The sequence below is a fragment of the Chryseobacterium luteum genome, assembly GCF_000737785.1.
Taxonomy (GTDB): domain Bacteria; phylum Bacteroidota; class Bacteroidia; order Flavobacteriales; family Weeksellaceae; genus Chryseobacterium; species Chryseobacterium luteum.
The window spans coordinates 1-115343 of sequence record NZ_JPRO01000007.1 but is presented as its reverse complement, the minus strand read 5'-3'; the positions used below and the strand labels follow the sequence as shown (position 1 = coordinate 115343).

General features: G+C 37.6%; 92 protein-coding genes and 2 tRNA genes (1 of these 94 running past the window's edge). 62 read left to right on the top strand and 32 right to left on the bottom strand.

The features are described from left to right. The 13 genes from tssD to IX38_RS09855 form a co-directional block, all read left to right on the top strand. Positions 1 to 41, top strand: partial view of a type VI secretion system tube protein TssD gene (tssD, locus tag IX38_RS09910; protein ID WP_034704360.1) — the final stretch only. The gene continues 364 nt to the left of window position 1, outside the view; only the last 41 of its 405 coding nucleotides appear in the window; its start codon lies beyond the left edge, outside the window; the stop codon is at positions 39 to 41. 157 nt (positions 42 to 198) lie between these two features. Continuing rightward, positions 199 to 2130 carry a type VI secretion system Vgr family protein gene (locus IX38_RS09905; RefSeq protein WP_034704359.1) on the top strand — a complete coding sequence of 644 codons (1932 nt, stop codon included), beginning with the start codon at positions 199 to 201 and terminating at the stop codon, positions 2128 to 2130. Position 2131: 1 nt separating this feature from the next. Continuing rightward, entirely contained in the window at positions 2132 to 2302 is a 171-nt protein-coding gene (locus IX38_RS22965; RefSeq protein ID WP_157963379.1) for a hypothetical protein, read from the top strand. A 64-nt stretch (positions 2303 to 2366) separates the two neighbouring features. Next, positions 2367 to 3341: a DUF2931 family protein gene (locus tag IX38_RS09900; RefSeq protein WP_262483440.1), complete on the top strand. Its 975-nt coding sequence runs from the start codon at positions 2367 to 2369 to the stop codon at positions 3339 to 3341. Positions 3342 to 3390: 49 nt separating this feature from the next. After that, entirely contained in the window at positions 3391 to 4803 is a 1413-nt protein-coding gene (locus tag IX38_RS09895; protein WP_034704353.1) for a T6SS phospholipase effector Tle1-like catalytic domain-containing protein, read from the top strand. Between the two features lie 8 nt (positions 4804 to 4811). Beyond that, the gene (locus IX38_RS09890) at positions 4812 to 5111 is read left to right on the top strand and encodes a hypothetical protein (protein WP_034704351.1); all 300 of its coding nucleotides are present in this window, start codon (positions 4812 to 4814) and stop codon (positions 5109 to 5111) included. 38 nt (positions 5112 to 5149) lie between these two features. After that, on the top strand, positions 5150 to 6190 hold the full coding sequence (locus IX38_RS09885; protein ID WP_034704349.1) for a hypothetical protein: 1041 nt from the start codon (positions 5150 to 5152) through the stop codon (positions 6188 to 6190). An 18-nt stretch (positions 6191 to 6208) separates the two neighbouring features. Next, entirely contained in the window at positions 6209 to 7243 is a 1035-nt protein-coding gene (locus IX38_RS09880; RefSeq protein ID WP_131368657.1) for a hypothetical protein, read from the top strand. 2 nt (positions 7244 to 7245) lie between these two features. Then, a complete protein-coding gene (locus IX38_RS09875) occupies positions 7246 to 7734 on the top strand; it encodes a DUF4280 domain-containing protein (RefSeq protein WP_034704346.1) in 489 nt (162 codons plus the stop codon). An 11-nt stretch (positions 7735 to 7745) separates the two neighbouring features. After that, positions 7746 to 10409: an OmpA family protein gene (locus tag IX38_RS09870; RefSeq protein WP_034704344.1), complete on the top strand. Its 2664-nt coding sequence runs from the start codon at positions 7746 to 7748 to the stop codon at positions 10407 to 10409. Between the two features lie 8 nt (positions 10410 to 10417). Then, positions 10418 to 11233 carry a hypothetical protein gene (locus IX38_RS09865; RefSeq protein WP_228377935.1) on the top strand — a complete coding sequence of 272 codons (816 nt, stop codon included), beginning with the start codon at positions 10418 to 10420 and terminating at the stop codon, positions 11231 to 11233. A 12-nt stretch (positions 11234 to 11245) separates the two neighbouring features. Then, a complete protein-coding gene (locus tag IX38_RS09860; protein WP_034704342.1) occupies positions 11246 to 11899 on the top strand; it encodes a hypothetical protein in 654 nt (217 codons plus the stop codon). Between the two features lie 71 nt (positions 11900 to 11970). After that, a complete protein-coding gene (locus IX38_RS09855) occupies positions 11971 to 12624 on the top strand; it encodes a hypothetical protein (RefSeq protein ID WP_034704339.1) in 654 nt (217 codons plus the stop codon). 75 nt (positions 12625 to 12699) lie between these two features. Here the strand turns inward: IX38_RS09855 and IX38_RS09850 are convergent, their stop codons facing one another. After that, positions 12700 to 14226, bottom strand: a complete 1527-nt coding sequence (locus IX38_RS09850; protein ID WP_034704337.1) for an endonuclease — start codon at positions 14224 to 14226, stop codon at positions 12700 to 12702. Between the two features lie 193 nt (positions 14227 to 14419). Here IX38_RS09850 and IX38_RS09845 point away from each other — a divergent pair, with 193 nt between their 5' ends. Next, on the top strand, positions 14420 to 14890 hold the full coding sequence (locus IX38_RS09845; protein ID WP_034704336.1) for a hypothetical protein: 471 nt from the start codon (positions 14420 to 14422) through the stop codon (positions 14888 to 14890). A gap of 85 nt (positions 14891 to 14975) precedes the next feature. Here the strand turns inward: IX38_RS09845 and IX38_RS09840 are convergent, their stop codons facing one another. Both IX38_RS09840 and IX38_RS09835 read right to left on the bottom strand, forming a co-directional pair. Next, a complete protein-coding gene (locus IX38_RS09840; RefSeq protein ID WP_034704334.1) occupies positions 14976 to 15503 on the bottom strand; it encodes a DUF4136 domain-containing protein in 528 nt (175 codons plus the stop codon). Position 15504: 1 nt separating this feature from the next. Beyond that, positions 15505 to 15687 carry a DUF5522 domain-containing protein gene (locus IX38_RS09835; protein ID WP_007842321.1) on the bottom strand — a complete coding sequence of 61 codons (183 nt, stop codon included), beginning with the start codon at positions 15685 to 15687 and terminating at the stop codon, positions 15505 to 15507. Between the two features lie 41 nt (positions 15688 to 15728). On the opposite strand from IX38_RS09835, the gene IX38_RS09830 reads away from it, so the two are divergent. From IX38_RS09830 to hemL, 4 genes are all read left to right on the top strand, one after another. Further along, positions 15729 to 16073 carry a hypothetical protein gene (locus tag IX38_RS09830; protein WP_034704332.1) on the top strand — a complete coding sequence of 115 codons (345 nt, stop codon included), beginning with the start codon at positions 15729 to 15731 and terminating at the stop codon, positions 16071 to 16073. Between the two features lie 328 nt (positions 16074 to 16401). Continuing rightward, positions 16402 to 17310 carry a 1-aminocyclopropane-1-carboxylate deaminase/D-cysteine desulfhydrase gene (locus tag IX38_RS09825; protein WP_034704330.1) on the top strand — a complete coding sequence of 303 codons (909 nt, stop codon included), beginning with the start codon at positions 16402 to 16404 and terminating at the stop codon, positions 17308 to 17310. A 16-nt stretch (positions 17311 to 17326) separates the two neighbouring features. Next, positions 17327 to 18388, top strand: a complete 1062-nt coding sequence (locus tag IX38_RS09820; RefSeq protein WP_034704320.1) for a glucosaminidase domain-containing protein — start codon at positions 17327 to 17329, stop codon at positions 18386 to 18388. Between the two features lie 76 nt (positions 18389 to 18464). Further along, the gene (gene hemL / locus IX38_RS09815; RefSeq protein ID WP_034704317.1) at positions 18465 to 19748 is read left to right on the top strand and encodes a glutamate-1-semialdehyde 2,1-aminomutase; all 1284 of its coding nucleotides are present in this window, start codon (positions 18465 to 18467) and stop codon (positions 19746 to 19748) included. 380 nt (positions 19749 to 20128) lie between these two features. Here hemL and IX38_RS09810 read toward each other — a convergent pair whose 3' ends face one another. Continuing rightward, positions 20129 to 21352 carry a hypothetical protein gene (locus IX38_RS09810; protein ID WP_034704315.1) on the bottom strand — a complete coding sequence of 408 codons (1224 nt, stop codon included), beginning with the start codon at positions 21350 to 21352 and terminating at the stop codon, positions 20129 to 20131. A 34-nt stretch (positions 21353 to 21386) separates the two neighbouring features. Continuing rightward, positions 21387 to 24026: a TonB-dependent receptor plug domain-containing protein gene (locus IX38_RS09805; RefSeq protein WP_034704312.1), complete on the bottom strand. Its 2640-nt coding sequence runs from the start codon at positions 24024 to 24026 to the stop codon at positions 21387 to 21389. Positions 24027 to 24223: 197 nt separating this feature from the next. Between IX38_RS09805 and IX38_RS09800 the strand changes: the two genes are divergently transcribed. The 9 genes from IX38_RS09800 (at position 24224) to IX38_RS09760 (ending at position 34171) form a co-directional block, all read left to right on the top strand. Beyond that, positions 24224 to 24901 carry a response regulator transcription factor gene (locus IX38_RS09800; protein ID WP_034704309.1) on the top strand — a complete coding sequence of 226 codons (678 nt, stop codon included), beginning with the start codon at positions 24224 to 24226 and terminating at the stop codon, positions 24899 to 24901. Positions 24902 to 24947: 46 nt separating this feature from the next. Beyond that, entirely contained in the window at positions 24948 to 25979 is a 1032-nt protein-coding gene (locus IX38_RS09795) for a sensor histidine kinase (protein WP_034704306.1), read from the top strand. 133 nt (positions 25980 to 26112) lie between these two features. Continuing rightward, the gene (locus IX38_RS09790) at positions 26113 to 26703 is read left to right on the top strand and encodes an IS1096 element passenger TnpR family protein (RefSeq protein ID WP_034704304.1); all 591 of its coding nucleotides are present in this window, start codon (positions 26113 to 26115) and stop codon (positions 26701 to 26703) included. Between the two features lie 205 nt (positions 26704 to 26908). Further along, positions 26909 to 28255 (top strand): alpha-amylase family glycosyl hydrolase, encoded by a 1347-nt coding sequence (locus IX38_RS09785; RefSeq protein WP_034704302.1) that lies wholly within the window; start codon positions 26909 to 26911, stop codon positions 28253 to 28255. Positions 28256 to 28454: 199 nt separating this feature from the next. Next, complete coding sequence (locus IX38_RS09780; RefSeq protein WP_034704300.1) at positions 28455 to 28895, top strand: hypothetical protein; 441 nt, start codon at positions 28455 to 28457, stop codon at positions 28893 to 28895. Positions 28896 to 29061: 166 nt separating this feature from the next. Further along, a complete protein-coding gene (locus IX38_RS09775; protein WP_034704299.1) occupies positions 29062 to 29856 on the top strand; it encodes a thymidylate synthase in 795 nt (264 codons plus the stop codon). 86 nt (positions 29857 to 29942) lie between these two features. Further along, positions 29943 to 30173 carry a hypothetical protein gene (locus IX38_RS09770; RefSeq protein ID WP_034704297.1) on the top strand — a complete coding sequence of 77 codons (231 nt, stop codon included), beginning with the start codon at positions 29943 to 29945 and terminating at the stop codon, positions 30171 to 30173. Positions 30174 to 30184: 11 nt separating this feature from the next. Continuing rightward, positions 30185 to 32695, top strand: a complete 2511-nt coding sequence (locus IX38_RS09765; RefSeq protein ID WP_034704294.1) for a M1 family metallopeptidase — start codon at positions 30185 to 30187, stop codon at positions 32693 to 32695. 147 nt (positions 32696 to 32842) lie between these two features. Further along, entirely contained in the window at positions 32843 to 34171 is a 1329-nt protein-coding gene (locus IX38_RS09760; protein WP_034704293.1) for a hydroxymethylglutaryl-CoA synthase family protein, read from the top strand. A gap of 68 nt (positions 34172 to 34239) precedes the next feature. Here the strand turns inward: IX38_RS09760 and IX38_RS09755 are convergent, their stop codons facing one another. Beyond that, on the bottom strand, positions 34240 to 35172 hold the full coding sequence (locus IX38_RS09755) for an AraC family transcriptional regulator (protein ID WP_034704290.1): 933 nt from the start codon (positions 35170 to 35172) through the stop codon (positions 34240 to 34242). Between the two features lie 178 nt (positions 35173 to 35350). Here IX38_RS09755 and IX38_RS09750 point away from each other — a divergent pair, with 178 nt between their 5' ends. Continuing rightward, entirely contained in the window at positions 35351 to 36880 is a 1530-nt protein-coding gene (locus tag IX38_RS09750) for an aldehyde dehydrogenase family protein (protein WP_034704288.1), read from the top strand. A gap of 440 nt (positions 36881 to 37320) precedes the next feature. After that, positions 37321 to 37704 carry a DUF779 domain-containing protein gene (locus IX38_RS09745; RefSeq protein ID WP_034704286.1) on the top strand — a complete coding sequence of 128 codons (384 nt, stop codon included), beginning with the start codon at positions 37321 to 37323 and terminating at the stop codon, positions 37702 to 37704. A 203-nt stretch (positions 37705 to 37907) separates the two neighbouring features. On the opposite strand, the gene IX38_RS09740 is transcribed toward IX38_RS09745, so the two are convergent. Continuing rightward, entirely contained in the window at positions 37908 to 39107 is a 1200-nt protein-coding gene (locus IX38_RS09740) for a dicarboxylate/amino acid:cation symporter (RefSeq protein ID WP_034704282.1), read from the bottom strand. A gap of 92 nt (positions 39108 to 39199) precedes the next feature. Between IX38_RS09740 and IX38_RS09735 the strand changes: the two genes are divergently transcribed. The 3 genes from IX38_RS09735 to IX38_RS09725 are packed head-to-tail and all read left to right on the top strand — an operon-like array spanning position 39200 to position 40993. After that, positions 39200 to 40114, top strand: a complete 915-nt coding sequence (locus IX38_RS09735; protein WP_034704281.1) for a DnaJ C-terminal domain-containing protein — start codon at positions 39200 to 39202, stop codon at positions 40112 to 40114. A 3-nt stretch (positions 40115 to 40117) separates the two neighbouring features. Next, on the top strand, positions 40118 to 40420 hold the full coding sequence (locus IX38_RS09730; RefSeq protein WP_034704278.1) for a chaperone modulator CbpM: 303 nt from the start codon (positions 40118 to 40120) through the stop codon (positions 40418 to 40420). A 45-nt stretch (positions 40421 to 40465) separates the two neighbouring features. Then, a complete protein-coding gene (locus tag IX38_RS09725) occupies positions 40466 to 40993 on the top strand; it encodes a hypothetical protein (protein WP_034704276.1) in 528 nt (175 codons plus the stop codon). 70 nt (positions 40994 to 41063) lie between these two features. Here the strand turns inward: IX38_RS09725 and IX38_RS09720 are convergent, their stop codons facing one another. Both IX38_RS09720 and IX38_RS09715 read right to left on the bottom strand, forming a co-directional pair. Continuing rightward, positions 41064 to 42047: a PLP-dependent cysteine synthase family protein gene (locus tag IX38_RS09720; RefSeq protein ID WP_034704273.1), complete on the bottom strand. Its 984-nt coding sequence runs from the start codon at positions 42045 to 42047 to the stop codon at positions 41064 to 41066. A gap of 240 nt (positions 42048 to 42287) precedes the next feature. Next, complete coding sequence (locus IX38_RS09715) at positions 42288 to 43517, bottom strand: ABC transporter permease (protein ID WP_034704269.1); 1230 nt, start codon at positions 43515 to 43517, stop codon at positions 42288 to 42290. Positions 43518 to 43521: 4 nt separating this feature from the next. Between IX38_RS09715 and IX38_RS09710 the strand changes: the two genes are divergently transcribed. After that, positions 43522 to 44718 carry an exo-beta-N-acetylmuramidase NamZ family protein gene (locus IX38_RS09710; RefSeq protein WP_034704760.1) on the top strand — a complete coding sequence of 399 codons (1197 nt, stop codon included), beginning with the start codon at positions 43522 to 43524 and terminating at the stop codon, positions 44716 to 44718. 105 nt (positions 44719 to 44823) lie between these two features. Here the strand turns inward: IX38_RS09710 and IX38_RS09705 are convergent, their stop codons facing one another. Genes IX38_RS09705 through IX38_RS09695 form a run of 3 tightly spaced genes read right to left on the bottom strand, consistent with a single transcriptional unit; the run spans position 44824 to position 46834 of the window. Then, positions 44824 to 45030, bottom strand: a complete 207-nt coding sequence (locus tag IX38_RS09705) for a hypothetical protein (protein ID WP_034704268.1) — start codon at positions 45028 to 45030, stop codon at positions 44824 to 44826. Between the two features lie 4 nt (positions 45031 to 45034). Beyond that, positions 45035 to 45658 (bottom strand): DUF3575 domain-containing protein, encoded by a 624-nt coding sequence (locus IX38_RS09700; RefSeq protein ID WP_034704266.1) that lies wholly within the window; start codon positions 45656 to 45658, stop codon positions 45035 to 45037. Beyond that, entirely contained in the window at positions 45659 to 46834 is a 1176-nt protein-coding gene (locus IX38_RS09695) for a thioredoxin family protein (RefSeq protein ID WP_034704265.1), read from the bottom strand. It abuts the gene before it with no gap. A gap of 1099 nt (positions 46835 to 47933) precedes the next feature. Between IX38_RS09695 and IX38_RS09690 the strand changes: the two genes are divergently transcribed. The 11 genes from IX38_RS09690 (at position 47934) to IX38_RS09640 (ending at position 71478) form a co-directional block, all read left to right on the top strand. Then, the gene (locus IX38_RS09690; protein WP_034704262.1) at positions 47934 to 48587 is read left to right on the top strand and encodes a 4'-phosphopantetheinyl transferase family protein; all 654 of its coding nucleotides are present in this window, start codon (positions 47934 to 47936) and stop codon (positions 48585 to 48587) included. 177 nt (positions 48588 to 48764) lie between these two features. Then, on the top strand, positions 48765 to 60392 hold the full coding sequence (locus tag IX38_RS09685) for a non-ribosomal peptide synthetase (protein WP_034704260.1): 11628 nt from the start codon (positions 48765 to 48767) through the stop codon (positions 60390 to 60392). A 376-nt stretch (positions 60393 to 60768) separates the two neighbouring features. After that, complete coding sequence (locus IX38_RS09680; RefSeq protein ID WP_084680244.1) at positions 60769 to 62652, top strand: type VI secretion system Vgr family protein; 1884 nt, start codon at positions 60769 to 60771, stop codon at positions 62650 to 62652. A gap of 90 nt (positions 62653 to 62742) precedes the next feature. Next, entirely contained in the window at positions 62743 to 64293 is a 1551-nt protein-coding gene (locus IX38_RS09675) for a DUF4280 domain-containing protein (RefSeq protein ID WP_034704257.1), read from the top strand. Then, a complete protein-coding gene (locus IX38_RS09670; protein WP_034704254.1) occupies positions 64290 to 65099 on the top strand; it encodes a hypothetical protein in 810 nt (269 codons plus the stop codon). The genes IX38_RS09675 and IX38_RS09670 overlap by 4 nt, the downstream gene beginning before the upstream one ends. A 54-nt stretch (positions 65100 to 65153) precedes the next feature. Next, the gene (locus IX38_RS09665) at positions 65154 to 65729 is read left to right on the top strand and encodes a hypothetical protein (protein ID WP_034704251.1); all 576 of its coding nucleotides are present in this window, start codon (positions 65154 to 65156) and stop codon (positions 65727 to 65729) included. 20 nt (positions 65730 to 65749) lie between these two features. Next, positions 65750 to 67417: a hypothetical protein gene (locus IX38_RS21915; protein ID WP_051884603.1), complete on the top strand. Its 1668-nt coding sequence runs from the start codon at positions 65750 to 65752 to the stop codon at positions 67415 to 67417. Continuing rightward, entirely contained in the window at positions 67414 to 67896 is a 483-nt protein-coding gene (locus IX38_RS09655) for a hypothetical protein (RefSeq protein WP_131368656.1), read from the top strand. The genes IX38_RS21915 and IX38_RS09655 overlap by 4 nt, the downstream gene beginning before the upstream one ends. Before the next feature lie 18 nt (positions 67897 to 67914). After that, positions 67915 to 68784 carry a hypothetical protein gene (locus tag IX38_RS09650; RefSeq protein ID WP_034704245.1) on the top strand — a complete coding sequence of 290 codons (870 nt, stop codon included), beginning with the start codon at positions 67915 to 67917 and terminating at the stop codon, positions 68782 to 68784. Positions 68785 to 68912: 128 nt separating this feature from the next. Beyond that, complete coding sequence (locus IX38_RS09645; protein WP_034704242.1) at positions 68913 to 70502, top strand: hypothetical protein; 1590 nt, start codon at positions 68913 to 68915, stop codon at positions 70500 to 70502. Continuing rightward, positions 70495 to 71478 (top strand): hypothetical protein, encoded by a 984-nt coding sequence (locus IX38_RS09640; protein ID WP_034704240.1) that lies wholly within the window; start codon positions 70495 to 70497, stop codon positions 71476 to 71478. The genes IX38_RS09645 and IX38_RS09640 overlap by 8 nt, the downstream gene beginning before the upstream one ends. Positions 71479 to 71586: 108 nt before the next feature. Here IX38_RS09640 and IX38_RS09635 read toward each other — a convergent pair. The 6 genes from IX38_RS09635 to IX38_RS09605 all read right to left on the bottom strand — a co-directional run bounded on the left by IX38_RS09635 (position 71587) and on the right by IX38_RS09605 (position 80465). Then, positions 71587 to 71659 (bottom strand) — tRNA-Phe (locus IX38_RS09635). A 385-nt stretch (positions 71660 to 72044) separates the two neighbouring features. Next, positions 72045 to 75005: a DUF7619 domain-containing protein gene (locus tag IX38_RS22595; RefSeq protein ID WP_117585889.1), complete on the bottom strand. Its 2961-nt coding sequence runs from the start codon at positions 75003 to 75005 to the stop codon at positions 72045 to 72047. A 2-nt stretch (positions 75006 to 75007) separates the two neighbouring features. Then, entirely contained in the window at positions 75008 to 76930 is a 1923-nt protein-coding gene (locus IX38_RS09620; protein WP_084680243.1) for a tetratricopeptide repeat-containing sensor histidine kinase, read from the bottom strand. 252 nt (positions 76931 to 77182) lie between these two features. Then, positions 77183 to 77255, bottom strand: a tRNA-Phe gene (locus IX38_RS09615). Between the two features lie 101 nt (positions 77256 to 77356). After that, positions 77357 to 79204 (bottom strand): lysophospholipid acyltransferase family protein, encoded by a 1848-nt coding sequence (locus IX38_RS09610; RefSeq protein ID WP_034704235.1) that lies wholly within the window; start codon positions 79202 to 79204, stop codon positions 77357 to 77359. Positions 79205 to 79226: 22 nt separating this feature from the next. Then, positions 79227 to 80465, bottom strand: a complete 1239-nt coding sequence (locus tag IX38_RS09605) for an aspartate kinase (RefSeq protein WP_034704232.1) — start codon at positions 80463 to 80465, stop codon at positions 79227 to 79229. 325 nt (positions 80466 to 80790) lie between these two features. Here IX38_RS09605 and fbp point away from each other — a divergent pair, with 325 nt between their 5' ends. Both fbp and IX38_RS09595 read left to right on the top strand, forming a co-directional pair. Continuing rightward, positions 80791 to 81807 carry a class 1 fructose-bisphosphatase gene (gene fbp / locus IX38_RS09600; protein ID WP_034704229.1) on the top strand — a complete coding sequence of 339 codons (1017 nt, stop codon included), beginning with the start codon at positions 80791 to 80793 and terminating at the stop codon, positions 81805 to 81807. Further along, on the top strand, positions 81807 to 82823 hold the full coding sequence (locus IX38_RS09595) for an o-succinylbenzoate synthase (protein ID WP_034704226.1): 1017 nt from the start codon (positions 81807 to 81809) through the stop codon (positions 82821 to 82823). Before fbp ends, IX38_RS09595 begins: the two co-directional genes overlap by 1 nt. Here IX38_RS09595 and IX38_RS22960 read toward each other — a convergent pair whose 3' ends face one another. Next, on the bottom strand, positions 82824 to 82976 hold the full coding sequence (locus IX38_RS22960; protein WP_165570722.1) for a hypothetical protein: 153 nt from the start codon (positions 82974 to 82976) through the stop codon (positions 82824 to 82826). It abuts the gene before it with no gap. Positions 82977 to 83411: 435 nt separating this feature from the next. After that, the gene (locus IX38_RS09590; protein WP_034704224.1) at positions 83412 to 84542 is read right to left on the bottom strand and encodes an alpha/beta hydrolase; all 1131 of its coding nucleotides are present in this window, start codon (positions 84540 to 84542) and stop codon (positions 83412 to 83414) included. 152 nt (positions 84543 to 84694) lie between these two features. Here IX38_RS09590 and IX38_RS09580 point away from each other — a divergent pair, with 152 nt between their 5' ends. The 3 genes from IX38_RS09580 (at position 84695) to IX38_RS09570 (ending at position 89888) form a co-directional block, all read left to right on the top strand. Continuing rightward, positions 84695 to 86368 carry a glutamine--tRNA ligase/YqeY domain fusion protein gene (locus IX38_RS09580; protein WP_034704222.1) on the top strand — a complete coding sequence of 558 codons (1674 nt, stop codon included), beginning with the start codon at positions 84695 to 84697 and terminating at the stop codon, positions 86366 to 86368. Between the two features lie 257 nt (positions 86369 to 86625). Next, positions 86626 to 87795 (top strand): MFS transporter, encoded by a 1170-nt coding sequence (locus tag IX38_RS09575; RefSeq protein WP_084680252.1) that lies wholly within the window; start codon positions 86626 to 86628, stop codon positions 87793 to 87795. A 62-nt stretch (positions 87796 to 87857) separates the two neighbouring features. Then, a complete protein-coding gene (locus IX38_RS09570; RefSeq protein ID WP_034704219.1) occupies positions 87858 to 89888 on the top strand; it encodes a TonB-dependent receptor in 2031 nt (676 codons plus the stop codon). Between the two features lie 65 nt (positions 89889 to 89953). Here the strand turns inward: IX38_RS09570 and IX38_RS09565 are convergent, their stop codons facing one another. Then, entirely contained in the window at positions 89954 to 90922 is a 969-nt protein-coding gene (locus IX38_RS09565) for a YpdA family putative bacillithiol disulfide reductase (protein ID WP_034704215.1), read from the bottom strand. A 116-nt stretch (positions 90923 to 91038) separates the two neighbouring features. On the opposite strand from IX38_RS09565, the gene IX38_RS09560 reads away from it, so the two are divergent. Further along, positions 91039 to 91683: a hypothetical protein gene (locus IX38_RS09560; protein WP_034704214.1), complete on the top strand. Its 645-nt coding sequence runs from the start codon at positions 91039 to 91041 to the stop codon at positions 91681 to 91683. A 56-nt stretch (positions 91684 to 91739) separates the two neighbouring features. Here the strand turns inward: IX38_RS09560 and IX38_RS09555 are convergent, their stop codons facing one another. The 7 genes from IX38_RS09555 to IX38_RS09525 form a co-directional block, all read right to left on the bottom strand. Then, on the bottom strand, positions 91740 to 93038 hold the full coding sequence (locus tag IX38_RS09555) for a glycosyltransferase family 4 protein (protein WP_034704212.1): 1299 nt from the start codon (positions 93036 to 93038) through the stop codon (positions 91740 to 91742). Between the two features lie 26 nt (positions 93039 to 93064). After that, positions 93065 to 95605: a YfhO family protein gene (locus IX38_RS09550; protein WP_034704211.1), complete on the bottom strand. Its 2541-nt coding sequence runs from the start codon at positions 95603 to 95605 to the stop codon at positions 93065 to 93067. Between the two features lie 31 nt (positions 95606 to 95636). Beyond that, positions 95637 to 95864 (bottom strand): hypothetical protein, encoded by a 228-nt coding sequence (locus IX38_RS09545; protein WP_034704209.1) that lies wholly within the window; start codon positions 95862 to 95864, stop codon positions 95637 to 95639. Between the two features lie 162 nt (positions 95865 to 96026). Then, positions 96027 to 97076: a DUF6263 family protein gene (locus tag IX38_RS09540; RefSeq protein ID WP_034704749.1), complete on the bottom strand. Its 1050-nt coding sequence runs from the start codon at positions 97074 to 97076 to the stop codon at positions 96027 to 96029. Between the two features lie 98 nt (positions 97077 to 97174). Continuing rightward, positions 97175 to 97924 carry a 23S rRNA (guanosine(2251)-2'-O)-methyltransferase RlmB gene (gene rlmB / locus IX38_RS09535; RefSeq protein ID WP_034704207.1) on the bottom strand — a complete coding sequence of 250 codons (750 nt, stop codon included), beginning with the start codon at positions 97922 to 97924 and terminating at the stop codon, positions 97175 to 97177. Between the two features lie 107 nt (positions 97925 to 98031). Next, positions 98032 to 98505, bottom strand: a complete 474-nt coding sequence (locus tag IX38_RS09530; RefSeq protein WP_034704205.1) for a DinB family protein — start codon at positions 98503 to 98505, stop codon at positions 98032 to 98034. Positions 98506 to 98782: 277 nt separating this feature from the next. Then, on the bottom strand, positions 98783 to 100120 hold the full coding sequence (locus IX38_RS09525) for a peptide-N-glycosidase F-related protein (protein ID WP_051884601.1): 1338 nt from the start codon (positions 100118 to 100120) through the stop codon (positions 98783 to 98785). Between the two features lie 134 nt (positions 100121 to 100254). On the opposite strand from IX38_RS09525, the gene IX38_RS09520 reads away from it, so the two are divergent. The 11 genes from IX38_RS09520 to IX38_RS09470 all read left to right on the top strand — a co-directional run bounded on the left by IX38_RS09520 (position 100255) and on the right by IX38_RS09470 (position 110901). Beyond that, complete coding sequence (locus IX38_RS09520) at positions 100255 to 101550, top strand: hypothetical protein (protein ID WP_034704203.1); 1296 nt, start codon at positions 100255 to 100257, stop codon at positions 101548 to 101550. Between the two features lie 597 nt (positions 101551 to 102147). Next, entirely contained in the window at positions 102148 to 103152 is a 1005-nt protein-coding gene (locus IX38_RS09515; RefSeq protein ID WP_034704202.1) for an AAA family ATPase, read from the top strand. Then, positions 103152 to 103610, top strand: coding sequence for a GNAT family N-acetyltransferase (locus tag IX38_RS09510; protein ID WP_034704200.1), 459 nt, complete (start codon positions 103152 to 103154; stop codon positions 103608 to 103610). The genes IX38_RS09515 and IX38_RS09510 overlap by 1 nt, the downstream gene beginning before the upstream one ends. Positions 103611 to 103676: 66 nt before the next feature. After that, the gene (locus tag IX38_RS09505; protein ID WP_034704197.1) at positions 103677 to 104540 is read left to right on the top strand and encodes a DUF58 domain-containing protein; all 864 of its coding nucleotides are present in this window, start codon (positions 103677 to 103679) and stop codon (positions 104538 to 104540) included. A gap of 44 nt (positions 104541 to 104584) precedes the next feature. Beyond that, complete coding sequence (locus IX38_RS09500) at positions 104585 to 105481, top strand: BatD family protein (protein ID WP_117585888.1); 897 nt, start codon at positions 104585 to 104587, stop codon at positions 105479 to 105481. Next, on the top strand, positions 105474 to 106466 hold the full coding sequence (locus IX38_RS09495) for a VWA domain-containing protein (protein ID WP_034704191.1): 993 nt from the start codon (positions 105474 to 105476) through the stop codon (positions 106464 to 106466). The genes IX38_RS09500 and IX38_RS09495 overlap by 8 nt, the downstream gene beginning before the upstream one ends. After that, entirely contained in the window at positions 106466 to 107473 is a 1008-nt protein-coding gene (locus tag IX38_RS09490; protein ID WP_034704188.1) for a vWA domain-containing protein, read from the top strand. The genes IX38_RS09495 and IX38_RS09490 overlap by 1 nt, the downstream gene beginning before the upstream one ends. Positions 107474 to 107574: 101 nt before the next feature. Beyond that, positions 107575 to 108324: a tetratricopeptide repeat protein gene (locus IX38_RS09485; RefSeq protein WP_051884599.1), complete on the top strand. Its 750-nt coding sequence runs from the start codon at positions 107575 to 107577 to the stop codon at positions 108322 to 108324. After that, positions 108324 to 110054 (top strand): BatD family protein, encoded by a 1731-nt coding sequence (locus tag IX38_RS09480; protein WP_034704186.1) that lies wholly within the window; start codon positions 108324 to 108326, stop codon positions 110052 to 110054. The genes IX38_RS09485 and IX38_RS09480 overlap by 1 nt, the downstream gene beginning before the upstream one ends. A 44-nt stretch (positions 110055 to 110098) precedes the next feature. Further along, positions 110099 to 110701, top strand: a complete 603-nt coding sequence (locus IX38_RS09475) for a MarC family protein (RefSeq protein ID WP_034704183.1) — start codon at positions 110099 to 110101, stop codon at positions 110699 to 110701. A gap of 5 nt (positions 110702 to 110706) precedes the next feature. Next, positions 110707 to 110901: a hypothetical protein gene (locus IX38_RS09470; RefSeq protein ID WP_034704181.1), complete on the top strand. Its 195-nt coding sequence runs from the start codon at positions 110707 to 110709 to the stop codon at positions 110899 to 110901. A gap of 79 nt (positions 110902 to 110980) precedes the next feature. On the opposite strand, the gene IX38_RS09465 is transcribed toward IX38_RS09470, so the two are convergent. From IX38_RS09465 to IX38_RS09450, 4 genes are read right to left on the bottom strand one after another with little or no spacing between them, the layout of a single operon-like run. Beyond that, the gene (locus IX38_RS09465; RefSeq protein WP_034704179.1) at positions 110981 to 111946 is read right to left on the bottom strand and encodes a chorismate-binding protein; all 966 of its coding nucleotides are present in this window, start codon (positions 111944 to 111946) and stop codon (positions 110981 to 110983) included. Between the two features lie 23 nt (positions 111947 to 111969). Then, positions 111970 to 112851 carry an outer membrane beta-barrel protein gene (locus IX38_RS09460; RefSeq protein WP_034704177.1) on the bottom strand — a complete coding sequence of 294 codons (882 nt, stop codon included), beginning with the start codon at positions 112849 to 112851 and terminating at the stop codon, positions 111970 to 111972. 8 nt (positions 112852 to 112859) lie between these two features. Beyond that, positions 112860 to 114023, bottom strand: coding sequence for an RNA polymerase sigma factor (locus tag IX38_RS09455; protein ID WP_084680242.1), 1164 nt, complete (start codon positions 114021 to 114023; stop codon positions 112860 to 112862). Next, a complete protein-coding gene (locus IX38_RS09450; RefSeq protein WP_034704173.1) occupies positions 113953 to 114990 on the bottom strand; it encodes a hypothetical protein in 1038 nt (345 codons plus the stop codon). Before IX38_RS09450 ends, IX38_RS09455 begins: the two co-directional genes overlap by 71 nt. Before the next feature lie 147 nt (positions 114991 to 115137). On the opposite strand from IX38_RS09450, the gene IX38_RS09445 reads away from it, so the two are divergent. Beyond that, the coding region (locus IX38_RS09445; protein ID WP_034704170.1) for an IS3 family transposase at positions 115138 to 115343 on the top strand (206 nt) is incomplete at its 3' end.

Below are 115343 nucleotides of genomic sequence, written 5' to 3'. Positions count from 1 at the left end.
ATGGAAATTCACTATATGACGGATTCTGGCCGCTAAGCTAAGTCCTGAGTAGTATAAATACAAAGAGACTGTCCCCAAAGGCGGTCTTTTTTTACCTGCTGTGAACGCTATTTTCTGATAAGGAATCTTGGTTTATTTTCAAAAATTCCCGACTGAATAAATAAAATACACACTTTAACACCAATCACTTTATAAAATATGTCAACTACACCTGAAAAATCAAAAGGAGCGGCTTTTCGTCCGGCACAGAATGCAGACGGGGTATCCGAAAATCATCATGCCGGCATCAACCGTCTGGTAAAGCTTTCCTTAGTCATAGAAGGAAAAATTATCAAATTTTATAAGCATTTTAAACTTAAACAGAGCACCCAGCGTCATCATGAATTCACACTTACCCTGGCTCATGATACTCTTGGAGACCGCCAGACCCATTCATTGGAAGATGCCAATAAATTCCTCGGAAAACGCCTTACAGCCGTTATTTCCTATAAAGATATAGACAACAGCCCCGAGAGAACCTTTGTTGGGATCATTACCGGTGTTGCATTCAGCCAGGAAAAAATGAGCCTGGGGAATATTGTGCTTACAGGATGCAGTCCTACCGTTCTTTTGGACGGATCTTCCCATACCCAGAGTTTTGGAGGAACCCAGCCGGTTAATATGGGAATCATTGCCGAAGAGGTTATCAAGCAGGGAATTGATAAAAGCCGTTTTGATATCAGGATAGATGCCAATAATTTCTCCCAGATCATTTACAGCAGCCAGTATGATGAGACCCATTACAATTATCTCGCAAGAATGGCTGAGGCATACGGTGAACAGTTCTTTTATGATGGTGAAGTTCTCCATTTCGGAAAATTGCCCCCGCAGAACAAGCCTATTACCCTTACCTACGGAAGCAGTGCCAATGATATTAAAGTTGAACTGAAAGCAGTACATACCAAACCCCAGTTTTATGGGTACAACAGCAATAAAAACGAAAAACTTACCTCAGGATCCACACCGATTCAGCATGTAAGTGATATTGCAAAAACGGCCTATGAGCATAATAATAGCATTTATAAAACTCCCGCGCTTCAGATAGCCCCTATCAAGGCATCAACCCATTTGGATATAGAATATTCTCAGAAAAGTGCTTCAGGAAGTGCTGCCGTGAATGTCTTTTCCATTTCAGGAAATACAACGGTTCCGTTCCTTCACCCGGGATGTGTAGCCGATGTCCAGATGCGGAAGCAGGACTCCAATGAAACTTCCTATTTCACAAGAATTATGATCACGGAATCGGAGCATGAGATTGATACAATAGGACATTACAAAGGAAGCTTTACAGGGATAGCTGCAGATACAGGTTTTCTTCCGAGACCGGAATATAAGATCCCTAAAGCTGAACCGCAGACTGCAGTCGTAATCTCCAATACAGACCCGGAAGGACAGGGCAGAATACAGGTGCGGTTTGACTGGCAGACCAGCGATACAACACATTTTATCAGGATGATGAGTCCGGATGCGGGAGGAACAGACCAGATTACACAGAACAGAGGGTATGTTGCTATTCCCGAGATAGGAGACCAGGTAATGGTTAATTTTGTCCACAGCCACCCGGACAGGCCTTTCGTAATGGGAGGAATGTTCTACGGAGGAATAGCTTTAGGCGGAGGAATCAACAACCACCTGAAGTCCATCCAGACCAGAAGTGGGATCAGGATTTTAATGAATGATGAAGAAGGAAGCGTAAAGATCATGGATCCCAGCGGAAATATCTATTTCATGGATGGTGCCGGAAATATCAGCATGAAAGCTCCCAAAAACTTTACACTGAACGCCGGAGACAATATCAACATCACTGCCGGAAAAGAAATTTCGATCAGTGCAGGAGAAGGAATCAACAGTTCTGCCAATGACAGTATTATTTCCACAGCAGGAAAAGACATTGTACAGACGGCCTCCGGTGATATCCGTGAATCCTCGGATACCAGAACTGAAATGGTGGAAAAAGAATTCAAAAGACAGTCTGAAACCTCTAATGAAATAGCCGGAGAAATATCCATGTTCAGCGAGCTGGAAAACATGACGATGCAGAGCGGAAAGATCGTAGAATTCAATAGTGCCGAAAAATCAAAACTTTTCTGATATGGCCATCATTAAAACTGCTAAAAATATACAGATAAAAGTCACGGACTCTTATCATTTGAATGTCGGCAAAAAGGTTGAAAAAATTGCACAGAAAATTAATGTGGAAGCCCAGAAAAATAACCTTGTTTTGGCAAGCAATAAGAAAATAATGTCTCATGGAAACAAATAAATTAAGAATTCTGATTCTTTTTATTATAAGTAGTTTCTCATTAATCAATTGTCAAAATAAAAAAATGGAAGATAAATACAGCTGGCTGGGAACGATCTCTGCGCCGAAGGAATATCCGATGGAAATTTACAAAGGAGCCATTATTGCAGATGATTTTACTTACGGCTTTGATGCCATCTGGGGAACACAGAATACAGGCTGGGGAAATGAAGGCGGGACAATGAGCGTAGAAACCAGTCAGATGGATATTCCTTCTAAGCTGGAATTTACCTGGTACTCACTGGTGGAAAATAAATTTTATACCGGAAAATGGGACCTGGATAAAGAAAAAATAAAAAATCTTTTTGCAAAAGGATTTATAGATCAGGATAACGGTAAGAAAACTACTTATAGTAATTTTATTGTAGGGCTTGCACCGAAAGGACGTGTCGTTTTATGGATCAACGGCCCCGGAAACCAGAAAGAAGTAGGTTTTTTCCAGGCTCATGATACCCTTATTACCGAAGAAAAAGCATACGGAAATGCCAAATATATGCTGAAAGAAGGCTTTGCAGACAGAATGCTGAAAGATCCTTCCTATGAAACATTTAAACCGGAAATCAGAGCTAAAATAGAAAAAGAAGGCTACCCCGATCCCGGTATCTATGATCTGTACAGAGAAAAATATACTTGGAAGCCCTCAGTGGTTTTGCCGGAAGGAAGCGAATGGATCGATTTCGGGTTTAATAACTATAACGGGGAACAGGAAAATCTTTTCGGGGAAAGTCTGAAAGAGGATACCTGTAAAAAAAGAGCTGTTCCAAAATTCTGCGGTTTCTACTGGCGGGATAAGAATAAAAACAGATACGGTGTATGGATAGATTCTTTTGAAGAAAAAGAAATTTTTGAATTATTCCGGAAACTCGGAAAAGAAGAAAATATAGACCTCACCATTAAAGTCAATGCAGATAATACAGGAGCTGTTGTATCATTAAAGAGCGGGAAAGAAGAACTGCCCGTTACAAAAGCAAAGATCAGGCTTTCACGTAAAATAGAATAAGCAGTATCATTCATCAGCCTCATCTGTCAATAAAAATAAAATAAGAACGATGCACAATAATAAATTTGGAGATTATACCCCGGAAATATCCAAAGAGGAAGTGTTAGACATTACTCTTGGAGTGTTTTTTGACGGAACGTTGAATAATAAAACCAACACCATCGAAAGAAGGCAGCAAACTCCTGAATACAAAAAAAACGGAGGCTCACCCACCGATAATAACAGTTATAATAACGACTGGAGCAATGTAGCCCGGCTGTGGGACAATTACGATAAGAATTTTGGCATCTATATAGAAGGAATCGGAACTGAAGATAAAGAAAAAGATTCCATGCTCGGTTATGCCTTCGGGACAGGTCCCACCGGGATCAGGGGAAAAGTAAGAAAAGGCTGTGAAGAGATCGTGAAAAAAGTAAAAAACATTAAAAATGCCAAAAAAGCAGATAAAATTGCCGTTCTTACTTTTGATGTTTTCGGTTTCAGCAGGGGAGCAGCGGCAGCCCGTAATTTCGTTCATGAAATAGGAAAATCTAAATATAAAGCAACCAGCACTACTGTTTCAAGTGAAGGGATGACCGTGACTGCCCACTATGACAGCGACGGCACCGGAGTGCAGGGCGAAGAGCTTCCGAAATGGGGACATCTGGGACTGAAGCTGCAGGAAGCCGGAATTACGGTGGATGTATTGAAGGTGAGATTTCTGGGTATTTATGATACCGTTTCCTCCTATTCAAAAAACTTTTCTGCCATGCCGGATTTTCACAATGATGTGGAAGAACTTAGCCTGAATGATATCGGAAGAGCACAGACTGTAATCCATTTTGTGGCAGAAAACGAGCACAGGGAAAACTTTGACCTTACCAACGTGCATGTAGGCATAGAAAGAATATTTCCCGGCGTACACTGCGATGTAGGCGGAGCTTACGAAGACGGAACCGAAACCTGGGAGGAAATTGAAACATCATGGACCACCAGTGAAAAATTGAAGGCATTAAGAAGCCAGCTTATTGCAGATGCGTGGTACAAAGAAGAGCAGCTTACCATTACCCCGGGCTTTTATCTCGCATTAAAAGGAACCCGCGATCTGGTCAAAAGATACAGCTATGTTCCTTTGCATTTTATGGCAGAGTATGGAGTTCAGAAAACAGTTCCCCTGACCATAAAGAAGCTTACGGACGAAAAGTATTCCATTACCTCCGATCCTTTGCTCGTAAGGGTAAAAGACCGCCTGAGATCTTATGCGATGGCCAATGGAAAACAGTATACTTTTAAAAGATATAAAGATATTGAGACCGCATATGGCGGAGCTTCAATACCGCAGCAGAAATATGCAGACTACCAGAGAGAAATGAAGGAACAGGATGACCTGAGGATACTCAGAAATAAATACATCCACTGGTCGGCAAGAAGAGAAGGAATAGGAATGGATCCTACTTCAGACAGGGTAAGAGTGTTCCATTAATCTGTATTATGAATAAACATCTGGTATTAAGAATCGGAATATTATTATCAGGATTTATACTGATTTATATTTATGACCACTGGGACTCATGGTTCCATCCGGTTCAGTCCATAGGAGGAAACAGCGGAATGTCTATTCCTATGCATCTTGTTTTGAATATCTGCTGGATGGCTGGATGGTGTTTATTGCTTTTAATAGAGATTATGGTAGGTTTTTTTACCAAAAATCACAGGAACAGAAGCACAAATTTAATATTGATCGCATCGGGTATCGCGCTGCTGATCATTTATATATTGAGCATTAAGTAAGAAATACTGACAGAGAACAGAGATGCCGGATTATTTTTATGCAGAAATTTAACATACATACCGTCCAGACAGGGGAGAGCCTTAAAAGCATAGCCTCGCTGTACCATTTAGATGCAGGTGCTTTAAAGTTATTTCACAATAACCACTGCGACGTCAAGGATATGATCCTGATTGAGCTTACAGGCCAGAAGGAACTTTTTCTTCCAAGAACAGGAGTGACGGATAAAACCCGGTTGGTGCCGTTTGGAAGAGGAAACAGCCTTACTTTTCAACCTGAAAATTCATTCTGCAGATATGGAGTTACTATCAATATTGAAAGCAACGACCGCAAGAATGAACTGAAATATGAAACCTCAGTACGCTGGCTGAAAACCGAGAGCAGGCTGCATTTTTTTGAAATAGACAGAACCTCCAATCTTTTTCTGAACGAAGAGGAAGTGAATGAAATAGCCGATCTGCTGGCCTATAAAACATCAAAGGTTTTGTATCCGTTGCAGATCAGCGTAGATGAGGCAGGACAATTCAATGAGGTGGAAAACCTTTCAGTATTTAAACAAAGATGGCCTGCCGTAAAAGAAGAGATTTACAAAGAATTTGAAGGAGAAACAGTAGACATCTATTGCGAAAAGATAGAAAAAATAATAGACGAACCCGATGCCATAAGTCTTTATCTGAAAAATGATTATTTCATCAGAACATTGTTTTTGGGGGTTTATCAGAGTTTCGGACAGGATTATGAAACAGAGGTCACAGAAAGTTTTCCTGTGGTAGATAATCCGGTAGAACCGAAATATGAAATAAAACTGGAGATTGATCCGCTGAAAGGAGAATCCGGTCTGGTTAATGTAGAAGGCGAAGGGAAATTAAATGATGAAAGGAGTGTATATGATTTTATAAATAAAGCTCCCTTTTCGATGATCATTGAGGATAATCCGGTGATGAATCAGGAAGGGAACTTCAGAATAGTCTATTATCTGAACGGGCAGAATTTACTGGTGAAATCAATGTATTTGGAATGTGACCTGCAACTTGAGAAGAAAAAGAAAATATCAGTAGTCATTGCGATGCTGACTGAATAATTGAAAAAAACTAACAAAATGAAAATTAAACCAAATCATAAATTGTCCATCCTTGTTTTTATATTGAGCTTTAGCCTGCATTTCGGGCAAAAAGTGGAATTTAATGTCCCGAAAGATATCAAGACCTTACAGAATTCTATTTTTGATTTTAAAAATGATTTCACCCAGGATGAACCGAAAGCTGCTGCTGCATCGGATACCGATTTCTCAACTACCGTTGATCTTTATCATTTGAAATATGAAGGCGGCCAGAAAAATCCTTATCTGAATTTAGCCCTGAAAAATGGAGCTAAATCTAAACAGTTTATCCAGCAGGCGGTATGGAATGTGAATATGAAAAAGGTCTCTGCAAAAAGCACGAAAGTCACTGTTTTTCTTGAAAAAGTAATTCCGGACAACTGGTCGAAGAAAGAGGTAGACACCAAACTGACCAAATCCACCGGGAAAGTAGAGAAAGAGATCAAAGAATTTCTTTTGAACTATAAGCGACCGGAACTTTCAAATGATGATGCATCACTAACTGACAGCGTAGCCACTACTTATACTACTGCGGTCACCACAACGGATATGATTGTAGAAAATCAGAAGCAGAAAAAAGCATCAAAAAAACTGCAGATTCTGTTCGGGAAGAAACAGTTTATTGCGTTACCGGCCACGTCCGATACCTTTACAAAACTTTTACAGGTACAACCCACTCAACCGGAATGTAAAGACTGCAAAGGCGGAAAATACTCCAATTGGGATTTCGACGATTTCAATATGATCTACGCCAGTATGAGCACAGGTCTGGAATATTATGCTATCCAGTATTACGGACAGGATATGGTCTCTGGATTACCTCATGGGTTGGTATTTAATGACAGCTCACCATCAGAATGTAAACAAAAATTTGCAAGATATAACGCACAGCTTTATCAGGCCGTAGGAGAAACGGAAGGAAATTCAGAAAAAGCCCTGACCGTTGTGACTTTCAAGATGAATTCTTCCTTTGTTCGCCTTGAATTTGGAAATGAATATTTAACCCGAGTAGTAATTTCAAATAAAGAATTTTAACCATGGCAGAAAAACATATTGTAGTACAGGGTGCTATGTGCAAATGCCAGTTCGGACAGCTTCCGGACAAACTCAAAGTGCTCTCACACCAGAAAGAATACGCGAATGATAAAAACGCCTCCAAAAAACTGATCGTCACCACGAAAGAAATAGGAGCGGCAACATTCGAGAAAAATACATTCGGTAACTGTATCAAAATGGGAGTTCCGCCACCACCATGCAAAATAATGGTTACTGAATGGAAAGATTTCTATGAAAAAGTACAGCTTAATAACGGTGGCTATATTATCGTTGAAACCAGTAAAGCCATCTGTGCCATTGCAGGAACGCCGTGTATTGAAATCATAGACCACGGACAGAGGACAGAAGGCAGCCCGCAGAATTTTAAAAATGCGGATAAGGATGTACAGCAGCAGATCAATCCATTGGTGGATTCAGAAGAAATGTATAATGAACAGCCTACCTACGGCGGGCAGGATGGTGTAATCTAAACGACAGAGAAATGGCTAAAGGTGTAAAAAAAATACATGTTACAAAAGGACTTTACTATCCCGATATGTCGGTGAAAGGCCAGAGAGTAACGCTAAAACCTGATCAGTGGGTTTATTTTGGCGTTGAAGAATGGCTGCCCGGAACTACTGCCGAAGATAAAAAGAAAGAAATTATTTGGATGCGGCAGACCAATAACCGGAAAATCATCATCAATCAGGCGCCCTCAAAAGGCGGCTACAAATTCCTGATCTCCAAACAGTTTTGCGGAAGCTATCATTATTATATTGAAGCAAGTCTGTCCGGAAAAAGAGACCCTAAAAACAATACAGGACTCTATGTAAAAGGCTGGTGTGATCCTAAAATTGTTACCAGCAAATGGACGACTCAAAGAGGAAGTAAAACCAGTATCAAAAACCAGAATAAGATAAATTTCATTTCTTACGGCCATGTTGTTTATCTTAATCTGATGACGGAGGGCCTTAACGGAAATACTGTAACGATAGAACTTTGGAATCAGCAGACCGCAAAAAAAGATAAGCTGGTTCATGTCTACAATAATGTTCAGGTAATAGACGGGGAGGTCAATTTAAAAATAGAAAATACCTACTCATGGATGGCTCATGTAGATAACATCCAGAATGTAGAAGAATTTTATATCAAAGTAAAAGACACTGCTTCCAAACAGTACATCAAAGATAATCTGGGTGATGATCTTCACGCTATCTATCTGAATGTAAAAAATAAAGTGGTCACTACCAATGCCAATGTCAGCAAGAATCAGACTCCAACAAAAGTATATAAGCCGGATGTAAATTCCGTCCGTCAGGAACCGTGTCGCTTTGAAATGATCAAGATCACCGAAAGCGAAGTAAAAGACGGAAAAGCCAGTAACACGACGGTAACTGTTTTTGATAATGGTAAAGGAATTAGAAAAATACAGTCTGCAGCCCTTCAGGAACGTATCGAGAGAACAATTTATTATAAATTTGACTCTACGGTAATAGACAAAAATGGGGTAGCCATCCTCAATAATATACTCAAGTTTCTTCTGGAACACAAAGATTCAACTATGAATCTGAGCGGTTATGCCTGCGTGATCGGAAAACAGAATTACAATAAAGGACTGTCCCAGAGAAGAGCCGATGTTGTAAAGAAATTTTTTGCAGACGGAGGTCTTGATACAAGCAGAATCATTTCCGTTGGGAAAGGAGAAGTAGATCCTACAGACGATAAAATGGGGAAGGATAATATCCGGTTCAAAAATGAAAAGGATTACGAGAGTAACCGAAGAGTAGATATTTCTTTTGTATTCAATGCTCATGATGCCCAAACCATTAATTATGAAGTAGTAGCTCCGACTGAGTCAACGAAAAAAGACCTTACGATTGATATCTCCGGATTTGATACCAATGAATGCTACCATGGAAGTAAAAACAAGCATAAAAAGCAGATCCTGATGACCGACGTAGGCCAGGCGGTAGATAAAGGAGATGCCAAACAGACTTTTGCCCCTTCGTCTTTTAATTATAAAGTCTACTCGAATATGTCAAGGTTCAATGCTGCTCCCATACAGTATATCTGGCCTATAGCAACCAATCCGAATAAGTTCCATATGAACATTCACAGTTGCAGATATTTCAGTAATGATAAAAGAGTAACGGTTTTAATTAAAGCCTATCCGGATATTAAATGGGAACTTGCACTGGAATTTCAGGTGAATGTTTCCAATTATAAAGCCTCCAATATGCCGCCGGGGAATATATATGCCAAGCATCAGGAAAAATCCAGACAGGCAGGTTACAAAAGAATGCTGTTGAATAAAGACGGAAAAGTTCCGATCAATGTAGGTGTAGGATTATCCGCAGAATGGGATGCCGGCCGGGAAAAAAGAAGCTTTACCAACGAGTTTGCAGATAAAATAGAGGTGGTCGCCAGAATGATCGCTACCGCTGTAGATATCGTTCAGAATGCCATCAACTATGCTCAGAGTGCTGCAAAAGAAACCGCTATTCCCGTTGGTTTCAATCTCAGGTATCCTAAATTTACCGTTGTAGGGAAGTGGTATCTGGAAAGAGTCAATGAGAGAGCTGCTTTGAGCGTCATCGGTGAAGTCGGTTTCGGTTTCAAACCCCTGATAGGCGCAGAAGTCGTTATTGATATCATCGGTGCAGCCATTGCTGCAGCTTCTTACGGAGCCACCGGGAACCCTGCCGCAGCGAAAATTATCAATAAATTCAGAGGCGGACTGGAAAAACTGGGCGCTTCGGTTACCTTTACAGCGACATTCTATGGCGAGCTGGAAATCATGGTGGATGCCCTGAAAATTGACAGTATTAACGGGATCAATATGCAGGGGAAAACCACGATCGGAGGGAAAATGGGTGCTACCATAGAACTCAGTATCAGTATTGAAGTGGGAACGGTAAAAGGAACCAAAGCAAAACCCATTGTTACCTTTAAAGCGGCAGCCAAGGCAGATTCCTATTTTGGAGGTGATATTGTGCTGGATTCTGATACGGAAGGATTATTTATCCAGCCTGTTCTGAAATTTTCAGGAGTCGTTCTTTCTGTAGAGATAGAAGGTGAAGTAGGCTGGTGGAAAAGTAATTTCAAAGTAGAAGAAAAGGTGATGAAAGAAGAAACTTACTATATGAATAAAAAATATTTAACTTAAACTCAGGTATGCATAATTTAAAAAAACCATTATATTCCGTTTATCCCAGAATGTATTGTTCGGGAACCATTTATGTGAATGATGTTCCTGTCATAGACTGGTACGGAGATGAGACCAAAGAAGGCGGATTCGGAGGAGATACCATGATCAATCAGGCGCTGCTTCAGAGCGGGAAATATCAGGTAGTTGGAAAAATGTATCCGCGTTTGGGAAAAAATGTTTTGGATGAAGATGATACCTTATCGGTAGATTTCTTTTGTGCAGATTTTGATAACTGGAAGGCATCCCGCGCTGAATTCCGTCCTAAAATGGAATCCCCATGGGACGGACTAACAGAGAATGTTCAGCATCCCACGTTTAATGTGGCCAGCGAAATAGAAGTGGAACTTCCTTTTGTACTGGACGGTTGGCAACATTCGGTAGATTTTAAAGATGTGAAAAAAGAAGATCTCTTCAGTGATGTTTTCAAATATTATAAACAGATACATGCAGTATTGGTTGAGCATAATGCCGGAAAGTACCTGGAAATGTCTCATGACAAAATGCAGCTTCAGGAGCAGGCTTTATATTATTCCGAAGACCGGAAAAAAAGGTTTTTAGACAGTGCAGGTCAGTTGTTTGGCCAAAATTTAGCTGTTGAGGAACTTAATGAGGCTGATTTGCACCTTGAAATCATGGGCTATGGTAAATTGGTAAGACTCATGAGAAAAGACGGGTCTCAGCCACTTCAGTTCAAAAGCCCCGATCTTGAAAAGCAGGGCAATATTGAAATGGAAATCAAACTTCACATGAGAACAAAAGAAAAAGGATTTAGTATTATTTAAAATATCGGGATAATGACTTTTTTTGGAGGTTTTGTAGCTGTGGTTGTTCTGTTTTCTGTATTCTTAGGATACAGGATTTTTTCAAAAATTTCGGATAAAAAACAGAATTTCGGAAAGACAGGAGGTTTTCTTGAGAAGGCTTTTCTCTTGTTTTTTGTTTCGTTAATAATGATTTCCATTAATGCATTAACGTTTATTTTATCCTACTCATTTTTTTGGGAGAAAGCCTACAGAACTTTCGATGAACCCCAATATACCGCAACCGTGGTGGGTTATAAAAAAGAAATCACAAAAGGTAAAAACTTTTCAAATTCTTCATACAGCGACAGAGTCATCTTTTTTCCGAGAGTGGAATACACTGATGCCAATGGCAAAAAAATTGTAAAAACACTGGACATCACCAGTAATAATCCACCGGTTTTGGGTGAAAAAGTAAAAATTACAGATGCTGAAAATCAGAACAGTACCAATGCTGTGGAACTGGATTGGGTAATGCTGGCCGCTGGAGGTGTCTTTACTGGGGTTGCTGCATTTTTTGCGGCACTGCTTGCTACTTACGGTACATCGGATAGCATGAAAGAAAGACTAAGATGGTCTTTGAAAGCAGGGCTGGTAATCATTTTGATCAACGTATTCTGTATCGTATTTATCTATTTAAAACAATAAAAATACTTTAACCTGTTTTCGCAAAGGAAGAAAAGGGGGAATGACATTAATAAATCAAAATATAAACTATTATGAAAAAAGGAAAATTCCTGATATTGATTTTCGTGGTATTGATTAATATCTGCTGCGGAAATAAATCATTTGATCTTTCATCCGTCTCTTTGGGCGAAGAGGCAACGAAGTATGATTTTGAAAATAAAGATGTATTTCTAAAAGAAAAAGGCAGCAAACCAGATGTCGTTCAATATTATGCAGATGAAAATAAAGGTTTGACCTATGGAGGAATTCCTCTGGACAATACAATGGGGACAAGAATTACCGTATACAAAGGAAAAGTAGGGGCACTCGATACCAACGCTGCTGAAAAAAGCTCTCTGGAATTTGTTGAAAAAATTACAGGAAAACATGGAAACCCTACTGCTACCGTGACAGATAAAGCAACTGTAGATGCTAAAATAGTAAAACAGATTTTTGAAAAGCTTAAGAAAGTGGCACCTGATAAAGTGTCATGGAACCAGGATGAGAAAAACTCTTTTACCTATCCTACATCTTTTTTCTGGGACGATGGGAAAAACTATTCCATCCTGAGTATTTCGATTGAGAACGATGGAAGAATCAGAAATAAATATGTGACCGTAACCAAAGATGCCTACAGAAACGATGTGGTCTTCGGATTAAAATATCCTACTCCACAGGGATCTCCGTGGTATCAGTACATGAAATAAGAGAAACATTATTTTTAAGTAAAAAAAAGCCGGTTCAAGAATATTGAATCGGCTATGTTATTTTTAGTCAACAGATTATTTCACAATAAACTTCAAACTAGACTGATCAAGCTTCAAAATATAAATTCCCTGCTCAAGATTTTTGATCTTAATGGAATTTCCATTTTTAAAAGGGCTGTTGATCGTCTCAAGGGTCTTCCCCTGAAGATTATAAATCTCTGCTTTTTTAATATTCCGGGTATCACCTTTTACAAAGATTTCCTGCCCGGAGATCGGGTTAGGATATACCTGAAGTTCCTGAACCGTATTCTCATCAGCCGATATTCTTTGAGCCTGCTTGGATGTTCCCGAATAGCACGTCCATTTAAGATCATCAACAGCCACTCTGTTGCCCGATGAGGTGTTGACAAGACTTACTGTAACATTTCCTGAAATATTGATATTGCTGATCGTTGTAGTTGCAGCGGTGGTGCCGTAAGGTACCGTTCCTACCGTTGTTCCGTTTACCTTCACATCAAAAGTTCCGTTGCTTCCCGAAAACTTAAGCTGTGTAGTTACAGTTAATGATCCGATACCATTGGCTGAGCTTCCCGAAGTTAAAGAACCGTTTCTCACCGTAATCGCTTTGCTGTTGATGGTCTGATCGGTCCTCGAGTCTGTAGCAGTCCATGAAATACCGCTTGATGTCCAGGTTCTGGTTGTATAAGAAGCATTGGCAGCAGGAATAGTCTCGAAAGTTTCATTCACGCAGCCTGTGCCCGGGTTAGGCGTTCCCGGATCCGTGGTTCCCGGACCTGATGATCCCCAGATCTGGCTTACATAATTAGGATTGTCTATAAACGGATTTCTATTCCCCTGGTAAGTGTAAGAAGCATTATTCCGGTTGATCTCAGTTTGCGAAACAGGATCCTGATTGTGCCATGCCAGAAGAACATTCAGCTCCCAGGTCTGTAATCCCGGAAATGTTGAACTCCCCAGCATATTACCCGAAGAAAAAGAAGAAAGCTTACTTTGGTAACGTGTCACAAAATAAAAAATCATTCTTGCCACATCACCTTTAAACTCGTCAATAGGTTCAAAAACCGTTCCCGCATAGCCTGAAGAAGAAGAGCTGCCCAGCTTGGAGCCGTTTTGAGAAGTAAATGTTGCCGATCCTACCTTTCCGAAAGGATAATTGCTTCTCATCCCGTTCACCTTGCCGTCGGTAGCCCTGATGAAATGGATATCCGAAACCATCGGTGCAGATTCATTGAATAAACTTTGAGGCACAATATGCTCCCGGTTGTAGCAGTTTCCTTCTACGGAATAGGTGCCACACTGATTCGTCCCCGGAGTGTATTTGTAAGGGTCTGTTCCCGAAGGCTTTTCCGAGTAAATATCCATAATCGAACCGTCATTTTCATAGGTCTTATCAATATCAGTCGTTTTATAGCCGGTCCAAAGTCCGCTGTAACCCTTGTCCTGATGCCCGTTTGAAATAATACTGCTTAATGCCGTTTTCAGCGCGGCGCCACTCAGCCCGTTTGCTGAACTGTAATATCCTGCAGGAGCCTGGGCATTGGCAAACCCGGCTATTACAGTACATAAGATAATTTTTTTCATACTAATAAAAATTTCTGTAAGAATACTATATTTTTGCGAATAAAAAATTACATTACTGTTAATTTTAATAGGTAAAGCATGCCGTTTTATATATCATCCGGTCATGGGAATAGAAGAATTAATAGTATTTATCGTGTTTCTAAAACCTCTACCTTTACACCGTAGAAATTGTGTCAGAAGAATAAAGTAAATTATGGGAAGTATTTATACCAGGATCATTTTCGTTTTTATATTTTTAACAATACTGCTTTCCGCTGTTGCCAGACAGAAAAAAGTGAATTTCTATTTCCCTTTCATAATATATGGTATACTGCTTATCGGATATCTTATCAAAGTAGGATATGACCTTAAAGAATACAACTCTTATAATCAGGAAATGTTTTCAAATGTTACAGGAATAACTGTTAATAATCAAACCGTTAACTACAAACAATATAATAAGCTTTTTGAGGAATTAAAGTCCGACGAATTTACCTGGGTGAACCATCCTATAAAAAAGAAAGAATATTGGATTACCATACATACAAAACAGAGAACTTATCAATTTAAAATATGGGAAACCTATAATCAGGGAGTTCTGGTGTATAGAATAAATGAAAGCGGAAAAGAATTTGTCACGAACAGGAATGATAAAATAGGCTATTTTTTAAATAATGTAAAATAGAAAGATTATATATCTCTGCTAAAATGATAAACGCCGGTACAGAAAAGCTGTACCGGCGTTGTATATGATGGTTGATTGAAATCATTTATTTTCTCTGAGGAGGATAGTTTTTCATGATCTCAGCCATGATCTCAGGAATCTGTTTCTGCTTGGCTTTTGGAGAATCCACGGAAATTCCACTTCCGATACCTTGCCAAACCAGTTTGTTTGTCTTAGAATCGATCAGGTCAACGATCAGTGCGCCTTCATTATAATTGCTGGTCCATGTTCTGCTCATGCCAACGCCCCATCCGAAAGGACCGCCCCATCCCCACATTCCGTACGGAGAGCTGTTGTTGATGTCCGTTACTTTTTTGTGGTTCGCTTTTACATTAACGATCAGATCAGGATTTTCGCCGGACTGAAGGCCTTTGCTCTGAAGCTGTCTTGATAACTCGTTTAAAACCCTGTCTTTATCAATGTCATTCAGTTTCAGATCGTCAATTCTAATCTTATAAGTTCTGTAAGTTGTAAAATTAGCCGTTTCGGCATAATCTGAACGTACCTGAAACGGACTGCACGATGTAAGGCCTAATGCAGCCGATGCTAACAAAATAAAAATATATTTTTTCATTTTATTTATTTTTTTTATCGTTTTTAATAAATGTATCAGTCTTTTTATCGTACCCGTAAGGACAGTGTCTGCAGCCGCTTTTACAGCAGTATCCCCTTTTCAGATGGAATTTTTCTGTAAAAACCTTGTACCCCTGTTCATTATAGTAGAAGTCTTCACCTTCTTTGATGTCATAATGGGCCATAAGTTAAATCTCTAAGTCAAAAAAACTTTATATTTGTTAGTATGATAATTATATGCCAAAAGCCATTAAAGAAACTAAAAATTAACGGCATTGCTCTCTTTCCCTTTATCTTCATTAGGAAACCCGAAGATAAGGAAAATAAAGTACTTATCAACCACGAAAAAATCCATTTGAGACAGCAGCTTGAAATGCTCGTTATCTTCTTCTATATTTTTTATGTCATCGAATATTATTACTGGTTTTTCAAGCTCAAAGACGGTTTTCTGGCCTATAAAAGGATTTCATTTGAAAGAGAAGCATACGCCAATGAACGCGATCTGAATTACCTGAAAAAAAGGAAATTCTGGAACTTTAGAAAATATTTGAAGATAAAAGATAAAAGATAAAAGATAAAAGATAAAAGATAAAAGATAAAAGATAAAAGATAAAAGATAAAAGATAAAAGATCTTGTTGTTAAAATTCAATAGGAGCGGGTTTTAACCCGTTTGTAGAAAACAGATTGCCTTCTATCCGGCTTTAGCCAAAATTTTAAAAAATTAGACATAAATTCCAAACCTGCCGGAATTAATGCCTTTGTATCTTAAAGACAGCATCAATGTTAAAGCTTGCGCTTTTAATATTAAAATAAAAACCATTCATTTAATGTCATCCATTAAAATTTACAACCAATCGAATCTTTCACTAATTTTGCAGATAATGGTTAAACAACTAAAATGCTGTTAAAAGCCCCGGCAGAGCCTGTTCCCATCCAGGAAATATCCATTCAGAGAAATATAAAGCTCTTCATCAAAAGGGAAGATCTTATCCATCCCCAGATTTCAGGAAACAAATACTGGAAACTTTTTTATAATATCAACAGCTATCTGGAGAAAGAGCCGGCAACCCCTTACATCATCACTTTCGGAGGAGCATTTTCCAATCATATTGCCGCAGTTTCTGCCGCTGGAAACTTATCCGGTATTCCAACACTGGGAATGATAAGAGGGGAGGAGCTGAAGGACAAATGGCGCGATAATCCCACGCTTCTTTTAGCAAAAAGAAACGGAATGAACCTTAAATTTGTAACCCGGGAAGAATACAGGCATAAAGAAAAACTGACCGAATTTCTCCATAAAGAATTCCCCGATGCACTGATTGTTCCCGAAGGAGGAACCAACAAAGAGGCCGTGGAAGGTGTTAAAATGATGCTGAATGACCAAACAAAAGATTTTGATTATCTTTGCACCGCAGTAGGGACCGGAGGAACAGTTGCCGGAATTGCAAAATTTTGTGAAGAAGATCAGAAAGTTATAGGATTTAATGTAGTTGACGATGCTTCACTGAAGGATAAAATCTCAGAATTAACTTCAAGACGGAATTTTAATCTAATAGATTCATGTTTTGGAGGTTATGGTAAAATAAAAGATGAAAACATCCGTTTTATCAATGATTTTAAACAGAAGTACGGTATTCCTTTGGAGCCGGTGTATACAGGAAAAATGATGCAGAAAGTTTTTGAACTGATTGATGATGAATATTTTCCTGAAAACAGCAGGGTTTTATGCTTTCATACCGGCGGATTACAAGGTATTGAAGGAGCCAATCTGCTTTTGGAAAGACAGAATAGAAATTTAATTATATAAGTAAAAATTGAAAAACATGAAAAGACTTTTCTCAATCATAAGCCTTTTAGTTTTATCAACATTCTCGGCTCAGACCTGGGCAACTGAAGACCAGTACATTCAAAAATTCGCCAGATATGCGGTAGAAGAAATGGAAAAATACAAGATTCCGGCTTCTATTACACTGGCCCAGGGACTTCTGGAGACCGGAGGCGGACAGAGCAGACTGGCCCAGGAAGGCAAAAACCACTTCGGGATAAAATGTAAGGAAGACTGGACCGGAAAAACCATGAAGCATACAGACGATGCCCCCAATGAATGTTTCCGTGTTTATGACGATCCGAGGCAGTCTTATGAAGACCACTCAATATTTTTATCCACAAGAAAGTATTACACAAATCTTTTCAACCTGGATATGAAAGATTACAAAGCCTGGGCGTACGGACTTAAAAAAGCAGGATATGCAACCAATCCCCGTTATGCTTCAATCCTGATCGGCAAAATTGAAAAGTACAGACTTTATGAGTATGACGATACCAACTCAAAGGAAGTGCTGTACGCCGTTCTTAAAATGTATCCGGACCTGAAGGATGACCGTGCTTTCATGGCCCAGCTGGAGCCTTCAAAAATGATGGTTAAGAAAGCCAAAGATCCGGTTACAGTTGAAGTTCCTTACAAACAGACCTCTTATGCCCAACAGCAGAAAAGAGTGGAAAGGATCAAAACAAAAGCTGAAATTCTTAATTCGATCCTTATCAAAAGTCATCCCAACGAAGGCTTAAAATATATTGTCATTCCTGAAGATACCAACGTTAAATTCATTGCAGACAAATTCAGGATAAGCGAAAGCAGACTGATCAAATGGAACGAGCTTAACAGCGATATTTTAAAGAAAAATGACATTGTCTTTCTTGAATCTAAAAATTCCGCAGGAAATACAGCCGTTTATAAAGCTGAATCCGGGGAAGATATGCATGATATCGCCCAGAAATTCGGGATCAAATTAAATAAATTATATGCAAAAAACAGAATGGATGAAGGACAGGAACCGTCTGCAGGCCAGCTGATTTATTTGATCGACAAAAAACCCAGAAACTAATTTTTTGTTGCCGGTTTCCCGTTGTCAGTTCATTTGTTGGGCCGGCAGCTATCAACTTTCAACTTTCAACTAAAATATGAAATACCAAAGAAGTTCGGCTTTATTCGATGAAGCATACCAATACATTCCTGGAGGAGTAAATTCTCCGGTACGTGCATTCAAATCAGTAGGAGGTGTTCCTGTATTTATGAAATCTGCAAAAGGTGCTTATCTTACCGATGCGGATGACAATACCTACATCGACTACATTAATTCCTGGGGACCTGCTATTTTGGGACACACCCATCCTGAAGTGCTGGAAGAACTGAAAATTCAGGCTGAAAAAGGATTTTCTTTCGGGGCACCTACGGAACTGGAAACAGAGATTGCTAAGTTCATCGTAGAAAACGTTCCCAATATAGACCAGATCAGAATGGTATCTTCAGGTACAGAAGCCTGTATGAGCGCTGTAAGACTGGCAAGAGGATTTACAAAAAGAGATAAGATCGTTAAATTTGAAGGCTGCTATCATGGCCACTCAGATTCATTCCTGATCAAAGCGGGAAGCGGTGCAGCCACTTTCGGAAATCCAAATTCTCCGGGAGTAACGGAAGGTACGGCTAAAGATACTCTTTTGGCCAGGTACAACGATTTTGAGCAGGTAGAAGACCTGTTCCGTCACAATCAGGGAGAAATAGCAGCTGTTATCATCGAACCGGTTGCCGGAAACATGGGTTGTGTACTTCCCGAAAATAATTTCCTTCAGAATTTGAGGAAAATCTGTGATGAAAACGGAGCTTTACTGATTTTTGACGAGGTGATGACCGGTTTCAGACTGGCTTTTGGAGGAGCACAGGAACTCTATAATGTAAAAGCTGACCTGGTTACTTACGGAAAAGTGATTGGCGGTGGTCTTCCGGTAGGTGCTTTTGCAGGAAGAAACGAAATTATGGATCATTTAGCTCCAAAAGGCGGAGTTTATCAGGCTGGAACATTAAGCGGAAATCCATTGGCGATGAGAGCGGGACTGAAAACCTTACAGCTTATTAAAAACGATCCGGAATTCTTTAACAGAATCAATAAAACGGCAGAAACACTGGATTTTGGAATCGGTAAAATTTTAAATGAAAAAGGAATTGCCCACAAGATCAACAGAAAAGGATCTATGATGTCTGTATTTTTCCATACCAACAGCGTTTCCAATTTTGATGAAGCAGCAGATTCCAATCATTCTTTATTTAATAATTTCTTCCACCAGATGCTTCAGAATGGAGTATATCTTCCGCCAAGCGGCTACGAAACCTATTTCATCAGTGATGCGATCAAGGACAGAGAAATTGATATGACTCTGGAATCGGTAAGAAAATTTGAATATTCTTAATATTTACAGATAAAAACTATTATAAGACCGGATTGATGATCCGGTCTTTTTTATTTCAATCACAAAACAGCGAAAATTTTTTTTGGATACTCTAGCTATTTTTTTAAAACTTCAGGAAAAGAAGAATACTTAATTATTTGAAAATTGAAGATCTTCATCATGACCAATATTCGTCGGATCAGAATTATATTCCGCTGGAGGGATGGCAAATCGAAGATTTAACGGGGTGGTAAAAAAAATAAGCCATCCAATACAACAGAACCCTTCATGATAGAAATTTGTAAATAAACCAATGGATTTCCGTGGGTTTAATGAACAACCAAAAGCCACCAGAAAAATTTCTGATGGCTTTTAAAATTTGATATGAAGAAACTAGTTACTTATTGTAATCCTGCTAAAAGGTTTACTCCGTCTACTGTAGCCCAAGCCCCGGCAGTTAGAGAAACTTTTGTAACGGTAGTAGTGTTCGTGAAAGTTTTTCCACCGTTTGGAGTAAATGCATATCCCCAAACACCTGCATTGTCAGAGTTTAAGTAAGTAAGAGGTGCAACTACCACTTTACCTGTATTTACCTGACTTGTTTCTGTTGCAGCGTCCTGAATCAGTACACTGTAAGCTTTCTGAGTACCGATATTTTTATAACCGCTGATATAAACGTTTGAGAATATTCCTGTTCCCTGCTTTTTGAATTGAATAGCAGTAATTTCAGGAGAGTTGGCCGTTTCCGGAAGAGTATTTGTATCTCTGATCAGTGTGATGTTGGATACTTTTGGTGCTACATTGTCAGCATTACCAGAAGCTTCAATCTCCATTCCGAAGTTTCCAGTACCTGTCTGGAAAGCATACCAGTTTGTGTTGTTCTGTCCGCTCCATGCATCCTGCCAGTCGAAAGCATCATCATAGTTACCGTAAGAAACGATATTCTTGGCACTTACAGTACCTCCGAAGAATTCATAACCGTCATCTGTTCCTTTATATGTTACAAGGTTCTCTAAAGTAGTACCTGCTCCTACGGCGTAGAACGTCATAGAGTTAGTTTCAGAAGTACCATCACCAATTTTTTTACCCGCATATTCCACTCTTACAAACTTCATTGTTCCTGAGTTTGAATTGGCATCAGTTCCTCCGTAATAAACGTTGTTGCCGTCTTCAGAAAGGGCTTGGCTATTTCCGTTCACAGCTTTGATAGGAGCTCTTCCGTAGATCGTGATACCACCCCAGTCACCAGGAGTTTTAGTAGAAGTTGTGAATACAATCGGCTCAGAATCTGTACCTACAGCATTGATCTTTCCATCCTGAAGAATTACCAGGCCACTTGTTTTAGAAGTTACTACATTGAAAGTAGCTCCTGCTTCAATAGTGATCGTAGCATTATTCGTGATTTTTACAATTCCGTCTAATGTATAGTTTCCTTTTTTGATAAGGATATCTTTTGAAATAGTCCCTGATAATGTTCCGCTTCCGCTTAATACACTTTCAGTAGTTCCCGGAGTAGTAACTGTAGTACCGTCTCCTAGGCCATCATTTACCTCGATAGTACATGAATTTAAGGCTAATGTTAACACGGCTGTTAACGATAATAATGATAAAACTCTTCTTTTCATTTTTATACTTATTTTTATTTTTTATTAAATATTTTTAGAATGTATACCCTACAGTAAGATTGAATGTAGTTCCTCTGTAGTAGTTTGTAAGTGTATTATTACCCTGCTCAAAATTGGTTGGGAGATAATTTTTGTCACCAATTAAGATTTTATATTTGCTGTCCAAGAGATTTTGTACTGCAAATTTTACATTCCAGTTTTTTGTTAATTGTCCCTGGTATACAAAATCTACCTGATTAAATGGTTTTTCATAATAGTTGTCGGTACCGGCACCTCCTGTCGCATAGATTTTGCTTCCTGATACATTGTAAACCAAAGAGAATGTATGGGCTAAGTTGTTATGGTCTTTCAGTTCATACTTTAAATCAGCATTGATAGTATAAGGTGAAGCGCCTTGTAAACCTCTTTTGCGTAATGTCTCTCCTGTAATATTAAACCAGTCAGGTCTTTCCATATTTAACTGATCCTGGCTTCTCTCTACATCCGAATGCATAATAGTGGCATTAGCTCCTAAAGTAAAGCTTCTTAAAGCATCGGATATTCTTCCCAGACTGAAGATCCCTTCTAATTCTATTCCGAATAAATCTGCTTTTTTTGCATTGAAGAAAGTAATGGTAGAACCGGTTGCATTTCCGGAAGCGACTAACGAACGTTCAATTGCATTGTCAATTCTTTTCGCAAATAGGTTTACAGCAAACATTTCTTTATTGGTTGGGAAATATTCCCATTTCAAATCGAAGTTGTAGTTTTCACTGTTTTTAATTTCAGGATTACCGACAATGTTTACGTTATCTGGGTTAATGTAGGTAATAGGCATTGTCTCAATAAGAATCGGACGTGTAACGGTCTTGCTGAAAGAGAATCTTAAATTATTTTTATTATTAAGAGCTTTTTTTACCGATAATGATGGTAAGAAGAAGTCTTTGTTTTTATCCAGGTTGATTTTATTGTTAGCACTTTGTTCAGAATAACGAATCAGAGTCATGTCATTCTCATATCTTGCACCTAATAAAATATCCCAAGAATCATTAGGCTTTAAATTGACGTTGGCATATCCCCCGTTGATAATCTGATAGAAGCTTGAGTAAAATTGTGAAACGTCAGAACCTTCCTGGTAGTATAAATCTCCGTTTCTAAGAGAAGCATTAAATACATCCTGAGGAGTATCAATGTTAATGACAAAAGGAGCTGAAGAAGTAGCTGTACGTCCGAAGATAAATCGGTAAGAAGTTTTTCTGAAGTCAGAGAACCCATTATATCCTAATGCAATCTGAATAGGAAAATCCTTTCTATCTCCTTTTTCTCCTAAAGAAAGTTGATATTCTGCAAAAGCTGAACCATAGAATCTGGAATCTACATCTAAATACTGACGGATAATGTTATTTCCTCCATAACGCATTGCGATATTTCCGTCCGAAAGAGTAGCTCCTGTGGTAGGATCAATACGGTTACCTTCTATGATTTTTCTGTCCGGCTGCTGATAATTATTGATTACATAACTGGCGCCGGCTTTAAACTGATGTCTTTCATTTATTTTCTGAGAAGCAGTTAACTGCAAATCTAAAAATCTTGAAATATCCATTTGGTTAGTTCTAAAGAAGGTGGTTTTGTTAAGAACCTGTCCATCTTTATAACCATAATTATCTTCTATGATATTATTGACATTCTGTAAGTAAATAGCGTTAAGGTTAACATTAGTTCCTTTGTTTTTATATCCTAAACCTAATAAAACTGAAGACTCTATCTCGTAATTATATTGCTTACGGTTAAGGTAATTCATGTTTTCGATGAATGAATTTTGACCTTGTCCTTTGAACTGGTTATTATCACCATCCTTATATTCAAATTTGCTTCCCTGGTTTAAAGAGAATAGAATTCCTAAATTCCCTGTTTCACCCATTTTTACTTTCTGAGCTGTAGTAAATCCAATACTCGTATTCGGCATCGATTTTACATTGTCTACGTTCCAGGAGTCTTTAAATGAATTTATAGATTGATCCGGAGTGAATTTATAATTATCCGGCCTTGAATTTCTGATCTCATCAGGAAGTCTTCTGTCTCTGGAGTTCAGCCCCAGATAACCGTTCATTCCGTCTGCGCCTTCAGCTACTTTGAAGTTATTTCTGAATGTACTTAAAGTATTTACCCCTACGCTGAATTCTATCTTGGTAAAAGGCTTATCAATCGTAAGCGTTTCAATATCAAAAGTAGCTCCTGCAAAATCTCCGTAAAGGTTGGAGTTGAAGGTTTTATAGATATTTAATTTTCCTACCACATCCGTTGGAAACTGCTTCAGGGCAATGATCTTTTGAAACGGGTTATTGGAAGGTGATCCGAGACCGTTGATCAATAAGTAATTGTATCGCTCCTCAAGACCTCTTACGAAAAGGCCTCTTCCTTCTACTGTAGTGATTCCCGTTACTTTCGTAAGTCCCTGTTCCACGTTGGAAATCCCTTTTCTGGAAATCTCTTCAGCACTTACAGCCTGCTTTTGAATAACCGCTTTTTTTTGTTCTCCCAATACTGCAGTTTCAGTTTTCTTGTTGCTGCTTCCCTGGATTACTACGCCATCAATTTTTTTCTCCTTAATGATCGTGTCCTGCTTCGTTTCCTGAGCGTAAAACATGGATCCGGATAAAAATATAACCGCAATGCTAAGTTTATTAATTTTCATTATCTTACTTACTTTATTACTAAATTCTTTCGGTGCAAAGGAATAAAAGATTAGCGGGGTAAATGGTTTAGCGAGTTTTAATTTTTCCTTAACTAAACATTAATAAAAGATCATTATTGTTAACTTTATGTGAACGATAATACATTTGTTCATCTGTGCTTTAAAATTTATTAACTTTGGCTCAGTAAAAATTGAAAATGAGCCAAAAGAAAATACTCTTAATAGACGATGAACTGGATATTTTAGAGATTCTGTCTTACAACCTGGAAAAAGAAGGTTATGATATCTATACAGCAACAAACGGTAACGAAGGTATAGATAAAGCCAAAGAGATCGTCCCTGACCTTATCCTGCTGGATGTCATGATGCCTGAAAAGGATGGTATCGAAACCTGTCAGGAACTTCGTAAAGTAAAAGAACTGCACAAAACACTGATTGTTTTTCTTTCCGCAAGAAGCGAAGAATTCTCCCAGCTGGCAGGATTTCAGGCCGGAGCCAATGACTATATTGTAAAGCTGATCAAGCCGAAAATTCTTATTTCTAAAGTAAACGCTTTACTTCAGTTAACGTCTCAGGTGTCAGATAATGCTAAACTGATCGAGATTGGTGACCTGGTGATCGACAAAGACAATTTCAGGGTTTCCAAAAGCGGACAGCAGTTCCTTCTTCCTAAAAAAGAGTTCGATCTGCTTTACCTTCTCGCTTCAAACACGGAAAAAGTATTCAAGAGAGAAGAAATTCTGGAAAAAGTATGGGGCAATGATGTGATCGTGGGAGAAAGAACCATCGACGTCCACATCAGAAGACTGAGAGAAAAACTGGGAATTAATACCATCCAGACATTAAAAGGAATAGGTTATAAGCTTATCGTTTAAGACCTTAAATTCCTATCTTTACATCAACCTATAAAAACTTGTAAAATTGAAATTTTACAGACTTACACTCGTCGCCTCGTGTCTTCTGACACTGGTGATGTTTCTTTTAGTGATCATCTTTGATTCACTGAAGGATATCTATTACCGGACGCCTTTTTTTAAAATAGGCCTCTTTACCTGCCTTATCCTCATTTTTATCATCAATTATGTGGTTCTCGAGCTTCTTTTCAACTATTACGGAAAAAAGCAGGTTCGCGGACTTTCACAAATGCTTCCGCAGGAAATTGTTCATGACAATAACGAAAATATTACCATTAAAGAACTGGGAGAAAGATTTTCGGATCTTAACCAGCAGCAGATAACGGAAATAGATATGATGAAGGAAATGGAAAGTTACCGTAAAGAATACATCGGAAACGTTTCCCATGAGCTCAAAACACCTCTTTTTTCTATTCAGGGATACGTAGAGACCCTCAGAGACGGAGGTGTTGACAATCTTACCATCCGCGATAAATATCTCGAAAGAATTGACAAATCCGTAGAAAGACTGATCGCGATCGTTACGGACCTTGATATGATCAACCGCCTTGAAGCAGGGGAAATCAGTATTACCGTTTCAAAATTTGATGTTAATCTCCTGATCAAAGAAATTTTTGATCTCCTTGAGTTTGAAGCGGAAAAACATAATACCACCCTCCAGATCCAGACCCTTCACCCGCAGATTTTTGTAGATGCCGATAAGCAGAAAATTTCACAGGTTTTCATTAATTTAATTTCCAATGCCATCCATTATGCCAACAGGCAGGAAGCAAAAGTAGTTGTAAAAACCAGCGTTCTTAAAAATAAAGTGCTCATTGAGGTTATTGATAACGGAATGGGAATTAAATCTGAAGCCCTTCCCAGGATCTTTGAAAGATTTTACCGCGTGGAAACCAGCAGAAGCAGAAGAGAAGGAGGCTCCGGCCTTGGACTGGCTATTGTAAAACATATTCTGGAAGCCCATAACGAAAATATTACCGTAGAAAGTGTCTACCTTGAAGGAACTAAATTCAGTTTTATGCTTGAAAAAAGTAAATAATTCTGGTAAAATGTAAGGAAAAAAAATATTTTAAAAAATCCTGAAATATTTTTTTGTCACATGTCATTTATTATATATTTGCAACAGAGATTTATCATAATAATTAAGGCAAAAAAGTAATTAAGAAACTGATATGGTTTACAAGATCCGCGTAATATTAGATGCGAAAGAAGATATTTTCCGTGATATTGAAGTAAAGGGAAAACAATCACTATGGAACTTACATTTGGGAATTAAAAGTGCGTTCAGTCTGCAGGGAGACGAACTTTCCACTTTTAATATGTTGGAAGACGACGGAACAATCGTTAAAAGTGTTCCCCTGGAAGATATGAGTGACGATGGTGATGGCGAAATTATGTCGGATGTGTACATTGATGAAGCTTTTGGAAATGTGGGTGACAAAGCTCAGTTCCAGTACGGGCTTCTTGATCTTTGGGAACTTTACTGTGAACTTGTAGAGATCATCGACGAAACAAAAGGTGTTAATTATCCTATTACGGTATACAGATTCGGAAACGTTCCGTTAAAAGCACCAAGCAGAAGCGGAGGATCTAAAAAAAGATCGGTAATGCCGCTTATGGATGATGATTTCAGTTTCGATGATGATTTTGGAGTTACTACTAATTTTGAAGATGAAGATGACGACAGCTTCGATGACGATGAAGAAGAAAACTACGATGATGATGTTTTCGAAGATGAAGAAGATAACGACGATGAAAGATAACATCTGATACAATATATGGCCCTGGATTTTGTCCGGGGCTTTTTTTGTGCCAGTTATTACAGATGAATAGTGAATTTTGCTCCGCAAGTGAATCATGAATTTAAAAAAATTACCTTGCGAAGCAAAATTCACTATTCACCATTGACCGTTCACCTTCTCTGCCTCTAACAAAAAAACATTCCTTACTTTTGTTAAAAATAGATGAATGAAGAAATTAATTCTACTAGCAATAATTGGTCTGGGAATTGTTTCCTGTACCACTCAAAATACAAAAAGCACTATGGATCTGCCAAAGGAATGGAAGCACACGACTAATATTTACGAAGTCAACCTAAGACAATATACACAGGAGGGAACATTCAAAGCATTTGAAAAAGAAATGCCCCGCCTGAAAAAAACGGGAATCAGAACCCTTTGGTTCATGCCCATAACACCCATTGCCCAGCAAAATAAAAAGGGAAGCCTGGGAAGCCAGTATGCCGCTTCAGATTACACATCCATTAATCCGGAATTTGGAACCATGAATGATTTCAAGCATATGGTGAATGAAGCCCACCGGTTAGGTTTTAAAGTCATCATAGACTGGGTGGCCAACCATACCGGCTGGGATCATGTCTGGACAAAAACACATCCGGAATTCTATCTTAAAGATCCTGACGGTAAATTCCATATCGCTTCAGGAATGGATGATATTATTGAGCTTGATTACAAAAATCAGGAAATGAGGCTGGCGATGATTGATGCCATGAAATTCTGGGTAAAAGAAACCGGCATTGATGGGTTCAGATGCGATCTTGCCTCTTGGGTAGAAGTGGATTTCTGGCAGCAGGCACGTCCGGAAGTCGAAAAGCTAAAACCCCTTTTCTGGCTGGGAGAATTTGATGAGCTCGAAAGCCCTGAATACGGAAAAGTATTTGATGCAAGCTACTCATGGAAATGGATGCACAAATCTGCAGATTATTACAAGAAAAATGAGCCCCTTCAGGAACTTAAAGACCTTTTGCGGCAGTATTCCAATATCGGGGATACTTCCATGAGAGCATGGTTTACAACCAACCACGATGAAAATTCATGGAACGGAACAGAATACGAAAAATATGGAGCAATCACAAAGCCTATGGCCGTATTCTCTGCAACATGGAACGGCATTCCCCTGCTATATTCAGGTCAGGAGCTTCCCAATATGAAAAGGCTTGAATTCTTTGAAAAAGATGTCATCAAATGGACAAGTACCTATCAAATGGCCGATTTTTATAAAACCCTGCTGGAATTAAAAGCTTCCCATCCTGCCTTAAGAGGCGGAGATCCCAATGTATCAACCTATCTTTTAAACACCACAGCCAACGACAAAATCCTGGCTTACATCAGAAAGAACGGGAAAGACGAAGTGCTGGTAGTATTGAATATGTCAAAAGAACCCGTAAACTTCACCATTGAAGACCAAAACCTTTCAGGAACTTTCCGTAACGTCTTTGATAAGACCAAAAGGGATTTTGATAACGGAAAAGACTTTACATTCAAAGTTTCAGATTACGCAGTTTTTGAAAAATAAATTTCATGAAATAAAGACTGAGCATTTAAAAAAGATGCTTGTGTTATTTTGAGAAACCATTTCAAACTGTTAAAATATTCAATAGGGGCGGGCTTTAGCCCGCTTATTTTATGCATATTTGCAACCGGCTTCATCTAAAATTTATCGGAATTATCTCTGGAAAGAATGATCAAAAAAATTCTACTCAAAATTTCATACTATGAACAAACAGGAATTATTAAACATCATAAAAACAAAGCTCACAGAAAAAATACAGTCTTTTGAAAATCTGATTGCAGAAACCCGTGCCTCCAGTAATGATACCAAAAGTTCCATGGGCGACAAATATGAAACCGGCCGCGAAATGCTCCAGCAGGAAATCAATAATCTTCAGCGGCAGCTTAACGAATCTTTGAACCAGCAGTCCGTTATTCAAAAAATATCGACGGAACCTTCAGACAAAGTTCAGAACGGATCCCTGGTGAAAACAGATAAAGGTCTCTTTTACATTGCAGTATCTGTGGGCGAAATTATTTCCGAAAACCGGAAGGTGATGACGGTTTCTGCAGAATCACCTCTTGTGAAGGCCATGTCAGGAAAAAAAGAAGGTGATACTTTTGCCGTTAATGCCATGATTCAAACCATTCAGAAGATTGAGTAGGATCATTTTATTTCAATCCGGAATTTAAAAATTTACCGTTGGTTGATTAAATGCTAAAGAGCATGATAGACAGAGCATTCATGAAAAGGGATGCTTTTTTATGACCCATAATACCGGTAAATCGTTTAATTTTTTCTAAATTTGAACCATAAAAAGCGCTTTCAAAATGCAGAACTACCTGGAACTTTTACAGCATATTTTAAACAATGGAACAGATAAAACGGACAGAACCGGAACCGGAACCAGAAGTGTTTTCGGGTACCAGCTGAGATATGATCTGTCAAAAGGCTTTCCGATGGTAACTACAAAAAAAGTACACCTGAAATCCATTATCTATGAATTGCTTTGGTTTTTGAATGGCGATACCAATGTCAAATACCTCAATGACCACGGAGTAAGCATTTGGGACGAATGGGCGGATGAAAACGGTGACCTGGGACCTGTTTACGGCGCACAGTGGAGGAGCTGGGAGGGAGCCGGCGGGAAAGTAGTGGATCAGATCACTGAAGTAATAGACCAGATCAAAAAGAATCCCGATTCAAGAAGACTGATTGTTTCCGCCTGGAACGCCGCCGAAATTCCCAATATGGCCCTTGCACCATGCCATGCTCTGTTCCAGTTTTATGTAGCAGATGGAAAACTGTCGCTGCAGTTATATCAGAGAAGTGCCGATGTATTTCTGGGAGTACCGTTCAATATTGCAAGCTATGCCTTACTGTTGATGATGGTAGCCCAGGTTTGTGATCTGGAAGTAGGGGAGTATATTCATAGCTTTGGGGATGTTCATATTTACAATAACCATTTTGAGCAGGTCAATAAACAGCTTTCCAGAGAGACCAGACCACTTCCGGTAATGAAGCTGAATCCTGACGTCAAAGATATTTTCAGTTTTAATTTTGAAGACTTTACCCTGGAAAATTATGATCCGCATCCGGGAATCAAAGCTCCTGTGGCAATTTAATTAATCATATGAAATATAAAGTGGAGCCTGGTCTTCACTTTTTTTGTAACTTTTAATCAAAATTCTGCACCTATTTTATTTCCATTATGAAATCACTTAAAATTACTCCTGAAAAGGACATCGATGCCGAAAAACTGAAAGAAGTTTTACTTCAGATCAAAGGCGTAGCATCAATAGAAATTATTGATGACGAAAACCCAGAAAGCGAGCTGAAAAAAGCTTTTGCCAAAACAAAAGAACAGCTTAAAAAAGGAGACTACGAAACCCTGGTTAATGACATTTTTGATATAATAACAAAAAATAATCCTAAAAAATAATAAAGTAAAACATGAAAAAGGCGATTTTGTCCATTGCTCTACTCGGAATTTTCTTCTCCGCTAACGTATCAGCACAGACCGAAACTTCAGGAAGAGAAAAAGCATACAGAGCTACCCATACCAAAGTGACGGAACTTAAACATACCAAGCTTAAAGTAAATTTCGATTATCAGAAAGAGCAGATGGGTGGAGAAGAATGGCTGACTGCCTCTCCGTATTTCTATCCGGCCAACGAACTGACACTTGATGCAAAAGGAATGCTGATTCATGAAGTAGCTCTTGACAACAACGGAAAAAGATCACCTCTGAAATATGAATATAAAGATGAGGTCCTGAAGATCACTCTGGACAAAACCTATCAGAAAAACCAGGAATACACCGTATACATCAAGTATACCGCCCGTCCTAATGAAGTGAAACAGAAAGGAAGTATGGCGATCAATGACGCCAAAGGATTGTATTTCATCAATGCACAGGGGCAGGATCCCGATATGCCTACACAGATCTGGACACAAGGGGAAACAGAATCTTCTTCTGCCTGGTTTCCAACCATAGATAAACCCAATCAAAAAACGACTCAGGAGATCTATATGACCGTTCCTGATAAATATGTAACCCTTTCCAACGGAATTTTAAAAGATTCACAGAAAGAAGGAAACAATTTAAGAACAGACCATTGGGTAATGGATAAAAGACATGCCACTTATCTGTTCTTCATGGGCGTGGGAGAATATGCCATCGTTAAAGACAAATGGAAAAACATTCCGGTAGACTATTATATCGAAAAAGCATACGAGCCCTACGCAAAACAGATCTACGGAAACACACCAGAAATGATCGAGTTTTTCTCCAAAAAGATGGATTACGATTATCCCTGGGCAAAATACGCACAGATCTCAGGAAGAGACTATGTAAGTGGTGCTATGGAAAATACAACGGCAACGCTCCACGGAAGTGATATCCTTCAGAAGCCGGGACAGCTGATCGATGAAAACAAATGGGAAGATACCATTGCCCATGAATTATTCCACCACTGGTTCGGAGACCTTGTAACGGCAGAAAGCTGGAGTAATCTGACGGTAAATGAATCATTTGCCAACTATTCCGAATACCTCTGGAATGAATATAAGTACGGAAAAGACCAGGCAGACTACCATCAGATGACCGATGTGAATATGTACATCCACAATCCGGCTGATTTCAAGAAAAATCTAGTGAGATTCAATTACGATTCCCGTGAAGATGTTTTTGATCTTGTGACCTATCAGAAAGGAGGCGGAATCCTTCATATGCTGAGAAATTATCTGGGTGATGATGCTTTCTTTGCCGGAATGAACGACTATCTGAAAACCAATGAGTACCAGAATGCAGAAGCCCACCAATTAAGACTTTCCTTTGAAAAAGTGTCAGGGAAAGACCTGAACTGGTTCTTCAACCAATGGTATTTTGGAAGCGGAAATCCAAAGCTGAATTACACATTTACTTTCGAGCCGGTAAAAAAACAGGTGGCAGTAACTATTAACCAGACACAGGACCAGCCTTTTGAGTTTCCTCTTGCTATTGATGTGTATGACAACGGAAAGCCGAAAAGATATAACGTATGGGTAAATGCTGAAGCCAAGAATACATTCAATTTTGATGTTTCTAAAACACCCGATCTTGTCAACATCAATGCAGACGGAATTTTATTAGCAGAGATCACAGACACCAAAACTCCGGAGCAAAACCTGATGCAGTTTACAAATTCCAAAGAATTTAAGAGCAGATATACAGCTTTATCAGCCATAAAAGATCAGGTAGGAAAAAACCCGGCCGCCACAAAATTGTTGGCCGCTGCATTAAAGGATCCTTACTTCAGAACAAGAATCAAGGCCCTTCAATTGATGGATCTTTCAAATCCTGAACAGATGAAAGCCCTGGGTGCTGATGTTGAGAAATTAGCTTCCAACGACCCGAAAACATTGGTTCAGGCTGCTGCAATTGGTGCTTTGGCTAAAACTAAAGATAAAAAATACCTTCCGCTTTTTGAAAAAGGAGTAAACGCTGTCTCCAATGCTGTGAAAGCAACTTCATTAAGCGCTGTGGTAACCATCGATCCTTCAAAAGCTAATACACTGGCTGATAAAATTGACCTTGAAGGAGCTTCAGACGAATTGCTGACCCAGTTGCTTCCGGTAATTGTAAAGAATAAAGTCACTTCACAGATGGCAAATATCACTCCGCTTGTTGCTTTTTATCCGTTTATCAAATTTCAGAATCCGGAATTGGGTAAATCTGCGGAAGAAGGATATAACTGGATCATGAGCTCAGACAATCTGAAAGCTACTGAAAACATTACAAAAATAATCAGCCATGCAAAAGGTGAAATGGGAGATAACCCTCAGGTAAAAATGATGATTTCCCAGATGCTGAAAGACGGCTTAAGCAAGAAAATGGAACTGTTGAGACAGAATCCTCAGAACGCTGCAAGCATCAACAAGCAGATTGATGCCATCAATAAAGCCATTGAAGATTTTAAATAAACAGATCAATAAAATTGCTGAAAATATAAAACCGCTGTACCGGACAGCGGTTTTTTTATGATTTTTATATTAAAAAGGCAAATTATGTCTATGAATTGAAGGTTTATTCAAACATCATTTTATAAATTAGTATAAAAATTAAATATAATGACTTTTGGAATTGAGGCTGCGGGCTATTATGTGCCGTCTTTGTACTTGGAGATCAGAGACCTGGCGGAGAAAAGAGGGATTGACCCTGCAAAACTGGAAAAAGGATTGGGCCTGCATAAAATGGGGTTTCCTGATGTTCATGAAGATGCGGCTACCTTTGCAGCAGAAGCTTTGTTGAAGCTGATCAGAGATCATAATCTCAATCCCAAAGATATAGCCAGGATTTATTTAGGTACCGAAAGTGCTCTGGATGCGGCAAAACCTACAGCTTCCTACGCGATGCAGATGATAGAAAAAGTTCTGGAAAAAGAATTTGGTGAAAGATGTTTCAGGAACTGCGATGTGGTAGATATGACTTTCGCATGCATCGGAGCAGTAGACGCCCTGCATAATTCCCTGGACTTTGTAAGAGCAAATCCCGGCAAAAAAGCAGTAGTTATTGCCAGCGATTACGCCAAATACGAACTGGCTTCTTCCGGTGAATATACCCAGGGAGGAGGTGCTGTTGCCCTTCTCGTTTCATCAAAGCCGGATCTTCTGGAAATTGAAAACAATTGGGGAATAGCTACAGAAGGCGTTTTCGATTTTTTTAAACCCAGAAGACATTATAATAAAGAAGATTTAAATTCAGCTCCGGAAGCTTTTCCCGATAAAATTGAGATCTTTACCGATGAGCCTGTTTTTGACGGACAGTATTCCAATCAATGTTATCAGGACAGAATCAGGGAAGCTTACCAGCATTATAAAGAAATTACAGGAAAAGATAAACCTTATGAAGCCTGGAAATATCTTATTTTCCATCTTCCGTATGCCTTCCACGGGAAAAGAGTCTTTACAGAGATTTACAGCCTGGAAAACGGACTTCCTTACGAAACTCCCGACGAGCAGAAAGCCGTGGCCAAATCTGAAGACTATCTTAAATTTATCAGTGAAAAGATTGAAAGATCACAGCGGGCATCTTCAGAAATAGGAAATATGTATACAGCTTCCATCTTTATGGCATTTCTTTCCGCAATCCAGGTTGCTTTTGATGAAGGTGAAGAGCTGGCAGGCTCAGAAATAGGCTTCTTAGGATACGGAAGCGGTTCAAAATCTAAAGTTTTTGCCGGAAAAATATCCGAAAACTGGAAAACTGAGGCAGCCAAATGGAATTTATTTGAAAATCTAAAGAACAGAACAGCCATTGATTTTCAAACCTACGAAATGCTCCACAGAAAGAAGCTGGAAAGCTCTGTCAATAACGACTACAAAGGTTTCGGATTGACCTCAGTAGAATCTGAAAACCCTGTTTTGAAAGGAGCAAGATACTATCATTACAAAGATTAATTTATCTGCATAAACTATAAGCATTTCGTTTTAGGGATGCTTTTTAGCTCAAAATAATACTTTAACTTCTAATACCGCGCAGAAAATACCGTTGAGGTTTGATAATTTTTTGGAGTAACGCCCACCAGCTGCTTAAATACTCTCGTAAAATAATTCGTATCCGAAAATCCTGTCTGATAAGCTGTTTCCTTAATGCTGTTCTGCCCTGCGAGTAATTCCTTTGCCCTGCTGATCCTCTCCTGCAGGATAAAATCATTGGGTGAGGTTCCCAGCTCATCTTTGAACATTTTAAAGAAATTGGACTTGCTCACGTAGGCCAGTTTTGCCATACTGTCGATAGAAAGCTTCTGGTGAAGGTTTTTACGGATATAATCTACAGCAAAACCTATCCGGGATTTATTTTTAGCAATATTTTTTTCCACCATGCTTCTGGCCTGGGTCTGCATAAGTCTGATCAACAGCTCTTTAATGGCGAAATCCGCCATGATATCCTTCTGGGAATTATCATCCATTGCAATTCTCATGATATTGTTGGTGGCAGATGCCAAGGATTTATTATTAAAAAGAAAAAATTCGTCCAGCTGGATATTCCATTGGGAAGTTTCATCTACTTTGGGAAGGCTGTAATTCAAATAATTAAGGGAATCCTCTATAAAATCAGGATTAAGGCTTAATGAAATACATTGGGTAGGGGCTTCATCTGCTTCAGGAAAATCAATGACCATGGTTTCACCGGGTGCTACCAGAACACTTTCCCCCGGGAAATAGTCAAAATAATTCGTTTTTTTATCTAGTTTCATATGCTTTTTGCCTCTCAGCATAGCCGTAAAAGCAATATTTTCAAAGTGAAGCTTTACCCCGAAAGCAGCCTTGTGTGTCTCGTATATGCTGAATTCACAGTTGTTTAGATTGAATTTTGTCTGGTTTTCAACAAGGTTCAATAACTGGCTTTCCTTCTTTAATTCAGGAGTATTTAATAAAAATTTATTATTGTTATTCATTTCTAAACATTTTGTAAAACCCAATAACTCAAATATATAAATTTTAGCCCTACACTGCTGTTAATAAAATTATAAAATTGAACATCTGCACTATTGTGATATTTTTTTACACGATTGTGCTATTCCTTTTTCATGGGTAAATGTAATTTGGCATTAAGAAAAATAAAATTATACTAATATGAGCACAATCACAGAACCAAAATCAGAGACCGCTTTTCAGTGGCCTGAATTCAAAAACAAATATGATAATTACATTGACGGTAAATTTACCCCTCCGGTAAACGGACAGTATTTCAATGTAGTGTCTCCGGTGAATGGTAAAAACTTCACTCAGGTGGCACATTCTTCCAAAGAAGATCTGGAACTGGCTGTAAATGCTGCGGACAAAGCATTCCAAACCTGGAAAAATACTTCATCTACAGAAAGAAGTATCATATTAAACAAAATTGCAGACAGGATCGAGCAGAACCTTGAATACCTCGCCATTGTTGAAACCATCGACAACGGGAAAGCTGTTCGGGAAACTTTAGCGGCCGATTTGCCACTCGCGATCGACCATTTCCGATATTTTGCTTCGGTAATCCGTGCAGACGAAGGTTCCCACAACGAACTGGATAAAGATACCGTTTCCCTGATCGTTCACGAACCGCTGGGAGTAATTGCCCAGATCATCCCATGGAATTTCCCAATATTGATGGCCGTATGGAAGTTAGCTCCGGCTTTGGCAGCTGGAAACTGTGTTGTATTGAAACCTGCCGAAAGTACTCCGGTTTCCATCCTGGTTTTGATGGAAATTATAGGCGATCTATTACCTGCAGGTGTGATTAATATTGTGAATGGCTTCGGAGCAGAATTGGGAAGAGCCTTAGTGACCAATCCTAAAGTTTCAAAAGCAGCATTCACAGGTTCTACAGCTACTGGTCGTCTTGTGATGCAGTATGCTACAGAAAATATTATCCCGGTAACCCTTGAGCTAGGCGGAAAATCTCCAAACGTTTTCTTCAGTTCCGTAATGGATGCTGATGATGAATTCCTGGATAAAGCGATTGAAGGAGCCGTGCTTTTTGCCCTTAATCAGGGAGAGATATGTACCTGCCCTTCAAGACTGTTGGTTCAGGAAGATATTGCAGACGCATTCATTGCAAAAGTAATCGAAAGAGTAAAAGCCATCAAAGTAGGAAACCCACTTGACAAAACAGTGATGATGGGTGCCCAGGCTTCCCAGATCCAGAAAGATAAAATTCTTTCCTACATTCAGCTGGGAAAAGAAGAAGGAGCTGAGGTTCTTGTAGGCGGTGACGTAAATAACATGGGCGAGGACTTAGAGAACGGATTTTACATCCAGCCGACTATTTTCAAAGGGAATAACAGAATGAGAATCTTCCAGGAAGAGATCTTCGGTCCCGTACTGGCATTCACAACTTTCAAAGATGAAGAAGAGGGCGTTAAAATTGCCAATGACACGATTTATGGTCTTGGAGCAGGGGTTTGGACAAGAGATGCACACCAGCTGTACAATGTTCCCCGCCAGATCCAGGCAGGAAGAGTTTGGGTGAATCAGTACCACTCATATCCGGCGGGAGCACCTTTCGGAGGGTATAAGCAGTCAGGAATTGGCAGAGAAAACCATAAAATGATGCTTGATCATTACCGTCAGACCAAAAATATGCTGATCTCTTATAACAAAAACAAATTAGGTTTCTTTTAATTTTTAAATATTAGGGCGTGCCCGTTTGCCCCGGCAGAGCCGGGGCAAAACGGTCGGGCTTTCCAGGGCTCCACTTCGTTTCGGTGCTCCATTTCATTCCGCACCGGCTCGTTCCTCGCCGCCCTTCCTATCCCTCACGCGAAAAAAATATCCATTCCTTTGGAATTACATAGAGGGTTTTAATACATAATAAAATCAGAAATCTGGGATAAATCAGAAGACCATGTGCTAATTCTAATTTTTATGATTTGAATTTTAAATTGCTTAATGACAGCAGTATACAATTTTATAGGATGTAAGATCTTTCTGCCTTAAAACAGTATGAAGATAAAAAAACTTAGCGCCTTTGCGATTAAAACACATAAAATAACACATAGAAAGTTCATCAGTTAAATCTTCGTATCTTAATAGAAACAAACCTGTTTAATTAAAAGAAAAAAATGGAAACCACAATATCCAGATTATCAGCAACAGAAAAAGCACTTGATGTTATTTATCAATTGGAAGATAAATACGGTCCCCTGATGTTTTACCAGGCAGGAGGCTGCTGTGAAGGTACCCAGCCGCAATGCTTCGAGAAAGGAGGATTCTTCCCAAGAATGAATGATGCGATGATAGGAACCATCAACGGTCATGAATTCTGGATAGACCGCGACCTATTCGAGTATTGGAAATATTCCCACTTTACACTGGATGTTACAGATGGATTCGGTCCGGGAGGCTTTTCCCTGGAAACTCCTTTAGGCAAAACATTTAAAGTCCAGTACAGACTTTTCACCAAAGAAGAATATGAAAACCTGCAACCAGTAAAACGCAGCGAATAGAATATTGACTATCAACTGACCTTTGAAACAATGGGTTAGAGAAAACATATCACATCGACTTAATCAATGAGAAAAACAATTATATCTTAAACTCTCGCAGATTATGCAGATTTGTGGGTATAGATTTAAATCAATTGTAGAATAAATGTATTGTATCCCGCTCTTTTTTCTTTTCTCTTTATTCTTTTTCTCTCTTTATCCCATCAGACCTTCACAAACCGGTTCACAAACATCGCCGCTACGATATCTCCCACGGCATTCAGAACAGTGGCCAGCGGATCCACCAGGGTTCCGATAATCATTACTGCCGGAATAGCTTCCTGTGGTAGTTTATAAACCGAAATCATCAGCATTTCACCGATATATCCGCCATTAGGAATTCCGCCAGCTACAATACTCACAAAGACAGTGATGCCTAATGCGAGCAGTAAATTTGCCGGATCAAAAAAATCTTTCCCAATGATCATAAAAGCAACATATATCTTGATGATGGAAGACATGGAAGATCCGTTCTTATGCAATGTTGTCCCGATCGGGATAACCAGGTTGGCAATAGAATTCGGAATGCCGATCTTTGATGCTGCCAGAAGATTTGCAGGCATTGTGGCAAAGCTGCTACAGGTACTTAAAGCAGTTAGAGTGGGGTAGACTGCATTGGTCCAGAAATTTCTGATCCCCTTTCGTCTATCTGCCATAAAAGCGTACAGTGAAAAGAAGACAAAGAAATAAACGATTCCTGCAATATAATAAAGTCCCAGAGGTTTAGCATAAAATCCGAAAAGCTGCGGACCCAGAGTGGCAACCTGATAGGCGAAATAAGCCCCAAGACCGATAGGAGCCAGTTTCATGATCAGTAAAAGCAATTCCTTCATAACCTCATATCCAGAAGCGATAAAAACCCTGAACGGCTGTCCTTTTTCTCCGGCCTTACGGGCGGCAAATCCGGTCATAAAAGCAAAAATAAGAAGAGCCAGCATATTCTGTCTTGAAAAAAGCTGGGTAAATTCTCCAACGGTGAAAAAACTTACGATCCTGTTGCCCCAGCTGTCTTCACTAACGGTTTCAGTAATCATTTCCGAACTGCCGGAAACACCGGAAACCGGAAATACATAGATTACACAGATCGTAAAAATGGCTGCTGTCAAAATAAAGAACAGAAAAGTAAAAGACATCACTAAAATGATTTTCCCGAACTTGGACCCCTGTTCCAGCGATGCAATAGAATTGGAAACCGCAAAGAAAACCAGCGGCACTACACTCACAAAAAGAAGATTCAGAAAGATATCTCCCAGAGGCTTAATGTATTCTACGGTATTGGGAGCAGTAATGCCTATAATGCTTCCTGCAACTATTCCTAAGAGCAAAAGTATAATTCCTGAATAGTTTTTCAGTACCTCTTTCATTCAATGCTTTTTATCAAAGATAGGTTTATTTTAACATTCTCTTATATACTTTTCAGGCGCAAATTTCATAAATTTGAGTAAATATCGTTTCTATGGCTTATATAGATTACTATAAAATTTTAGGCGTAGATAAAAGCGCAACACAAGATGACATCAAAAAGGCTTACCGGAAGCTGGCGAGAAAACTTCATCCTGACCTCAATCCCGGCGACAAAGAAGCAGAAAGGAAATTCAAAGAACTGAATGAAGCCAATGAAGTCCTCAGTAACCCTGAGAACCGTACTAAATATGATAAGTACGGTGAAAACTGGAAACATGGCGATGAATATGAAAAAGCCCAGCAACAGCAAAGGCAGTATCAGCAGCAGAGTTATGGCGGTGACGGATTTTCCGGTGCTGATTTTGGTGAAGGTGAAGATTTTTCAGACTTTTTTCAAAGTATGTTCGGCGGCGGTGGTGGAGGCTTCGGGAAAAATTCGAGGGGAAGTTCTTCAGGAAAATTCAAGGGGCAGGATGTTCATGCTGAACTGAATTTAAACTTAAAAGATGCTGCACAGACTCATCCGCAGACTTTTGATATCAATGGTAAAAAGGTAAGAATCACAATTCCTGCCGGGGTGTATGACGGGCAGCAGATCAAACTGAAAGGACATGGAAGCCCTGGTTTTAATGGTGGTCCGAACGGAGACCTGTACATCACATTCAATATTCCTGTTGATCCCGATTTTGAAAGAATCGGTGACGATCTGAAAACCAAAGTTTCAATAGATATGTATACCGCTGTTTTAGGCGGCGATATAAAAGTGACTACACTGAACGGAAGTGTCAACCTTAAAGTAAAACCCGAAACCCAGAACGGAACAACGGTAAGGCTGAAAGGCAAAGGTTTTCCGGTGTATAAGAAAGAAGGCCAGGCCGGAGATCTTTTTGTGACGTATGAGGTGAAACTGCCTACTGGTTTGACAGACAGGCAGAAAGAACTTTTTGAACAACTTAAAAATTCCTAAGTCATGAGTGAAAGAATATCGAGGGAAGAACTCGTAAAAATATACAATATAGAGATCACTTTTTTTGATGAATTGGTAGATGTGGGTTTACTGAATGTAGAAACAGAGAATGAAATCCGGTATTTACCCTATGAAGATCTGCCTGTTTTTGAGAAGTTTACTAACTTGCATTATGATCTGGAAATCAACCTTCCGGGGTTGGAGGTCATTAACCATATGCTTCAGAAAATGGAAGATTTAAAGAAGAAAAATCGTGATTTAATGAATAAACTTTCTGTAATAAGTGACCGATATGAAGATATTTGATTTAGTTTTGTAATCTTTAAAAAAACAAACTAAATATTCTGGGAAATGAATGGAGAGAAAATCATTAAACTAAATGTGAACAGAAAGGATTTCGAAGAAATTTATTTCAGCGGTAACCAGGGGAATTTATTTTTTTCACCGACTACCAAAGGAAAAACGGTTACCACGGCAGTTGCAGGAGTGATTCTGTTGATTCTGTTTTGTTTTAAAGATGATTTAAGCAAAGAAAAGTTTGGGATTCTATATTTTGTGAGCTTTTTGTTCCTGCTTTGTACGGTTTATCTTTCTTTAAGCATCAACAAGGTTTCCCGGTGGAAGAAAGAGGTTAACCGTTATCTGAAATCCCTGGAAAATTCTGAAATTTATGAGATCCGTTTTAATGATGAAATTTTTAATGTCAATCTTAATCATCAGGAAGAGCTAAGCAAATGGGAAGATTTCAAAGTATATGATATAAGAGATTCATTTATTGCCCTGGAAGGGAAATACAATTATATGTTTCCGGAAAAGTCTATGAGTAAAGGCGATTACAGCATTTTAAAACAGACCATAAAGAAAAACATCAAGTCATAAAAAAATCAGAGCAGAACGCTCTGATTTTTAGTTTATGTAAAAAGGCAAATTTACCCTCTTTGTTTTTTGATTAATCCAGCCAACCCATTTCCTTCATCCACTCATCATTGTAGACCTTTCCTACATATCTTGAGCCGTGGTCATGAAGAAGAACGACAATCACATCATCTTTCGTGAACTGGTCTTTCATCTGGATCAGGGAAGCAATCGCACTTCCTGCAGAATATCCGCAGAAAATCCCCTCTTCCTTCGCCAGTTTTCTGGCATAGATGGCACCGTCTTTATCCGTTACCTTTTCAAAATGATCGATGACAGACATATCGTAATTCTCAGGAATAATATCTTCCCCGATTCCTTCTGTGATATAGGTATAAGCATGATCATAATGAAGCTCACCTGTCTCGTGGAATTCTTTCAGAATAGAGCCATAAGTGTCAACTCCGATTACTTTGATGTCCGGGTTTCTCTCCTTGAAGAAAGTTCCGCAGCCTGTAACGGTACCGCCCGTTCCTGCACCCGCCACAAAATGGGTAAGCTTTCCGTCCGTCTGTTCCCAGATCTCAGGAGCGGTAGACTCATAATGAGCTGCTCTGTTTGATAAGTTATCATATTGGTTCACATACCATCCGTTTTCTGTTTCCTTAGCCAGTCTTTTGGAAACTGAATAATAAGAACGCGGATCAGTAGGCTTTACATCAGTAGGGCACACAATTACTTCTGCGCCTACAGCACGAAGGATATCGCATTTCTCTTTAGACTGCTTGGAATTGGTTACAAAAATACATTTGTAGCCTTTGATAATTGCAGCAAGGGCCAGACCCATTCCTGTATTTCCTGAAGTCCCTTCAATAATGGTTCCTCCGGGTTTTAATCTGCCGTCTTTTTCGGCATCTTCTATCATTTTAACGGCCATTCTGTCCTTTACAGAATTCCCGGGATTGAATGTCTCTACTTTTGCTAAAACCAGAGCAGGAAAGTCTTCCCCCAATACTTTATTAAGTTTCACAAGAGGGGTGTTTCCTATCGTTTCAAGAATATTTTTTGCGTATTTCATAAATGTTTTATAAGCGGTACAAAGATAAGGCTTTAAAATTAGCTGTGTAATTTAAAGATTACGATTTATAAATGTGAATGGTCAATCGCCAGTAGTGAATTTTTTAATTACGGCCATTGAATTAAATTTATTGTCCCCAATTCATTATTGATTTTCTAAAGTGAATTATAAATTTTTTTAACTAAAACAGAATTGATCACTGTCTTGTAATTGACATTTCACCATTCACATTTCACCATTTTAATTATACTTAATCGCCTTCACCGGAGATATCTTGCTGATCAGGTAGCTCGGAACGATCAGAGCCAGTCCGGAAATCAGCAGAATTCCTAATGAAATGGAAATAATGGCAACAGGATTCAGGTCTACCGGAACTGTGCTTACATAATAGTTTTCAGGATTAAGCTTAATGATACCGAAGAATTTCTGAATCAGAATCAAGCCCAGACCAATTGCATTTCCGTACAGAAGCCCCGGGATCATGATGATCAGGGTATAATTGATGAAAGTAGCTCTTATCTGTGAATTACTTGCTCCCAATGTCTTTAAAAGCCCTATAGAATTCGTTCTTTCAATGATCAGAATTAAAAGGACCATAATGATATTGATTACAACTACGATCAGCATAATGATGATAATCAGGGCAATATTGGTGTCAAAAATACTGATCCAGTCATTGATCTGGGGGAATTTTTCCGTTGCTTTTTCTGCATAGTTCTTGTAGCCGATCAGTTTTTCAATTTCCGGGAAATCTTTGTCGATGTCATTTACATTTTTAAAGAATATATCAATACCGCCTATTTCGTCCGGCTTCATTTCCTGAATTTTTCTCACATGATTGATTCCACCGATAACGAATTGCTCGTCAATCATTTTGATGTCAGTTTTATAAATTCCTACAACCCTGAATTTACGGTAGATAGGTTTCTGGTCTGCTTTTGAAAATACGGTAACAATACTGTCATTAACTTTCAGATGAAGATCATTAGCAACCTTCTGTGAAATAGTCACATCATTGTTATAGCCATTCTCTGTCACTTTTGGAGTGGTACCGGCCACCAGGAATTTTTTGAATCTCAGACTGTCAAAGTCTTTTCCGACTCCTTTAAATATAATCCCCGAAAAATTGTGCTCATTACGCATAATTCCCGTTACTGTTGCATACTTCTGAACACTTTCCACATCCGGAAGCGTTTTGATTTTCTGAATATTCAGTCCCTGATTATCAAGAACAGACGTATTGTAAGAGGAATTGGATCTTGTGGACCGTACGGTAATATGGCCGCTGAAATCTGCCAGTCTCTCTTTGATGGCTTTCTTTGAACCGAAGCCCGTAGATACAGTGATCAGAGAAACAATGATCCCCAAAGCTACAGAAAGCCTGCCGATGAAGATGATAACTCTCGAAAGGTTATTTTTGTTATCTTTGGAAAACGCTATTTTTCTAGAGAAATATAAAGGAAATTTCAAGCTTATGAATTTAGATTTCAAAATTAAAAATTTACTTCTTATTTGCCTAATTTTTTTAGGAGTATTCAACCAATATTATTCTCAGGCTCAAGATCAACCGGATTTCAAAACCGGAGCGGATCAGTCTGAACTTTATCTTCCGCTGCTGAAAAATAAAACAGTCGGTGTGGTAACGAATCAGACCGGTCTGATGAGTGATAAAAACCATGTGGTAGATTTTTTGGTGAAAAATAATATCAGGATCAAAACGATCTTTGCCCCGGAACATGGTTTCAGAGGAGATGCAGATGCCGGAGAAAAAGTAAAGAACGGAGTGGATACCAAAACGGGGATCCCGATTATTTCTTTATACGGAAACAATAAAAAACCCAAACCTGAGCAGCTAAAAGGTATTGATATTGTTGTTTTTGATATCCAGGATGTTGGTGTCAGGTTTTATACCTATATTTCAACCTTAGCCTACCTGATGGAAGCGGGAGCAGAAAACAATGTGGAAATAATGGTGCTGGACCGTCCGAATCCTCATGACGGCTATACGGACGGACCTGTTTTAAAGAAAAAATGGTCAAGTTTTATAGGAATGCATGAAGTTCCTGTAGTATACGGACTTACAATAGGAGAGTATGGAAAAATGGTCAACGGTGAGAAGTGGCTGAAAAATGGAGTTCAGGCAAAATATACCCTGATCCTGATGAAAAATTACCACAAAAAACAGCGCTATCCAATCCTGGATAAACCTTCCCCGAATCTACCCAACGATAAATCTATCAATCTATATCCAAGCTTATGCTTCTTTGAAGGAACGCAGGTTTCCGTAGGAAGAGGGACAAGCCTTCCATTCCAGATTTACGGTTCTCCATGGACACAGGGATTTCCTTATCAGTTTACACCGAAACCCAATTTTGGGGCAAAAGACCCTTTCCTGAACGGGAAGCTTTGCTATGGTGAAGATCTTTCAGCCTATCCGAATGATCTTAGAGAGCTGAATCTTGAATGGCTGATTAAATCTTATAAATCATATAAAAATCCGCAGCAGAATTTCTTTCTGGAGAATTTGTTTTTTGATAAACTGGCCGGAACCGATGAGTTCAGAAAGCAGATCATAGCCGGAAAATCAGTTCAGGAAATCAAAGCTTCATGGAAAAACGACCTTGATCAATTTGAAAAGATCCGCCGTAAGTATGTCGTTTACAAAGACTGAGTTTGAAAACCAATTGTGAATTTGGCTTTGCCTGTCAATTGTGAATCTATAGGTCATAAAATTCACTGGTGAAGCTAAATTCACAATTGACCATTCACTTTATTATCAATCAAAATTCTGTGGGGGACTATTGTCATTTTTACCTTTATTAAGGATGAAAAGACCGAGTGATAATCCTATTACCCCTGCAAAAGCTATCATCAGTGCTCTTTCCAGTTTGTCGGGCAGGTCATTTCCTATGTAATTCATTAAAAAAAGGATCACAAAGGTGATCACAGAAATGATAATATGATTTTTTCCTAACAGTTTCATTGGGTTATTTTAGTTTATAAGAAATCATGATACCTCCTCTGTAAGGCAGAATTTCTCCGCTTTTATTATATTTTTTCGCTAGTTCGTAACGCTGTCCAGTATTACGGTCATATCCTTTGTAGAAATCCTGGGAAGTACCTACTGCTGCGTAAACATCAATATTCCAGCGGTCTGATACCTTAAACTGATATCCACCTGTAACACCTAATATAAATGATACCCCTTTTTGATATAAGTTTGATGTAATAAATACTTCATTTCTATTATTGATATATGGCTTATCACTCCAATAGTTCCATTTTTGAAGCACGAATGCAGAGGCTGCAATATTAGCTCCTATATACCAATGGCTGAATGCTTCATTAAAATAATATCGCCCTTCCAGGGAAAGAGAATAATACTGGAATTCATGTCCGCCAAAAGACTTCCATGGAGAAACCAGAATATCACCTTGCATGGTAATCTTCTGACTCATTTGCTTTTCCAGGCCAATATTGATGAGTCCGATTGGAGCCAGAAGTGCATTTCCTTTGATATACAGACCTTTTTCCTGTTCTTGTTCTTGGGCTGTCAGCATTGCTGCGGACAGGAGAGTGATAGATGCGGTGAGAAATTTGTGTTTTAGCATTTATTTTATTTGTTTCAATAATTCTTCTGCAAGTTTGAAGTCCTGATTGGTTTGAACAGCAATATTTTTTGACATTTCTGCATAGTTTTTGGCCATTTCCTTATTCCCGGTAAGGAAATAAAGCTTTGCAAGAATGTAGGTGTTTTCCGGTGTTTCACTTCGCATTACCGATTTTTCTGCCCATTCTGAGGCTTTCTTTAATGCTGCAGGATTTTTGACGTGATCACTGAATACCCATGCTGCTCTCAGCAGTTCATTAGGTTCAAATGCATCGGAGTTTTTATAATATTCCAAAGCGGCTTTTTCAAATTCAGGGAAATTGGCATTCTGCTCGTAATAGCTCAGTTTCGTCTGATTCAGTTTAGACTGTGCAAGCTGTTTTCCTACTAATGGTTCAGCTGTTTTCATGAAATAATCGTCATTTATTCTTTTATTTTTATCATCAATAGACTGCTCAACTATTTTTGAAAGCTTCAGCTGATTATCAAATTCGTTGTAAGTTGCTTCCGGCAGATATTTAATAATCTCAGCCTTCCTTGATGTAAATATACTGTAGTTGCTGTCTTCTGTTGACTTTACAAAAAACAAAAGGAATCCTATTTCTTCTTTAGAGATTTCTTCTGTCTTTTTCTTGTTTTCAAAATATCGTTCGGAAGCTTTTTTGGCGAAATCATAATCTGAAGAAGAGTTCAGTTTCATAATGTTGATCAGGAATTCCGGATCTTTTTCTCCTTTGGCAAAACGTTCCTTAAAAGACCCCTTTTTATTACCTGCGGAATTGATATCCTGAGCCATGGCCACAAACATACTTTGTTCCATATAACCGGAATTTTGAGAAACAAGCTCACCATCACCATTCAGGAAAAGATAGGTAGGATAGGAACGTACTCCATATTTGGCAGCAATTTCTCTTCCTTCTCCTTTCTCCATATCGAATCTGGCATTGACAAAATTGGTATTGAAATAATCTCCGACAGGTTTCTGGGTAAATACATTTTTTTCCATCATCTTGCATGGCCCGCACCAGGAAGCATAGGCGTCGATGAAAACAAGTTTCTTTTCTTTTTTTGCCTTTGCAATGATGTCTTTGAACGGTAGTTCCTGGAACTGTATGGCTTCCTGAGCAAGTATGACAACAGAGCAGAAAACAAATACCCCGGAAATGATCTTCTTCATTTTCAAATTAGATTTGTAAGCGAAGATAGGTATTTTCCAAAAAACAGCGGATGAATTTGTGGAGATACACTCTATATTAACTAATTTTAAGACTGGTATAGTCGGGTTAAAAAATCCTTTACCTGTTTCTGCAATTGACCTGATACAGTATACAATGTCTGAATTCAAAACAACAGGAGAATTTTTTTAAAGGAAATAGACTACCTGATTCTTGAATTATTCAACTAGAGGAGACGCAAACAGGAAGTATACGCTTAATAGTTTTGAAGACCTGATCAAAAAACAAATATTTGATCAGTACAGTTGATGTCCACGAAGAGGGAAATAAGTTCCAAAATTTGAAAATATGATGCTATAAATCGCAACCTTTTCTAATAAAATAAAAAAAATAGAATAAAAAAGCAGCAATAAAATAATATTTGCAGAAATCTAATAGAAAATAAATATTATTCAATAAAACTGACAGGATTAACTGAAGGTAAACATTTGCTGTCGTAATAATTTATTATCTGCTGAAAATTAATATTATTTGGATGTTGTAATTTCGGAATATATTTTAATTTTCCAGCATTTTTTTGAATAAAAATCAGTTTTTAGAGTGTTTTTTGCCTGAAAAATCAATATATTTGTTGAAAACACAACCTAATGAAAACAAGTAAACTATTTTACATTGTCGTTTATTCGATAGTATGTATCCCCATAATTTCGTTCGAGAACAAGGTACCAGATAATTACTATTCTATTTCAGACGAATTTTCCAAAACTATTCAAGGGCAGAAAGAGAAATCAATTTCCGATTATTCCTTTGTGGATGATAAAATCCTGAGAGTTTATTAAGAATCAAGGAATAAATATTCCCTGATCATTAAAAGCAATGCCTGAAGACGTAAGAGATTACAAACTATATTCTTCTATATTTATGCATTGGTAGGGATTGGGTAAATTACTTTAGAAGTTTTTCCCAAGAAGGGTTGTAAAACGAATACCTTGCTGAACTGTTCAATACTTTATTAAAAGTTTGAAGGGTATCATGTGAATCAATCTACATGATTGGCCTTTCTATTTTGTTTCTCCGAAAAATAAAAATTTAACACATTTAATGAAAATTTTATATGCATTTATAGATGAAGGTTGTCATAAAACTCTTATGGATGATTACTTAAGCATTTGCGCTGATGATGAAAATTTTAAAAATAAGATTCTTAAATACAGAAGATGGCAAGACGCGCAGGCCTCATTAATAGGAAGGATGCTATTGAAGTATGGATTGAGTAATTATTTTGGTATAACAAATTTTAAAATTGAGAAAACGAATGACAATAAGCCATTTTTGAAAAATAAAAATATACAATTTAATATATCGCATTCTAAGGATTTAGTTGTCTGCATTATAACAGATTACTTTCCGGTTGGGATTGATGTTGAATTTATAGATTATACAATGAACTATTTGGATTTTAAATATCAAATGACTGATAATGAGTTAAAAATAATTGAAGGTTCTGAAAATAGAACGCGAAGTTTTTTTTCTTACTGGACGTCAAAAGAAGCTGTTATAAAAGCCTACGGTAAAGGATTGAAAGTGGCACTGAAATCTTTTAAAATTGTAAATAATCATTCTTCAATAGATAACCATCAGTTTGAATTAAAAGAGATCTTCATTAATGAAAATTACCATTGCTGCATTGCTGCAAATGGCAATATCCGGTCAAAAAACATCTATGTGAAACAGCTGAGTTTAAACGAACTTTAAAATAGAATATTCCCTTTCAATTTATTCATCATAACTCTTATATAATAAAACTTAAATCACCATACTGTTCCCCTGCTTCATAAACACAGGGCGAATATTGCAATATTATTTTTCTTCCCGAAAAACACAAGAATTCAACAAAATATATTAATTATCAATTAAAACACAAAAAATTACATGTTAAAACTTACTCCTTACCAATCAATCTTTTTTTATGAATGGATTATTGACCCTCTGAACACCAATTATAATATTGTTGTAGATAATACTGTAGTCGGCGATTTTGATTTAGTGAAAAATGAAAAAAGTATATTAAATATGCTTAACAATATATTAGTTTTTAAATCCAATATTGCTGATGGAAATTCAACGCCCCAATGGAAGGTAAGGCCATTATCAGAAAGCAGTGTCAGGTATTTTTCAGAAGAAATATCTGATGAGGAAATTTATAGTCTTATTTCTGAACCATTCGATCTGGCAAATGATAATCTGATGAGGCAGTATATAATAAAGGAAAAAGAACACCAGTATAGAATTATATTCGTCCTGTCACATATAATCATCGATGGAATAAGTACTCCCGAATTTTATAAAACCTGGGCAGATCATTATAATAATGGTTTTAATGAGAAGCAATTATCTATCGAAGAGCAAATAGAAAAGCATAATAATTTGACTGATACTTTTGAAGTTTTATTAGAGAAAAATAAAGTAGAAATGCATTCTTTCTGGGAAAAGCATATGAAAGATGTTGTGGGGATCGATTTTTCTTTTCTCAAAAAACAGGTAGCATCCACTGAAGACAAAAGCACTTTAAGATTTGTAAGTGAGCATATGTTTAGTTATAATTCAGATGTTTTAACTAAAGTAAAATCATTACGACATAATTATAGAATTACTCCCTATATATTTGGACAAATTGTACTTGCCTGCTTACTGCACAAAATTACCCGGCAGAAAGTACTTGGGATTTCTTATCCTGTTGCCATATTAGAAGGAAAAGAACTTCTTTATGGAGCACATGTAAATACCTTGGTTATTGATTACAGGTTTAATGAGACTACTACGGTAAAAAATTTAATAGAAGATGTTCTGCTTTTTTTTAATGATTTAAAAAAGACAAAATCAAAATACCTTCCCGTTAACGAAATTGTTAAGTATGCAGATAATGTTAAAATACTTGATATTGCTTTTTCCCAAACGTTTCAAAGGGATTATTTTGAAAAGATGAATGGATTGGAATTAGCTAAAATTAATCATCAGTTTCAAATTGATTTGGTAGGTACTCTTTTAATAGAGCAGGAAGAGTATGATAATAATTTGAACTTTAGGATAAGATATGATAAAGACATATTAGATGAAACTTTAGTACATAATTTTTCTAATCTTTACCGGAAGCTGTTTCTGGATATACTGGATGATCTGACTAATCAAAATGATCATATAACAATTGATTCTTACCGCTTATTAGATGACCAGCAGTACAATAAAATTGTTTATAAATGGAATTCTACAGAATCTATTGCAGCTATTGATTCCAATCTTAAAGATTTATTTGAAAAGCAAGCTTACCTGACACCAGATAACCTGGCTTTGGTATATGGTGAAGTATCTTTAACATATCATGAATTAAATTCCAGAGCCAATCAGTTAGCTCATTATCTATTATCAAAATATGAGATTTCCCCCAATGATCTTATCGCAATTTGTCAAAGCCGGTCAGAGTATTTACCGATAAGTATCCTTGGTGTTTTAAAGACCGGGGCGGCGTATGTTCCTATGGATCCCGGCTCACCCAGAGAAAGGTTAATTTTTATGCTGGAGGATACTAATGCCTGTGTACTTCTTACGGATCATATTAATCATAATGAATTGAAACTTCTGATATCCAATCTTCCCACCAATGCAGAAGATGTGAGCCAGACTGCCATTAAAGAGTTTTCTGAAGAAAATACGCAGGTAGGAATTGGAGCTGAAGATCTTGCTTACATTATTTATACAAGCGGTACTACCGGCCTTCCAAAAGGTGTGATGATAGAACATAAAAGTGTTGTAGATCTTTCAAATGGAGTTCAGTATATTAATAATAAACATAAAATATTAATAGGTAGGGATTTGGAATATAAAAAGTGTTTATGGTATTCAAATATTGTTTTTGATGCTCATGTCTATGACATATATCCAGCTCTGCTAAATGGAGATTGTGTTCATATGGTAGATGATGAAAAAAGACACGACTTTCAGAAATTGAGTTCATATACCAAAGAGAATAAAATAGATATCGGATTAATTCCTCCCGTATTACTTGACAAAAAGAACCCCATAACTATAAATGCCTTAATGGTGGGAGGAGAGTCTACAAGTTTAGATGTAATGAAAGCGCACTTATTGCAGGGTATGTCAGTAGTCAATTTATATGGGCCAACTGAAATAACTGCAATATCAAGTTCTCATTTGTTCAAATTGGGAGACAGTAATACGAATATTGGCCGTCCGCTCCCCAATACCACTTATTATGTATTGGATGAGAATCTTCAGGTACTTCCTGTAGGAGCAGTCGGAGAGCTTCATATTGGCGGAGTGGGAGTTTCCCGTGGTTACCTGAATAATCCTGACCTTACAGCCGAAAAATTTATAGCCAATCCTTTTCAGACTATTGAAGAAAAGCAACGTCATTATAATGGTAGGATATATAAAACGGGAGACCTGGTAAGGTATCTGTCCAATGGAGAAGTGGAATACATTGGCAGAAAGGATTTCCAGATAAAAATAAGGGGCTTTCGTGTAGAATTGGGAGAAATAGAGCGCGTATTATCCGGTTATAGGGATATTAATCAAGTAATAGTTTTGGCCAAGACCAATACCAATGGCATGAAATATTTAGCAGCCTATTATTCTGCCGGTACCGTATATGAATCATTTGATTTAATTGAGTATTTAGGTGAACATTTGCCGGATTATATGATTCCGTCGGTATTTACACAGATAGATAGTTTTTCTATGACCTCCAATGGTAAACTGGATCTGAAAGCTTTGCCTGAGCCGGTATTTGGAGACTCAAATGTTTACATCGCACCCAATTCAGAATTAGAATCAGAGCTTTGTGAGATTTATGCAGACATACTGGGGTTACCTCTTGCTGGTGTGGGTGTAGAAGATAATTTTTTCCAGCTTGGCGGTGACAGTATTACAGCCATTCAGTTAGTCAATAAAATACGTCAGAATTTTGATATAGGTGTTATCAATGTAAAAGATATTTTTAAAAGTAATACCGTCAGATTACTGTCTGTAAGAATAGCCGAATCCAGATGGGAAGAAAAAGAAAAAATAGGTATAGATGAACAGGGGAATTTAGAGGGAAAAGTAAACCTGTTACCGATACAGAAATGGTTTTTTGATGCCGTTAATAAAAATATACTGCCGGATTATAACCATTGGAATCACTCTTTCATGCTTTACATTCCTGAGCTGGATACAGATGTATTACAGGAAAGTGTTGAGCATTTAGCAGACTATCATGATGCTTTTCGATTGCTGTTTCGTAAAAATATAAATGGAGGATATGAACAGTTTTATCAGAAAAAATTATCTGATGTTAAAGTAGATTCCCTGAATATAAATGATTTGCCAGACTTAGATCACCTGAATGCAATTCTGACAGGCTGGCAAAATAATTTTGATATTTTTTCAGGTCCTTTATTTCACATAGGATATATTGATGGGTATAGTGATGGAAGTGCAAGAATTCACGTAGCTGCTCATCATCTGATAATTGATGCAGTAAGCTGGCGCATTATACAAGATGATCTTCAGAGAATTTATACAGCTTTGTTAAACAAAAAACAAAATGAAGTAAATCATTCAGCAAACACAACAGAGATCAGTAATATTTTAAAGAGAAAAGGCACAAGCTACCGCCAATGGGTAGATATTATTCATAATTATAAAAATAATAATCAGGATGAACAGGATTATTGGAAAGATATTATCAGGGAAATTCCAATATATAACAGTTCTCTGTCATCCCTCAAATCTGAGGAATGTCATTATATCAAATCAGAATTGGATGATTCCTACACAAAGAAAATTCTAAGGGAAAGCAATATAAAATATAATACCCAGGCAAATGATTTACTGATTGCAACCTTAGCATCAACCTTGCAGGATCTTATAGGTGGTGAATGTCAGTATATAACTTTGGAAGGACATGGCAGAGAGCAATTAGATGACAGTATTGATCTTAACGGTACAATGGGATGGTTTACCAGTCTTTATCCCGTCAAAATAACAATACCGGCGGATCACTCAATCGGGAGCCTTATTTCAGATGTAAAAGACACGTTGAGACATATTCCTAATCAGGGGATTGGCTATGGAGCAATTCATGGATATACCAGTATTGAATTGCCGGCTGTAGCGTTTAATTATTTAGGTCAGTATGATACCTCAAATTCCGCTAACTGGTCCTTTGTAAATGAAGATACCGGAACGTCTGTTTCATCGGAGAATAAAGAGCATAATATGTTAACCATTAACTGTGGTATTATGAATGGTAAGCTTATTTTCTCTGTGGCAGGGCAGCTTCCTGAGCAGGTTTTATTTCAATTCACTGAAGATTACAAAGCAAAATTAATTAAGATAATCAATAATCTTAATGATCAAAGCTCACGTAATTACCTGACACTTTCAGATATAAATTATATTATTTCAAAAAAATATTTAGAAAATATTCAGAAAAATGCAGAAGTTGAAGGCATTTATCTGGCCAATAGTTTACAGCAGGGATTTATATATCATGGTTTAAACCAGGGAAAATCAGATGAATCATATAGAACACAGCTTTTTTGGAATTATCATCATAGTATTGATGTAGAAAAACTCAGAATGGCCTGGACACTTGCACAGCAAAAATTTTCTGTGCTGCGTCTGCGTTTTGCCTGGGAGGAAGAGCTGGTCCAGATTATAGATAAAGATGGAGCTCTCGACTGGAGGTATACTGATATTTCAAATGAATCTGAAGAAGAGCAGCAATTGATTTTTGATGCTTTATGTGAAAAGGACAGGAAGGAACCGTATGATTTTACAAAGAGCGGATTATTCCGGGTATATCTTGTAAAAAGAAGCAATAATGTATACAATTGTATATTTAACAATCACCATTCCATTATGGATGGCTGGAGTAATCCTATTTTGCTTCAGACAATACATGAATTTTATGTAAAATTATTAAATAACGAAGCAATTCATCTGAAACGGGATGAAATTTACTCTTCAACACAGATGTATCTCCAGGATACAAATTTAGAACATCTTGAGTATTTTAATGACAGTTTAAACAGGATAGAAGAACACGAAGATCTAAGTGGATTGCTGACCGTTGAAAAAAGGAATGTAAATATTGCTGATTATAAACATATCAGAAATAAAGCAGAGCAAAAGATAACAGTATCAGGCAGCCGCTATACAGATCTTAAAAAACTGTGTTCTTCCAATAATATTACTGTAAATGCCTTTTTACAATATTGCTGGCACAGGCAGATAAGTATTTACTCAGCGAACAAAACTACAGTGTTGGGTATGGTTGTATCAGGAAGGGATATTCCGGTTGAAAATATAGAAAATGCTGTAGGATTATATATCAATACATTACCTGTAATTGTAGAACATACAGATGATTCACTTATTAATATCCTTAAAACCTTACAAAATGATATCAATGAAATTAGCAGCAAGAGCAATACCAATCTTGCGAAATTACAAAAAGGAGGAAACCGGTTATTTAACAGCTTATTTGCTTTTGAAAATTATCCAATTCCGAAAAATACCAATGGTGAAATAGAGATCAGCTTTATTGGTGCTAATGAAAATTTAGACTATCCACTTGTTGTTGCAGTATTTGATATTGATCATGAATTGATATTCAGGTTAAGTTATGCAGGCGAATTATTTGACGCAAGTATAATAAACGAGATGTTGAATGGTGTGGCCACTACTATTGATCAATTTATTTCTGATCCGTCAATTAAAACACCGGATATGGAGTATATTTCAGATGAGGTACGCCAAAAAGAAATTGTTTATGACTGGAATTCTGCAGATGAAATTATTCCTGCCGCTTCTACTCTTAAAGAGATGTTTGAGGCACAGGTTCTTCGTACTCCCGATAATGAAGCTTTTGCTTGTTCTGGTTTATCATTAACATATCAGGAATTGAACTCGCAGGCAAATCAATTGGCTCATTATCTGTTGTCAAAATACCACATTACTGCCGATGACCTTATAGCAGTTTGTCAAACCCGGTCAGAATATTTAATAATAAGCATTTTAGCTATTTTAAAAACCGGTGCAGCCTATGTGCCAATGGATACTGATGCACCAAAAGAAAGGCTTCGTTTTATGCTTGACGATACCAAGTCACAGATTTTATTGACAGATCATGCTTCTTATGAAGATTTAAAACAGCTGACGTCTGACCTTTCCATTACTGTTGAAGATGTAAATAATACTGTAATAACAGGATTTACAAAGGAAAATACAGCTGTCAAAGTAAGGCCTGGCGATTTGGCCTATATTATTTATACAAGCGGAACAACAGGCTTGCCAAAAGGAGTGATGATAGAGCATAAAGGAGTCATAGAGCTTTCAAACGCAATGGAATTCTTAAATAACAAATATAAAATAGCAGGAGGCAGAAATTCCGGCTATAAAAAATGTTTATGGTATTCTAACATCATATTTGATGCCCATGTGTATGATATTTTTCCAGCCCTTCTTCACGGCGATAGTGTTTATATGGTAGAAAACAGTACCAGACACGACTTCAACAAACTGAATGCATTTATTTCTGAGCATAAAATAGACTTTGGCCTGATTCCTCCCGCTTTGCTAGACAGAATGAACCCAATGATGTTAAATGCATTAATGGTCGGCGGAGAAGCTACCGGTTGGGATGTAATTGAAGCACATTTGCTGCAGGGAATTCCGGTAGTCAATTTATATGGTCCAACGGAGATAACAGTTGCATCAAGTTATCATTTATTCAAACCGGGAGACAGCAATACCAATATTGGCCGTCCGCTTCCCAACACGACTTATTATGTGCTGGATGAGAACCTTCATGTACTTCCTGTAGGAGCAGCTGGAGAGCTTCACATTGGTGGGGCAGGAGTTTCCCGTGGGTATCTGAATAATTCTGAACTCACTGCAGAGAAATTTATCACCAATCCGTTTCAGACCGTTGCCGAGGCAGAAACAAATAGTAATGCGAGATTATATAAAACAGGGGATCTAGTAAGATATCTTCCTAATGGAGAAGTGGAATACATAGGCAGGAAAGATTTCCAGATAAAGATCAGGGGATTCCGTGTAGAGCTGGGAGAAATAGAGCGAATATTATCAGGGTACAAAGAGATCGGTAAAGTATTGGTGTTAGACAGGACCCATGGTAATGGAATGAAATTTTTGGTTGGATATTATTCAGCACCTGAAGTATATGAGGCGTCAGAACTGAATAAATATTTAAGCACTTATTTACCGGATTATATGATTCCCACAGTGTTTATCCATGTAGACCGTTTTCCAATGACCTCCAGCGGTAAATTAGACATAAAGACATTACCTCAGCCTGTACCGGGGGATTCAGATGTTTATGTAGCCCCGTCTTCAGAATTAGAGATGCAGCTCTGCGACATATATGCAGACATATTAGGGTTGCCAGCTAAGACAATAAGCGTTGAAGATAATTTTTTCCGCTTAGGTGGTGATAGCATAACAGCCATAAAACTTCATGTACGGGTCTCTAAAGCAGTAAGCAAAAATATAGATTTACCCATAATACTCAAGTTTTCTAATATTAAAGCCCTTTCTGCTTTTATTGAGAATAGTTCCGGTGAAATTTTAGAAAAAATAGTACCAGTCGAAGTAAAAGAAGAAGAACAGCTTTTATCTTTTAGCCAGGAGAGATTATGGTTTATTGAAACCTATGAAGGAGGAAGTAATATTTATAATATTCCTTTAGTTTTTAAATTGCATGAAAAGGTGTGTAAAGAAAGCCTTTCATCATCCATTGAAAAAATCATAAGAAGGCATGAAGTATTGCGCAGTGTTATTAAAACCAATAATAACGGTATCGGATATCAGAAGGTTATCGGTGTGGAAGAGATTACTATTTCAACTGAAATTGCAGAGGGCGACCATCATTTATCCGCATTAATACATAACGCCACCCATAAAACATTTCATCTCTCAACGGAGCCTCCGGTTCATATTCAATACTATCAGTTGAATGACAGTACCTATATAAGTATAGTTATTCACCACATTGCATTTGATGGATGGTCTGTTGATATATTAATGAAAGAATTAGTGCATTATTATCATTATTATGAATCTCGGAAAGAAGGACAGTTTTTGATTTCGGAACTTCCCGATCCTGATATTCAGTATAAAGATTATGCATTATGGCAAAGAAATTATTTGTCAGGAGAAAGATTAGAAAAACAAATGAGTTATTGGGAAAAAGAACTTTGCGATTATGAGACACTTAATTTGCCTGCTGATAAGCTCAGACCTAAAAAAGTAGATTACACAGGTGCTAATGTTCTCTTTAATATTCCTGTAGATTTAAGCAATGATTTGAGGCAGCTGTCTAAAAACGAAAATGTTAGTCTGTACAGCGTTTTATTATCAGCGTATTATTTGTTATTGTCAGGTTACAGTAATCAGACAGATATTTTGATAGGTACACCGGTTGCAGGCAGATCACAGCACGAAACGAATCAATTAATTGGTTTTTTTGTAAACACATTGGTGTTAAGAGGAAGAATTAAAAGTGAAGAATCAATTTTAAATTTTATTAAAAGAACAGGCGAATTAGTAGCTGCAGCTCAAGAGCACCAGGATCTTCCGTTTGAAAAATTGGTTCAGCATCTTAATTTGAAACAGGATCAGTCCAGAAACCCTGTTTTTCAGATTTTATTTACTGTACAGTCTTTTGGAAAAGAAAAAAGCAAGGACCTTAATGATCTTTTAAAAATATATGCAGAAGAAGAGTTCAGGCCTACTATTGCCCAATTTGATATGGCAATGATGATAGATGACAGCGAAGAATCTATGAAAGGAATGATAAACTATGCCACTGCATTATTTGAACCCCAAACGATGCAAAACTATATAGATACTTATTTAGAAATACTGGAACAGTTAGTTTTAAAAACTAAAGACAGAAATGCATTACAGGAAATAAAAGATATTAAATACATATCAAAGGAAAAATTGGATGAAAATATAAGCAGTTATCAGGGGAATTCCAAAGCTGTTCCAAACAAAACATTACAAACCGTTTTCGAGGAACAGGTAGAAAAAAATCCGGACGGAATTGCTTTTGTCTACAAAGACATATCCTTAACCTTTAAGGAAATTAATATTAAAGCGAATAAGCTGGCTCATTTTTTAATAAGCTCATTGTCTGTAAAACCGGATGATTTGGTTGCAATATGTCAGGACCGCTCAGAGAATATGCTTATTAGTATTTTAGGCATATTGAAATCAGGTGCTGCCTATGTGCCTATAGATCCCGATATTCCCGGATCCAGATTACAATACATAATTAATGATACAAATGCCAAAGCCATCTTAGTTAATACTGCCCATAAAAAGAAAATAAAAGAAATATTGAACGAGGTTAGCGTACCTCTTATTGATTTACAGATTACAGACGCTGATACATATCCGGAAACTAATCCGGAAACAGAAACCAAACCTGATAATCTGGCTTATGTAATTTATACCAGTGGGACAACGGGACAGCCAAAAGGAGTAATGATAGAGCATAAAGGTGTTTTGAATCTGGTATGTTCTCAGGAGGATATTATTGAAGAGGTTAACACTAATGGTCATCCACATAAAAAGAATATGTTATGGTATTATAATTACATATTCGATGGTCATGTATATGAGCTGTATAATTCCCTTCTGAAAGGATATACTATTTATATGGTCGATGAAAAAATGAGAGTAGATTACTATTTATTATCAAAATATATCGAAGAGAATAATATCTGTACAGCCGTTATTCCTCCTGTTTTACTGCAGACCGATCATATATTGAAAGTAAGGACATTAGTGGTGGCCGGCGAAGTAAGCAATCAGGAAATTATTAACAAATATTTAGAAAAAGGTGTACAGGTTATCAATTCATATGGACCTACGGAATGTACTGTTTGTTCCTCACAGCATCTTTTTAATATCGGAGATAGTATTCTGAATATAGGGAAACCTATTGCCAATGTTACAAACTATATTTTAAACGGGCATTTACAATTTTTACCTGTCGGAGCTATTGGTGAGCTATATATCGGAGGAGCAGGAGTAGCAAGAGGATATCTTAATAATGAAGAGCTGACTTCCGAAAAATTTATTCCTAATCCTCATCAGACAAATCATGAGAAAATAAAAGGACATAATGGGATACTTTATAAAACAGGTGATTTGGTACGGTATTTAGAAAACGGAGACATAGAATATATAGGCAGAAAAGATTTTCAGGTAAAAATAAGAGGATACCGTATCGAATTAGGCGAAATTGAAAATGTAGTATCAGGATATGGTGACATTAATCAGGCAGTTGTGGTTTCGAACGCGCACACCAATGGGATGGCTTATTTGTTGGGATATTATGTCTCCAATACTGATTATTCTTCTTCCGAATTAAAATCCTATGTAGGCAAACATCTTCCCAATTATATGATTCCGTATGATTTTATGAAATTGAATGAAATTCCAATGACTGTTAATGGGAAATTAGATAAAAAAAGATTGCCAAGTCCCACTTTTGGAGAAGAAGAAGAAAAATATGCTTCTCCTGAAAATGGTGTTCAGAGAAAGCTGGTTGAAATTTACAGTGAAGTATTGGGACGGAATCCGGGCACTATAAGCATTACCGATGATTTTTTTCAGATAGGGGGAAGCAGTATAATAGCTATTCGGCTGATCATGAAAATAAATAACCACTTTAAAACAAATATCAGTGTAATGGATTTATTTAATGCTCCATCCATAAATTCCCTGTCAGAATTGGTAGAAGAAAATAATAACAACTATAAACCTTTGGTTTTACTGAATCGTAATCCTCTCAAAAAGATGTTTATGATACATCCGGCAATGGCGGATAGCGATGTTTACCTGAATCTGGCAGGAAAGCTAAAAGACACCTATAAATGTTATGGAGTTAATTCTTATAACCGGGCAAATGACCGTAAAATAGACAGGTTAACTGCACTCTCCCAATATTATTTGGAGCAAATTAAGACCGTTCAGAATGATGGCCCATATTATTTACTAGGCTGGTCGCTTGGCGGAAGATTTACTTTAGAAATAGCAGGTCAATTGGAGAAAGCCGGAGTAAAGGACATCAATGTATTTTTATTGGATACCTGGATGATAAATGAAGGAATGGGTAAAAATGAAGAAGAAAAAGAAAGAACAATGATAAAAATGATGGATTCCTTTGCTATCCCATCAGATGACAGGGATGCGGTAAGAAACGTACTTTTAGTTGAAGACATTATTTCTTCCCAACCTATTTCTTCCATTTTAGAATATACGAATGTTATATTATTCCGTGCAACAGCCGATGAAAATACAGCGTCTTTAAGGGAGATTTATCCGGAAAATAATGTAGAAAGTTGTATTCGTGATTCCAATCAAATGAAAATTATTGATATTAATTGTCAACATAACGACATTTTGAATTTTGACGAAGATATCGCAGATATTATTAAATCAATGGAATATGCAGAATTATAATTTCTTAAACAATTTGAAAAATTTAGAAAAATTCTATTGAGGGAAAAACAGGTAATATTCCGGATGTTCGGAATTTAATTGATGAATTTTAAAAAGTTAAGGCTTGGATTTTTATAATCTGAGCCTTTCCTGAAAAATAGGAGTAAAAGACAAAAAAACAATTGAGAACCGCAACTGTACCAGAGAGCTGCTAATCCGGAGCCTTAATCAAATTTGATAACAGTTCATTTTAGATCATCAATCAAAGCTACTTTGAGCCGGATTTTTAGTCAGTCGTAGTTTTACTACAATTTTAAAGATTTAATGAAATTTTACATTTAGCAGTATATTTTTATCTAACTTAGGTGACATAATACCAAAAAAACGTACAAATATTATGAAAAATACCTCAAATTCTGATAAAGTTTCAGAAAACCATATTTTGGGAATCAACCGTGTGGTAAAGCTGGATATTGTGGTTGAGGGCAAAGCTGTCAATCACTTTAAACACTTTCGTTTACAGCAGAGTGCAAGAAAGCACCATGATTTTGAACTGGTATTGGCCCATGACTCTTTAGGCGAATCACAAAACCACAACCTTGAGCAGGCTCAAAAGTTTTTAGGAAAAAGAATCACTGTTGTTTTTAAATATAAAGATGCTGAAACTGAAAGCCCCGAAAGAACATTTGTGGGTCTTATTACCAAAGTAGCATTCAGTCAGGAAAAAATGAGCCTGGGAAATATTATCTTAAAAGGAAAGAGCCCCACTATTCTGATGGATTCTGCTCCGCATACCCAAAGTTTCGGTGGAAGCCAACTGGTGAATACCAATATTATTGCAGACCGGATTATCAAGGAAACATTAGGCTCAAACAAATTTGATTTCAGGATAGATACCCAAAACAAAAGTTATATTAATTACAGTTCACAATATAACGAAACCCATTACAATTATCTTACAAGAATTGCAGAAGCCTACGGAGAACAGTTCTATTATGATGGCGAAGTCCTTCATTTCGGGAAGCTTCCGTCTTCCGAAAAACCTATCCTGCTGGTGTATGGAAGCAATGTAAATGATGTGAATGTTGAACTGAAAGCCGTTCACACCAAACCGGAATATTTTGGCTATAACAGCAGCAGCCATACTAAAATGATTGGCGTTGATGATCCTATAAAACATATGGGAGAATTATCTTCCAAAGCTTATGAGCTGAATGACACTATTTTTACAACCCGGTCACTGACTCCTACTCCCATCAATGCCAATATGTTCCGTGATGTGGACGATTCCCAAAAGAGTGCAAGGGGAAGCAAAGCAGTAGAGGTTTTTACCGTTTCAGGACAAACCACAGTTCCGTTCCTGTATATTGGCTGTGTTGCAGATCTGGCCATGAGAAAGACCGGCAGCAATGAAACCTCACATTTTACAACCCTTATGATTACCGAAGTGAGCCACGAAGTTGATGCAAGAGGATATTATTCAGGAAGCTTTGAAGCCATCGCCGAAGGCACCGGTTTTATGCCGAAACCTGATTTTGAAATGCCTAAAGCAGAACCCCAGGTAGCCACTGTTATATCCAATGTAGACCCATTGAATCAGGGTAGAATACAGGTCCGGTTTGACTGGCAGGTAAATGATACGACCCACTTTATCAGAATGATGAGCCCTGATGCAGGGGGAACAGATGCTATAACACAAAACAGAGGTTTTGTAGCTGTTCCTGAGATTGGCGACCAGGTTATGGTGGGATTTGAATACCACAATCCCGACTTTCCTTTTGCAATGGGTGGCATGTTTCATGGTCAGGTAGGCCTGGGCGGAGGTATGGACAATCATTTGAAATCCATACAGACGAGAAGCGGCATTAAGGTTTTAATGAATGATGCAGACAGAAGTGTAACCATTAAAGATCCAAGCGGAAATACTTATTTTATGGATGGCCAGGGTAATATTAATGTTACTGCGCCGAAGAATATGACTTTCACTGCAGGTGAAGATATGCATATTTCTGTGGGGAGGAATATGACCACTAAAATCGGGCAGGACAGCACCATGCATATTGGAAATGACCATACCGAATCCATTACAAAAAGATACACCCAGACCTCTGAAAACAAAAGCGTTACCGTTAAACAGGATCAGACAGAAAGCACAGGTAATACATTTAAAAGTATTTCCGGAGAAGCCGATATACAGACCTCTAAAGGTGATTTAAAACTGAGAGGATCATCATTGGCCGTATTCCAGGGAGGAAAAGACGTTAAAGTAAGTAAAGGCTAAATTCATTACGGATGATGAACGTAAATTTTCATTGGTTGCCGACGAATGTTTCCGGCCTCAACAATTGAATCCAATTTAAAATAGTACCACATGGAAGATCAGAATACTTCAGCACATGATCGTAAGCTTTCTGAAAAACGGGCAGAAAAACAAAAAAAAGCCAACGAAGATTCTCCTTTAGAAAAAAGAGAAATGGTATTGCATGGAGCAAAGTTGAAGTGCCCCTACGCTCAGGCACCCGGAAAACTGAAAGTGACTTCTAACGAAATAAACCTTCAGGATAAGCTATTTGCAACGGAAGGTGATGGAAACAACATGGTCAACCTTAAGTTTAAAGGAACCTGCGGACACCCAAAATGGCCTGCCAAAAACATGTCTCCTCCTCCGTGTATGAGTGTTATAAAATTAAGTCCGTGGCAAAATTTGGGCAGTACTGTTGTTCAAAAGCAAACGGTTCTGGTGAAAGAATCTTTTATTTTTTGTGACCCTACTCCTAATGTGGCTTTTGCAAAACCGATTCCGATGGAGGATAGAATTTTAGCATTACTAGATGACGTTTACACTGTTTCTGTTTATTATAATGATGTAAAAATTGACCCTGAATCTTTCGTATTTATTTCATCAGAACCTGCGATGCCTAAAATAAGAATTGAAGTTTATATAGGAAAGGATTGTATACATAAAAGTTTGCGGTTTAGATTAAAGACAGAATTTAAGTTTACGGCAAGTGCTACGTTATATGACAGAAACGATGTTGATTATTTTCCTGCAAAGTCTGATGGTGGGAATGCATTTATGATTGCGAATAAAGGAAAAACTAAATGGGATGTTGATTTTCGTGGGCTATTTAGAGGAGGCACTGCAACTGTAGAAATATGGAATGAAGCAAAAACTTCTGTTTTGAGTAGTTTTCAATTTTATATAAGGGGAAAAAATCCTACAAAAGAAGTCATTAAAAAATATATGAATGATAAGGGATATTTAAAATATTGGCCGGTATATAGAATGATTCTTCACGAATCAGGGAGCGAATTCCATCCAGTTGTAAGACAGTTTTGGGATCCCGAATTTGTGGGAAAGGGGGAAAGTAGAAAAGAAGCAGTATATGGACCCTCCGGAAGAGTATATGAAAGCAAAGGAATTCCAAATTATGGAGAGCCAGATGGCTGGGGTATGTGCCAAATAGATTTCACTTATGAAAAAAGAGAAAAAACAGATCAAGATTACATTACAAGAATAAATAAAAATCCCAATTATATCTGGAATTGGAAGGAAAATTTATCTATAAAGATGGATAAAAAGATTTCAGATAAATTGGATGCGGCTAAAAAATATTTAGAAAAATTACTGAAAAAATGCAATTATTCGGTAAAACCAACGGAGCAAAAAGAAGGAAACCTTACTTATAAGTGGTGTCCAACAACCATTCCGGGACTTTCGCATTTAAATAGGTATATGCCGCAGAAAGCTGATAACTCTTCTGTAAAATCATTGTTGGATGCTGAATTTATAAAACTATATAATGGAGGACATTATTTATCAAATATTGATAGTAATGGAAATGCAACTTTCAAAAATTATGAAGAATATAAAGGGATAAAAATCTATTATGTTAAAAAGATTAGCGATATAAATGAATGAAAAAATATGCTTTAATACTCATACTGTTGATTTCCTGTACAAGAAATCAAGCTAGAAAAATCTCAAATAATGAGACCGTAAATACAGCAAAAATTGATTCTACTGAGATTGAGGGTAAAACACTTTATCCCACATCTTCCAAGAATCAGAATGTGCAAAAATATCCAGATACATTGAGTATCCCTTCGAAATATGTAGTAACAATTCCGCTGGAGATTAATAAAAAAAAGTTAGACATTCGGATGCTATTTTCTAAATCTGAAAGTTTGTCAGGAGGAAAAAATTATACTATTGCTGAAATAGAAGAAGATACAAATAGTCTTTTGCCTAAGTCTGCTTACCAATGTATAGAAGGAACTGTTGAGCTTCAGCATTGGCAGGTTATAAACAAGAATTCATATTATAATACTTATGATTATTATAAAAATAAAAACTTTAAAGAAAATGATTTTGCCAATAAGAAAAAAATGATTTTCCGGAATGCAGATTATAACTTTATAACAATAACAGATATGGATCATGATGGATATGAAGATCTTCTTATTTTGGATCTTGCAAGTTCTATGAGAGACAATGATATGTATCAATTTTACAAATGGTCTGAAAAAGAAGGCAAATTTATATTTGTACCAGATTTTTTCGATAAAGCCGCTTTCTATGGATGGGACAAAACAGAAAAATATCTAATAACAGGAGTGAGTGATACCAGAGAAAGAAAACTCTATAAAAATAAAATTGTTGGAGGCAAATTGAAGACTGTTGATCAATGCACAGAATATGCAGTGTCAGATAAGTTTTGTTGGTAAGCGTATGTTTTTTCAAGTATTTATTGAAAATGAGAAAAATAGCAATCATAAAAAATGAAAAACTTAGTAACTAGTTTTATAGTATTTTTCTTTATTCCTGTTTGCGGGCAAAACCCGGTTAATGATACTTTGAAAAGATATTATCAGGATTCATTGATGATAAATAAAAATTTTAAAGATGGAACAGTACTCAATAAGCTTACAATAAAAGTAATCAATCCCTGTAATGCTGAAAAAGAGAGATTTGACGGAGCTGTAACCATAATCAGCGCTGTTGTTGAAAATAAAAATTACAGCGATAGTATAGTTTATCATTATCCCTATGCACAATCCGGTTTAATCAATTTAAAGACAAATAATATATCTGTTTATACAGTAAATAAACATCAGGCTGTCTTAATACCTTTTACGTATTGCGGAAACTGGGATAATGATGCAAAAGTCTCCTATATTATATTGTATAACCGTAAAAATTATCTGTACCATATAAAATATTATTGCGGAGAAGATGGCAAATGTAAACTCAATGATAATCTGAACATTACATTAAAAGATTTACCCTCAGCATTAAGGTTAAAAGTTAGTAAAGACTTGGAAACAAAATATAAAAACTCAAATGATTTTTACTAATCAGCTCAAAATAAAATGATATGAGTGACGAACAACAAAAAGATGATTATTCTGTAAACCCCAATCAAAAGGTTTATGATATGCCGCACCAGGTGGATCATGAAGTGAATGTGGTGAAAATATATTTTGCGAAACAAGTTCCTAAAATGACCTGGGAAACGAAAGAAGATACGTATCCTGTCAAAAGCGGAGGTCTGGTATCTGATGTAAAAAAGAAGTACGAAAAAAAAGGAAGAAGAAATATCCGGGCCGATAAAGAAGATTCTGTAAGATTAAAAGCAAAAGAAGAGGTGAAAATTACCTGGGAAGAAGAAGTACAGGCAAAAAAAGCTGATGGCAGCCTGGATTTTGATTTTGAGAGAATAAACAGCACCACCATTAAAAATAAAGTATGGGTAGTGGCCAATTGTGAAGGAACAAGCGGCAAACTCTCTGTTGAGATCCATGAAAATAAATTGAAAAATACGGAAAACGTATATGAAAATCCTGTCAGGTTTTTAGATGGCGAGGAAGAAAAAAGCAAAATAGAATTCACTATCAACGGTACACTGGTATATGCAAAAGAAATAACGATGCGTCCCAAAAGTGATGAAGATTTAAAGAAATTAATAGATAAACTAAATAAAAGAGAAGACTTAAATGCCTTTTTATATTTCAAAGCTGAAGTAACGGGAACAGAAGATGAAGTGAAATTTCCGGATGATACGCATGAGTTTTTAAATAAAGACAATGAAAGATTTGAGATCAGATACTGTAATTGTGGAAAGAATTATGATATTACCTGTACCCGATATAGCGGGAAATATGGACCAGCCTACTGGGGATCTAAGAAACTTGAAAATTATTCCGATTGGGATACATTGATTGAAGAAAAGAAAATTACAGATGAAGAAAAGGCTATTTTAGTGGGAATGTCCGAAAATGAAGGCAAATTAGATTCTGTTCAATCCTATGACTGGGACCTTTCAGGTGAACAGATGATATTAACTGCGGGGGCTATGCAGAAAACAGTGGATCATACCGGAAAAGGTGAATTTACTACACAGGTTGAGGAATTTAAAGCTCAGCATCCTGAAAAATATGAAGAGTTATTTGTATCATGTGGCTGGACGGTGGATTCCGGGATTTTGTACTATAAAGATCCGGCAGATCCTAAAGCGGAGAAAATTACAGGAAATACATTATCCAATAAAATCAGAGAAAACTGTAAAGAATCTTTATTTGGCAAAACAGTAGAATGTAAGCCTCTGCAACCGATTGTAAATGCTGTTATTGATAAAGTATTTCAGGAAAAACAAGTGCTGGATTTTATTAAGAGATTGAAAGAAGTCGTGCTTCCTTTAACTCCTGCAGGCTATTCATATAAACTGTCAGATTATTTAAAATCAAAATTAGGTAAAGCAACCGTATTGGATCATCACATTAACAGGCCGGGATATGTAAAAGATGATTTCGGTGCTGCATTAGACCGTTTTTTTGCAAAAAAAGATGCCAACACATCCAAAGAAAATAAAACCAGAAAAGAAGGTGAAAAACTGGAAAAAACATCAAGAAACCCTGGCGAATGGGGAGATATGCACAGTAAATACGAGCAGGAAATTCTTGATGATTACGGGAATAAAAGAAGAGGTACAGATATGGATAAACGCTATGAAAAAATGGAAAAAAACGCAAACTTATCATCATGAAAAAATTGACATCCATGCTAATGATTTTAATCATTTTTATTACCTGTGGAAACGTTGTTTCCCAAAAACATCATGATGGGCAGAATAAAACGGTAAAGAAAGACACCACAGTTGTTTTAAATAATAATTTATCATTGTATTATGCTTCTTATAACAGCCCTATGAAACTATGGTATAATCTCCATATTATTAATAAAAAGAAGAAGATAAAAGTAGGTAAAGGAACTGAATTTAAAGGTACAGGAAGCGAGCTCTTTTCTTCACTGTCCCCTAATGCAAAGTATGTAGTAGTAGACGGCATCATCAAAGAATATGTACATGAAAGTGATAAAGACAGTACCCTGCATGAAAACTACACCTGTGCCATTATTGACATAAAAAAAGCAAAAATAATTAAACAGATGCAACAGGATTGCGATGGATCATGGAACAAAAAAAACCAATGGGTTTCCTCTGGAGGGAAAGTAGTTTTTGAGTAAAATAATGAGTGAAAAATTATGAAACCCGTATTTCCTATACATATTAAATTAAATCTTTTAGAAGGAAAGAGATTTTATCGCTATTCATGTAATGAATATACCACCGTCAACGGAAAAACGCATAGAAGCGAACTCAACAAAATTTTTCATGTTACGCTGAAGCTTTTAGAAAAAGAAAGATTTGAATACCATATCGAAATTTTTGACAGAGTTCACAGGGATAAGGAACTATCATTGTCCGAAAAAGATTTTTTAGCAAAAATTGCAGATATCAATAATGAAGTAGTGCTTATAACGGACGAATATGCGAACTTAAAGAATGTACAGGGACTGTCAATTCTTCAGGATAGGGTTGAAAAAACGGTAGAAAAGCTCTCCCGGTCCTATGTGGGCAAAAAGGCAGAAGATTCTTATCAATTTTTAAAAGAATTTTACCAAAAGGAGCATTTAGTGGGTAAAGATCTTTTAAAAAATATTCATGTTGGAATGATCATTCATAAATTTTATGGAACATATGAGAAGGAGGATCAGGTAAAGTATACCGTACGCTACCGTAATTTTATGGCCAATACCGTAATAGACATAGAAGAGCATGTACAAACGGGGGATATGCGTTGTGATGACGAATTATTACTGTTACAGTACACCGGTAGTATTCCTTCAGATAAAAATTGGGAAATGTTTTACGGAGAAATGAAAAGAAAGGAAATCGCTTATCATAGTGAAACAGATTTTCCAAAACTGGACAAATATAAAGGGCAGATTTTATTAGATGTTAAAACCAAAGAAGTGTTGGAGCATAAACTGACCATAGAATTTTCTCTGGGAGAAAACTACCAAAAGAAAATCATCTATCATATAAAAGAAATAAGCTACGAAGAACTATAAAAATAAAATGGATTGAAGAACTGTAGGACCAGTTGGATGTCTGAGCCTTACCTCATGAAAATAAAATATAGGATAATCCCCGTCAGGAAATAGCAAAAACTCCCGTACTAAAAAAGAAAAATCTAAACATGGCGACACGTATTACAATAACAGATTCCGGGCAAACCCAAACTTTAAACGGTCCATTGGCACCGGATACTCCTGATGATTCATTACAGCGTATCAGTGACGTTTATTTTGCCAGGAAGGTTACAACAGATAATGGAACAAGAGTCAATTTCACGAAAATTGATTCTGCTCATGTGCAGCAGGATCATCAGAATCAAAATATTCCATACGATTCCATATTAGGAAAAACAGTCTATCTGATCATAGAAACCAGCAATATGACCGATTTGAGTATAGATGCGGTGATAAGACCTTCCGCAAATACCATGACGGAAAATACAGATACATTACAGTTAATGCGCTTTGTATCTCCTGACAGATATGAGGCACAAAGGTTGTTTACGGTACAGGTAGGAAATTTTGATGCCCTTAACAACAGACAGGGTAACCATGGTCATTACGCTAATTTAAATGACCATATCAATAAAGCCATTATGAAGCTGCAGCTCAGGCCTGATGGAAGAGCTGCTTTTGATGACTGGACCAGAAGACTGGCAGATGGCAGCATTAATTTGGAAGTGGCGGTAGAAAGAACAGACAATAATCCCTGTGCCTATAGAGATGGGCAGGAAGAAGTAAACGGAGCCGGCATTTTCTTAAATGATGACAGAGGAAGATTCAGAGTGGTCAATAAAAATATATATACCATTCATCATGGCAGTAATACGTACAATACTTTACAAGAGATTGGAGCAAATCCGGCAAGAAGAAGAAGGATTCAAAAAGTTCTGAATGCCCATTCTACTGAAGTTGTCTTTTTTTATTACGACCAAAACGATAATGAGCACAGGATCTGTTCCAGAACTAAAGAAAGTGTAATCAGAAAAAGAAGAGTCAACACCATTCCACCGCTTGCCCAAAGAGGAAATCTTTTGCAAACAATAGATTACACGGCCAATAGATCTGCGTTAGAAAATATAGATGCTCATCAGCTGTTGGTCTATGCCAACGGAACTCTTGGTGATGGAGCCACCGATAAATGGTACGCCAATCAACAGGGAAATGTTGAGCTGGTCAATATGGATATTTTAGAGAATGCAGGTGTAGGGCCACAGATTTTTGAAGCATTCAATTATAATCGGGATGGAGTCGTCATCCGGTATGGATTTCAGCACACAAGAAGAAGAAGCATTCAACCGGATTTATTTGCAGGTTTCTTAGGGGCATTGGCACAATTCAGACAGGAAGGACATACCCATTATATCGTATCTCAGGGCTTTTCTTATTCTGATGCATCGTGCTATCCCAGCGCAGAACATGTAAATGGAGAAGCAGGAGATTTGAATTTATTAACTGCTCAGCAAGATGGAGTCAATACCATCCTTACGGCACCGAATTTTGATTATGATAATCAGGTCATTCTCCGGAATATTCTTTTTGATTTTGGATTTGGATCAGGCCGGTCAGAGGATTTTTCCAACACCTCAAATGCCAGTACTGTAGACAATGCCAGTACACGGTTACCTCATACCACCCATACGGCTAATCCCAGACATAATAACCATTTGCATGTTCACGGTTTCACCCCAATATTAGATATATATGCCTAAAATTAATATCGCCTGTTTTCCTTTTTTCCTTTTCCTTTTTTCCTGCTACAGTAAGGCTCAAACAGAAAATAAGTCAATAAACACAGAAGCACATTCAGATAAAGGATCGTTTTTTTTTAACACCAATAAAGCGGATTGTATCAGTCTGCCATTTGGATATTCAGATATTTCAAAACGACTCACCATTGACTCCATTCTGTCTGTCATACAGGATGAAAATAAGCTAAAGGAAATCAATGCACTACAATTTGAAAAAACCATAAAAAAAGATCTTGTATTACTTCCTGAAGAATACGATGTTTTTCTGCCATTCAGCACTTCTGTCAATGAAAAATATGACCGCATTAAAATGGCAACAGATTTTTTGTGTTATGGAGACTATTCAGTGTACTTTATGGCGGTCTTTAATACCGTTCGTTATGCCCAGCCATTTATTGAAAAAATGTATTTAATTTCAACGAAGGAAGATAAGCTTATCGATATGAAAAGAATATATCTTCATCATCAGGGAGAAATGGGATTTGCCAACTATACGCTATTTAACATAGATAAAAATTATATAATTTCTTTACAGGACTATGAATTTACTGAAAATCCTTTTCAATTAAAACCGTTAAATAAATACCACATTCTGCCCTCCGGAAAATTTACCAGATATTATGATCATGATGGTCCCTATAAAAATGACGAAGAACAGGGCATGGTGAAAAATCACCATAAAGAAGGAAAATGGGTAGAATCCAAATCAAATGGATATCTTGATTTACAGAAATATCCGGAATTTACTGACCCCTATACTTACCTGGAAGCGGAGTATAAAAATGGTTTACCAACCGGAACATGGAAATTTTATAAATTATGGCAAAAATATAATGAAGAAACAGGAGAACCCCTGTTAAATACAAGGAAAAAAGGACAATTGATCTATACTGAAATGTATAGAGAAGGAATATTGGAAAAACGGGAATTTCATTAACTGTAATAGGTAAACCTACGGTAATGATTTTGGAAAAGATACCTTAGGATACTGGAAATAATTCAGTTATAGCCAATAAAAAAGCCCCTTAAAATAGGGGCTTGAAGGTGGTTTCTCCAGGAATCGAACCAGGGACACATGGATTTTCAATCCATTGCTCTACCAACTGAGCTAAGAAACCAATTGTTTCGTTGATTAACGTGGGTGCAAAAATAAAACTTTTTGTAATATTGTGCAAGTTTTTTCAGATAAATATGACAGTGTTTTCAAAAGATTATTCATTAGAATTTTAGAAGAAAGGATATGTGATTGACTATCAGCATTTGTTTTACTGTAAACATTTTTAGATTTTTTGTATGCTTTACCCTATTTCCGGGGCATTCCTTTTTGTTGTGATAGGAAATCATGTTGTCTGACTCCAAGTTTTTAAACCTGATCCGGAAAGCTCCTTTTAAAGAGATTTCGGTTGTGTTTAAGGTTCTCTGATTATTCAGGATAGAAAAGAAATCTGTTACAAAAAAATCCCTTTCTAAGTGAAAGGGATTTGAGCAGTATTTTTTTTGTGTTTAATTTTTAATGACCTTTTTCATCAGTATTTCTTTTTCTGTATTCACTTTAAATAAAAATACCCCTGAAGAATCACTGTGGATCGTAAGCTTTGTATTTTGACTGTTGATGCCGATTTGTCTCTGAATAATTCTTCCCTGTGCATCATATACTTCAACGGAGGTGATTTTAGAATCTGCTTTAATATTGACCTCTCCTTTTGTCGGGATCGGGTACACGGTAACTGAATCATCAGTCTTAGCTTCCGCTGTGTGCAGTACACTGCCATTTTCAATCGTAGTAACAGCATCGTTGGTAACAACAGGGAAATTATAATCGAAATAAATATTAGCCTTATTATTGACATTATCTCCGGATACCAAGGTGTTTTTAGATAACATTTTCATCAGAACATTTCCGTGACCTCCGTTTCCTAAATTGGCATATTTCATAATAAACTCTACTTTATTGTCTTTTATTCTGGTATAAACCTGGTGAGAGGCATTTTGCAGCTGAAGAGTGGAAATATCAAAATCGGTGGGGTCAATATCCATTTCAACAACAATATTAGTTGCAGGAGCTGTACCCGTATTTTCAAAATTAACAATATAATGAAGGTATTTACCTACCATGGATTGTGGAATAGAATTTCCTTCAATACAGACAATATCATTAGGATCCAGAGAGTTAACCACTGTCTGTTTATAGCTGAAACTATTATCTTCAGGCTTAATGTCTCCTGCAAGAGGATTCACCACAGCGGAAAAATTAAGAATATCCCCGGAATTGACAGGATTTGTGGGATGCGTGGGTGTGTTTATATTGAACACTAATTCTGTCGCAGTATTTCCGTAAGGTTTCAGATTAGAAAAATTGAATGTTATCTGATTTCCGGCAATGGATGCATAAGGCAGGGTAGAAGAAATAAAATTCATTTTTGAGCTGTTAAAAGTAAAAATTACATTTCCCGAAAGGGTAGTATTTCCCTTATTCCTCCACATCAGTTTGTATTTTGCATTAAAACCGGGTGTTGCATTTGTTTCGGGAGCGATCACAACTTCCAGGTCATTGGCATTCCCATTTTTTGTTACACAGATATTTTGGGTGAAAATATTATTATTGTTATCAGGAAAACTTGTCGTGAAAGTGGAAGGCACCACAGTGAAAAGTGCAGGGTTTTCAGGTTCTGCGGTTACCATAAAGCTTCCTGCCTGGGTATAAAAATCATACTTTCCGTTGTTTTTTACAAAAGTTTCTCCCGTGGAAGTTCCGTCATTGATTTTCAGTTTCATGTGTTCGAAAAATTCGTCACTGATATCACAGCCGTTGTTGTTTTCGTCGAATCTTACGGCTCCTGTGATGGTGTTGTAATTTCCGCCGGGAACAAATGAACAATAGGTGTTGAGATGTACGTTGTTTAAACTACCTGTAAAATTTGCAAAAGCATCTGTAAATGCTGCTAATTCATTATCATCACAGCAAACATATTTTACATAATTTAAACCTTCTACAACTTCGAAAGTGGAAGAAGATACAGAAGCAGGATCATAATTTAAAACTCCGTTTTTCATGAATAAATATTCCAATAATGGATTGTTAGCAAATACAGCATAACCCAATTTATGCAAACTGTTAATATCTATTGATACAAATTTATTGTAAGCAACATTCAATTTTTCAAGGTTTACACAGTCATTAAGATTAATTATATTATTAATTTGATTAAAACTGATATCTAATTCTTTCAAACTAGATAAACCTGTCAGATCTATACTGGTCATACTTGAGAAATCTATATTTCCGCTGCATGTTAAGTATTGTAAGCCGGTTGATCCACTAATATTTAAATCTGTGAGATAATAATTTCTGGTAAGTATTAATCTTTTTAAATTCGGTTTGTTACTTAAATCAATTGTGGTAACACCTGACGGAGTATTTGAAAGATAAAAATTTGAACCAATAAATTCAAATTCGGTAAGGTTATTAAAATATTCTATACCAGTTAAACTATTTATATTATTAAAAGCTGTTGAAGTAACCTCAATGTATAATCCTCCAACCTGTTCTGCTTCACTTACCTGTATTTCTCCGTCACCATTAGCATCTATGGCAAAATAATTTCCGTTCAGATCTTTAGCATTACTATTTCCTGGCGCGGAGTATATAAGCCTATCTTTAAAATTAGCATCGGGAATATTAATAATTTGTGCATTCGCTGCTAAGGATAGCAGTAAAAAAAGTAAGAATAATTTTTTTTTCATAAGGTTTTTTTTTTTTTTTGAACCGTCTGACATGATCACAAAACCGCCGTCTTTCTTTATATAGGATTTTAATTCATTTAAATTAATGAGATGAGACTGGTGAATGCGCTCAAAACCATGTTCCCCTAAAAGTTCCTCATACTCTTTCAGTGTTTTGGAAATAATAACGGGTTTGTGGGCTTTTACATAAAACGTTGTATAATTGTCTTCACTTTCACACCGGATAATATCTTTTATTTCAAATAAATGAATCCCCTCCGAAGTGGAAAGCGCAATCTTTTTAAAGCTCTCTGTTTTCTTGCTAATATTATCTAGCAGCAGTTCAATATGTTTATAATTGGTGTTTTTATTTTGTAAATTTTTAATTTTAACGATAACATTTTTCAGTTCATCCGGATCTACAGGTTTTAATAAAAAATCCAGGGCACTGAACCTGAAAGCTTTTATAGCAAACTTTTCATGAGCTGTGATAAACACAATATGAGGAGAGTTTTGTCCGTGCTGCTCATTAAGCTGTTCCAAAATATCAAAACCGGTTCCGTCATTCATTAAAATATCCAGAAATACAATATCCGGCTGTACGTCTTTTATCAGTTTAATACCGGACTGTACACTTTCCGCCTCTCCTAAAACTGCAATTTCAGGGGCATACAAATGAAGCATAGCTTTCATACCCTCCCTCAAATTGGCATCATCGTCTATAATAACAGCATTCACCATATCTAATCTTTTATATATTCTAAAGGAAGCTTCAGCAGTACTCTTGTACCTTTCGATGCTCCGTTTTTATCTTTCAGCTCTACTATTGTCATAGAAACTTTTTTCTTTTCAAGTTCCTCCCACGTTTCCAGTCTTTTTTTTGAAATTTCCATTGCCATAGATTTGTGTACACTCATGGAATTCTCTTTCATTTTTTTTGAGGTTTCTATTCCCGTTCCGTTATCCTCGATCTCACAAATTAAAAACTCTTTTGTCTGGTTAAAACTGATGGTTATCAGACCCTTTTCTTTTCTGGGAACAACCCCGTGAATGACCGCATTTTCTACATAAGGCTGAAGTAAAAGTGAGGGTAAAGCCGTATCATCTTCTATCAATGGATCTTTAAAGATTTTGAAATCAAATTTCTGATTAAATCTCAGCTGTTCAAGCTCCAGATAGTTTTTCAAAGCCTCAATCTCCTTATCGATGGTTACCAGTGATTCCTGGGAAAAATCTAAGGTAAGACGCATTAATTTTGAAAATTTTGCCAGGTATTTTATAGCATCCTCCTTATCATTCTGTACAATAAAAGATGAAATGGCAGCAAGACAATTGAATACGAAATGCGGATTCATCTGAAGGTGCAGAGCCTTATGCTGAAACTCCGCCAGTTGTTTTTGCAGCAAAAGCGTTTTTTCCCGTTCCCTGTTGCGGTAAAAGAAAAATATTCCGATTAAAATGGTGGTCAGCAGTAAAAATCCAAAAATCCATTTTGCTTTCTCCCAGTCTGCTTTCTCCTTCTTTTCGATCTGTTTTTTCTCAAATTCAAAATTTAATTCTGCTTTTAGCCGTTCCTTTGCATTTTCAGCCCTGGAAAGCCTTTCTTTAGCTGCATTATATTTTTTAAGATGAATAAAAGCCTGTTCCTTATTCCCCTTTTTATCAGAAATTTCAGAAAGCAGTTTTTCACAGTTCATCATAGCTTCGGGTAAATCCAGATCCCTGGAAATTTGCAGGCTTTTATTGACAAAATCAGAGGATTGATCAAGATCATTCTCATCAAAATAAATTCTTGCCAGAAATAAATAAGTGTTTGATAATCCAAATTGATCTTCAGTGCTTTTACATATTTCCTCTGCTTTTAACAAGTAATTTTTTGCGGTTTTAAGATCTTTTTTGGCAACATAATACTGGGAAATACTATTGTATAATTCTCCCATGCCCCTTGCATTCGGACTTTTCTGAAATTCTTTTAAGCTTTCATCAAAAAACTTTCTGGCTTTTACCAGATTATTTTCAGTCAGATAGATCAGGCCTATATTGGAACATGAGACGGCGAGAGCGGGATCTTTTATTTCTTTCTGGATTTTATAAGCTTTAAGGTAATAATTCAATGCTTTTATATCATCATCAATGGAATCGTAGATCACTCCGATATTATTGTAGATTTTTGAAAGCTGGACCTTATTATCAGTAGCTTCATAAAGCTTCATTGCTTTAAAGTCATTTTCCAGGGCTTTTGCATAATTATTCTGCTCAGAATACATGATTCCTTTACTTCCGAATACCTTTGCCAGAATTTCCTTGATTGCTTTGTCATTTTGATCCAATCCTGAAAGTATTTTTTCTGACAGATTAAAATATTTAATGGCGTCATCATAATTTCCAAGGATGATATAGGACGTTCCCAAATTCTGAAACGCTTTTGCTTCCTCTTTTTCATTATGTATTTTTCTTGCGCTCACCAGTGCTTTACCGGCATATTTTTGCATAGCATCAGGATCGGAGCTCTTGTATGCATCAGAAATTTTATTCAGAAGTTCTGTCTTTAAAGACATATCCGTGGTCCGGTTTAACGTACGAAGCAAAGAATCTGCACCGGTATTTTGTGCAGAAACAGGAAATAAGGATAGTGTGAAAATAAGAATGTAAACTTTTTTCATCATTTGTGTAGATTGGGAGCAAATGTAATTAAAATATGAAAAAATAGAACAATGAATGAGGAAACTGCATTTTTGAATTAGAATTTGATGAAACACGAGAAATCTTAAGTGACAATAGTCTGATTAGGATTTTGGATCAGGAAGTGAGAAAATAAAGGTTTACCTGGGACCAGGCTCAAAATTTTTTGTCTGATCCGGAAAAATCCGTGTTGTGTAAAAACAAAAAAACCTCTAAATAAATTAGAGGTTTTAAAGTGGTTTCTCCAGGAATCGAACCAGGGACACATGGATTTTCAATCCATTGCTCTACCAACTGAGCTAAGAAACCATTATATTTTTGTTGGCTTACTTCGTTATTTTAAAGTGATGCAAAAGTAGTAAGTTTTCTTATATGAAGCAAGTATTAACCGTACTTTTTTTAAATAAAAATTAAACCTGCTGATTTTCAGCCGAATTATTTTCCTGTTCTTTTCTGATATGGTCGCTCATCTCCTCCAATACAGGCTTTATCGTGCTTTCCGGAAGATCACTGATCCGGATGTACATCAATCCGTCGATAGCATCATTGAAGTTCGGATCTACATTGAAAGCAATCACCTTCGCATTCTGTTTGATGTATTTCTTGATCAGAACGGGTAATCTTAATTCAGGTTCAAGGTCATCAATGATCTTGTCAAGCTTATTCAGATCAGATTCCATTTCCTCGAAAAAGATATTTTTATCCCGGTCGCGAAGCTTTACCTTGTATTCATTTCTTGGTGTGATATACTGTGCAACGGCTGAATCGAAATAGTTCGAACGCATGAATTCAATCATCAGGGATTTGGAAAACTCGGAAAATTTATTGGAAATACTTACACCGCCCATCAGGAATTTATGGTCGGAATTCCTTAAACATACATGAACAATTCCTCTCCACAAAAGGAAAAGAGGAAGAGGCTTCTGCTGATATTCCTCACAGATGTAAGCACGGCCCATTTCAATCACTTTTTTGAAGAATGGATGGATGTCCTGCTCAAACTCAAATAAAGAGCTTGTGTAGAATCCCTTGATTCCATATTTCTTCATAACCTCCTTTCCTAAGGCCATTCTGTAGGCTCCGGCAAGCTTCTCCGCACTGCTGTCCCAAAGGAAAAGGTGATGATAATGCTTATCGTATTCATCCAGGTCAAACGGAAGATTGCTCCCTTCACCCACCGCACGGAAAGTGAGCTCCCTCTGGCGCCCGATTTCCCTCATGACAGAAGGAATTTCCTCATATGTTGTGAAATAAATCTCGTAATTTCCGTTACTGAACAGCATCTTGTCTGTCCCTTTCAGTCTGCTGATATCCTTAAGAATGTCTTCCTTAGGCGTTTCATCAATGATATTCTGCACGATATTTTCTTCCCTTAGCAGTGGGAATTTTATCGTTAAATTTTTAAGATTAATGCTTTGGGCCAATGATTTTCTCTTCTCATAATAAGATTTCATCATATAGACCTTACGCTTCAGAAATTCACCCAGTTCTTCAATGGTTTCCATCTCGTCCATTGCTTTTACAGTGATCGGTTTTCCTATCCTGATCCTGATTGGCTTTTCCCTGTCATTCATCATTTCAGCAGGAAGCATCAGCGTCTGCAAACTTGGATGAAGCTTGGCAACCTGGTAAAACAGTCGGCTGTTTTTAGCATGAAAATATAGAGGGACTACCGGTACTTTGGACATTCTGATAAGCTTCAGAGCCGGTTTTTCCCAGTCTTTGTCAAGGATTTCCCCGTAAGGATTATTTTTGTTCGATACTTCTCCCGCAGGAAAAATACCTACACAGCCTCCATTCTGAAGGTGTTTCAGGGTTTCCCGCATTCCCGAGGTGCTGCTGTAAGCTTCTCTTCTGCCTTCAAAAGGATTGACGGAAATTACATACGGTTCCATAGGTTTAATCTTTTCCAAAAGGAAATTCCCCATTACTTTGAAATCCGGACGTACTTCCGAAAGGATTTTGCACATTAAAATTCCGTCAATAGCTCCCAATGGATGGTTCGAAACCAGAATAAACGGTCCGGTTTTGGGAATTTTTGCGAGATCTTCTTCAAAAGCGATATAGCTTAAGTTTCTTTCTCTTACAAATGAGTCGAAAAAGTCTTTGCCTTCTTTATCTTTTAATTTATCGTATAATCTATTAACTTCATTTATTTTGGCAATACTCATCACGGCAGATGCTACCGGATTCTTTAGGAACCCGATTTTGCTTAAGCCGGAAGCTGTGATAAGATCGTTTTTCGAAATTAAACTCATATGTGTTTAGTCGCAGTTAAAATTATTGTGTTACCATTTGAACCGTATTTTTGGAAATTTGTTCCAATAATACATTTTTTTCCTGGTAAAATTGGTCAATATGATCCATCTTCGCATTTCTTACTGTGAATAAAGATACATTTTTAACCGCTTTGGTTTTAAATATTTTTTGAAGTTCATCATTAAACTCGTCAATTTTGTCGAATTTATCTTCCAGGCATAAGGCCAAAGAAATAGCAGAATTCTGCATCAGAGAGACTTTGATCTTGTATTTGGACAGATACCCGAAAATAAGACTCATATGGTCTTCTGCAATGAATGAGAAATCTCTGGTTGAAATCATTAACAAAACCTGGTTTTCTTTTAAAATATATGATTCCTGATGTTGGTTTTTATCTGAAGCCCCTACTTTAGTCCCTTCTTTGGTAGGATCTACGAAAGATTTTACATAAAAAGGAATGTCCTTTTGCTGTAGCGGCTGTAACGTTTTCGGGTGAATGACACTTGCCCCGTAGTAGGCCATTTCAATAGCTTCTTCGTAAGAAATATTGGAAAGAAGAGAAACATCGCTGAATTTTCTCGGATCTCCGGTCATAACTCCCGGAACATCTTTCCAGATGGTCATGGCCTCAGCATTAAGGCAATAGGCAAAAATAGCGGCAGAATAGTCGGAGCCCTCTCTTCCTAAAGTTACCGTAAAATTGTTATCGTCAGAACCTATGAACCCCTGTGTCACATAGCAGATATCCGTATTTAAGGTTGAAATGAATTCTTCTGTTTTCGCCCAGTCTACATTACCTTCCCTGTAAGAACTGTCGGTTTTGATATAGTCTCTGGCATCCAGCCACTGATTGGCAAACTGGATTTCGTTCAGGTATTCACTTAAGATTTTTGTAGAGATCATTTCCCCGCAGCTTACTACCTGGTCATAAACAAAGCTGTAATTAGGAGATTTATTCCTTCTTAAGAAAGAATCAATATCATCAAAAAATAGATTGATCTCGGCAAAAACGGCATGGTCTTCACTAAACAGACCTTCCGCAATCTCGATGTGTTTTCGTTTTATCTTTTCAATTTCAGTTTGATAGTTGTCCTTCTTGAAATAAAGTTCTACAACCTTTTCCAATTCATTTGTGGTCTTGCCCATTGCTGAAATAACCAGCAGACATTTGGCAAATCCCTGGCTTTGTAAAACCATGGATACATTTTTTACACTCTCGGCATCTTTCACAGATGCTCCACCAAACTTGAAAATTTTCATTAATTTGTTTAAAATAAAATTGTTAGATTAAAAATTACATGAGTTTTTTACGGATGTCAAAATTATAAATTTACAACGAGATATGAAAGAGCCCGGCCGTTGGATGGAATTAAGATTTCATTAAAATTGAGACTTGATGAATATTATCATAATTTTATTGATTTATTGTCATCAAATGGGGATTAATTAAGCCATGATAATTCTAAGCACAGATCATAGGTGATTGCGTATTGTGTTGAATAACAAAGCTTAAGGTCTTTTATAATAAAAGCTTTCTTTCTCCGATAAATTTTACGAAATTTGGGGAAAACGTAAAAAGAAAAATATGTCAAATCAACCATTACAGACTTTAGGAGAATTTCTTATTGATAAGCAGGACGATTTTCAGTATTCTACGGGAGAGTTTTCCCGTCTCCTGAGTGCAATAAGACTGGCTTCAAAAGTGGTAAACAGAGAAGTAAACAAAGCCGGGATTGTGGATATAACAGGAGCTGCCGGCAACCAGAATATTCAGGGTGAAGAACAGCAGAAGCTTGATGTGATCGCCAATGAGATTTTTATTACGGCTTTGTCTCAGAGAGAGGTTGTTTGCGGTATTGCTTCCGAGGAAAATGATGATTTTATTGATATTAAATGTGGCGAAAACGGCCACCTAAGTAAATATGTAGTATTGATTGATCCATTGGACGGATCCTCTAATATTGATGTCAATGTATCCGTAGGAACTATTTTCTCTATTTATAGAAGAGTAACAGAGCCGGGAACTCCGGTTCAGTTAGAAGATTTCCTTCAAAAAGGGATCAACCAGATCGCTGCAGGATATGTGATCTACGGTTCTTCTACCATGATCGTTTATACTACTGGAAATGGTGTGAACGGATTTACTCTGGATCCTTCATTGGGAACCTATTATCTTTCTCATCCTAATATGAAATTTCCTACGATGGGAAAAATTTATTCCATTAATGAAGGAAACTACATCAAATTTCCCCAGGGAGTTAAAAATTACCTTAAATACTGCCAGATGGAGGAGGGAGACCGCCCTTATACCTCAAGATATATTGGTTCTTTAGTGGCAGATTTCCACAGGAATATGCTGAAAGGCGGAATTTATATTTATCCTTCTTATTCCCAGGCTCCGAACGGAAAATTAAGATTGCTGTACGAATGTAATCCTATGGCATTCCTTGCAGAACAGGCCGGAGGAAAAGCGACAGACGGATTCAGAAGAATCCTTGAAGTGGAACCTACGGAACTTCACCAGAGAATACCGTTTTTCTGCGGAAGTATTCAGATGGTGGAAAAAGCGGAGGAATTTATGCGGATCGACAGTGTAAAATAATGAAAGCAAAATATTCCAGATATTTATTAGAATTTAAACGCCCGAGCGGAACGTCTCGCGGCGTTTTGCATGAAAAAGAGACCTTCATTCTCGAAGTTGAAGCAGACGGAAAAAAAGGAACAGGGGAGTGTGCTCTATTCAGGGGATTGAGTTTCGATGACAGGCCGGATTATGAAGAAAGGCTGCAATGGCTTTGTGAAAATATTAATCAGGATGATCTGTATTTAAAAGAAGAGCTGACAGAATTTCCGTCTATATGGTTCGGATACGAGCAGGCAGTCTTGAATCTGAAGCATGGAGATCATCTGTATTTTCCCAGTGAATTTACGGAAGGAGAATCTGCCATTGTCATCAATGGACTTATCTGGATGGGAGATATTCACTATATGGAAGAGCAGATCCGGGAGAAGCTTGAAAAAGGCTTTCACTGTATCAAACTTAAGATTGGTGTTGACTGGAAATCTGAGCACAGGATCCTTCAAAAACTAAGAGAGAAATTTTCAAAAGATGATCTCGAACTTCGGGTAGATGCCAATGGCGGGTTTATCATGGAAGAAGCGGAGACTGTTTTAAAGCAGCTTGCAGACCTTCATATTCATTCTATTGAGCAGCCCATAAAGGCGGGGAACTGGAATGATATGGCCTTATTGTGTTCTGAAGCCCCAATTCCCATTGCTTTGGATGAAGAACTGATAGGAATTACGGATCCTGCTAAAAAGAAAAAGATGTTAGAAACCATTAAACCGCAGTATATTATCCTTAAACCTGCATTGGTCGGCGGTTTTGCCGGTTCAGACGAATGGATTTCTCTTGCAGGGGAGCAGAATATCGGCTGGTGGATTACTTCGGCTTTGGAAAGTAACATAGGTCTCAATGCGATCGCACAATATACATTCACAAAAAAAAGTCCGATGCCGCAAGGTCTGGGCACCGGATCTCTATTTGTAAATAATTTTGCGTCTAATTTAGAACTGAACAACGAGTTGCTCTGGTTCAAAACACGTAAAGAAAATTAATTAAATTTCAGGACATACAGGGTTGTTGCTATGCTCCTCATCCCAAACTCTACAGCATCTTTTTTTTGGGTCCCAGCCTTCACAGCCTATAGGAACGATACCTCCTTTAATGACTCTCAATTCTGATTTTTTAAGTTTTTTCATGTTTTTCATAACTAAGATTTTAATTTGATTGGTATAGTAAATATCAATCTCTTTTTTTTAATATACAACTTATTTAACGTAATTAACTAAATTCACGTAAATAGGATTTATGTTTTTGCGTAAAAAATATTCTTAGCTATATGAAATAGTGAGACCACAACAAAAATACTTCCGAAACTAATAACGGAAGAATGAAACCGGTAATGCAAGTCTAAAATAGTGCTGGGATCGGATAAAATTCTGTTTAATAGATTAATGTTCATTAAATCACGTCCTCTACAAAAATTGCTTTCTTGATATATTTTACCAAGTGAGAAAGCTTGTTTTTAATTCGTTTCATGATAAAATTGGTATTTCTCTTATTCATGAAATTTACAATCTTTGTGCCATTTGAAGTAATGAACTAAACTTTAACATATAGTTCATTTAAGCATATTTTAATCTTTAAGGAATTATTGTAAAAATATTTTCACTATTTTTTAGCCTTCCTGTGATTAAATTTCTATCAATATCATGTAAATTCTGAAAAATATCTTTTTGAACCATTGAGCTGGAAAGGTATCCCCAGTGATTTCCAATCTCATATTTAAGACTGTTCAGAATATCATCCTCTACCAAAGTACAGTCGATGATAGAAACAATATCTTTCAGTTTTTCAATATCGCTTGGACCGTTTTTTCCTAATCTCGGGGTAAGAATGTTTTTCGTGAATTGTGAAATTCCCAGGATAGTATCTTTTCTGTTCAGATAAATAGAAATTCGGTTAGCCAGCAAAGGAAGCTTGATAAAGGAATCCTCAGAATCTTCGAAAACTTTGTACGTTACATCAGCATTCAGAAGCAGCACCTGGTCGATAACGCGTAGAATATTTTCTTTTTTAAGGCTGTACAGCATACTTTGCAGCACCCTGTTTCCCATAGAATGAGCCATAAGGTGTATCCTTTGATTGCAGGGGGCCAGGTCGCGGTTTGAAAAAATATCTTTTAAAAACTGGGTATAAAAATAGAACAGCCTCATCAGCGATGATCCCGAATTAATACTGGATGCCTTATCATCAAAATAAGTAAGCGGAACAATGCTGCTTGAAGCGGGCCAGCTTACAAATAAAATATGTTCTACCGGTGATGCGGGATTATCAATAAACAGTTTCTTAAGATCGATAATCGCTTTTAGTTCATCATCAAAATCATAGGCATAACCGTGAATGAAGATCAGGACATCGCTTCTTTCCTTTGTGGAAGACATGTTCTTGTACAGTTCATAGAACATTCTCTGGGTTCCTCCCAGATTATTGGCCGTTAATGCAGATTTTCTGATGCCTTTTTCACTCTGTAAAACGTCCAGAACATCCTGGTAGCCCTGTTTTTCCGGTTCGGAAAATAATTTGTAATTTAAAATATTTCGGTTGGTGTAATCTTTCTTCTTTTTGGCCGCAGCAGTTGGCTCTTGGTACGTATCAAAATCACATTTTGCGATCCTGAAATTGGGAATAGAGTATTCATCATTGGAAAATGAATCTGTTTTTTCGCCTTTGTGACGGACGATCTTACGATTGCTCAGGATATAAACTGCCATGGTCAGTAATTTTGGAAATGGTTTAGCTATTCCTAAGTTAATAAAAAATATTGAATCGTCATCAGTTGAGCAATTAAACTATCATTTCCCTAAGCCCCAAATTTTCCGTAACTTTGTCAAACTTTTTTTGCATACAATAAAAGCTAATTTAAATGGAAGAAGAAAAAAAATCACTCAATTTTATTGAGCAAATTATTGAAGATGATATGGCAAACGGTCTGAGAAAAGATCAGATCCGTTTCCGTTTTCCCCCTGAACCCAATGGATATCTGCATATAGGTCATACAAAGGCCATCTGCATCAACTTTGGTCTGGGTGAAAAATACAACGCTCCCGTAAACCTTCGTTTCGACGATACGAACCCTGAAAAAGAAGAACAGGAATTCGTAGATTCTATCAAAAAAGACGTTGAATGGCTAGGCTACAAATGGGACAAAGAACTGTATGCATCCGACTACTTCCAGCAGCTTTATGAGTGGGCTGTGCAGATGATCAAAGACGGAAAAGCCTATGTAGATGAGCAGCCATCCGAAGTGATTACGGAGCAGAGAAAGAACCCTTCAGAACCGGGAATTGAGTCGCCGTACAGATACCGTCCGGTAGAAGAATCCCTTGACCTGTTTGAAAGAATGAAGAACGGTGAATTTGAGGAAGGTTCAATGTCTCTCCGTGCTCAGATCGATATGGTTTCTCCAAATATGAACTTGCGTGATCCTGTTATGTACAGAATCCTGAAAAGACCTCACCACAGAACAGGTACAGCCTGGAAAATTTATCCAATGTATGACTGGGCACATGGTGAATCGGATTACCTGGAGCAGATTTCACACTCATTGTGTTCATTGGAGTTTGAAAACCACAGACCGCTTTATAACTGGTACCTTGAGCAGGTATACGATGAATCTAAAGTAGCCCCTAAACAGAGAGAATTCGCCAGAATGAATGTCTCTTATATGATCACGTCCAAAAGAAAACTTCAGAGACTTGTTGCCGAGAAAGCAGTGACAGGTTGGGATGATCCGAGAATGCCTACCATTTCCGGGATGAGAAGAAAAGGTTTTACCCCGGTATCAATTAAAAATTTCATTGAAAAAGTAGGGGTTGCCAAAAGAGAAAACCTGATCGAGATCCAATTGCTGGATTTCTGTGTACGTGAAGACCTCAATAAGGTGGCGAAGCGTGTAATGGCAGTGATAGACCCTGTAAAACTGGTTATTGAAAACTATCCTGAAGGTAAGGAAGAGTGGCTTGAAACTGAGAATAATCCTGAACAGGAGAATGCAGGGACAAGAGAAGTTCCTTTCTCAAGAGAATTATATATCGAAAGAGAAGATTTTAAAGAAGAGGCCAATAATAAATTCTTCAGACTGAAGTTAGGCGGAGAAGTCCGTTTAAAATCAGCATATATCATAAAGGCGGAAAGAGTAGAAAAGGATGAAAATGGCGAGATCACTACGATCTATGCTACTTATGATGAAAAGAGCAGGTCCGGAAGCGGAACCGAAGAAAGTTTAAGAAAAGTAAAAGGTACACTTCACTGGGTATCTGCCGTCCATGCCATCCCGGTAGATGTCAGAATTTATGACAAGCTGTTTACTGTTGAGCAGCCTGATGCTGAGAAAGACGTAGATTTCCTGAATTTTATCAATCCGGAATCAGTAACGACCATTAAAGGATTTGCTGAACCAGGCTTAAAGGATGTTGCTGTTGGAGAGCCGCTTCAGTTCCAGAGAATCGGGTACTTTACAAAAGACCAGGATTCTACGGATGCTAATCTGGTGTTTAACCGTACGGTAACATTGAAGGATTCTTTCAAACCGGAATAATCTTAAAAATAATTTAGTATAAAAGCGGGACTTTCCATAAGTCCTGCTTTTTTGTTTTTAGCTGAATCCTATAAACTTTTAAATATTAATCGAACTTAATCAAACACGATATTTTTAATTAAAAAATGCCTTTTGAAGGGCGTTTTGGGCTATTTTGCCTAAATTTGCAACTCACTCAAATACTTCCTCGAAATAATATTGTGAAATTAATTAGCGTATATACGGGTTCTTTCAAAGGACTCTCAGAAGAGAGCTGGATGCTGGCGATGGTCATGCTCATCAACCGTGCAGGTTCCATGGTACTTCCTTTTTTGGGAGTATACATGACCGGTTACCTCCATTTCAGTATTGAAAATTCAGGAATTATTCTGAGCTTTTTCGGGATAGGTTCCGTATTGGGCTCATGGCTTGGAGGGTTGATAACAGATAAAATCGGGGAATACCGCGTGCAGAGTTTAAGCCTTCTTCTGAGTGTACCTTTGTTCTGTTTGATTCCACTCTTTAAAACAGAAGCGGGGCTGGCCGCTATTATTCTGATCCAGAGTATCGTGAGCGAGACTTTCCGGCCTGCCAACTCGGTTGCGATCACTAAATATGCCAAACCTGAAAACATTACCAGGGCTTTTTCACTCAACCGGATGGCTGTTAATCTCGGGTTTTCCATCGGTCCTGCATTAGGAGGGATTTTATCTGCTATTTCCTATGAATTTTTATTTTTCAGTAATGCCCTGGCTGCGTTATTGGCAGGGTTGATGTATATCCGGTTCTTCGGAAAACGGAATAAACTGGCTTCATTGAAACCGGAAAAAGTAAAAGAAGCCATTGTTGTCAAAAAAGACAATTCTCCATACCGCGATGGAAAATTTTTGCTTTACTGTTTCTTCTGTATGCTTTTCTCGATCTGCTTTTTTCAGCTGTTCAGCACACTGACTATTTTTTATAAGGATACTGCACATCTGAGCCAGCAGAGTATCGGGTATATTCTCGGCTACAGCGGCTTCCTGATCGTACTGTTGGAAATGGGCTTTGTACAGATTGCCGAAAAATATTTCAGCCTGGCTTTCACGCTGTTTATAGGAACCGTATTATGCGGTATTTCCTATGCAATGCTCGCTTTTGATTATTCCATTCTCACTCTGGTTGTTTCCATGACGCTGCTGTGTATCGGTGAGATCTGGACACTTCCGTTTATCTCTACCATAACCGCTCTGCGTTCAGGAAAAAACAACAAAGGCGCTTATATGGGAATGAACGGCATATCCGTTGCCCTAGCCTTCATCATTACACCGTATGTAGGAACTATGACCGCAGACAAACTAGGCTTCAATACCCTGTGGATAGGAACCGGAGTATTGGCTGTGGGCATTGCTGCCGGGTTTTATTTTGTGATTCCCTGGATGCTTAAGAAAAGAGCAGTTAAAAGCTAAATGCCGCGTGTTTTTTAGATTACCCATAAAAAATACAATAAAACTTTGCTAGCTTTGTTGTGATGACGAGATTATTAGCATTCTTCTTTATTCTCACCGTGTCGTTTTTCTTTTCGCAGAAAAAGGATACTGCTGTTCTGATATCTGAGGTGAAAATTGATGCTTATAAGAAACCGGCTCTCCTGATGACATCTACAAAATCGGTTGCCGTTATTTCTGAAAATCTTCTGGAGCAGAATCCTCCGGAAAGGCTTATGGAAGCTGTCAATCAAATTGCAGGAACCAGAATGGAAGAGCGTTCTCCGGCCAGCTACAGGATATCCATCCGTGGAAGTACCCTGAGATCTCCTTTTGGCGTACGGAATATCAAAGTCTATCTGGATGATTTCATTTTGTCGGATGCTTCCGGGAATACTTATTTTAATATCATATCTCCAAAACTTATCGACAGGATGGAGATCTATAAAGGTCCGGAAAGTGGAGATTACGGTGCTGTAACTGGTGGAACAATACTTTTGCAAACCAGAAAGTCAGATCATCTGTCTGGCGGAATTTCTATAGGAAGTTACGGGATTTTTGAACAGAATTTTGATATTGCCCGCCAGAAAGGAAAACACTTCTTTGAGTTTTTTCAAAATTATTACCGGACAGACTCTTACCGTGAGCAGTCGGCCGTAAAGAGACAGCAAATCTATCTTAAAGACCATTTTAACTATGCTTCCAGGGCTTCACTGAATGCTGTATTATTACTTTCTGATCTGGATTATGAAACCCCCGGCGGACTCACCCTGCAACAGATGGAATCTGACAGGAAACAGGCAAGACCAGCTGGCGGCGGACTTTTGAGTGCAAAAGAACAGAATGCAGGCATCCGCAATAAAATGATTTTAGCCGGAATTTCACATGAGACTGCTATTAACTCAGGTTTTTCACACTTTATTTTAGTACAGGGTTCCTATGTGGATTTTAAAAATCCTTTCATCACAAATTTTGAAAACAGATTTGAAAGGAATTTGGCATTGAGGACCCATTTTAATTATGAAAAAAACTGGAACAAAATATCCTTAGCGTTAAGGTTAGGCTTTGAGGGCGGAAATCAAAATATTCTGGTAAAAAATTACAATAACAATAAAGGCATACCGGGTGGTCCTCAGAATTTTGATCAGTTAAAAAATAAGTCCGGCTTTTATTTTCTATCCCAAAAACTGAATTTTAATGAAAAGCTTTTTACCGATATTTCGATCAGCTTAAATTCAAATTCCTACGAATGGGAGAGAATGTATCCGGCTTCAGAAGTGGGTCGTTTGAAATTTAAAGAACAATGGCTTCCGAATCTTGGAATTACTTATCTGCTGGGAAAAGGGTTGTCCATAAGAGGGAAAATAGGAAAAGGAAATTCAGCTCCTACAAGTGAAGAAATCCGGTCTTCCAACCAGGAGTTTAATTTTAATCTTGTTCCTGAATACGGCTGGAACAAAGAGATTGGTTTCAGAAAGCAGTTTGGAAATGTTATTTTTATTGAAGGAAGTTATTTTGATTTCAGGATGAAAGATGCCATTGTACGAAGGCAAAATGAAGGTGGGCAGGAATATTTTGCCAATCAGGGGAGTATCACCCAGAAAGGAGTGGAAATTCTTTTAGAATCTAAAAATTTTAATCTTAAAAATGAAATATTCAACAGCTTCAGGTTTCGGTTTTCAGGCAGCTTCTATGATTTTAAATTCAGAAATTACAAACAGCTGGAAAATGATTTTTCAGGAAATGAGGTTACAGGAGTACCGGACACAACGGTAAACAGTTTGTTCAGTTTTGTTTTTTTTAAAAAGCTTACTGTAGACTATTCTCATTATTATATCTCAAAAATACCCCTGAATGATGCCAATTCTGTCTGGTCAAAACCAAGTCTGACAGGAAATATCCGATTCGGATTTCCAATACAGATGGATAGGGCAAAACTGAATGTACATCTGCAGGTTCAGAACCTTTACAATACAGATTACGTTGCCGGATTTGATATCAATGCCTTTGGAAACCGTTTCTATAATCCTGCTGCAAAAAGGAACTTTATCTTCGGAGCCGGCGTTGAATTTTAGCAGATTGTAATTACATCAGAATATGCAAATTGAATTCAAAATTTAAAAACCGCAGAGAGGCATCATTAATTATTCTTAGAAAGTATATTTCCAACAATCATCTCTGCATGAACGCGTGAATTCTCAATAAACCAAAGATGCGTATCCTTTCCTCCGCAGACAACCCCTGCAAGATACAAATCCGGAACATTGGTTTCCATGGTTTCAGGATGATAAAGAGGATTCAGGCAGTCGCCCTGCAGCTCTATTCCGGAATTTCTTAAAAAATCAAAATCGGGAAGATACCCGGTTAAGGCAAGAACAAAATCATTTTCGATTTCGCTGATCTGCCCGTTTTTATCTTTAAAAATGACAGAATTTTCTGTAATCTCTGCTGCTTCTGCATTAAAATAAGCTTTGATGCTTCCTTCCGCAATTCTGTTTTCGATGTCCGGTTTTACCCAGTATTTCACACTTTCCGAGATGGCAGACTGGCGGATGATCATCGTTACATCAGCTCCTTTCCTGTAGGTTTCCAGGGCTGCATCCACTGCTGAATTACTGGATCCTATCACCACTACTTTCTGTTTTGCATAAGGGTAGGGTTCCGTATAATAATGTTTCACCTTCGGAAGATTTTCTCCAGGAATATTCATCAGGTTTGGGATATCATAAAATCCTGTGGAAATAATGACATTCTTGGCCTTATAAGCTCCTTTTGAGGTTTCAATGTCAAAAACAGCTCCGGTTCTGGAAACCTGAAGAACTTTTTCATAAAGGTTTATATTGATTTCCCTGTGTCTGGCAATTCCCTGATAGTATTCCAGGGCATCCTGCCTTCCCGGTTTGGGAGCTGCGGATAGGAAGGGAATACCATCTATTTCCAGTTTTTCCGCCGAGGAGAAAAAGCGCATATACAAAGGGTAATTGTATAAGGAATTGACGATGGTTCCTTTTTCTATGACCAGATAGGTCAGGTTGTTTTTCTGAGCCTCAAGAGCACAGTTAAGGCCAATGGGGCCTCCTCCGATGATAAGGATGTCTAAGATTTCCATAATACAAATTTACTTAAAACCACTCTATTAATAGGAAAACTGACAACAGAAGTTATCTATCAGCGGTATGGTGTTGGCACCGGTTTTGGTGCTCTTTTAAATTAAAAATGATAAAGATGAAAAAGCTGATCATTCCACTAATAGCATTAACGTTGCTAACGGCCTGTAAGAAAACCCCGGAAAAACCTGTTCCCAACATCATAGATTCTATGGCGCAGGTAAAGGAGAAAAGCATTGAGACGGTAGCACAGAAGAAAAAAACGGATGAGGTAGCTGTAAAAACAGCTAATGACAAAATCCTACAGGCTTTAAAGAGCAAAGATTATAAGACTTTTGCATCATTTATTCATCCGGAAAAAGGAATTACTTTCTCGATGTACGGATTTGTAGACCCGAAAGAGGATATGCATTTTTCCAAAGCTGATTTTGAAAAATACCTATTTACAAAAACGGTGTATACATGGGGAGCACAGGATGGTTCCGGAGATCCGTATAAAGCAACGATCAATGATTATTTAACGAAATGGGTTTTCTCCAGGGACTTTACAGCGTCACAGTATTCGTTAAATAAATTCATTGCCGGAGGAAATTCCCTTAATAATCTAAAGAAAATATATCCTGGCCAGGACTTCACCGAAAATTATATAAAAGGCACCGGAAAAGACGGCGAAATGGATTGGAAAACTATCCGTTTTGTTTTTGAAGAATTTCAGGGTAAACAGTATCTGGTGGCTGTTGTCAATGACCAGTGGACGATTTAATCCTGAACTTCTTATTCTTGTCAATGTTTAAAAACCTTGACAAGAATTTTTTTAGTTTAACCTAGAATTTCAACAAGTTTTTTAGTCAAATTTTTTCTTGAGAACTGTTTAATATCCCGGGTATTTTCAGGAATATTTCCTTTTTCCCAGAACTTATATTTTTCAAGGATGAAATCCTTAACTGTTGCTGTATCTTCGTAGCTGAAATGTTTTCCCGCACCTGTTTCTGCAAGTATCCTTGAAACATCAGCTTCATGCGGACCAAAAGAAATGATCTGCTTTCCTGTAGCCAGATATTCAAATATTTTTCCGGGAATAATTCCTTTAGAAGATTCATTCGGGAAATTGGTGATCAGTAAAAGATTTGAATTTGCCATTTCTTCAACGGCTTTGTCATGAGAAATATAACCCAGATTCAGGATATGATTTTTCAGGCTTGAATTTTCTATGGATTGAAGAATCTTATCATCAATCCTTCCCGCAAATTTCAGGGTGAAATTATCTGCAAACTTTTTATTTTCCTTCACTAATTCATCAAGGACCTTCCAAAGATTTTCAGGATTCCTTAGCTGCTCAAGAACACCAATATAACTTAAAATAAAGGTTGTTTGTGGCTTTTGTTCTGCCTTCCTGAGTGGAGCCGAAGAGTCACTTTCATCAAATCCATTTGTGATGCAAACGGCATTGGCTCCTGCTTTCCTGAAATTTTCGGCATCCGTATAGCTTGTCGCCAACGTTACATCAGCCGTTTTAAAAACAGCACTTTCAAGCTGTCTGTGCTTCCTGTCCGAGTTTTTGGTAAGCTTTAAATGTTTGTAATAAGAAATTTCGGTCCACGGATCACGGAAGTCGGCAACCCATTTCAGGTCAGGAAATTTCTTTTTAAGTCCCAGCCCGATCATATGAAGAGAGTGGGGCGGCCCCGAAGTGACCACCACATCTATTTTATTTTCTTTTAAATACTGTTCTAAGAATTTGATGGAAGGCTTTACCCAGAATACCCTTGCATCCGGAATAAAGAAATTTCCCCTCACCCAGATCGAAAGCCTGGATTTCCAGCTTTGGTTTTTGCCGACATCAAACTGTCCGGCTTTGAACTTTTTATTGCTTTTATTCAGCTTTTCAGCCAGCTGATAGGGTTCCCAGATTTTGGTTTTTATGATCTCTATATTTTGCGGAACGTCTTTTAAAAGACTTTCATCGAGTAGGGGATAGTTTGGATTTTCCGGGGTATAGATCACGGGGTTCCAGCCGGATTCCGGCAGATATTTTGCAAACTTCAGCCATCTTTGAACACCAGGACCTCCCGCAGGAGGCCAGTAATAGGTGATGATCAGTATTTTTTTTTGTTCCATTAACCTTGAACAATAAACTTTAAACGTTAAACAGTTTTTTCAACAAGCTGTTCCTTTTTCTTATTTTTATTCATCCAGAAGATCCCGAATGCACTCAGCGCGATAAACAATCCGAAGCATAACAGCGACAGCCATTTACCTTTTTCAATCACTTCAGGTTCAAAGACCATTCTGATATTGTGGTTCCCGGCAGGAACATGTACAGCACGAAGAAGGTAATCTGCTTTGATGTATGGAACCTCTTTTTCATCCACAAACATTTTCCAGCCATGAGGATAGTAGATCTCAGAGAATACAGCCAGCTGGGGTGTTTTCGACTGAGATTTGAATTCCAGTTCATTCGGCTGATATTTCGTCAGATTGATAAATGCCGCAGAATCTGCCTGAACAGGCTTACCGCTGAAGTAAGATTTGTCTGATGATGCGATGACAGCTGTTTTCTTACTGTCGATTACCCCGATAGCTTTGATTTCTTCATCAGGAGTGTTCACGAATTTCAAATCGCCTACAAACCATGCGTTTCCGTTGGCTTTAGGATTAGGCATTGCCTGAGGCTTTTCCGGACCTCCCATTACCCAGTATTTTGCGTTCAGAAGATTAAGGATATTCGGTACTTTTACAGAGTCCATGACCTGGAAATATTCATTGATCACGTCATCATATCTTCTCAGCTTTACGGCATGGTAGCCTCCGATTGAAGATTTGAAATATGAGGTGTTGGTCTCACTGAATGTTCCTAAGATATTATTGAAAATTCTGTAATGGGTTTTGTCTCTCTCAGCAATAGTTTCAAGCGTTTTATTAACGTTGACATTGGCGAGAATAGATTCTAAATTAGGATTCCCCTGAACTTTTTCAGCCAGAAGATCTGAACTCTCCGTCTGGAATGGATTTTCAGCAAATACTTTGTCTACATAATTCTCATCATTCAGGTAACGTTTGTTTACCGTCCAAAGATCAAATAAACTCACTGCTCCAATGATGATCAAAGCCATATTCTGGCTCAGTTTCTTCTTCATGGTCATGAAAAGAACTGCTGCTGTTATAGCCACATAGATCAATGCTTTTATAGCATCAATTCTGAATAATTTGAATCTCTCATCAGCCAGATAATCCAACAGGAAAGGCGGGAAATATGTTTTCTCTCCATCCGTATAAAAACCAAGAAGTGATTTTCCAAAAAGAAGAAGGATAAGAAGCAGTCCTAATGTTCCGCCGCTTACATACATAAGGATTTTCTTTTTGTATTCTTCTGTTAATTTTTCATCAGTAAAGAACCTGTAGATCCCGATAATAGCAATCAGTGGGAATAATAATTCCACAACCACTAATATAGACGATGGTGCTCTGAATTTACTGTAAAAAGGAACGTAGTCGATAAAGAAGTCAGACAGCGGCATAAAGTTGCTTCCCCAGGCCAGTAAAACGGTCAGAATGGATGCTCCGAGGATCCAGTAACGGTATTTTTTCCATGCAAAGAAGAATCCTAATAAGGCAAGGAAACATACCACGGCTCCCTGGTAGGCAGGGCCTGAAGTTCCCGGCTGGTCTCCCCAGTAGGTAACCCCGTTGAAGCCTTTGGAAATTCTGTCCATTTCAGCCTGTGAGCCTACATTTTCTTGGATAAGTTCCTGAACCCTGTTCATCATTTCTTTAGCTTCAGGTTCCTGGCTTCCGCCACCCATCAGCCTTGGAATGAAAAGATTCAGAGTTTCCAGTTTTCCGTAGCTCCACATCAGGATGCTGGTTTTATCCAATCCTGATTCTCCTGAAGTATGGCTGTCATTGGTCAGGATCTGCTTTCCACGCACTGTTTCTTTGATGTATTCGGAATTGGCCATGATTCTTTGGGAATTCATTCCGACACCAATTGCGAATGAAGCAGCGATAATTCCTGATGAAATAAGAAAATGTTTCATCGGAATCTTTTTCTGGATCGCTCTTACCAGTTCGGAAAGGAATAAAAATCCTAAAGCCAAAAACAGGTAATACGTCATCTGTGGATGGTTGGCTGCAATCTGAAGCCCCATAAAAAGGGTCGTTGCAATGAACCCCCAGATGTACTGTTTCCTGATATAAACTAATATAATCCCGGCAAGAAGCGGGGCAAAATACTCAATGGTATTGACTTTACCGTTGTGTCCTGCCGCAATGATGATATAAAAATAGGTGGATAATCCGAAGAAAGTGGCGCCCAGTAAAGCGTATTTCCAGTTTCTGACGGCTACCATGCCAAGGAAGAAAAATCCTGCAAAAAGGAGGAAGAGATAATTAACCGGTCTTGGCAGGAAGTTCAGGTTGCTGTCAATCTTTTTGATGATGTCACCTTTGAACTGGCTTCCCATCTGATAAGTGGGCATTCCGCCAAACATGGAGTCACTCCAGTAGGTTTCGTTTCCGGTATCGGCTCTGTAGTCCAGAAGCTCTTTTGCGCCTCCTCTGTACTGTACGATATCATGCTGGAAAAGCTGTTTCCCTGAAAAAACAGGGGTGGAGTATAAAAATGCTAAAACTATAAATACAACTAATGAAATTGCAATATAAATTAAGTTTTTATTTTTAGCCATGTGGGTTATTATCTTTTATTTCTTGGAATTTTTACCTTTTGTCTTTACTTTCTTTTACCTCTTCATAGTCAACTGTTTCTGCATCCCAGTTGAGGTTCTGCTTATTCTTGTTCGAGCCGTGTAGATCCTGCTGCTTATTATTTTCCTTATGGTTGTCAAACCTGTAACTGTAAAAAGTCTTGAAAAAAAGCCTTTTCAGGATATTCCAGACAAAGAAAATAATGATGGCAGAGAGTACTAACTCAAGAATGTACTTCATAATTTCTAATTTAAATTCAAAGTTTAAGGTTTAAAGCTCTGAGTGTAAAAGTTCAAAATTATAATGGTTTTCTGATAGCCGCTGTCAACGATACGTAACTACTTCAAACCCTAAAATGCTCCAACTCTCAAACACTTCGGCTCTAAAACGTCTTTAATTCAATTATTTTGCAGAAGGGTTTACCATGACAGAAGATTTAGATGTGCTTTTCATAGACTGTGACTGTTTTCCGTCTGAAATAGTCTCAATCTGTGTTGTTTTTACATCGATATTCTGGTTGGTGATCCATCCTGTACTTTGGTCAAACTTAATGGTTCCGTTCTGGTCAAGCTCACTGCTAAGGCTGTGGGTGATCGGCCCCTGGGTTTTCTTTTCCGTCTTTTTAGGAATTCCTCCTGTTACAGAGACTTCTGCAGTTCCGTTTCCTACACTTTTCAATATATAGTTTGAAGTTACTTTCACACTTCCGCTTGCATCGGCATTTTCAGAAGTCGTCCATTTTTCACCGATTTTCACTCCTTTTTTAGGAATAATCGTTAAATTTTTATTAAGCTGGTCTTTCAGTACCTTTTCATTGAACGTTTCCTTAAGACTGGCTACCACGCTTGCTTTCTGATTGGCATCTTTGATTAAAGTACCTACGGCAGCGGCAACTTTAGTGTAAACAGCGTCAAAACCTGTAATAGAAACCACATTTCCTTTGGTATCCATCTTCATGTTAAGCTTGTTTCCGGTAAGCGCTTTGTTGATGTTCCAGATCATTTTAAGGTCATCTTCCTTCGGAATGGCCAGTTTGGTATCTACGATCACGGTTTTGCCCTGTGCACTTTGTGAATTTCTTTTACCCACAAGATTAAGGGTCATATCATACACATTACCTTTGATGTCATTTACGGTGAAATTCATTTCATCCGTAGATTCGCTGGTTGCTGTGATGGTTTTCCCCTGAGGATCTTCCATTGTTTTTACATCTCTCTGGTACGTGGTAAGAGGATAGGTCTTTCCTTTTTCCAGCTTAAACGTCTGTGTAAAAATACCTGCTGAGTCTTTGATCGCAGGATTTTCCGACACTTTAGCTACCGAATCGGCAGGAACTTCTACAGTCACTGTTTTTCCGGTTTTAGGATCTACTTTAGTGATGGTTGCCGTTTCTTTTTTACAAGATACAAGAGCTATGGATGAGATAAGCATTAATGCTGCTACGTTTTTCATTTGATTCTTTTTAAGTTTAAATTTTACTGATATTCCCGTTCTGTGCATCAATAACGATACCACAAAACATCACGATAAAATACTTATGTCCCGGCGGATTAAAGATTGGGTGCCGCTACGATTTTCTGTCTTACCGCTTCATACAAAATCGCTCCGCATGCTACAGAAACGTTTAACGACTGCGTTTTTCCCTCAATAGGAAGCTTTATTTTTTCGTCTGAATGATGCATCACTTCCTTAGAAATTCCAGTTTCTTCATTACCCATTACGATTGCGCAGGGCTCTGTAAAACTTACATCATAGATAAGCTTCTCCGCTTTTTCAGTGGCTGCAAATACGGAAATACCGCTCTGCTGAAGAAAATCTACCGCATGGGCAAGATTCGGTTCCTTACATATCTTGATATTGTAAAGTGCTCCCGCAGATGTTTTGATGGCATCTGAATTGATGGGTGCCCCTCCTTTTTCAGGAAGAATAATGGCATGTACGCCTACACATTCTGCCGTTCTGCAGATGGCCCCGAAGTTTCTCACATCCGTAAGCCTGTCCAGGATCAGCAGGAAAGGTGTTTTTCCTTCTTCGAATAGCTGTGGAACAAGATCCTCCACTCTGTGAAACGGAACATCTGAAATAAAAGCAACTACACCCTGGTGGTTTTTTCTTGTAAAACGGTTCAGTTTTTCAATAGGAACATAGTTGGGACGAATTTTATTTTTGGCTAAAATGGTTTTCAGCTCAGCATAAATAGGACCTTGAAGTGCATTCTGCACAAATATCTTGTCAATCGTTTTTCCCGCTTCAATTGCTTCAATTACGGGACGCAGCCCGAAAATAAAATCGTCTTTCATTGAAAATTTATTATTAATTATATGGTGAATGGTTAATTGTGAATTTTACTTTTTAAGTCAATTTTGTGTGTGAAATTCACATCCGACCATCGACTTGTGTAAATTCACTATCTCCCGTTCTCTCCGAGTATTGCTCTTTTCTGTGCCAGGATATAGCCGTAATGAAGGCTTTCATGGATATTATTGAAGATAATGGCATCCTGTATGCTTTTCAGGTCCATACCGAAACTGGTGGTGTATGGTGTGTAGTCTGCAAAGAAGTCGCTGTCATAATCTTTCATCAGAATCTTTGAAGTTTCGGTGAGTAAGAACTCAAGGTCTTCCACTTCGGATTTCTGTACATTCAGATTGGGAAGAGTTCCTTTTTTGTAGGTTTCTATCCAATATTTATCAATTCTGAAGGGATTTCCGCTCAGATAATAATGCAGGAGCTGCTGGGTGGCAACCGTATGTGCAATATTCCAGTACAAATTATTGTTGAAACCGTCAGGAATCAGCAGAAGATCTTCATGGGAAGTGTTCTGCAGAATACTTAAAAGGTTCTTTCTCACTTGTCTGTGTACTTGAAAATGATAATTCATTTTGCGAAAATTTTAATCACCAAAAATAGTTTAATAAACTGGAAGTGACAATTTTTTGGATGAAGGATTAAATTAAATGTTCTTAAATCCTGAAAAAAGATGTTAATTGTTGCGTTTTTTATCAACGGAAACATCAAATCAGTCTTCTGTTTTCAGCAATAAAAAACTCCTCTGAAAAATAGTCAAAGGAGTTTTTTACAAGTTTTCAGATTCATATCATCTGAATATGATTTTAGCGGGATTATCGTCCGGAATTATAGAACCGGTAAACCCGGCTTTATTTTTTGATGATCTTGTGTTTGAATGTTATTCCGTCCTTCAGCACAATATTCAGAAAATAAATTCCCGGAGTATAAGTGGAGATGTCCACCCTGTTTTCCCCGTAGGTTTCAGCCAGTTTTTTTCCGTCTATACTGAAGACACTTATTGAAGCTACATCCGCCTTTGATCTTATATTGACAAAATCTGAAGAAGGATTAGGGTATATGCTTACATCTACAGTCTTAATATCCTTTACATTCAACGCTGAGTTACTTTTACCCTGCATATAGACAGATAAATAGACATCTCCCTGCTGCTGATTGAAAACGGCCGTTGGTATTGTATGTTTCAGGGTGTGATTTCCGGCGGTTACAGTGGGCATCGTAAATCCTCTTACAGGAACCGAATTACCCGGGCACCAGTTATTCCATGAGGTCCATTCTGAAAATGATCTGGGAGTTGCACCATAGATTCCGTTACCTTGTGTATTGTACACCCTGAATGGCTCGCAGGAAATTCCTCCGGGCGTATAAGTGAGCATCTGTACATCATCTATATAGGTGTAATTCTGTCTTCTTTCGTATTCTTCACCGCCGCTGTTCGCGCCGTGAGGAGTGGATATCACATAGAAGCGGGCATTGGTAACCGCATTAGGAAGATTGAAACTGACGATCCTGACGGTTTCACCTGCAACATCGGTGCTGTTATAATTATTTAATCTGATATAAGTTAGTATGGGAACAAGAGCATTGGCATCGCTGGAAGAAGCCCCCGTATCTGTTGAAAAGAAAGTCAGGGTTCCGGAAAAAACATCAATTCTGCCAGTACATCCTGCAACTTCATTCTGTGCGGCGTACGGAACACCAAAAACGTCCAGTTCCATATACATATCATAGGCAGTACGCAATGTGGCATCATGAAATACATTGTACATATTGCTTAAATCGTAAGTATAGGGAACATCCGTAGGCGAACGGTTTTTATTCATAAACGGAGTGATGTACCTGCCAACTTCAATTCTTTTTACATTGGTATCATTGATGGTATAGGTAGGCTGATTTTTGGGGATCATGGCTAAATAAACACTTCCCAGACGGTCGTAATTATCGCAGAGTGCCCCTATGCTCACCCTCATTGCAATTTTCGCTTTAAAGGAATTGAGTTCCGCATCCGTAAGCTTTCTTGCATATCTTGTATTTGAAAGTCTGATGAGACCCGAAGGTACTGGAGTGGATACTGTAGCCGCGTAACCGTCGTAATAAACTGCATCTGAAATCAAATTCATTCTGTTTGTCGTCTGCGATTTGAAAAGACCTGCAAAAAGAATGCCTGCAAAAAATAGCTTTTGATACATATTGTCCGTATTTGTCACAAATATATTAAATATTCGTCTAAAATATTAATATTTTTCATTAAAAATCACATTTGTTTGAAAAATTAGAATTTTATCTTTAAATTAGCGAAATATTCAATATTAATTTATCAATAATGAAAAAAGTTTTACTTTTATCTTTGTTATCAATAGCATTAACGCTTAATGCACAAATAAATTTAAATATCGGAAGCACGAACGTAGGAACTGCACCCATAAGCAGTTTTTTTTCCTACTCTTATGTTCAGCAGATTTATCCCAGACAGGAATTAAATGCAAGTGCTGCAGGAAATATTACAGGTCTTACATTTTATGTGGATCCCTCGGCTACCATCAGTGATTCTTCGGATTGGACGGTGTATGTCGGGCATACCACCAAGACATCCTTTACATCCGGAACAGACTGGATTCCCTCTTCACAGCTTACTCAGGTATTTGCAGGTACTGTAACCAAAACCAATAATAAGGTAGAAGTCACTTTTACCACACCATTTGCCTATAATAACAGTGATAATTTAGTAATTGCCGCAAAGGAAAATTCCCAGAGTATTGATATTAATAACTTTGATGAAGCCTTTCGTGTTTACCCTCATATTCCATCTTCCACGCTTTATTATACAGGAGACCGTATGATCGTTGATCCTGCATCTCCACCCGGAGGAATAAGAGCGGACTACAAATCTGCAGTTACAATTTCAGGATTAACACCTAAGCCCGGACCTTCATGTCCTTTTGTTAATTATCCGGCAAACAATGCCCAGCTTGTTCCTGTTCTTCCCAATATCAGATGGCTTGCAGTTTCCGGAGCCGATTCCTATAAAATTTCATTAGGAACAACTCCGGGAGGTAATGATGTTATCAATCAGCAGGCTGTGTCAGGGGTTGATTTTACCCCATCAACGGCTCTTAACCGCGATACGAACTATTATTTAAAAGTTACAGCTGTTTCAGCAGGCCTTGAATCTTTAGGCTGTACGGATATTGCCTTTAAAACCATTCCTCCTGTACCTGTCAATGATGCATGTTCTGGAGCTTTACCGGCATCTGCTTTCCCTTATGAATACACGCAGAACGATGCAGTATCTGCTACTAATAATAATGGATTCATAGATACATGTCCGGATGCGATGAACGATGGGACGTGGTTTAAATTTACCGGTGACGGAGGTCAGTTTACGGTTAAAATAACCATGCCTGCAGGAAGTACCTATGATCCTCAAATGGATATATACAGCGGAGCATGCGGCAGTCTGGCATGTGTAAATGCGGTGGATAATGGCGGTGGCGGTGCTGCAGAAACTTATACATTCACAACTACGGCAGGAACCGAATACTTTATCAATGTTGGAGCCTATGAAGAAACAGTCGATATGCCGGAGAATGTTTTTACCATTAAAATTATTAAGCTTTAGACGTTAAAGTGAATGGTCAATTGTGAATGGTGAATTTACGAATGTGGGAATCATTGACAATTGACTTGCATAGCAATATTGACCATTCACATAAAACCAGTGTGAATTAGTCAATTGTGAACAGTGAATTTAACGAATGTGGAATCATTAACAATTGACTTGCGTAGCAATATTGACCATTCACATAAAACCAGCGTGAATAGTCAATTGTGAATAGTGAATAGTGAATTTACGAATGTGGGAATCATTGACAATTGACTTGCGCAGCAATATTGACCATTCATATAAAACCAGTGTGAATTAGTCAATTGTGAATAGTGAATTTTAAAAATGTGGGAATCATTGAGAATTGACTTGCGTAGCAATATTGACCCATTCACATTAAAAAACACCCTATTTAACAGTTATTTTATAAAGAGTTATTATCGCTAACTTTCACTGTATGAATTGATTTTATACAGTCGTATACATGATGGATCAATCTGATCACTTTACCAATCCCGGAATATTTAACAAACTTTAACTCTAAAATGGCATTCATTATGTTGATTAATGCCAGTATTTATCAGAAATTTACCACCTATTTTAATTAAAGCTATGCCAGATACATATCAAGCTGAAGATATCCGCCAGCTGACGGAAAAAGTAAAAGAAAAGAATTACTTATTCTCCCTTCTGAGACAGGAAATCAATAAAGTAATTATTGGCCAGGAATATATGATAGACCGCCTTTTGGTAGGTCTTTTGGGAAACGGGCACGTCCTTTTGGAAGGTGTTCCGGGACTGGCAAAGACTTTAGCAATCAAAACCCTGGCAGAAGCTGTTCATGGTGAATTCTCCAGGATACAGTTCACGCCCGATCTGCTTCCCGCAGATGTGGTGGGGACTATGATCTTCAATATCAAAGACAACGATTTCTCTATAAAAAAAGGTCCTGTTTTTGCGAATTTTGTATTGGCGGATGAGATCAACCGTGCGCCGGCAAAAGTACAGTCGGCATTGCTGGAAGTGATGCAGGAAAAGCAGGTGACCATTGGTGATGAAACCATGAAGCTGCCCAAACCGTTTCTTGTATTGGCTACCCAAAACCCGATCGACCAGGAAGGAACTTATCTGCTTCCGGAAGCACAGAGTGACCGTTTTATGCTGAAATGTAAGATCGACTATCCCAATTTTGAAGACGAAAGAACGGTGATGAGAATGGTTTCTACCTCTCACCAGCCTGTCATCAAGCCTGTGGTATCACTTCAGGATATTATAGATGCCAAAGAACTGATCAACCAGATTTATCTCGATGAAAAGATCGAAAAATATATTCTGGATATGGTTTTTGCAACACGTTATCCGGAAAACTATGGACTTTCTGAGCTTAAAAACTATATCGCGTTCGGAGCTTCTCCAAGAGCTTCCATCAACCTTGCGATTGCATCCAGAACCTATGCTTTTTTGAAGGGAAGAGCTTTTGTGATTCCTGAAGATGTGAAAGCATTGGCCCAGGATGTGTTAAGACATAGAATTGGTCTTACTTTCGAGGCAGAAGCAGAAGAAATTTCATCAGAAGAGATCATCAACAGGATTTTAGCGAAAATTCAGGCGCCCTAATGAGTGAAGTGATGATCAGGAAAGCTGTCCGGGAAGATTGCGCTTCCATGCTGGAGCTGATCCGGGAGCTTGCAGAATATGAAAAGGCGCTTTATGAAGTGACTATAACTTTGGATGAATTTATCGAAGATGGTTTCGGTAAATCTCCGGTTTGGGGAGCTTTTGTTGCTGAACTGAATCATGAAATTGTGGGAATTTCCCTATATTATGACAGGTTTTCGACCTGGAAAGGAAGAAGGCTGTATCTTGAAGATCTGGTAGTGACTGAAAAAATGAGAGGAAAACAGATCGGAAAACTTTTGTTTGATGCCACTTTGGAATACGGAAAATCAAACCAATACAGCGGAATGGTGTTCCAGGTATTGTACTGGAATGAACCCGCTATTAATTTTTATAAAAAATACAGCCCGAAATTTGACAATGAATGGCTGAATGTTTCGATTGAACTGAAGAATTAGAAGAAGGAAGTGCGACACACAAAACCCGCAACCGAAAACTCGTAACTCGCAACCCGCAACGCATTTATGGAAATAAAAGATATTGTAAAAAAAGTAAAGCAGATTGAGATCCGTACCCGGAGGAAGACGGAAGCTTCGCTTATGGGGCAGTATCACAGTGCTTTTAAAGGACAGGGAATGACTTTCTCGGAAGTCCGTCCGTATCAGTTCGGAGACGAGATCAGAAGAATCGACTGGAACAAAACTGCCCGTTTCCGCGAACCGTTCGTCAAAGTAATGGAAGAGGAAAGAGAGCTGACCATGATGATCCTGGTAGATATTTCCGCTTCAATGGATTACGGAACCAAAGGCCAGCTGAAAAGGGAATATGTAGCTGAAATTGCCGCCAGTCTCGGATTTTCGGCTGCAGGAAACAACGATAAAGTAGGTTTGATCCTTTTCGCAGATAAAGTATACAAAGTAATTCCGCCCCAGAAAGGCAGAAAACATATTCTTTCTATTATCAGCAATATTCTGACCGCAGATTATGTCCCGGCCGTATCGAAAATTGATAAGGCGATGGAATATATGATGGGAATTTTCAAAAGAAAATCTCTGGTTTTCTTGTTTTCAGATTTTGAAGATACTTACGATTCCAAAATGCTTAGAGTAGCTTCAAAAAAGCATCAGCTGCTGGGCATGAGAATTTATGACGAAAAAGATAATGAAATTCCTGATGTAGGCTACGCTCTTCTGCATGACGCCGAAACAGGGAAAGAAGTCTGGGCCAATACATCCAACGCAAGATGGAGGTATACATTTGCTGAAGCCCAGAAACAGAAAGTCCGGGCTCTGGAAGAAGATTTTGCCACCAGTTCGGCCAGTTTTATGAATATGAGCACTTGTGCAGATTATTCTAAAATGCTGTATAATTATTTCCAGAAGAAGTAAATATAAATAACAAAGGCTCCGGCCTCAAATATTATTATTTGAAATTGAAAAAAATACTCTTAATACTTTCTTTTTTACTCTGTGGAAACGCTTTTTCACAGATATTATCTTCCAATCTGGAGAAGAAGACCCTTGCTTTAGGTGAAGTCAATCATTTAACGATTAAAATTGACAATGTTCATGAGCTGCAGGTCGTTGCTGCCCCTAAGAATGAGCTGCTTCCTTTCCATTTTGAAGAAATTAAAGACAGCATCGGACAGAACCAGAATTTCTACGAGAGAAAAATTGAATTCTCGGTGTATGAAGAAGGAAAATTTACCATTCCCGAGTTGGAATTTAATGTAGGAGGAAAGATTTTAAAAACCATTCCTTATGAAATTGATGTGGTGAATACAGCCCAAAAGGCAGACCAGATCAATGATATCATGAATAATAAAGAGGTAAAGCTTGAAACAAAAGATTACTGGGAGCTTTATAAATTTTATATTCTCGCTGCTTTAGCGGTTATTGCTTTGATTATTGCAGTCATTATGTTCATCAAATGGGGCAGGAAATCAAAAAATTCGCCTGCCATTGCCACCAACCAGACTTTGAAGGAGCTGGATTCCTTAAAAAAGAAAAAATACATCGAAGACGGGAACTTCCGGTCTTTCTATGTTGAATTAATAGAGATATCAAGAACATTCATTACCAAACAGTACCATCTTCCGGCGGATGTTCTCCTTACAGACGATCTTATTGATGTCATGAAAAAGAACAATACGATTTCCCAGGAAAACGAAAAAACAGTGGAAGATGTATTTTTAAGAGGAGATCTGGTGAAATTTGCCAAGACGTTCCCCGATCAGGCCACTATGGAAAAAGATTTTGCAGATATCCGCGATTTTGTGACGAGATCATCAAAAGATTTAGAATTTGAAAACTTAAGAAAGGATGTTTAATTTTGAATTGTACAGTCCGTGGTTCCTGCTGCTTTTTCTGCTGTTCATTCCACTTTTTATTAAAGATGTGGGAGGAAAGCGAAAGAAGGGCATCAAAGTTCCTACCATTCAGAATATGGATGAGAGCGGGGGAATCCGTGCAGTGCTTTTTCTGCTTAAGCTCTCGAAGTATATCATTCTTTCTGCGCTGATTATTGCGATGGCCAGACCGAGAACTTTTACAGTTTCCCAGGACAGAGATGATACCAAGGGCATAGATATTATGCTTTCCATAGACGTTTCCCTGAGTATGCTTGCCAAAGACCTCAGCCCGGACCGTATTACTGCGTTAAAAGACATCGCCGTAAAATTTGTCCAGAAGCGTCCGAATGACAGGATAGGAGTGGTGGCTTATGCCGCAGAAGCATTTACCAAAGTACCGGTAACTTCGGACCATCAGGTGGTTATTGATGAAATTAAAACCCTCAATTCTGCAGGTCTTGAGCCGGGAACAGCCATCGGAGAAGGACTTTCAGTAGCCGTGAACCATCTTATCAAAAGCAAAGCTAAAAGTAAGGTGGTCATTCTTATGACGGACGGCGTAAACAATGTCCAGAATGCAATTCCCCCACAGCTTGCTGCAGAGCTTGCCAAGAACAATAATATAAAGGTTTACGCCATTGGGATAGGAACCAACGGCTTTGCGCTGATGCCTACTTCGCAGGATATTTTCGGGGATCTTATCTTTACAGAAACTGAAGTGACCATTGATGAAAATACGCTGAGAGAAATAGCACAGACGACGGGCGGACGGTATTTCAGAGCGACTTCCAACAGCAGCCTGGAGGAAGTTTATAATGAGATCAATCAACTGGAGAAATCGGATATTAAGGTTTCCAAGCTGTACAATTATGACGAATATTTTAAAATTTTCCTTTGGATCGCTTTGGGAATGCTGTTTTTTGATGCACTGCTGCGATGGGTATTATATAAATTTTTAAGCTGATGAGTTGGTCGTTAGGAAATTACTGGTATTTACTTTTGCTGTTGCTTTTGCCGCTGCTGTCTGTCTTTCTGATCCGTTTTTTGAGATGGAAAAAGAAAAAGCGGGAGATCTTTGCAGAAAGCCGCTTTCATGAGAGCTTATTTGAAAAGAGATCGGGATTTACAAAATTTTTTCCGGCTTTATATCTTTTAGGGACACTCTTCCTTATATTTTCGATCATAGATTTACTGAATGGGTCTGAAGAAGTGAAAACCAATCAAAGGCTTAATAATGTGATCTTTATGCTCGATGTATCCAATTCTATGAACGCGGAAGATATTGATCCAAGCCGTCTTGCGGAAGCGAAAAACCTGATGCTGAGCACCATGCAGAAGATGAAGAATGATAAAATCGGGATCGTGATCTTTGCCGGTGAAGCAGTTTCTATTATGCCGCTTACCACGGATTACGGGACCGCTGAGACCTACATAAGTGCAGTGGAAACAAATTCCATGAAAATTCAGGGAACTGATTTCCTGAAAGGCATGCAGGCCGCAGCAGAAAAATTTAAAAATGTAAGCAAAGGCTCAAGAAAAGTCATTCTTCTGAGCGACGGTGAAGATAATGAAGGAAATGACAATGCCGCCATCAGACTGGCCAACAGGGAAGGTATCTCTATCACGTCAGTAGGAATAGGAACGGATGAAGGTGCTCCTGTTCCGGAATATGTTTTCGGGCAGCTGATGGGCTATAAAACTGATATGGACGGTGGAACGGTGATCTCCAAGAGACAGACGGAAGCCCTTAAAAAGATGGCGGAATCTACGGGAGGAGATTATGTAGACGGAAACAACATCAATGAAGCTCCCGATAAGATCATTGATGCCCTGAACAAAAAATCCTCGTCTGCACAGACTTTGGTAAGGTCACAAAACGCTAATCACTACTATCAATATTTTTTAATTGTTTCTATTTTCTTCTTCTTTTTAATTTATATATTGAACCCGAAAAAAGATTTCAATATTTAGCTTTTTATACTTTGTCTATCAATATTTTAAATAATACTTTAACCGAACTTTAACAAATCAAAGTCTGTTTATTAACATATAAACGAATAATTTTGCAGTTAATGAATACTAAAATCATTTTTTTATCGTTTTTTATTATTTTTTCATTCTCGGGCGCAGTGTCCGGGCAGGAAAACTATAGAACTTTAGTTTATGAAGGGAATCAAAAATTTAACGGTAAAGATTATGACGGAGCATCTTCTAAGTACATGGAAGCTGTAAAAACCAATGAAAAAGATTTTACGGCGCATTATAATCTGGGAAATGCATTGTATAAGAGCAAAAAGTATGAAGAGGCCAAAGCAGAATTTGACAAAGCGCAGAAGCTTGCGCAGACTCTTCCTGATAAAACAGCTGCCCTTCATAATCTGGGGAATACCTATATGCAGATGAGCCAGCCGGAAAAAGCGGCAGACTATTATAAGCAGGCTCTGAAGCAGAATCCTTATAATGAAGCGACCAGAAAGAATTATGAAATTGCCAAGCTGAAGGAAAAAGAAAAACAGCAGCAACAGAAAAACGAACAGAAGAATTCAGGAAAAGGCGGAGGCGGAAATGATCAGAATAAAAATGATGATCAGAAAGGCGACAAAAAAGATCAAAAGCAGGATCAGGGTAACGGCCAGCAGAATGAAGGGAAAAGCGAACAGGGAAATACGCCTAAGCAGGAACAGAATAATGAAGAGAAAATACCTAAAAACCTTGAAAATGCCATCTTAGATAAAGTAAACGAAAAAGAAAAAGAAACCGCCAGAAAAATCTTAAACAAGAATTCTTATTCGATGCCTCAAAGCAAAGAAAAAGATTGGTGATGCAGCAGAAATTAATTTACATATTATTCATTCTTGCATCCGTAATTTCTTACGGACAGGTCAACCTGTTCATGGAATCTGATAAGGCGGAGTACAATGGAAAGGATATTGTGAATCTTACGATTGTTCTGGAGCTTAACGGCATCGATCTTGAGCCGCAAACCCGGTTTCAGCTTCCCGACCTTTCAAAATTCAATATTATAGGCAGCGGGTCGATGACCAATACATTAATTGATCCTGCAACCAATACCCTTGTCACCCAGAAAATATCCAGAATTGCTCTTGAACCGAAAAAGAAAGGTAAAATAAAGATCGGTTCCGTACTGGTAACGGTTAATAATAAAATCTATAAAACAGAACCTTTTGATATCAGTATAAAAGATATCATTGAAAAAAGATCTCTCGCCGGTAATTCCGGGGAAGTCTATCTGAATATGGAGATAGAAGACCGTGAAGTATATCAGGACCAGCCTACGGTGGCCGTACTGAAGGTTTACTCCAAAAATATGGATAACTTCAGGAAGGTGAAAGATGTTCGTCTTCCGCACCAGAACAATATTAATGTACATCCTATAAGCTTCAGCAAGTCGGAGATAGATCCTGCGGGCAGTATGGCTTCCCAGGTTTTGGCTGTATTTATGGTGTTTCCCAATGAGGCGGGATATGTGGAGGTTCCTTCCGTATCAGCATCGGTAAGCTCTTTCTCCAATAAAAACAAAATTGTTTCCAATAAAGTAAAGCTCAATGTAAAAAAACTTCCTGAAGGATCGCCTGAATATTTTAAAAATGCAGTTGGTAATTTCAGCGTGGATGTGTATAATGCATCTAAGGAAAAAATAGAAATTGAAAAGCCGATCCATGTTATCGTTAAAGTTTCAGGAGAAGGAAACCTTCCGAACATGCAGCTTCCCAAAATCGTTTCCTCTTCCGACTATGAAGTTTTTGCTCCTAAAATCACGTCCAAAGTGGCTCCCGGAACTACAGGAATGAAAGGGGAGATCCTGGCTAATTATGTTATTATTCCTAAAAAAGCAGGTGTTATTTCGATCCAGACCGAACCGTTTGCATTCTTTGACCCGGCCAGCCGCGAATATGTAGACAAGGGACAGGAAACTCTTGCCCTGAATGCATTTTCCCATGATCAGATCCTGGAAGCCCGTACCACGGTTGAAAAGGTTAATGAATATACCAATACACTTTTGGAAACGGTAGATACACCTGTTCTGAAGACGACTACATTTAAGGTAAAGGAAAAAAGTAAATTCCACTGGAATATTCTTTTAACCAATATTTCTATTCTTGTAGGATTATTTATTATGTATCTGTTATTTAAAACATGGCAAAAAAAACGGGCGTTAGTTAAAGAAACAGCAACTCCGAAACCGCTTGGTTCTGTGGCCGAAACAGAAAAAGAGATTAGGGAAATACTAAAAACGGATATTAACGATTATTTCAGCTACCTTGAAAATCTTAAAGATAATGAAGAGTATCAAAAGTTCTTTGATACCCTGGAGGAAATGGATCTTGATATCAGAAAACAGTATTCAAAGAGTTCTCCGCAGGATTTCGGGCAGTTCCTGGTAAGTTATAAGGGAACTTCCGTTGCTGAAGAATACAGAATTCTGCTGCAAAGAATTCAAATGGAGAAATACTCGCCTCTGAAATCAGCAGAAGGAATGGACGAGCTTTTAAAAGCAGTTGTTAATTTGTATTCACGTATTAGTAAATAATCAATTTTTTTTCATATTTTTGCGAAATTTTTAATTACAAAGAGATGGAAATACTTAATGATTTTTCTATTAAAGAGATCGTTACCTGCTTTATGGTTCTTTTTGCCGTGATCGATATTATCGGCTCTGTTCCTATCGTGGTAAGTCTTCAGCAGAAGTTTGGCCAGATAGAAGCTGGAAAGGCGTCTATTACTGCCGGACTGATCATGATTGTTTTTCTTTTCGTAGGAAACAAAATCCTTAAACTTATCGGGGTAGATGTGAATTCCTTTGCCATTGCAGGAGCTTTTGTGATTTTTATCATAGCCCTTGAAATGATCCTGGGAATCGAGATCAACAAAACCACTGAAGCAAAGGCTGCATCCATTGTTCCCATTGCGTTTCCGCTGGTTGCGGGAGCAGGAACTTTAACGACAACACTGTCCCTTAGAGCTGAATTTCATGACATTAATATTATTTTAGGAATTGTTCTCAATACAATTTTCGTATATTTGGTGCTGAAATCAGCGAAGTGGCTGGAAAACAAAATGGGGGAAGCTACCCTGTCTATTCTTCAGAAGGTTTTCGGGATCATTCTTTTAGCTATTTCAATAAAATTATTCACCGCAAACTTTGCCCAGTTGGTGCAGAACTATATTAATTTTTAAAAATCATGCAGAAGTTTTATAAAGTATTTCTAGTTGTGTTTATCGTTTTCATTGCCATCAATCTTTATGCATTGGACTGGCAGACAGATATTTTATCAGAAGATAACCTGAAGTTTGTATTTTCAATCGCTTCAGCAGTTCTTGGTTTGATTTTGCTTTTTGTACTGGATGCATGGAGCAGGATAGGAGTGAAGAAATAATCTCAGAACACATTATTCTATATAATAAAAACCTCTTTCTCTTGAAGGAGGTTTTTGTTTTTGGGAGAGACTCTTGCCGTTAAGAAGTCACCAGGTTCTTTAAAATCGCCTCCGATTTTAATTCTGTTTCTCTCCATTCTTTTTCCGGGTTGCTTTGGGCCGTGATGCCGCCACCAACGAATACGTGTACAGAGTCTTTGTAAAGCCTGGCACATCTCAGGTTAACGAAATACATTACCTTTTCATCTGTTTCTACTTTAATGTAACCGGCATATAATTCCCGGGGGAATTTTTCAAGCTCCCGAATATTTTTTTTACAAAAATCCTTTGGAATACCGCAGACCGCCGGAGTGGGATGGAGATCATTAATAAGGCTGTCCAGATCTTCAGGTTTGATATGGGCTTTAAAATCTGTCCTGAGATGTTTGATGTTTCCTGAAATATGATCGTAAGTCTCTGATATTTCTGTGTTTTCGGAATAGTTTTTAAGAGTATCCCGGATATAAGACGTCACAGGTTTCTGCTCCTCAATTTCTTTTTCCGTCCATTCCTCAGACACAGGAAGGGTTCCGGCAAGGCTCATGGTTTCAAACTCATGGGTTGTTTTGTTGAATTTCCCCAGAACTTCCGAAAAAGCCCCCATCCAGGCATTCTGTCCGTCATTAAAAATATATCTGAATGCGTTTGGGTACGTGATACATAGCTTTTTGAAACTTTCCTTATAATCGATTCCGCTAAAATCCGTGAATATCTTCCTTCTTGAATACACCAGTTTTGGAAGCTGATTGTCTTTGATAACATGAATAACCTGATGAAGTTTTTCAATATATTCTTCCCGGGTTTCCGCATTGAAAGAGCTTGCATCTTTCAACAGGATTTCATTGGTAATGACAGCATGTTCAAACTGCTCAGAAGCCTCGGTAATATTGCCTTCAAAAGTGATCTGCCTCAATAGGTCAAAGGAATAAAACCCCACGGATTCGCCATTTTGTTTCTGATCGGTTGAGTATAATGTTTCGTCGAAAGGAAATTTGAAATAAATCATGAGCTGTGGATGAATTTTGAAAATCACCACCCAGAAATAGAATAGGAAATTCCCAGGCTGATTTTCCTTTCAGCAAAGGTATTATTAGTCTTAAAAATGTCAAAATTAAAAGAGCTGTTTTTTAGCGAAATATTTCTCATTTTATACTCCTGATATTCCAGAGACAGAAGAAGTTTAGGCATGATCCTGTATTGTACTCCTAAAGAATATCCAAAGTTGATTTCTTTAGACTTAAAATCATCAAGTTTGTTCAGAACATTATTTTCAGGAACCATAAACTGCATTTTATAGACATTCTGATTGACTAAAAATCCTATAAACGGGCGGAATTTTTTCCATTCATAGAATAGTTTAAACTGTAATGCATATTCCATGTGTTTATCATTGAATTTTTGGAATAACAGTGGCTGGCGGTCTTCTGTAAAATAATATCCGTCCAGCCAGGTTTCTGCTTTATTGGCATCAAGGTCAAATGTAGAATTCCAGTAATAAACATGGGCGGAAAGCATTATTGAGAATCGTTTAGAAATACTTCTGGAAATCCAGATTCCTGCATTGAACCCGGTTTGCTGTCTTTTTTGTGATGATTCTTTAGCCCAGTTGCTGTTCTTTAGCCCTATTCCGGCTTCAGCACCGTACTCAAATTTTCTTGCTTGAATGACTATACCTTTCGCCGTATCTACCAATGAAATGTATTCATACTGTTGTACAGGAACAGGATTAGAGATCACTGAAGGTGTGAAATGGATATCAACCGGTTTTATTTTTAAGGGTTTTTCTAAATAAATAGTATCGTGAACAATGACTTTTTCATACACATACACTGTATCCGTTTTTTTTCTCTGGGAACTGAGCGGATACAGAATAAGAAAGAAAAAGAATAAAACTATTTTTTTAAAAGTCATAATTGGTATTATCTTTCAACGTAAATGGTGTCTCTCTGAATGATCTTCTTAACAACAATGATCTTTTTGGGAACATCTCGTACAGAATCTTTTATGCTGATATTCTGTTTATTCTTTGTTATTCTGCTGGTATTTTCTTCGATATCAATGGCTTTTTCAGCAATATTATTTTTTGTAGTCTCTTTATTTATTGTAGGTCCTGTATTGATGTTTTTAATGGTCTTGTTTGGGATTTGGTTTCTGATTTCTTCTTTTCCCGTTACTTTTTTAATGCTTTGGGCCTTTGTATTGGTATTGCTTGGTCTGCTTTGATTACTGGGTTGGAAAATCATGACCGAACTTAATATAATAACAAAAATACTGGATGTGGCGATAATTTTCGTTTTCCAGCTGAACCCTGAACTGGACTGGAAATTAATGTTTTTGACTTGAATATGCTGGGGAATTTCAAAAGAATTGGATGGTTCGATGGAAAAGTCTGAAAACGTTTTTTTAAAGGTCTGTGCCCACAAAAGACTTCCGAGACCAAGAAATATAAGAAGTTGCGTGATCTTATTTTTATTTTTTGGTTTGCTTTGATTGACAACAGTAGTGAGTAAGTAGTTTTGAATTGATTTTTTCGCTCTCAACAAATGTGATTTTGATGTGTTTACATTAATTCCCAAAAGATTTGCGATTTCTGCGTGAGAGTTTTTTTCGATAAAAAATAGATTGAAAACGGAACGATGGTGCGAAGGCAGACTGTCAATCGAATTCAACAGTTCTTCCGTGGTGAAATCGTATGCTAAAACGTGATTATTTTCCATGGAAGAGGTATTCATTTCGTTCAGTGGCTCTGGAATTTCTGATATTTCTGTGGATACAAAAATTTCTTTGGAATGTTTTCTTAAATGTTGTAAAGCATTGTTCACGATGATAGTTTTGAGCCATCCAAACAGAGCTTTTTTGTCTTTTAATTGATGATTTTTTTGCATTGCTATGATAAAACTGTCTTGCAAAAGATCTTCCGCAGTCTGCAAGTCTGCGATATATCTTCGGCAAATCCCCAAAAGTTTTGGGGATAATTGCGTGTAGATATGATTCCAGTCTGTGTTTTCCATATTAGTTTTCTGTGACGAAGATGGAGACAAATCTACCATTGGGATCTGCAATACTCTGCGCTTCGACATCATTTATAAATACTTTTTGAGCAAAACCCTGATTATTGTCACGTTGTCTAATAATATAGCAATTATTATTTAAAAACTTGATGTCTGTTATAAATTTAAAATCATTCGGATCGTTCGAAAAATCAGTAATGGTATTGATATTATTTTTGCAGTATTTAGTAGGAGCTACAAAATATTTTGTATTGTTGGTTTTATCAAGTGTAAAAGTTCTAAATTCAAAAGGGACAATTGTGACGCTATTGTTAGATAAATTTTTTAAAATATTAGAATTATTGGCTCCATCAGAATAAAAAAGTAAAGTATTATTTGATTCTGCAAATATACCGTTACCAACAAAAAAATTGCTTTGAGAGGTTAAAGAAGTATATGTATTATTTTTATAATAACCGTGTTCAAAATTGGCTGTTGCAGTATTATATTTATGGCTAATCATATAAAAATCTGAGTTAATTATTGATAAATTAACTTCAATTGATTGGACATTATGTTTAAAAACAATGTTTTTCAGTCCGTTTTTCCAATAACAAACTTCGTATTTATCCATAGGAGTAGGAGGGTTTAAATTTTCAATGATACCTGTAATATAAATATCGCCATTTTTAACTTGAAATTGTTGAAAAGAAAAATACGAACTTGTAGGAATGTTTAAATATTGTTTAACTTCTTGTTTCAAATTGTTTTTCCAAAAATAATATTCATAATTTTGTGGATTTGCAGGATTAAATGGAGAACGTGCTAAAAAATAAGTGTCATTATTTTCTGCATAAACAGAAATTGGTTCCAGATTATTTCCATTTATTAAGTTTGTTTTTACAGTATTCTTCCAATAACAAACTTGGTTATTTTCTTTTCCGGCTACATATACATCAACTGCATTTGTCAATTTATCATCCGGTGGATCTACAATAGTTCTGGAGCAAGATAATATTGTTACAATCAACAAAACAAAAGATAAAATTAATTTTTTCATAATTGATAATTTTTTGGTTACAATTATAAGATGACGAAAAAGAAAAAGGTTGCAGCAAGTATATAAAAAAAGACTCAATTTTTTGAGTCTTTTATTTTTTATTGGTTGTCCCGTCCTAAAATAAGTTGACATAAAACCGACTTATTTATGAAAAAGCAAGAAGTAAAGAGAGAAAAGCGAACGCAAAGAGATTACACAATGGCTTTTAAATTAAGTGTTATCTCTCAAGTTGAAAAAGGCGATTTAACTTACAAACAGGCTCAGACGCATTATGGGATCCAAGGAAGGAGTACCGTTTTGGTGTGGTTGCGGAGATTTGGTAACTTAGATTGGAGAAAACCAAAGATTCATAT

What these genes read in the sequence shown, in the direction of transcription:
- IX38_RS09905 (WP_034704359.1), top strand. Translation starts at nt 199, where the DNA reads ATGTCAACTACACCTGAAAAATCAAAAGGAGCGGCTTTTCGTCCGGCA.
- IX38_RS22965 (WP_157963379.1), top strand. Translation starts at nt 2,132, where the DNA reads ATGGCCATCATTAAAACTGCTAAAAATATACAGATAAAAGTCACGGAC.
- IX38_RS09900 (WP_262483440.1), top strand. Translation starts at nt 2,367, where the DNA reads ATGGAAGATAAATACAGCTGGCTGGGAACGATCTCTGCGCCGAAGGAA.
- IX38_RS09895 (WP_034704353.1), top strand. Translation starts at nt 3,391, where the DNA reads ATGCACAATAATAAATTTGGAGATTATACCCCGGAAATATCCAAAGAG.
- IX38_RS09890 (WP_034704351.1), top strand. Translation starts at nt 4,812, where the DNA reads ATGAATAAACATCTGGTATTAAGAATCGGAATATTATTATCAGGATTT.
- IX38_RS09885 (WP_034704349.1), top strand. Translation starts at nt 5,150, where the DNA reads ATGCAGAAATTTAACATACATACCGTCCAGACAGGGGAGAGCCTTAAA.
- IX38_RS09880 (WP_131368657.1), top strand. Translation starts at nt 6,209, where the DNA reads ATGAAAATTAAACCAAATCATAAATTGTCCATCCTTGTTTTTATATTG.
- IX38_RS09875 (WP_034704346.1), top strand. Translation starts at nt 7,246, where the DNA reads ATGGCAGAAAAACATATTGTAGTACAGGGTGCTATGTGCAAATGCCAG.
- IX38_RS09870 (WP_034704344.1), top strand. Translation starts at nt 7,746, where the DNA reads ATGGCTAAAGGTGTAAAAAAAATACATGTTACAAAAGGACTTTACTAT.
- IX38_RS09865 (WP_228377935.1), top strand. Translation starts at nt 10,418, where the DNA reads ATGCATAATTTAAAAAAACCATTATATTCCGTTTATCCCAGAATGTAT.
- IX38_RS09860 (WP_034704342.1), top strand. Translation starts at nt 11,246, where the DNA reads ATGACTTTTTTTGGAGGTTTTGTAGCTGTGGTTGTTCTGTTTTCTGTA.
- IX38_RS09855 (WP_034704339.1), top strand. Translation starts at nt 11,971, where the DNA reads ATGAAAAAAGGAAAATTCCTGATATTGATTTTCGTGGTATTGATTAAT.
- IX38_RS09850 (WP_034704337.1), bottom strand. Translation starts at nt 14,226, where the DNA reads ATGAAAAAAATTATCTTATGTACTGTAATAGCCGGGTTTGCCAATGCC.
- IX38_RS09845 (WP_034704336.1), top strand. Translation starts at nt 14,420, where the DNA reads ATGGGAAGTATTTATACCAGGATCATTTTCGTTTTTATATTTTTAACA.
- IX38_RS09840 (WP_034704334.1), bottom strand. Translation starts at nt 15,503, where the DNA reads ATGAAAAAATATATTTTTATTTTGTTAGCATCGGCTGCATTAGGCCTT.
- IX38_RS09835 (WP_007842321.1), bottom strand. Translation starts at nt 15,687, where the DNA reads ATGGCCCATTATGACATCAAAGAAGGTGAAGACTTCTACTATAATGAA.
- IX38_RS09830 (WP_034704332.1), top strand. Translation starts at nt 15,729, where the DNA reads ATGATAATTATATGCCAAAAGCCATTAAAGAAACTAAAAATTAACGGC.
- IX38_RS09825 (WP_034704330.1), top strand. Translation starts at nt 16,402, where the DNA reads ATGCTGTTAAAAGCCCCGGCAGAGCCTGTTCCCATCCAGGAAATATCC.
- IX38_RS09820 (WP_034704320.1), top strand. Translation starts at nt 17,327, where the DNA reads ATGAAAAGACTTTTCTCAATCATAAGCCTTTTAGTTTTATCAACATTC.
- hemL (WP_034704317.1), top strand. Translation starts at nt 18,465, where the DNA reads ATGAAATACCAAAGAAGTTCGGCTTTATTCGATGAAGCATACCAATAC.
- IX38_RS09810 (WP_034704315.1), bottom strand. Translation starts at nt 21,352, where the DNA reads ATGAAAAGAAGAGTTTTATCATTATTATCGTTAACAGCCGTGTTAACA.
- IX38_RS09805 (WP_034704312.1), bottom strand. Translation starts at nt 24,026, where the DNA reads ATGAAAATTAATAAACTTAGCATTGCGGTTATATTTTTATCCGGATCC.
- IX38_RS09800 (WP_034704309.1), top strand. Translation starts at nt 24,224, where the DNA reads ATGAGCCAAAAGAAAATACTCTTAATAGACGATGAACTGGATATTTTA.
- IX38_RS09790 (WP_034704304.1), top strand. Translation starts at nt 26,113, where the DNA reads ATGGTTTACAAGATCCGCGTAATATTAGATGCGAAAGAAGATATTTTC.
- IX38_RS09785 (WP_034704302.1), top strand. Translation starts at nt 26,909, where the DNA reads ATGAAGAAATTAATTCTACTAGCAATAATTGGTCTGGGAATTGTTTCC.
- IX38_RS09780 (WP_034704300.1), top strand. Translation starts at nt 28,455, where the DNA reads ATGAACAAACAGGAATTATTAAACATCATAAAAACAAAGCTCACAGAA.
- IX38_RS09775 (WP_034704299.1), top strand. Translation starts at nt 29,062, where the DNA reads ATGCAGAACTACCTGGAACTTTTACAGCATATTTTAAACAATGGAACA.
- IX38_RS09770 (WP_034704297.1), top strand. Translation starts at nt 29,943, where the DNA reads ATGAAATCACTTAAAATTACTCCTGAAAAGGACATCGATGCCGAAAAA.
- IX38_RS09765 (WP_034704294.1), top strand. Translation starts at nt 30,185, where the DNA reads ATGAAAAAGGCGATTTTGTCCATTGCTCTACTCGGAATTTTCTTCTCC.
- IX38_RS09760 (WP_034704293.1), top strand. Translation starts at nt 32,843, where the DNA reads ATGACTTTTGGAATTGAGGCTGCGGGCTATTATGTGCCGTCTTTGTAC.
- IX38_RS09755 (WP_034704290.1), bottom strand. Translation starts at nt 35,172, where the DNA reads ATGAATAACAATAATAAATTTTTATTAAATACTCCTGAATTAAAGAAG.
- IX38_RS09750 (WP_034704288.1), top strand. Translation starts at nt 35,351, where the DNA reads ATGAGCACAATCACAGAACCAAAATCAGAGACCGCTTTTCAGTGGCCT.
- IX38_RS09745 (WP_034704286.1), top strand. Translation starts at nt 37,321, where the DNA reads ATGGAAACCACAATATCCAGATTATCAGCAACAGAAAAAGCACTTGAT.
- IX38_RS09740 (WP_034704282.1), bottom strand. Translation starts at nt 39,107, where the DNA reads ATGAAAGAGGTACTGAAAAACTATTCAGGAATTATACTTTTGCTCTTA.
- IX38_RS09735 (WP_034704281.1), top strand. Translation starts at nt 39,200, where the DNA reads ATGGCTTATATAGATTACTATAAAATTTTAGGCGTAGATAAAAGCGCA.
- IX38_RS09730 (WP_034704278.1), top strand. Translation starts at nt 40,118, where the DNA reads ATGAGTGAAAGAATATCGAGGGAAGAACTCGTAAAAATATACAATATA.
- IX38_RS09725 (WP_034704276.1), top strand. Translation starts at nt 40,466, where the DNA reads ATGAATGGAGAGAAAATCATTAAACTAAATGTGAACAGAAAGGATTTC.
- IX38_RS09720 (WP_034704273.1), bottom strand. Translation starts at nt 42,047, where the DNA reads ATGAAATACGCAAAAAATATTCTTGAAACGATAGGAAACACCCCTCTT.
- IX38_RS09710 (WP_034704760.1), top strand. Translation starts at nt 43,522, where the DNA reads ATGAATTTAGATTTCAAAATTAAAAATTTACTTCTTATTTGCCTAATT.
- IX38_RS09705 (WP_034704268.1), bottom strand. Translation starts at nt 45,030, where the DNA reads ATGAAACTGTTAGGAAAAAATCATATTATCATTTCTGTGATCACCTTT.
- IX38_RS09700 (WP_034704266.1), bottom strand. Translation starts at nt 45,658, where the DNA reads ATGCTAAAACACAAATTTCTCACCGCATCTATCACTCTCCTGTCCGCA.
- IX38_RS09695 (WP_034704265.1), bottom strand. Translation starts at nt 46,834, where the DNA reads ATGAAGAAGATCATTTCCGGGGTATTTGTTTTCTGCTCTGTTGTCATA.
- IX38_RS09690 (WP_034704262.1), top strand. Translation starts at nt 47,934, where the DNA reads ATGAAAATTTTATATGCATTTATAGATGAAGGTTGTCATAAAACTCTT.
- IX38_RS09685 (WP_034704260.1), top strand. Translation starts at nt 48,765, where the DNA reads ATGTTAAAACTTACTCCTTACCAATCAATCTTTTTTTATGAATGGATT.
- IX38_RS09680 (WP_084680244.1), top strand. Translation starts at nt 60,769, where the DNA reads ATGAAAAATACCTCAAATTCTGATAAAGTTTCAGAAAACCATATTTTG.
- IX38_RS09675 (WP_034704257.1), top strand. Translation starts at nt 62,743, where the DNA reads ATGGAAGATCAGAATACTTCAGCACATGATCGTAAGCTTTCTGAAAAA.
- IX38_RS09670 (WP_034704254.1), top strand. Translation starts at nt 64,290, where the DNA reads ATGAAAAAATATGCTTTAATACTCATACTGTTGATTTCCTGTACAAGA.
- IX38_RS09665 (WP_034704251.1), top strand. Translation starts at nt 65,154, where the DNA reads ATGAAAAACTTAGTAACTAGTTTTATAGTATTTTTCTTTATTCCTGTT.
- IX38_RS21915 (WP_051884603.1), top strand. Translation starts at nt 65,750, where the DNA reads ATGAGTGACGAACAACAAAAAGATGATTATTCTGTAAACCCCAATCAA.
- IX38_RS09655 (WP_131368656.1), top strand. Translation starts at nt 67,414, where the DNA reads ATGAAAAAATTGACATCCATGCTAATGATTTTAATCATTTTTATTACC.
- IX38_RS09650 (WP_034704245.1), top strand. Translation starts at nt 67,915, where the DNA reads ATGAAACCCGTATTTCCTATACATATTAAATTAAATCTTTTAGAAGGA.
- IX38_RS09645 (WP_034704242.1), top strand. Translation starts at nt 68,913, where the DNA reads ATGGCGACACGTATTACAATAACAGATTCCGGGCAAACCCAAACTTTA.
- IX38_RS09640 (WP_034704240.1), top strand. Translation starts at nt 70,495, where the DNA reads ATGCCTAAAATTAATATCGCCTGTTTTCCTTTTTTCCTTTTCCTTTTT.
- IX38_RS22595 (WP_117585889.1), bottom strand. Translation starts at nt 75,005, where the DNA reads ATGGTGAATGCTGTTATTATAGACGATGATGCCAATTTGAGGGAGGGT.
- IX38_RS09620 (WP_084680243.1), bottom strand. Translation starts at nt 76,930, where the DNA reads ATGATGAAAAAAGTTTACATTCTTATTTTCACACTATCCTTATTTCCT.
- IX38_RS09610 (WP_034704235.1), bottom strand. Translation starts at nt 79,204, where the DNA reads ATGAGTTTAATTTCGAAAAACGATCTTATCACAGCTTCCGGCTTAAGC.
- IX38_RS09605 (WP_034704232.1), bottom strand. Translation starts at nt 80,465, where the DNA reads ATGAAAATTTTCAAGTTTGGTGGAGCATCTGTGAAAGATGCCGAGAGT.
- fbp (WP_034704229.1), top strand. Translation starts at nt 80,791, where the DNA reads ATGTCAAATCAACCATTACAGACTTTAGGAGAATTTCTTATTGATAAG.
- IX38_RS09595 (WP_034704226.1), top strand. Translation starts at nt 81,807, where the DNA reads ATGAAAGCAAAATATTCCAGATATTTATTAGAATTTAAACGCCCGAGC.
- IX38_RS22960 (WP_165570722.1), bottom strand. Translation starts at nt 82,976, where the DNA reads ATGAAAAACATGAAAAAACTTAAAAAATCAGAATTGAGAGTCATTAAA.
- IX38_RS09590 (WP_034704224.1), bottom strand. Translation starts at nt 84,542, where the DNA reads ATGGCAGTTTATATCCTGAGCAATCGTAAGATCGTCCGTCACAAAGGC.
- IX38_RS09580 (WP_034704222.1), top strand. Translation starts at nt 84,695, where the DNA reads ATGGAAGAAGAAAAAAAATCACTCAATTTTATTGAGCAAATTATTGAA.
- IX38_RS09575 (WP_084680252.1), top strand. Translation starts at nt 86,626, where the DNA reads ATGCTGGCGATGGTCATGCTCATCAACCGTGCAGGTTCCATGGTACTT.
- IX38_RS09570 (WP_034704219.1), top strand. Translation starts at nt 87,858, where the DNA reads ATGACGAGATTATTAGCATTCTTCTTTATTCTCACCGTGTCGTTTTTC.
- IX38_RS09565 (WP_034704215.1), bottom strand. Translation starts at nt 90,922, where the DNA reads ATGGAAATCTTAGACATCCTTATCATCGGAGGAGGCCCCATTGGCCTT.
- IX38_RS09560 (WP_034704214.1), top strand. Translation starts at nt 91,039, where the DNA reads ATGAAAAAGCTGATCATTCCACTAATAGCATTAACGTTGCTAACGGCC.
- IX38_RS09555 (WP_034704212.1), bottom strand. Translation starts at nt 93,038, where the DNA reads ATGGAACAAAAAAAAATACTGATCATCACCTATTACTGGCCTCCTGCG.
- IX38_RS09550 (WP_034704211.1), bottom strand. Translation starts at nt 95,605, where the DNA reads ATGGCTAAAAATAAAAACTTAATTTATATTGCAATTTCATTAGTTGTA.
- IX38_RS09545 (WP_034704209.1), bottom strand. Translation starts at nt 95,864, where the DNA reads ATGAAGTACATTCTTGAGTTAGTACTCTCTGCCATCATTATTTTCTTT.
- IX38_RS09540 (WP_034704749.1), bottom strand. Translation starts at nt 97,076, where the DNA reads ATGAAAAACGTAGCAGCATTAATGCTTATCTCATCCATAGCTCTTGTA.
- rlmB (WP_034704207.1), bottom strand. Translation starts at nt 97,924, where the DNA reads ATGAAAGACGATTTTATTTTCGGGCTGCGTCCCGTAATTGAAGCAATT.
- IX38_RS09530 (WP_034704205.1), bottom strand. Translation starts at nt 98,505, where the DNA reads ATGAATTATCATTTTCAAGTACACAGACAAGTGAGAAAGAACCTTTTA.
- IX38_RS09525 (WP_051884601.1), bottom strand. Translation starts at nt 100,120, where the DNA reads ATGTATCAAAAGCTATTTTTTGCAGGCATTCTTTTTGCAGGTCTTTTC.
- IX38_RS09520 (WP_034704203.1), top strand. Translation starts at nt 100,255, where the DNA reads ATGAAAAAAGTTTTACTTTTATCTTTGTTATCAATAGCATTAACGCTT.
- IX38_RS09515 (WP_034704202.1), top strand. Translation starts at nt 102,148, where the DNA reads ATGCCAGATACATATCAAGCTGAAGATATCCGCCAGCTGACGGAAAAA.
- IX38_RS09510 (WP_034704200.1), top strand. Translation starts at nt 103,152, where the DNA reads ATGAGTGAAGTGATGATCAGGAAAGCTGTCCGGGAAGATTGCGCTTCC.
- IX38_RS09505 (WP_034704197.1), top strand. Translation starts at nt 103,677, where the DNA reads ATGGAAATAAAAGATATTGTAAAAAAAGTAAAGCAGATTGAGATCCGT.
- IX38_RS09495 (WP_034704191.1), top strand. Translation starts at nt 105,474, where the DNA reads ATGTTTAATTTTGAATTGTACAGTCCGTGGTTCCTGCTGCTTTTTCTG.
- IX38_RS09490 (WP_034704188.1), top strand. Translation starts at nt 106,466, where the DNA reads ATGAGTTGGTCGTTAGGAAATTACTGGTATTTACTTTTGCTGTTGCTT.
- IX38_RS09485 (WP_051884599.1), top strand. Translation starts at nt 107,575, where the DNA reads ATGAATACTAAAATCATTTTTTTATCGTTTTTTATTATTTTTTCATTC.
- IX38_RS09480 (WP_034704186.1), top strand. Translation starts at nt 108,324, where the DNA reads ATGCAGCAGAAATTAATTTACATATTATTCATTCTTGCATCCGTAATT.
- IX38_RS09475 (WP_034704183.1), top strand. Translation starts at nt 110,099, where the DNA reads ATGGAAATACTTAATGATTTTTCTATTAAAGAGATCGTTACCTGCTTT.
- IX38_RS09470 (WP_034704181.1), top strand. Translation starts at nt 110,707, where the DNA reads ATGCAGAAGTTTTATAAAGTATTTCTAGTTGTGTTTATCGTTTTCATT.
- IX38_RS09465 (WP_034704179.1), bottom strand. Translation starts at nt 111,946, where the DNA reads ATGATTTATTTCAAATTTCCTTTCGACGAAACATTATACTCAACCGAT.
- IX38_RS09460 (WP_034704177.1), bottom strand. Translation starts at nt 112,851, where the DNA reads ATGACTTTTAAAAAAATAGTTTTATTCTTTTTCTTTCTTATTCTGTAT.
- IX38_RS09455 (WP_084680242.1), bottom strand. Translation starts at nt 114,023, where the DNA reads ATGATGTCGAAGCGCAGAGTATTGCAGATCCCAATGGTAGATTTGTCT.
- IX38_RS09450 (WP_034704173.1), bottom strand. Translation starts at nt 114,990, where the DNA reads ATGAAAAAATTAATTTTATCTTTTGTTTTGTTGATTGTAACAATATTA.